Below are 115,343 nucleotides of genomic sequence, written 5' to 3'. Positions count from 1 at the left end.
TCTGAAATATCGATATTGCCCGTTTGAATCAATTTTTGGGTAATCACGGTTTGCCCTTGTGCCAAGTATTGCTGTGCCAAATAGCCTGTGGCATAGGTTTTGCCAATACCTGTATCAATGCCGGTAATAAAATAGACTTGACCGCTCATGTGATTCTCCGTGCAATGATATAAATAGGATGATAGGTCAATCGATAATAAGTATTGTCCTGATCAGAGCTTTGGCTAAATTCGGCATAATCGTGATAAAACTGCTGTAAACGCTGCTTTGTCCATACAAAGTGATGTGAATTTGCCGTCACACCCGTGGCTTTTAAATGTTTTAACACCCGTAGTGGATGGCTAAACATCAGTTCGATCTGTTGTTCTTCGCAGTGTAACACCTCAAAACCTTGCTGCTCTAACATTTCGGTGAGCTGTTCTGCCGAATGATAATCTAAACCTTGTCCTGTCAGCGCTTTAATTTCTTTTAAATTGTCGGGACCAAAAATGGAAAAACAGAACCACCCTTGTAACTGCAAAGCGTGCTGAATTTTGGCAAAAACATCGCTTAAATTATTCATCCATTGCAAAGCTGAACTTGACACAATCGCGGTTAATTGTTTTGGATAAACAATGGTTTCAGCATCACCCAAACAAAAATCCACATTGGCATCGTGCTTAAAAAATTCCATCACCGCAGGATACAAATCATTGACGATATATTGATCGACCTGCAATTGTGGCAATAACAAATGAGTAAGGTTGCCCGAACCACAGCCAATTTCAAACACACGTTTTAATGCCACTGGACAATGCTGTTGAATCAGCACCGATAAATACTGACAAATTTGCTGCTGTGCCACAGCCTGTTCGCTATAGCTATATTTGGCTTTGGCAAAGCGTTGCTGAACTTTTCGTTTATCAATTTGCATTCGTATTCGCCAAAAGTTGCACCAATGGGTCTAAGTCTTGTGAAGTAATGGCTGCGCTGAGCGACACCCGTAGTCTTGCGCTATTTTGCGGTACAGTCGGTGGACGCACAGGCATAATATAAAAACCATGTTGCTGTAAAGTTTTCGCCTTTTCGACGGCTACTGCACTATCACCAATAATAATCGGCACTAAATGACTGCTCGATGGACTCGCAAAACCAAGCGCACTTATCTGTTGTTGTAAATATTGGCTCGTGCGCTGTAAGTGCTGTCGTGCTTGCGCCATGTTTTGCATTTGTTCAAATACAAACTGCGTCCATGCAATATTGATAGGTGGCAATGCAGTACTAAAAATCAGTGGACGCATGGTATTGACTAAATAGGCTTTAATAATTGGATCGCAAATTAAGTAGCCTCCCACCGAAGCAATGGCTTTACCAAAAGTACCCACTAAAAAATCAATCTGGTTGATCACGCCATATTGCTCGGCACAGCCCAAGCCTTTTTCACCACGCACCCCAATTGCATGAGCTTCATCAACATACAGCATAACTTTGCTAAATTGACGTTTAAGCGCAGCAAGAGCAGCTAGGTCGGTTTCGTCACCATCCATACTAAAAATACTTTCAGTGACCACAATAATCCGCTCTATTTCGGCATCATCATGGTATTTTTCAATTAGTTGCTGCAAATGCGCCAAATCATTATGCCGATAACGTACATAATGTGCGGTACTTAAACGAATGCCATCAATCATACTGGCATGAATAAGTTTATCGGCTAAAATGATAGTTTTGGCATCGGCAAGCGCAGGTAAAATACCAATATTCATATGATAGCCACTGTTAAACAGTAAAGCATCACGCCCTAAAAATGTGTTAGACAAACACTGTTCTAACGCAACATATTCAGGGAAATTGCCCGTTAGTAAGCGTGAAGAAGACGAAGTCAAATGTCGCTTAAACATTGGCATCTGCTCAAAAAACTGCACACGCAAGTCTAAATCGTTGGCCAAACCCAAATAGTCATTCGAAGACAAATTCAACATTTCTTGGCCATCTACCCAAATACGCTTGTCCTGCTGCATATTGGGGGTAAATTGGCGCAAATTGCCAGTTTTCTTCAATCCATCAAGTTTGGCGGCGTAATGATCAAGCAATGCCATAACTTCCATCCTGTTGTAGCCCCTCAACCACTGCAATCAGTTGGTCGAGTAAATAGGTTAATTCGGCTTCATTGATAATATACGGCGGCATGACATACACCAATTTTCCAAATGGGCGCACCCAAATACCACGACGGACAAATTCTTGTTGTAAACTTGCCATATTCACATTCATGGTGAGTTCCACTACGCCAATTGCACCCAACACCCGCACATTGGCAACATGGCTTAAGCTTGCTAACGGCGCTAAGGCACTTTGTAACTGACGTTCGATGCGCTGAATATTAGATTGCCAATCTTGCTCTAACAACAATTGGGTACTACGCTGTGCCACCGCACACGCGAGCGGATTTGCCATAAAGGTTGGGCCATGCATAAAAACGCCTGCTTCACCACGTGAAATCGTTTCGGCAACCTGTGTCGTGGTAAGTGTTGCAGACAAGGTCATGTACCCGCCCGTTAAGCCTTTACCAATACACATAATGTCAGGTTCAACTTGTGCATGTTCCCACGCAAATAGTTTGCCTGTACGACCAAAACCTGTCGCAATTTCATCAAAAATAAGCAAGAGCTGATATTTGTCGCACAACTGTTTTAACGCACGTAAATATTCAGGATGATAAAAACGCATCCCACCTGCACCTTGCACAATCGGTTCGATAATAAATGCGGCTAAATTTTCATGCTCTGCTTCAAGTAACTGCTCTAAGGCTGCCATTTCTTGCGGCTGCCACATTTCGCCAAACCGACTTTGTGGCGCAGGCACAAAATGCCGTACAGCTAAACTTGAACCAAAAATTTGGTGCATGCCTGTTACAGGGTCGCATACCGACATCGCATTCCACGTATCGCCATGATAGCCCGAGCGTGTGGTGACAAAATTATTTTTATAATTTTTGCCTTGCGCCTGCCAATATTGCACTGCCATTTTCAAGGCGACTTCAACCGCAACCGAACCAGAATCGGCATAAAAGATCTTGTCGAGCTGTGGTGGGGTGATTTTGAGTAACAATTTTCCCAATTCAATCGCAGGGTCATGGGTGAAGCCCCCGAACATAATATGCGACATTTTTGTCAATTGTTCGGTTACAGCTTGATTCAGTTCAGGATGGTTGTAACCATGAATTGTACACCACCACGACGACATGCCATCGACCAGTTGTCGTCCGTCGTCAAGTTCAATGATAGCGCCATAAGCTTGCTTAACTTTAAAGGTCGGCAGTGGGTTGAGCATTGAAGTATACGGATGCCACAAATGCTGAGCATCAAATTGATCGACCATCCTGCACAGTCCATTTTTACACAATAGTTGGCATATTAAGCGCTTTTTAAACCCGATGCCATTGCAAGATCAGTCAAAAAATTCAATTTACAAAAATGGTCTAATTGCTTGCAAAGTTTGCTCAACATTAAACATCGGAAAGCTATGCCCACAATCATTTAACGTTTTAATTGTGATGTTTTTAGAGGCAAAATTTAAGATTTCTGCGCCAACTTGGCAAGGAACAAGCGCATCATGCTCTGCCAACACAAAATGTATTTTGGCAGGATAATCTTGCAGCATAGTAACCAAGTTTAATTGCTTGAGCTGAGTTAAACCTATTGTTAATTGCGCTATTTCGGGCGGATTCGCCGTTTTTAATACAGTTAACCAATTTTGCTTAGTATTGGGCTGACCACGACAAATATTCAAATAAAATTGTTTAAGCGTTGCACTTGAATTGAGCTTAAATTGCTGATCAAAGGCTAGAAATTCTGCTTGCGGCATGGCAAATGGCCAATCCTGATTTTGCACAAAACATGGATTTGTCGCTAAAGTAATGACCTTTTTGGCCTGCCCTGTTGTTTGCCACAATGTTTGTGCAAGTAATAATGCGAATTGACCACCTAAAGACCACCCCATCAATACATCTGCATCTATGGCATGTTGTTGTGCCTGCTGCCATTGCACATCATCTTCAGGATTAAAAATATCAAGCAGTACAACAGTATGCCCAATGTGCTGTAACGCATTTTGCAACGGTTGTAATGCGGCTGTACCTACACCCCAACCTGTAATCAATAAAATACGTTTTAACATCATTAAACTCATTGTCACGTCAAGCCTTGCAGTATAAGCCAAAGTCTTTTAAGGTCATGTGCAAGAACTACCAAAATGATTTAGCCCAAACATGTGTCATATCTGGGCGGAATCATTACTATGGCTTATTTTACTTTTTGTTGAATTTCACGTTTTGCAGCAGTCAGTTGTTTCATAAAATCAGGGTCGGCATGTAAGCGCGCCACTGTAGCCGCTCCTGTAATCCGCCCTGCATCGACATCACTTTGCCAATGCATGCCACAAATGACACGGCTTTGCCCAAAGTCATAGCCACGTTTTAAAATTTCATTTTGGCGTTCAGGACGAATTTCAGCCAAAATTAATGCACTCGACCAACCAATTGTGGTATGCCCTGAAGGATATGAACCATTTTTACTTAAATTGGTTTCATCATTTGGCGTACACGAGTGGCTATTAAAAAACACAAACGGACGCAGACGCATATAATGCTCTTTAGCGGCTTTTGTCGCATAATTTCCACTATCGGTACGAAGTTTTCTTAACAAGTCATAGGTAATTGGTGTATTGGTTGCTGAAATATCAACCCCTAAAGCCTGTGAAAATGGCTTGCCAATATTGGTATCTGATAAATCTGCATCTATAGCCGCTTGCTGCCAACGTGCCGTTCCAACCAAACTGCGTGCTTGGTCATAGGCAGCCTTATCACGTAAAAAATCCACGCTATCATAGGCAGGTGGTGGCGGCAAAATTTGTAAACTGTCGGCGAATTGATTGGGTTGTAAAAATGAATCTGCACTTTTTGCCCACGCCACATTTGTACCAAGTACACTTAGCCCCATCAACATTACAACAGAATATTTTGTTTTCATCATTTTAAATAAGACAGAAGAAATGTTGCTTTAACTTAAGGCTTTTTCTTGACATTTAGATGACTCTTTTTTGACAAAAAAATGACACACAGACTTTAATAAAAAAGCGGACTATACTCGGTGCTATTCTTTTTATTTAGCATAGTTAACCATGTATACAGGTATCGTTTTAGGCACAGAAACCATTCATTCAGTAGAGCAAAAACAAGGCTACAGCACCATTTACGTGCATAACAGCCACGGCTTCTTAGATGATGTTCAGCTCGGTGCAAGTGTCGCCATTGACGGTACCTGTTTAACGGTCACGCAAATTTTGGCAGACTCGCATTTGGTCAGTTTTGATATTTCAGATTTAACCAATCAACTCACCACGTTGTCCAAGCTTCAGGCAGGTTCAATGGTGAATATTGAACGTTCATTTAAAATGGGCATGGAGAATGGTGGGCATAACTTATATGGACATATTGAAGGTGTAACCCAAGTTACGCAAGCACTTCGACAAGGGGCAATATTGCATTTAGATTTAAAAATCCCAAGCGAGAATATGCGTTATTTCTTTTTAAAAGGCTTTATTGGCTTGCATGGCTGTAGCTTAACGGTCAATCGCGTCGATAAGACCCTCAACGAAATTTCAGTCGATTTAATTCCTGAAACACTACGTTTAACCAATTTAAATCATGTTCAAGTAGGCGATTTTCTCAATTACGAAATTGACCAAACCACCCGCACATTGGTTGACACCATTGAAGGCATTTATGCCAATCAAGCCTTGTTAAAATATGCCGATACTAAATAGCACAACATTGTTCAAGTGGACGTGATACCAAGCCTTCAATCACACTGAGTTGTGGCACATCATTTAAATACGGACAATCTCGATTAAAATGCGTACCACGACTTTCGGTACGTTGTAGCGCACTTTTTAACATCAACAGTGCGGTATAAATAACATGCGGCACGGTTTTATTTTCTTGAACAAACTTTTGCCGCCAATTTAAAACCTGCTGATACAACTGCTGCATATGGACAAAATCACGCTGTATTCCAAAGTGCTGACTCATTTGCTGTTGTAACAATTGCAATGAAAATTTAGCTTGGTCTGTCACATGCTGCCGTGGATACAATACCAAATGGCTACTCTGTGGATAGGCAGGCACCATTTTCCATGCAGCTTCATGCGCAATACATTCTGCAACACGTCGCCCGATCACTACGCACTCCAATAACGAATTGCTCGCTAAGCGATTTGCCCCATGCAAACCCGTATATGCAACTTCGCCTACAGCATATAAATCAACAACATCACTCTGCCCCATACTATTGGTCACCACCCCACCACAGGCATAATGTGCCGCAGGGGCAATCGGAATTTGTTCACGGCAAATATCTAAATTTAAACTTAAACAGTGCTGATAAATGGCAGGGAAATGCTGCTGAATAAAAGCAGCAGGCAGCTGCGTCATATCTAAATACATCGCCGCAGCTTGCTGTTGCTGCATTTCATTGGCAATCGCACGCGCGACAATATCCCGAGGCGCAAGTTCAGCACGCGCATCATATTCAGGCATAAAGCGTCGCCCTTTCGGGTCTCTTAAAATACCGCCTTCACCGCGCAAAGCTTCTGAAATTAAAAAACCATTGGCATTTTGTAGTGCCAAAGCCGTGGGATGAAACTGGATAAACTCTAAATTTGCAACCCGACAGCCCGCCTGCCATGCCAAAGCCACACCATCACCTGTAGCGGTCGTTGGGTTGGTGGTATATTGAAAAAGCTGCCCCATGCCACCTGTAGCCAATACATTGTGTTTGGCTAAAATGGTCATGGATTGCTGTGCGACATCCCGTAATTTCGCCCCAATACATCGCCCATTTTCACCCAATAATTGTTCTACCGAATGCTCAGGCAAGTAAGTAATATTGGTATGCTGTTTCAGCTTTTGCTGTAAAGTGACCATCACCGCATGCCCCGTATGGTCGGCAACATGCACTATACGCCGCTGCGTGTGTCCACCTTCACAGGTTAAATGCAATTTCGGTTCGTCTTCACAACTAAAAGGTACGCCTTGCGCGCACAACCAATCAATTGCTTGCGGTGCTGCTTGTAAAATCTGCTCGACTTGCTGAGGCTCACACAAACCCGCCCCTGCTACAAGTGTGTCTTGCACATGTAAAGATACATGGTCTTTAGGGTCTAAAACCGCAGCAATTCCACCTTGGGCCAAATCACTTGAACATGTGTTTAAGTCAGCTTTGCAGAGTAAGGCAATTTTTAAATGGCGAGGCAACGACAATGCAACAGTAATGCCTGCAAGCCCTGCACCCATAATCAACACATCATAATGCACGGTCGTGTTCATGTTGCTGTCCTGCAAGCCATTGTTTAAATTCGACTAATCCTTGGGCTAAATGTTGTGTTTGCTGCTGATAGTGATGATAATCTTGTGCAAATTGCAACATTTTTAAAATCGGTTGCTTGGCACGTTCAATTAAATCAGGCGCTAATTCAATTTGCTGACAATGATTTTTCAAAACATTGGCGCAGGCTTCTAAACCATTCATCGCCATCCAAGGGCAAAAAGCACATGACTTACAGGTTGCACCATTGCCAGCAGTCGGTGCTGCATAAAATTGTGTGTGTGGTGCATGCTTTTGCATTTCATGTAAAATGCCTTGGTCGGTTGCCACAATAAAACTTCGCTTAGGCTGCTGTTTCACCACATTGAGTAATTTACTGGTCGAACCAACCACATCAGCCAACGCCACTACTTCGGCAGGCGATTCAGGATGTACCAAAACCAACGCGTCAGGATGTTGCTGCTTTAAATGCTGTAATTCCAACCCTTTAAATTCATTATGGACAATACAAGCACCTTGCCAAAGCAACATATCTGCGCCCGTTTTTTCTTGAATATAGCTCCCTAAATGACGGTCAGGTCCCCAAATAATTTTCTCACCTTTTTGTTTTAAATATTCCACAATTTCAATGGCAATAGATGAGGTGACCACCCAATCGGCATGGGCTTTGACTTCGGCACTGGTATTGGCATAGACCACCACCGTCCGTTCAGGATGAGCATCACAAAACTGTTTAAATTCATGCGCAGGACAGCCCAAATCTAAAGAACACGTTGCCTCTAAATCTGGCATTAAAACGGTTTTTTGTGGGCTTAAAATTTTGGCGGTTTCCCCCATAAAACGTACCCCTGCCACCAATAAGGTCTGTGCAGGATGCTCCTTACAAAAGCGTGCCATTTCTAAAGAGTCACCGACCATACCACCCGTCGCCAAAGCCAAATCTTGCAACTCAGGCTCTACATAATAGTGCGCGACCATGACTGCATTTTGCTGCTGCAACAATGTTTTAATTTCTTGTTGATACTGCAAAGTCGTGGCTACATCTAAAGGAATAGGCACTTTTGCCCATGCTTCATTTAAATGGCAGGCTTGACTGGCTTGCTCGATTTTCGCAGCCTGAATATGCGCTTGCATAAACATCAAACTCGGCTTTTCGTAGGAAAACGACGCTAAATGTTCCTTCATTTTGGGTCCTAAATACCACTTTTTTAGATTATGCTCATATTGAGCATATAAAAACAAGCTATTTTTGCTCATTTTGAGCAAAAACAATTAAGACAATCTATTTATAATAAAGATCAAAAAGATATAAATTTAGACCGAATTATTTGCCAATTTTTTGCTTTATGATTGGTTTTGCATACAATAATCACGACACGAATAAAGATATGATGACACATGCAGCCACAGGCAAATTTAGGGCTTAATACTTCTCAAGAAACCGCAACAGAATTGGTTGCCGTTTTAATTGCCGTCACCGATTTTTCAGCACGCGTGCTGACCATTCAAGATGGCAATTTATTACCTTCTGGCTCACTTACGCCTATACACCACTCATTACAAGCAGGCGCACGAACTTGGGTACAGCAACAAACTGAACAACCTTTGGGCTATATGGAACAACTATATACTTTTGTCGATATTAATCGCTCAAAAAAAATAGGACATCCTGTTGTTTATATTAGTTATTTAGGTTTAGTCAAAGAAGCTGAGGAGGAGGATTTAAAACTTGCTGCTAAGTGGCAAGATTGGTATGACTATTTCCCATGGGAAAATTTAAAATATCCTAAAACTGCTGATATTACTCAACAAATTTTACCACACATCCAAAATTGGGTCGACTCAGCAGCATCGCCAAGCATTCGCCATATGCGTCAACAACGCATGAATTTATGTTGGGCTTTAAATGGTTTTACATGGCATGAAGAAAATACTCTACTGCGTTATGAGCTGTTGTATGAAGTTGGACTAATTCCTGAATCACCTTATTTTTCCAGTCAACTACCCGAGCAAATTGTCGGTAAAGCCATGCATAATCATCACCGCCGTGTGCTGGCGACAGCCATGTCGCGGCTACGGGCTAAAATGCAATATCGTCCTGTTATTTTTGAAGTCATGCCACCTGAATTTACCTTGTTTCAATTACAACAAAGCATTGAAGCATTAAGTGGAGTGGAATTACATAAGCAAAATTTTCGCCGCTTAATTCACAACCAAAACTTGGTTGAAGCAACAGGCAAAGAATCAATACCTGAGCGTGGACGGCCTGCGCAGTTATATCGCTTTAAATCGGATGTGCTACAAGAAAGTTTACTTTCGGGGTATAAGCTACCCACCGTAAATAATTAGCATTTGCCTAATTCACACCCATCAATATATACTCTTTTTGAGTATATATTAAGGAGCGCATCATGCGCTATGCATTACCAGATATTTTAATTTTACCTCTGGTTCAATCTGCATTAAGGGAAGACTTAGGACGACGCGGAGATATCACCTCTGAAGCCGTGATTGATGCTGAACAAACCACACAATTACATATTGTGGCCCGTGCGGCAGGTATTTTATGTGGCATTCAACTTGCTCGTCTGTCATTTAACCTGCTAGATGCAAATACTGTCTTTTCAGCTCACAAACAAGATGGCGATGTATTGCAACAAGGCGACATTATCGCCAGTATTCAAGGCAATGCCCGCGCTATTTTAAGTGCAGAACGCACCGCTTTAAACTTTCTGACACACTTAAGTGGTATTGCCACCACTACCCACAATATTCAAAGCCGTTTGGCACATACCCAAGCGCAGCTGACCTGTACCCGAAAAACCATTCCTGGTTTGCGGGACCTGCAAAAATATGCCGTACGCGTTGGCGGTGGGCGCAATCATCGCATGGGTTTAGATGATGCGATTTTAATTAAAGATAACCATATTGCCTTGGCAGGTGGAGATATCGGCTTAACCCTACAACGGGCAAAAAATTACGCAGGACATTTAATTCCCATTGAAGTCGAAGTCGATACGCTTGAACAACTTGCGGCGGTACTTGCCGAAGGTGTGAACTTGGTTTTATTGGACAATATGTCGCTCGATCAGCTCAGAACTGCGGTTTTAATGTGCCAAGGACGTGCCAAAACTGAAGCATCGGGTGGAATTAGTCCTGAAACGGCCGCAGCCATTGCAGAAACAGGGGTGGATTTTCTTGCACTTGGCTATGTCACCCATAGCGCACGCTACCTCGACATTGGTTTAGATTATTTATAAGGTTATGAATCGGCCTTTTGCATCTTGGCTTTACTTGATTTTTCATCTTAATCCATCTACTGATGCAAAAGGCAATACTGTAACACAGGCAAAAATGAGCAGATACTTTGTACTTTCGCTACAATAATGCTTTCACGGTTCTGGAGTTTTTCAGATGTACTTCTCTTTTTTTATTCGCCTAAGCTTGTGTACCCTGCTCATGACAACAAGCATTGGGCTAACGCAAGCCAACACCACCATGCTGATAAACAATAATAATTTACAAAAACAATGGGTTGGAACACAAGCACCAGCATTTAAGTTACAAGACCAAAACGGGAACTGGCATCAACTCAGCCAATATCAAGGCAAATGGGTGGTGCTGTATTTTTATCCTAAAGATAATTCACCGGGTTGCACCCAAGAAGCCCAAAAATTTAAAGCACTTTATCCACAATTTTTACAACAAAATGCCGTTGTATTGGGGGTAAGTTTAGATGATGTCACATCACATCAGAAATTCTCAGCAAAATTAAGCTTACCTTTTCCAATTTTGGCCGACTCACAGCAAAAACTGGCTGAACAATTTGGCATTGTCAGAAGTTTAGGGTTTATCCATTTTGCAAAAAGAGAAAGCTTTTTAATTGACCCAAATGGCGTAATTGTCTATCACTACAACAGTGTCGACACTCAAACGCATGCCGAGCAAGTCTTGGCAGATATTCAAAATTAGCCAAGTCACATTAAATAAAATTCAATCATCAAGCCATAATGTGGCTTGATGATCCGATTCGGTCATTATTGCAATTGTTCCCACTCAATCACCGCTTGCCCATTGTCACCAAGCAATGTCCACTCACCATCCATCACGTTTAATTGTAACTGCATAGTTCTGGCACATAAGTTTTGAATCTCTAAAGTTGTTTGTTCAGACAAACGCCAAACTTCAACATTCTTTAAGTTTTTCAGCTTACTACTACGTTTATACCATTCTGCAACCGCACCACCATAACTAATCACCGCAACTTTTGGGCAACGTGCGCTGGCTTTCTTGACTTTATCTTCATCAGGGCAACCCACTTCAATCCATTGTTCTAATTGCCCTGTTAAGTCTTTTTGCCACAGTGCAGGTTCATCGGTTTCAAATAAATCTTTAGTAAATTCAAGTGACTCATCGGCAAAACGTGCAAATGCTAAAATACGTACCATCAAACGCTCAATGGTTTCTGAAGGATGTAAAGCCATCGTCAATTGGTAGTCTGCATATTGATGCGTGTCCATATTGGCAATGTTCAATTCTGCTTTGTAAATGGTTGCTTTTAACGCCATGGGTCGCTGTCCTCAAATTTCGGGCTAGCTTAGCTTTTTTTATCGGCTTTTACTATTTTTTCTCTATATGATGGATAAATTCAGCGCATTTGCAATGCCAGATGAATCTCAGCCATAAAAAAGCAGCCGATAGGACGGCTGCTTTTACTTGCAAATTTGCGGCTTACATTTGCGATTGAATGAAATTTGGTAAGCCAATCAATTCAATTAAACGTAATTGTTTTTCTAACCAATAGGTATGGTCTTCTTCGGTGTCTGACAATTGTTGACGTAGCATGTCACGGCTAATAAAGTCGCCTTTTTCTTCGCACAATTGAATGCCTTTGGCTAATTTCGCACGAACATCATATTCAAGGGCTAAGTCTGCTTTTAAGCAGCTCACCACATCTGTTCCAACATCAATATCTTCACGGTTCATATTCGGCGTGCCTTCTAAGAACAGAACACGGCGAATAATCGCATCGGCATGCATCGCTTCTTCTTGCATTTCATGGTCGATACGTTCGTAAATTTTGCTTAAGCCCCAATCTTCATACATACGAGAATGAATGAGATATTGATCACGCGCAGCCAGTTCGCCACCGATCAGCATATTAAGATAGTCAATGACTTCAGGATTACCACGCATAATTATTCTCCTCTTTGAATGGGGCTATTATGCTTTGATTTTATACATTTTGCAAAAGTTATATTTTATTAAGTTTATGATTTTTATCAAATTAAAATGATAACCATACCCATTACCAATACGGTTTTAGTCTTTTTTAAATAAAAAAGAAGCCCTTAACACCAATTAAAGGCTTCTTTTAATGATTTAGATATCGATGAAACTAGCCTATAAATTTGTAACCAAAATCATCTATCGGCATCTTGCATAATAAGTCACGCCTTCTTTCTTTTTCTCCGAGAAAGAGAAAAAATGAATTTATGCAAGAAGCCGAACAATTAAGTTAAGAGGTTTGTCCATAACCTGCCATCAGTTCAATAAACTCAGCTTCAGAAATAACTGAAACTCCTAACTTTTCTGCCTTTTCAAGCTTAGAACCAGCTTTTTCACCTGCCACGACACATTTGGTTTTACTTGACACACTGCCACTCACACGCGCACCTAAAGCCTGTAACATTTGCGTGGCTTGGTCACGATTGAGCTGTGCTAATGTGCCTGTTAACACCCAACTTTCACCATTTAATGGCTGACGGCTTGGTGCAGTAGGTGCATCCCAATGAATACCTGTAGCAATCAGCCGATCGACCACTTCTACATTATGTTTGGCTTGGAAAAAATCGATAATCCATTCTGCGGTAATATCACCGACATCGGGCGTTTTCTTTAACTCATCGATATTTGCTTGGCGTAGTGCATCTAAAGTTTGGAAAGTTGTTGCTAGCATACGTGCGGTGGTCTCCCCAACCCCACGAATGCCAAGCGCATAAATAAAGCGTGCCAAGGTGGTTTTTTTGCTACCATCAATCGCATCAATCAGGTTTTGTACTGATTTTTCACCCATTTTCTCAATGCCGAGTAATTTTTCTCGGTGGGCATACAACTGATAAATATCAGAAATATCATTGAGCAAATTTAAATGTAACAGAGATTCTGCCCAACGATCTCCCAAGCCTTCAATATCCATGGCTTTACGTGACACAAAATGCCGAATTGCCTCAATGCGCTGTGCCGCACAGTATAAACCACCCGAACAACGCGCCAAAGCTTCACCTTCAGGCATAACAACAGGTGAATCGCATACAGGACAATGCGTCGGTAAAAATACCCGAATCGCATCATCAGGACGCACCGCTGCCCACACACGCTCCACTTTTGGAATCACATCACCACTACGATAAACACTGACCTGATCTTTAATATGAATATCTAAACGATGAATTTCGCCAATGTTGTGTAACGTTACATTCGATACAGTCACCCCGCCCACCAACACTGGTTTTAAACGTGCTACAGGGGTTAAAATTCCGGTACGTCCCACTTGCCAGTCAATATTTTCAATTGTGGTTAACGCAATTTCGGCAGGGAATTTATAAGCAGTTGCCCAACGTGGCTCACGACTTAAAAAGCCCAATTGTTGTTGCTGTTTTAAGTCATCGACTTTAATCACCATACCATCAATTTCAACGGCTAAGTCAGGGCGTTCTTGCTGAATTTGTTCATATTTTTGTTGTACGTCTTGAATCGACTCACATAAAAATTGACGTGGGGCAATGGCAAAGCCAAATTGGGTTAGCCACTGTAAACTTTGGTGCATACTGTTCAATTCGTGTGTAGGCACACACTGTGCAATACCATACGCATAAAAAGCCAGTGGACGTGACGCTGCAATTTCAGGGTCAAGCTGTCTTAAACTGCCTGCAGCGGCATTACGTGGATTGGCAAAAATTTTATCGCCTTTGGCTTCTTGCTCGGCATTTAAACGCTCAAATCCTGATTTTGGGATTAAAACCTCACCACGCACCTCTAATAAAGCAGGCACTTGTCCGTTTGGGTTTGATAAAATTTTAGGTAAGTTGCGAATGGTTTTCACATTTTGAGTAATATCTTCACCCATTTCACCATCGCCACGGGTCACACCACGCACCAATACGCCCTGCTCGTACCACAACGAAATCGCCAAGCCATCCAACTTTAATTCAACATCATACTGAACCTGTTGATTCGGTAGACGTTCTTCTACTCGGCGGGCAAAGGCAAATAAATCTTCTTGGTTAAAAACATTGCCAAGTGACAGCATTGGCACAGCATGAGTCACCGTTTCAAACTTAGACAATGGCGTGCCACCAACCCGTAGCGTTGGCGTATCGGCTTGTACCATGTCAGGATGCTCGGCTTCCAAAGCCTTTAACTGATGAAACAATTGATCATATTCAGCATCGCTAATGCTCGGTTGATCCATAACATAATAGGCATGGTTATGCTGTGCAAGCAGTTGAATCAATTGTCGCATCTGTGCAACCACTACTGCTGTATCCACCATCATTCATTTTCACCATATAAAAGGGCGGATCGACTCCGCCCTATATTTTTAAACAATTCTTTCAATTCAACTTAGACCAAAGCAGCCTGTGGCTGTGGCTTATAATCAATCACTTGATGACGCCAATGCTCTTTCAATTGCTGTGTCAGTTCACAGCTATTTTCATCAAACACTTTACCATCAATATCACGTGCGATTAAGCCCGCAATACTCACCATCATGTCAAAACCAGTTTGCGCATGTACGTTTGGCAGCGCCAAAAAGAATGATAAACCTTGTACTTGCTCAGCCGATAAAGTTTCAAGGTCAAAACCCGATGGGCCTTCATCGGTCATCCGCAATACTGAAAACATCAGAGGACTAACTTCATCGGTATTTTCATAACGATGAAAACATGACAACTCACCAAAACGTAAGCCATATTTAAGCAACACTTTTAAGGCTTTATCGCCCGATAATACTTTGCGCGGGTTTGGAAATACATTTAATGCAATAATATATTCAGCTTTCGACAATGCACTTTCATCGTCATAGCATTGTTGCTCATGCAAATGTAAATCTAAAATCGAGCTTTCTTCTTCAAAAGCTGCAATTTCAGCGGTTTGCATGTCAGTATTTAAACCTAAATCTAGATGTGGTTTTTCCTCTTCTACAATTTCTTTCTCTGTAGTACTAGCTTCAGATTTGACTGCTACATCTTCTTCCTTCAACTTCTCGCTTGGCTGCTCAGCAACCAGTGCTTCAACAGAAGTCGTTTCTGCCGTTTGCGCTAACGTTTTTTCAACCGTTTCAACTGAAGCAACCGTTGGTTCACTCTCAATCGCGACAACAGCATCTGCCTGCGATGCTTGCATTAATTGATCACGCACAAACCGAGGAATAATCGGTTGATTGGTTTCAGGGTTAATATGTAATTCTGATTCGAGTGACGGGACATATTCTTTTGGTTTTCTAAAGACTAAAACTAGACCAATTAGAATAATGATCACCGAGATAACAATACCTACAATGGTCGAGATTTCCATCTTATGACTCCACTAACCCATATTCTTTCGCGTCTTCTAAATTCACGCTTACAAGTTTCGATGCACCCGGTTCAGGCATAGTGACCCCTAATAAGTCGGTTGCCATCGTCATTGCAAGTTTATTATGTGTAATGTAAATGAATTGTACCTGTTCGGAAAGTTCTTTTACCAAATTACAAAAACGCTGCACATTGGCATCATCTAAAGGTGCATCGACTTCGTCTAAAACACAAAATGGTGCAGGGTTTAAACGAAAAATTGCAAATACCAATGCCAAAGCAGTTAACGCTTTTTCGCCACCCGACAACAATGCCAAAGAACTATTACGTTTACCCGGTGGACGCGCCATTAATTTCACGCCAGACTGCCAATCGCCTTCTAAACTTAGACTTGCCTCACCACCATTAAATACCTTCGGAAATAACTGCTGCAATTCGGTATTAATCTGCTCAAAGGTGGTCATAAACAGCTTTTTTGTTTCTTGGTCGATACTTTGCATAGCCTGTTGCAGTTGCTCAACTGTATTTTCCAAGTCCTGCATTTGGTGGCTGAGTTCGCTATGCCTTGCCTCGACTTCTTGATATTCTGCCGATGCAGCTAAATTCACTGCACCTAATTTGGCAAATTTCTGCTGTGCAGTATTTAAACGTTGTTGATGTTCGGTTAAATCCAACTGCAACGCAGGCAATTCTTCTGCCTGTAATTCAGCTAACTGCTGTGCATAATGTTCTAGGTCTGACTTTGCCGCTTGCCAAGCCAAACGTTTTTGCTCAAGTTCAGCCCGTAATTGTTCATCTTGTTGCTGTAAAACATGGCGTTCATTGGTGAATTGCTGTTGCTGCGACTGCACTGTATTGAGCTGTTGTTGCCATTCATCCCATTTATACTGCAACTTTTCAGCCACTTTGGTCTGTTGCTCAAATTTCGTTAGCAAGCTTGGTAATTCGGCTTCAAGTGGATCGACATAGCTTTGTGCTATACCAATTTGCTGCTGCAACTGTTGCTGCTGCGTCTTTAAAAAGCTTTGGTCTTTTTCAAGCAACCCGACTTGCTGTTTTAACTGCGACAATTGCTGTTGGCTTTCATCTAAATGCTGTTGGCTAAATTGCTGTTTTTCTTGCTGTGCCATGACATGAGTTTCAAGCGTTTCAAGTGCAATTTGGCGCTGCTCATATTCAGGTAATAATTGTGCTAATTTAAACCCTAAGGCATGCAGGTCAATTTCCAAATCGTCCTTTTGCATGGCATCTTCTTCAAGCTGCATGTCTAACTGTTGTCGTTGTTGCTTGAGTTGTTGTTGCTGCAATGCAAATGCCTGATGGCGACTTTGCAGCCCTGCAAGCTGTACATCTACAGCTTGTTGCTGCTGCTGTTGGTGTTTTAATTGCTGTTTTAATTGCTGCTTTAATTGCTGCACACTGTGTACACGTTTCTCAAGCTCGGCAATCTGTTGCACCGCTTGGGTCAATTGCTGTTGCAACGGCATAAGTAGCTGTGCAATTTCATCCAACCGAACTTGATGGCTGAGCGCACCTTGCGCTGCCTGACTACTTTCGTCAAACAGTAAACCAATCACCCAGTCTGGCCCAACATGATAACCATCTAAAGTTAAAATACTCTGCCCTGCATTCAAATTACTTTGTAGCGCCAAAGCAAAATCTAAACTTGGGGCAAGCGCAACGTGCTGCCACAACGAAAGCTGTGGTTCAACAATCCATGTTGCTAGACTTGGCAAACCCACAACATCTACATTCGCTACAGAAGTTTGTACTTTTAATTGCCGTGCTTGTTCAGCTTGAAAACTCATCGATGATTCAAGCATCGATGCCGAAAGCCATTTGGCTAGAAATTTTTCGACTAAGCTTGCATGTGCTTTGGCTTGCGGCTGTAATTGTAACACTTGTAACAATTGCAACATCGGTTGGTGATTGGTCGGCAATTGTTGTGCCATCAATTGTTGTAGGTTTTTCTGTTCCCGTTGCAGCACCTGAATTTGCGTTTGAGTTTCGCCACGTTGTTGCTGCACGTCACGTAACTGCTGTTGCGTGGTATCCACTTGTTGCTCAGCATCGAGTAATTGCTGTTCTAGCTGTATGAGTGCCGTTTGTGCGTATTGTTGTGCCTGCACCAAATCGGCAACCTCATCCTCTGCCACTTGGGTACACACCTGTTGCTGCTGCATGGCTAGGGTTTCTTTTTGATGGTTTAAGCGCAATAAATTTTTCTGTAATTGCTCACTTTGCAACTGCATTTGGGCTTGCTTTTGGCGTTGCTGCTCGACTTGGGCTTTAATGCCTGTAAAGGCTTGTTCAGCTTGTTGATGCTGTAATTTTAAATCTCGGCCTTGTTGCACATCGTCCTGATTCGCACTTTCAAACTGACTCAGTTGTTGCTCAAGCTGTTGTTGCTGAGTGTATAAATCATCAAGTTGAATATCTATCAGTTGCAGGCGTTCTTTATTCTGCTGTTTTTGTGCCAAATGTTGGGTGAGCTGAGTGCTATTTTGTGCCAACATGGCTTGCTTTTGCTGCACGCTCATTTCAAGCGTAGCACGTTGTTTCTCTGCATTTTGCCATTCAAGCTGTAATGGCGATGATTGCTGAATTAAACGCTGAAATAACTGATTCGTCGAAGATAAATCATGCTCAAGTGTGGTTAACTCAGATCGTACATGCTTAAATGTCTCGCCTAAACTGTCCATTTGCACATGATATTCGTGTTGTAAATGCGTACTTTGCTGCGCTTGAAACGATAAAATTTCAATTTTTAAAGTACGAATTTGGCTTTCAAGTTCTTTATAATGAATCGCCGATTCTGCTTGGCGTTTTAGACTTTTTAACTGCCCATTGAGTTCATGTGCAATGTCTTCTAAACGCGATAAATTTTGCGTGGTATGTTCTAAATGTTGTAAGGTTTCACGACGGCGTGCTTGATAACGTGAAATTCCTGCGGCTTCTTCAATATACACCCGCATTTCTTCTGGTTTGGCATCGACAAGGCGGTTAATCATGCCTTGCTCAATAATGGCATATGAACGCGGCCCAAGCCCCGTGCCCAAGAAAATATCGGTAATATCACGGCGGCGACAACGTGTGCCATTTAAAAAATATTCAGACTTGCCTTCACGCGTAACCTGACGGCGTACGGCCAATTCGCTATAAGCATTATACTCACCACCCAATTTGCCGTAGGTATTTTCAAAACGGAGTTCTACACTGGCAACACCCACAGGTTTGCGCTTGGCTGTTCCTGTGAAAATGACATCCTGCATATTGCCACCACGCAGTTGCCGCGCGTTGGACTCTCCCATAACCCAACGCACAGCGTCAATCACATTCGATTTACCACAGCCATTTGGCCCAACAATTGCGCTTCTATTGGCTTTAAAATGTAAAGTGGTACTGTCGGCAAAAGATTTAAAGCCTGAAAGTTTTAAACTGCTTAAACGCATAATGTCCTAATTCACGAAAGCACACGCCGATTATTTTTAATCAAAAGTATCCAGAAAAAGATCATTTCGATCAAAATACAATCATCGATTGCTAAAAAGTATAAGTGGCAAGTGTCGGAAAAAATGCCCGATAAATAAAGTGGCTTGTTGCAATTTATTGCGCAAAATAACAGCAATTAGAAAGTATTTTCTGATTTCATCGCTATCACACGTACCATAATGAGCGTTTATACATTGCATTTGCCTATTCATCTGCACGTGAAAAATGACTGTGCTTTATTTAATCCGTTGGTTTCACTCAATGCTATAAAATGCTCACTTTGCCATTTTTGGCTGTGTATGGCTTGTTTGGCAGTTAATGATAACCACGGTTCGTAAAGGCGTAATGCTCGTTTACCCTCAATGCCATTTTGAGTAAAAACTTGATGCTGCACGAGTGTTGCCCGATCAAAGAAAAAATAGCCTGTATCGGTTTGATTGGCATTGGCAATGATGACACCATCAATACCATCCTGTTCATTGAAAGGTCTAATTGCTAAATTTGGCTGGTCACGTGTCCATAACGTCACAAAACCACCCAATTTAGTCGGGGTAATTTTGACTTGTCGAAACAGATATTTTTGACCTGCATACACAAAACTTAAACCCGCATATGCTGTTGCGCTCGCATCCAAACACAGATATTCAATCTCACCAAGCCCCAATGGCTCAAGCACAACACTATAAAGCTGTTTGAATGGGTCAAATTGAGAAGATAATGCTGCAAGCGCATCCAAAGTCATCATTCAATCGCTCATTTTTAAAAGAATATACCTTGGTAAATAAAATACGCGCCAATGCTACATAACAATGCACTAAAACATCTTTTTAGAACCGATGCAGGCAAAGCATGCGCAACTTTTGCCCCTAATTTAGCCGTAAGAAAGCTCATGCAACTAATTCCGAAAAAGGCATATAAATGCACATAGCCCCATGTATGTGGCAACTCTAAATTTGCTTCATGCCCAAAAAAGATAAAACCGAGTGCACCTGCCACTGCAATGGGAAAACCACATGCTGCCGAGGTCGCAACAGCCTTTTGCATCACCACACCATAATGGTTTAAATACGGCACGGTGAGTGAACCACCGCCAATACCAAAAATGGCGGATGCCGTGCCAATCACCCCACCGGCCATACCTTGCTGTAATGGAGATGGCAAGTGCTTTGAGGTGTCTACCGCAACATTTGCGCCTAAAAACATTCGTGATGCAACCCATATGGAAAATAAGCCAATCAGCAGTTGTAAGCTACGCCCCGACAAAATATGAGCAATCCCTGCACCTAAAAAAGAACCCACCACAAGCCCAGGTGCAAACCGCGCCACCACCGACCATAAAACCGCACCACGTTTATGGTGTGCCATAATCGAACTGACCGATGTCACCATAATGGTGGCCAGTGATGTTCCCACCGCCAAATGCATAATCACATCAGGTGCATACTGCTGTTGGCTAAACACTACATATAGCATTGGGATAATAATCAACCCACCACCGACACCAAATAGCCCTGCGGTAAAGCCTGCAATTGCACCGATAGCTAAATATATGATTAACTCCATATTAAATTTCCTTCACTATTTTAATGGATATGGATACTCAAACGCGCCAGTTACATCAATATCTTGAGCAAGCCAATTGCGTGCCTGATGTTATTTTATTAAAACAAAGTACCACTTCAACCAATGACGATCTACGTGAACTCGCAACGCAAGGCGTTCAAACGGCTTTAGTGTGTAGTGAAAGCCAAACCCAAGGTCGCGGACAACATAAACGGGCTTGGGTATCACCGCAAGGTAATATCTATTTTAGTTGCTTAATTCATACCAATAACGTGTTAGATGGCCGTCTAGCACTCGAAATTGCACTCAATTTAATCCACATGCCTATTTTTAAAGATTTAGAATTATCCATTAAATGGCCGAATGATTTATACAGTACACAAGGCAAATGGGGCGGTATTTTGGTTGAACCGTTATCCAACACCCAAGCAGTGATTGGCGTGGGCATCAATTTACGCTCGCAACCTGAATTGACCCAGCTTGATCAGCAAACTACCTCACTTGAAGAATTAGGTTTAACTGATGTGCCACGCCTTACCATGATTGGTGAAATATATAAAGCCATTCAACAAGCGGCTCAATGGTTTAACCATGGCAGCCCGAATCTTGCACAACGTTTTAATCATGTCGCGATCTTTAAAAATCAGCCGATTATTTTTGAACATCAAAATGGTCAAATAACAGGGCAATATTTAGGAATTCAAAATGATGGTGCGCTGCTGATTCAAACCGAAACAGAAATCGTTCATTTCTATCAAGGACGTTTGCGCCTTGCCAATAAAGGATAAAACATGCGCCAACTTTGGTTAGATTTGGGCAATACCCGACTTAAATATTGGATTACCGATACAGAACAATTGCTACAACACGGCGCAGAACTACATTTACAGTCCCCTGCCGACCTTTTACTGGGTTTAGTACATAGCTTTAAAACCATGCACATTGAAAAGATTGGTATTTCTTCGGTGTTAGATGCCACAAATAATGCGCGGGTTTGCAACATCTTAGCCTGCTTAAATGTACCAATTCAAATTGCTAAAGTGCATGCAGAATTTGCAGGCTTAAGTTGTGGTTATGATGAACCGAAACAGTTAGGGATTGACCGTTGGTTACAAGTACTTGCGGTGGCAAAACCTGAACAGAATTTTTGCGTTGTTGGCTGTGGCACAGCGCTCACTATCGATTTAACCCAAGGCATGCAGCATTTGGGCGGCTATATTTTGCCAAATTTATATTTACAGCGAGATGCGCTCATTCAAAACACCAAAGGCATTAAAATTCCCGACTCTGCTTTTGCTGAATTAACCCCAGGACGCAACACGGCAGATGGTGTGCATCATGGGATTTTACTCGGACTCATTAGCAGCATTGAGAAAACTTTGCAGCACACCCCACGCCAACTTATTTTAACGGGCGGCGATGCAGCATTATTTGCGCAGCATTTACAAGCCTACCAACCCAAAATTGAAACCGACTTACTGCTAAAAGGTTTGCAGCATTACACCGCGACCGTATAATTGAGTGCTAAATCCGGCGCATGTTGACCGCGAATGCCCCAATTTTCTTTTGGGGTTTCAAAAATGGTGATTTCCACACTATGCGGTGCAATGCCACAAGACGTCTCAATATTCTGAAAAATCAATTCAATCAGCTTCTTTTTAGCCAAATTACTACGCCCCTCAAACATTGAAAGTTCAATAATCAAATATTGGTCGGTTCGATCTTTAGGGTAAATAAAATCTTCGGCATCTAAAGCAATGAATCTTTGAAACTTCTTATCTGCTGGATAGGCCAAGGCATCCACCAAAGCTGAATGTACCGCATCAGAAATTTTTTCTCGGAACTGCGCCAATGTGGCTTTGAGCCCATATATTTTTATTTGTGACATTTTTAATTCCGTGCAATAAAAAAAGCGCTTGAACCTCAAGCGCTTTTTTATATTATTTCTTTTCATTGCTGCCAAATAAAGGCCCCATACCACCGCCGCCACCAAATTGTTTTTGCAAACCGCCCAGTGAACGCATCATTTTGCCAAGACCAGATGGATTGGCAAATTTCTTCATCATTTTGGCCATTTGCGCATGTTGCTTAATCAATTTATTGACTTCGGCAACATCCATACCACACCCTAAAGCAATACGCTTCTTACGACTTGGGTTCATTAAGTCGGGGTTACGTCGCTCTTTAATGGTCATCGATTGAATAATCGCTTCCATCTTTTTCACTTGTTTTTCAGGATTCGCTTGCTCAATCGCTTGCTGTAATCCTGCATTGCTCATGCCCGGCAACTTGTCTAAGAAACCCATCATGCCGCCCATTTTGTTCATTTGCTCGAACTGCATGAGCATATCTTCAAAGTTGAAGTTCCCGCCTTTTTGCAGTTTTTTCGCCATTTTTTCGGCTTTTTCTTTGTCGATTTTACGCTCAACTTCTTCGACCAAAGAAAGGACATCGCCCATACCCAAAATACGCTGTGCCACACGTTCAGGATGGAACGGCTCAAGCGCATCCAGCTTTTCGCCCATACCCAAGAACTTAATTGGCTTACCGGTAATCGCACGTACCGAAAGCGCTGCACCACCGCGTGCATCACCATCAGTTTTGGTTAAAATCACACCTGTTAATGCTAAAGCATCATTAAATGCTTTGGCGGTATTGGCAGCATCCTGACCGGTCATGGCATCGACCACGAACAAGGTTTCGGTTGGCTTAACCGCTGCATGCAAGGCTTTAATTTCATCCATCATGTCTTCATCGACATGCAAACGACCAGCGGTATCGACAATTAATACATCAGCAAATTTAATTTTTGCTTGTTCAATCGCACGATTGACAATATCAATTGGTTTTTCAGAAGGATCAGACAAAATAAAGTCTGCACCCACTTCTGCCGATACGGTTTGAAGCTGTTTAATCGCCGCAGGACGGTAAACGTCGGCAGACACCGTCATCACTTTTTTCTTTTGACGTTCGCTTAAAAAGCGTGCCAATTTAGCCGCAGTGGTGGTTTTACCCGCACCTTGTAAACCTGCAAGTAGAATAACAACAGGTGGTTTCGCTGCTAAATCTAAAGTTTCATTGGCCTCACCCATCATTTTGGTGAGTTCATCATGCACAATTTTTACGAAGGCTTGACCCGGTGAAAGTTGAGTCAACACTTCCTGCCCCAATGCCTGTTCCTTAACTTTCGCAATAAACTCGCGCGTTACAGGCAAGGCAACGTCTGCCTCTAAAAGTGCCATACGTACTTCACGTAGGGTATCTTTGATGTTGTCTTCGGTCAGTTGGCCTGTGCCAGTAACATTTCGTAGACTCTGCGTGAGTCGTTCGGTTAAGGTATCAAACATTGCAAATTCCGCTTAAAATGGTCTGTTGCAAAAAATCTTGCTTAAAAATAGAAAATTTATGCATATAATGCTATAGGATACTTGAGTTCAATTCAAAATTATATCGTATCGCATGAATATTCATTGCTCCAACACAGGTTTGACATGATCAGTCTCCCCTTGGTGTACACAATACTCGCATTAATCGCTTATACCACAGGGTTTTGGTATTCCTTTTTGCACCTTGTTGCTAAACGTGAACCCAATCGTTGGTTCATGGGTGTCATTTTAGCGATTGGCTTAAGTTTACATAGTATTGTTTTAAAACAAGACATGCTAACTCTACATGGCGTCAATTATGACGTTTTCAACCTGTTGTCGTTCACTTCGGGTTTAATGCTGTTATTAAGCTTAATCTATAGCAGCTATCGCCCTGTGACTGCCTTGAATTTAATTGGTATTCCTGTTGCGGCAACCGGTCTGATTTTTGGTTTTGCCTTTAGTCAGCCCAACCAATATGCCACCGAACACGCGCTTGGGTTAGATATTCACATTATCTTGTCTTTGTCGGCTTATGCGGTTTTGCTCATGGCGACCATTCACGCCATTTTAATGTGGTTACAAGACCGCGAACTGAAAAAGAAACAAAAACGCTTATGGGTCAACTTACTGCCACCGTTTCAGGTCATGGAATCGTTACTGTTCGATATGCTCATTACTGGCTTTATTACATTAAGTATTGCCTTGGTTTTTGGCTTTTTCATGGTCGATAATTTCTTAACCCAACATTTAGCCCATAAAACTGTGTTTAGCATTATTTCATGGTTTATTTACGGCACTTTGCTTATTGGTCATTTTAAATTTGGTTGGCGTGGGCAAAAAGCCATTCGTTTTACCCTCTTTGGCTTTTTCTTATTGGCACTGGGCTTTATTGGAAGTAAATTTGTATTGGAAATGATTTTAAGAAGATAAGTCTAACCACAAATCTACACGCGTTTTTGGATAATCAAATGCCTATTTTCATTTTTAGGACAAAAACGCGATTCCCCAAAGCATAAAAGCTCAAATATCGTGATTTTATTTACTATAGACATGACTACAGAACAGAACCCACACTAACCCTACTCCAAGATACAAAATATTACATCCTTTAAGTACCTATATTTATACACTCGATAACCATATAATTTTTTTAAAACAAAAACCTAAAACTCAAAATATCGTACCTTAAAAGAAAACTCACAATAGACAATATCATTCAGGAGAAAAATAAAACCAACCTTATGCTTTTTAAAAATATTTGCCTATATGTTTTGTTGATTAGCTTCAACAAGCGCACATTTACAGGATAACAAACATAATGAAATATCAATTTAAAACAATACTTTGTGCAGCTGCACTTTTAGTTTCATCTGATCTTGCTCTGGCATGTACACGTGTTGTTTATCTAGGTGATAATCAAACCGTTATGACGGCACGTTCAATGGACTGGAAATCTGACGTACAAACCAATTTATGGATTCTTCCGAACAAAGTCAAACGTACAGGTATGGCGGGGCCAAATTCGATTGAATGGACGTCAAAATATGGTAGCGTCGTGGCAACAGGCTATGATATTTCAACAACAGATGGCGTAAATGAAAAAGGCTTAGCAGCCAATTTATTGTGGTTGGTTGAATCTCAATACCCCAATAAAGCACAAGCGACGAAACCACCCTTAAGTATTTCGCTATGGGCACAATACGTTTTAGATAATTTTGCAACTGTGGATGAAGCCGTTACTGCTTTAGAAAAAGAACCGTTTACACTGGTTGTGGCTGCAATTCCTGGAGAAACCCGCTTAGCAACACTACATTTATCTATTTCTGACGCTTCTGGCGATAGTGCAATTATTGAATATATAAATGGAAAACAGGTCATTCATCATAGCCGTCATTATCAGGTAATGACCAACTCTCCAATTTTCGAACAACAGCTTGCACTGAATACCTACTGGCAACAAATTGGTGGCACAGTCATGCTGCCGGGTACAAATCGTGCCGCCGACCGCTTTGCACGTGCATCGTTTTATACCCATGCAATTCCTAAAAATGCCTCTTCCAAAGAAACGCTCGCAAGTGTTTTTAGTGTGATTCGAAATGCATCTGTTCCTTTTGGTTTAAATACCCCTGAAGAACCCAATATTTCCTCTACCCGTTGGCGCACGGTTGTCGATCATAAAAACAGACAATATTTCTTTGAATCGGCTGTCTCACCCAATGTTTTTTGGGTAGACTTAAAAGACATTAATTTTAATAACGGACAAACTTTAAAACTTGATCTCGGACCAAATCAAGAGAATATTTATTCGGCCAAAGCCAATAAATTCTTTAAAAAAACTGTACCTTTTAAATTTTTAGGCGTTCCAAATTAAATTCAAACATGGTTTGGTCTATGATATGACAATATTGTATGAACAATCATAGACCAATTCAGATAGCATGTTGAGTTATGCTCATTCTAGTTTTCGCATTTTAATAATCCATTTAACTTAACTAGACAATTCTTTTAAAAAACCGTATAACGCTTTTTTATTTAAGAGTAATGATACGTTGAAACTCATTCTTGCACCGATGGAAGGCTTAACTGATCCAATTATGCGTGATGTTCTAACGCATGTGGGGCGCTTCGACTGGTGTGTGACAGAGTTTATTCGTGTCACCGATAGCGTACTGCCTGAACATGTGTATGACAGCTATTGTCCCGAACTCAAAAACGGCGGTAAAACTTCCGCAGGCACACCTGTACATGTGCAATTTTTAGGCAACAATCCTGAAATGCTAGCAGCCAATGCTGTTCGCGCCGTTCAACTTGGCGCACCTGCTATCGACTTAAACTTTGGCTGCCCTGCAAAAACGGTTAATCGCCATCGTGGTGGCTCAATTTTACTCGATGAACCGGACGTTGTGCATGAGTTGGTTAAAGCTGTGCGTGATGCAGTACCTGAGCATATTCCTGTGTCAGCTAAAATGCGTTTAGGTTATTTAGATGAAAAACACACTTTAGACAATGCACTTGCCATTGAAGCGGCAGGGGCAAATTGGCTAACGGTACATGCCCGGACCAAAGCAGATGGCTATACCCCACCTGCGTATTGGGAAAAAATTCAACCCATTCGCGAAGCCATTAAAATTAATGTGATTGCCAACGGTGAAATTTGGAATACGCAGCATGCCAAAGATTGCCAATTACAATCAGGCTGTGACGATTTAATGCTTGGCCGTGGCGCAGTCACCACACCCGATTTAAGCCTGTGTATTTGGGAGAATGTGCATCATCCATTGCTAACTTGGCAAGACTTAGTCACATTGCAAATTCGCTTTTTAAATGGCAATTATAAAAAAGCCATGAATATGGTTGGGCGCTATAAACAGTGGCTCGGTATGATGAGCAAAGCCTATCCTGAAGCGAAACTGCTTTGGGATGAAGTGAAACGCATAAAAGACTTAAATGAGATTATTTTAAAGCTACAGCAGACGATATAGAAATCGCACACAAATATTCATCCACCTGTGCATGTAGCCATTGTAAAAATAAGCGCACTTCATCGGTGGATGGTTTTCCTTCAGGAACCACACTCCAATATGCCCAAGGATAAGGTACGGTAATCGCTGAAACTTGACGCAGCACGCCCTTTTGCACCAAATCAAAGACAATACTTTTACGCTCTAAAGCAATACATAATCCTCGGCGTAACATTTCAATCACCACATTCGAGTCATTGATTTGCATCAACTCGGTTGTTGGTAATGGCATTTTCGCTTTTTCACACCAATGAACCGTACCGGGTTTGTCGGAGACTCAATATTCTGAGAGAATGTTCCGATGAAAAAAACAAAACTATACTCCTGAAATCAGAGAACGTGCTGTTCGCTTAGTTCTAGAATCCGAAAAAGATTATCCCTCAACTTGGGCTGCAATTACTGCTATTGCTCCTAAAATTGGTTGTACACCTGAAACATTACGTGTCTGGTATCAGAAGCATCTTGATCTCCAAAATCCGACCAAAGTACAGCAGATATCGGATCAAGAACGTATCAAAAATATGGAACGTGAAATTAGAGAGTTGCAACGAGCAAATGAAATTCTTCGTAAAGCAGCCGCTTTTTTCGCCCAGGCGGAGCTCGACCGCCCACGCAAATAATGGTCGATTTCATTCACAACAATAAAATCAAATATGGTGTAGAAGCCATCTGCACCATATTACCGATTACACCATCCACTTATTATCGCCATCTAGATTTGACTAAAAACCCCGATAAACGTTCTAAACGAGCTTTGCATGATGAGCATTATGCAGAAGAAATTAAACGAATATGGCGTGATAGTTCAGGTCGTTATGGCATTCGTAAAGTTTGGGAGCAATTGAAGAAAGAAGGCTACTCTATTGCACGTTGCCGTGTTGCTCGATTAATGCAAATGCTTGATATACAAGGTGTATGGCGTGGTAAGAATAAGCAAACCACACGTAGCCGTGATGATCAAAAACGTGCAGATGATTTGGTTAAACGTGATTTTACAGCACAACATCCTAATAACCTCTGGGTCGCTGACTTTACGTATATTCATACCAATTCAGGCTGGGTCTATACGGCATTTATTATTGATGTTTTTTCACGAGCAATCGTAGGTTGGAAGGTTTCAACACGTATGAACACTGATATGGTCCTTGATGCACTGGAGCAAGCATTACGTGATCGAGGTATGCCAAAGAATGTGATTCATCACTCCGATCGAGGCGTGCAATATTTATCGATTCGCTATACCAATCGCCTAGAAGCAGCAAATGTAAAAGCCTCAGTCGGTACCACGGGTGATTCATACGATAATGCTTTGGCTGAAACAGTGAATGGTTTATATAAAATGGAGGTGATTGAATATTTGAAATCTGATTGGACAGGGCTATCTGATGTTGAACTAGCAACATTGAATTGGGTCGATTGGTTTAATAAAAAACGGCTACATAGTGCAATTGGATATGTGTCGCCATTTGAATATGAAACGATGTACTATGCTAAGATGAATCCGTTAGGTCAGGTGGCCTAACTTAGATAAACTGTCTCCGATAAATCCGGTACGGTTCAACACTTGAAAACGCACCGTTAAATCAAATTAATATTAGCCTTGCGGTGGCTTCGCGCTTTATTCAAGAAAAAATTCCGACCCTTTTTTCTCTAAATCAATATCCAAATTTACAAGCACTCACTCATAAACTTGAACAAACGTCAGAATTTAAACAATACCCCTATGCTTAAAACACCCTAAATAGTATTTCAGCTTAAATAAAGCTATTCTATTGCTCTTGTATTCCATTGAATACAAGAGATACCTTAAACGGATTAAAACACTATTCAAGAAATTTAGTACATTCAACTTTGTACTGTCATTTTTTTTGCATACGGTTATTGTTGCTTGTACCGTACATTGCCAGCAATGCCCCACCACTCGACAATAGCATAACAATTGCCATATTCAATAAGGCTGTTCCAAACAAAAAGTTGAGCAATACACCACCTAGCAAACCCACCATAAACTGCATACTGCCCATAATTGCACTGGCAGTTCCTGCACGTGCACCTTGCTGTGCCATTGCCAAAGCCATGGCATTCGGGCCACTTAAGCCTATGCTTGACACCACGGCAAACATACCACACATGATCACCCATAGTGGGAAATGCTCAAAATAACCCGCAATCAAGAGTAATACAGTGCCCACAATCTGAATCAGACCACCCAATAATAAGCGCTGAAACACAGATAAATATGCAACACTGTGTTTATTCACCCATGACATTAAGGTAATACCCAATGCATTCAAACCAAATACATAAGCAAACTGTTGCTGAGACAAATGATATTGCCCCATTAAAATTGCCGTAGCAGAATTAATATACGCAAAGAGTGCGCCACCGCCTAAGCAACCACATAGCATGGGTAAAACGAAATGCTTATCTTGCAAAATATTGCCATAAAGTAAAAAAATTTGTTTGACGTTCAAATGTAAGCGTTTTTCTAATGCCAAAGTTTCTTTAAAGAAAAAATGTACACTACACAAACAAATTAAGCCAATGAGCGCCAATAATTTAAAAATACTGTGCCATGAAAAAAAGGCCAAAATCCAAGCCCCTAAGGTTGGTGCAACCACAGGTGCAATTCCCATTACAATCATCATGCTAGAAAAAGCCTGTGCTGAACCTTCAACATCTAAACGGTCACGAATTGCAGCACGTGCTATCACCACCCCCACACAGCCACCTAAAGCTTGAATCACTCGTGCAGCAATTAATGTCCAATCGCTTGTGGCATAAACGCAAAGTAAACAACCCAAAATGTAAAGGCTTAGACCAAAATATAATGGTGTTTTACGTCCAATTCGGTCACTAATAGGACCATAAATAAGCTGACCAACAGCCAAACCGAAAAAATAAGCAGGCAAACTGTTGGCGACTTTTTGTTGCGTCGTATGTAGATCATGTGCCATTTGTGGCAAAGCAGGCAAATACATATCAATCGACAATGGACCAAGGGCAGTCAAAAAGGCAAGCAATAAAATCCATGAAATTGGATAGTTTTTTTCAGCAGTGTGTGACATAAATTTGAGTGCTTCAAGGATTGACCATACAGACAAGATTATACGACTAAAGTATAATCATCAACAATGAAAATCCCCATCACTCGTTGCACAGAGTTTCATCACTTCGCGATCAGGAAATCACCTTGAATCTTGGCTTAGTACGTATTCGTCAAATCACCCAAAATAGTTCACTCATGTATAACCTACGCATGGTGATTGCATTTGTCGGCACAACCTCCGTGCCATATTTTTTACATTTCCAAATTGCGACCATCCCTCTGACTTTGGGCGTGGTTGCCGCGGGTTTAAGTGATATTGATGACCGCTTCACCATTCGACTACTGAATCAGCTATATACTTCAATTGGTTTCTTTTTTGCTGCTGCATCCATTCAATTGCTATTCCCACATCCAATATGGTTTGCGCTAGGCTTACTATTCGCCTGCGTGGGGTGGATTTTACTGGGCTCATTAGGGCGGCGTTATGCATCTATTTCTTATGGTTGTTTAGTCATTTCTGTCTATGCCATGTTAGGAATACATTTGTTTGATCAGTGGTATATGCAACCAATGCTGTTGGTGATTGGTGCACTATGGTATGGCATTTTATCGACTCTCAGTTTTTTACTGTTTCCTGTACGTCCCGTACAAGTCAAACTTGCAGACAGCTATTCCTCTTTGGGCAATTTTTTATTTGCCAAATCAAATTTATTCGACGTCGATATGACGGCTGAAAGTTATCGTCAAAGTATGATTGATTTATCGATGGAAAATGGCAAACTGATTGCCTTATTTAATGAAATGCGAACCGCTTTACTCACCCGCTTAAAAGGTGACCGTGGACAAAAAGACACGCGCCGCAGTCTACAATATTACTTTGTCGCCCAAGATATTCACGAGCGAGCAAACTCTGCTCATATCGATTATCAAAAACTTGCCGAGCATTTCCAACACAGTGACATTCTGTTTCGATTTCAACGGATTTTGTCGTTACAAGGCAAAGCCTGTAAAGATTTAAGCGAAAATATTCTTCAATCCACACAATATCAGCACAGCAAACGTTTTAAACATGCCTTTGAGAATCTTAAATTTTCACTTAAAAAATTAGCACAACAATATCCAAACGACCCAATTTGGGTCAATGCTTTGTATTCACTGTATCAAAATTTAAAATCGGTTGATGGACAATTACGTAATTTAGAAGCAGAGCGTGCTTTAAGTATTGACAGCACCAAGCAGGAAAATCAGCTTAAAGATGATGATTTAAAAGGTTTTTCTGATATTAAAATTAGAATTAAACAGCATCTCACCCCTGAGTCAGTGTTGTTTCGACATGCCGTACGCCTATCCATTGTGCTGTTTTCAGCCTATTTATTTGTGCAAATGACAGGCATTAAATATGGTTACTGGATTTTACTTACGGCGCTATTTGTAAGCCAACCTAATTTTAATGCCACCAAACGCCGCTTACGCCTGCGTATTATTGGCACATTGGTTGGCATTATTATTGGCTACGGCATTTTATATTTCGTCCCTTCCACCGAAGGACAGTTATTGTTATTGATCATTAGTGGCGTACTATTTTTTGAGCTACGGAGTAAACAATATGCTCAGGCCACAGCATTTATCACCATTTTAGCCCTCATTAACTTTAACCTCGATGGTTTCGGTATGACTGCTGCCCTCCCTCGTTTAATCGATACTATCATTGGCTGTGCCTTTGCATGGGTGGGCGTGACCTTTGTTTTTCCCGATTGGAAATTTCGTCGCCTGCCACGCAACATTAAGCGGGCCTTTGTTGCCGAATGCAATTATTTAGCTGAAATTGTAGCGCAATATCATTCAGGTCGAATGAACAGTCTCAATTATCGAATGGTACGCCGCAGCGCACACAATAGTGATGCAGACTTAGCCTCACTCATTTCAACGCTCGCCACCGAACCCGATATTGACGCGCAGCAAAAAACTATTTCTTTTGATTTACTGTGCTTAAACCATACCTTTTTAAGCTATATTGCGGCACTTGGCGCACATCGGGAACAAGTTAATGATCCTGAAATTTTAACCTTATTGAATAAAGCCTTAGAAGATATTCGCGGTGCATTGTTGCATGATGAAATGCCCGATTTATCAGCACAAAATATGCTGCAAACTATTCGACATAAACTCTCGCAAAATAGTGAACATGACCAACATTCGCTCATTATTTTGCAGCAACTTTCTTTAATGTTTAGTATTCTGAATCAACTTACGACTTTAAAGCAAAATTTGAGTAATCCACATGATGATGCAGGCTCTGAATTTGCTTCCATTTAAAAGCTCAGATTTTCGTGTAAGATGGTGGCATTTGATGCTAAAATTTTTCAGTTTATTCTTTGTAACGACTCACTATGACCGCTAAAACTTTATATGCATATACTTTGCAACCCGTAACTTATGAAATATCAGAAGCTGAACAGCGCCATGCTCAATTGGTCATTTGGCGTAGCACAAATAAAATCAGCCTAAAAGTTTGGGCAATTTTAGCAGCTGTGACGTTACTTGCCATTTTAGGACTCGTGCTGATTAAAAACTATTCCACCATTATTTGTTGGGTCATGCTAGCGAGCGTTGCAATCTACTTACTCGTACGTATTTTTGGCTTAGAATGGTACGTGAAACGTAAAATGAATGAATTTCCGGTTCAAGAAATCAAAGGCATTCGTTTAGGCGTACAACCACATGGTATTGTGATGCGTCAGCAAATGGGTATGCAAGAAGGTGTAGGCACTATTGCATGGAAAGATATTTATGAATGGTACAATACACCTGAATTTTTACTGTTAAATTTTAAAGTAAAAGATCAACAAGGTGCGTATATTTTGCCAAAACGCATGGACAGTAAAAACTTTCCATTTCAAACGATTCGTAAACACTTAAAAGAAACACTTGGCGAGGCAAAACAAGTTTAATTTTTACTTGTCTCTCACCCTCACCAGCTTGCTGCGATGAGGGTTTTTTATTGGCTAACCCACAACGATAATGATAATAAATATTAAATGTAAAAAAATAGCATTTATAATTTTCCTGTGTATAATCCTGTACAAATTTCCTTCTTTTTCACTCAGCTATCTTCGCCATGTTTAAAAAAGTACTGTTTCAACTGCATTGGTTTTTGGGTATTACCGCGGGCCTGATTTTATCAATCATGGGCATTTCAGGTGCGCTATTTTCTTATGATCAACAAATCTTACAATGGATAAATAGCGATAGCTATGTCGTACAAGCACAAACGCAACCCAAAATGACACCAACGGAGCTGTATCAATACTACCAACAGCATTATCCTGAAACGAAAGTAAATAGTATCACCGTGGCGGCAGATCCAACTGCATCGTCTACAGTAAATATTGAAAAAGCAGGCGAACGACGCGGCTTTAATCAAATGGTTAATCCTTATAACGCAGCATTATTGCCTGATATTAAAGGACGTGGCTTTTTCCAATTTATTCAACAGTTACATCGCAACTTAACCGCAGGTGAAGTCGGCAAACAAATTACAGCTGCATGTACCCTCATGCTTTTGTTTTTCATTTTTAGTGGCTTATATTTACGCTGGCCTAAAAAACACACAATTAAACAATGGTTTGCAGTTAAACCAAAGCTTAAAGGTCGTAACTTTATTTGGGATTTACATGCCGTAATTGGCACATGGGTAATTTTATTCTATTTGGTATTTGCCTTAACAGGTTTGTACTGGTCTTATGATTGGTGGCGCGATGGCATGTTCAAAGTCATGGGGGTTGAACGTCCACAAATGCAAGGCACGCCACCTCGCCCTGAAGGTAATTCAAAAAATTCACCGCGGGGTGAAAGTGGTAATCCTAAACAAGTATCGCAACATGGCTCTAAAGATGACAAAGAACAGCAAGAACCCAAGCTATCAAATATACAAATTGAACAAGCACTGACACAATCATGGCTTAGTTTCAATCAAAACTATAAAACTGCTTATTCTGCTGTTACGCTCAATATCCCTAAAGATGCCCAGAAAGTCGAAATTAGTTTCATTGATCCAGTGCCACAACACGAACGCGCACGCAACAGCACAATTTACAACCTTCAAGAACAAAAGTTTGAAAAAACTAAACTATATGAAGATAAGAAACTCAATGAAAAAATCATGAGTAGTATGTTACCTGTGCATAGAGGTAGCTTTTTTGGCCCAATCTGGCATTTCATGGCAATGCTAGCGTCTCTTGCAATGCCATTATTTTTTGTAACAGGTTGGATGCTATATTTAAAACGTCGTAAACAAAAAAAGCTAACTCAAGCTGCGCGTCAAGCTTTAGCGCCCATTATTTCAATTGATCCAAATGCAACACCGTGGCTCATCATTTACGCGACACAAACAGGTACAGCCGAACAATTGGCATGGCAAACTGCAACTAGCTTACAGCATGCACATCAAGCAACACAGGTACAAGCATTACAAAAAACTAGCTTGGCAGACCTAAAGAATGCCACACAAATCTTATTTGTAGTGAGTACCTATGGTGTAGGTGAAGCACCCGATTTGGCACAGAATTTTGTAAAAAATGTGATGTCTGAAAATGTTGACTTATCTCAATTGCGCTATGCTATTTTAGCACTTGGCTCTTTAGAATATCCTGACAGTTATTGTCAATTTGGACAGCGTTTAGATCAATGGCTACAACGTGCCCAAGCACAATCGTTATTCCCACTTGTAGAAGTCGACAATGCATCAGCACATGCCTTACAACAATGGCAACATGCACTTGGTCAAGTCACTGCACTTGAACTTCAAGACATCCACATCGAACAAACTTTTGATGATTGGAAACTGAGTAATAGGCAACGTATTAATCCAAACAGCTTGGGTGAAGCCATTTATCACTTACAATTAAATACTCATAATGATGTTGTCTGGCAGGCGGGTGATATTGCACAAATTCAACCCTTTAACAGCACACAACGCATTACCACATTTTTAGAGCATATCAATTTCCCTGCAAATACATGGGTTAAAACTCAAAATTGTGATCTTGCAACTGCGTTGCTAAATAAAGATCTAACCGTTGCAATTGCAACCTTTGCAACACCCGATGAAATCTTAAATCATCTGCCGACTTTAGCAATGCGCGAGTATTCAATTGCAAGCATCCCTACTCAAGGACATTTAGATCTGGTTATTCGACTCAATTCCGACAGCAATGGCACACTCGGCTTAGGCTCAGGATGGCTGTGTCAATATGCTCAACTGGGTCAAACTGTACAAATGCGGATTCGTACCAATCAAAGCTTCAATCTAATTAATGATAATCGCCCAATTATTTTCATTGGTAATGGAACAGGCATTGCGGGGTTGATGAGTTTATTACAACAACGTGCTAAAATGCACTATCAGCAAAATTGGCTCATTTTTGGTGAACGCCAACGTGAGCATGATTTCTTATTTAAGCATACACTCACGAGTTGGCTTGATACCGGCCATTTACAACAGCTCGACCTTGCTTTCTCTCGCGATCAAGCCGAAAAAGTCTATGTACAAGATGTACTTCGCCAACAGTCAGAGCAATTAAAGAAATGGATCGACCAAGATGCAGTACTGTATATTTGCGGCAGCATTGAAGGTATGGCAACTGGGGTTGAACAAGCCTTAATTGAGATTTTAGGTGCAGATCAGCTTGATCAATTACGTGAACAAGGACGTTATCGCCGCGATGTTTATTAAGTTGATTGTTTAATTTTAAGCCCAGACTTCGGTCTGGGTTTTTTATTATCGTATGATTGACATATTCAAAAATTAAATCGAATATCTCACAGCATCAATCAAAAATTATATTTGTAAGTTTGTGCATTCAAGTCTGTTTTAATCATGCGTGAACGCTAAAATCACATCTTTTACATTTTACCAATACGATGTATTCATATTACAAATATGTTATTTATTCTTATTACAACATCATCATTTTATGGATGCTCGTGTGAAATTAACCGAATCAGGACAGATATTTTTTGTTTGTGTCGCGCTATTGATGGTTTGGTCATTTATCCTCACCCAAAAATGGATGAATCGTTTAATTCAAAATAAAAGATCGCATAACATCAGTCATTCAGCGCCTCAACGAAAAAAAATAAAAGCAAAAACCGAGCGGCCAAGTAAATTCGAATTCGCCTGTTTATTTGCTGTTGTATTTTCGATCAGTGCTATATTTTTTCCATTTAGCTATTGGGTTACTCAAGCAGTCTATAATTTAAGTACCAAACCAACATATACAGGCCAAATTGTCAGTTACACATCAGAATGGGTAAAAACAGAAAGAACCGATTCAAATAATCGCTCGTACACCGTTGATGAGCTAAGACATACTGCACAAGTCAGATTTACCGACAAAAATCATCATAGCCATACTTTAGATAATTCGATCAGCTCCACAGCAATCCCTGTAATCGGTGACAGCATCACTATCGTTTATGCTCAAGGCGATCAACGGGTTGCAGAAAAGAGTATTCGAAGCTTTATCCTGTATTTTGCATCATCATTCATGTTATTTATTCTTGGCTTTATATTGGTTGCAATTATCGCCTATGGTTTAAATCGAGATATGACCGCTTATATTCAGTTTGCCCAATTTTTGATTTATCGAATGGTAATTCCACTTGGCAGTATGAGTATGTTTGCTATGCTGCTCTATAGCTTATTTGAATATTTTTTCTTAGGTAATCCGCAAGCACTGCCATTTTGGGTGGCTATTCTATGTGCGTTCTTTGTGTTAATGCTGACACCATTGATCTATTATATTTTATCCAAAGGAAAAATGTATGATACGTATAAATCGAATAAAAGATGAATTGAAAATAAGTTCTTAATAGAACAAAACAAATAGAGATATAAATTAAATGATTAAAAATAAACGCATTTTTTAAAATTGGCGGAATTTGAATAATGAATTTTAGAATATATGGTGGGCGCTGACGGGATCGAACCGCCGACATTCTGCTTGTAAGGCAGACGCTCTACCAACTGAGCTAAGCGCCCTGAGAGATAAAATTGATGAGGAATCAATTTTAAAAATTCAAGATAAGGCTATCTTGAAGTACATTTTCTTAATCAGGGAACTAAGAAAATGGCGCAGCGGACGGGACTCGAACCCGCGACCCTCGGCGTGACAGGCCGATATTCTAACCAACTGAACTACCGCTGCAAGGTCGTATTTAAAAACATGTTGTTTTTAAATAAAATATGGTGGGCGCTGACGGGATCGAACCGCCGACATTCTGCTTGTAAGGCAGACGCTCTACCAACTGAGCTAAGCGCCCTAAACAACTAAAAAGCAATGCTTTTTAATAATTTAAAGGTAAAACTAATCAAGATAAATAATCTTGAACTTTATTTTCTCAATCAACTTAAGAAAATGGCGCAGCGGACGGGACTCGAACCCGCGACCCTCGGCGTGACAGGCCGATATTCTAACCAACTGAACTACCGCTGCACGGCAGTGTTTAAAAATATAAAATTTTCAAACAAAATATGGTGGGCGCTGACGGGATCGAACCGCCGACATTCTGCTTGTAAGGCAGACGCTCTACCAACTGAGCTAAGCGCCCTTTTCAAGGGTATTACAAATATATTTATAAATGGCGCAGCGGACGGGACTCGAACCCGCGACCCTCGGCGTGACAGGCCGATATTCTAACCAACTGAACTACCGCTGCACTTATAAATACATCTACAAACGGTTTAATCTAAATGGCGCAGCGGACGGGACTCGAACCCGCGACCCTCGGCGTGACAGGCCGATATTCTAACCAACTGAACTACCGCTGCATCTAGATTTAACACGAAGGGCTTGGTGGGCGCTGACGGGATCGAACCGCCGACATTCTGCTTGTAAGGCAGACGCTCTACCAACTGAGCTAAGCGCCCTTCATAACGTCTTCTTCGTTTGTGAGGTGCATTATAGAGAATCCTCATGGACTGTCAAACGCTTTTCATCATGTTTCTAAGTTTTTGTGTTTGAATGATTAAAAAATAAGTCATTTTTCAATATTTTAGTCATATTTAGCTTAAATCATCTTACTTTTGGCTAAATTTAAGGTGGTTTTTATTCTAAAAGATAGACCAACGTACCATCTGTGACTAAATCAAACAGTTCAATCACATCCTGATTACGCATTCGAATACAACCATGCGATGCAGCGATGCCCATCGGCTCAGTGTCAGGTGTACCATGAATATAAATATAGCGTTTAAACGTGTCACAACCATTGCCCATATTAAAGCCTTGCTCTAAACCTTGCAGCCATAAAATTCGCGATAAAATCCAGTCTCGTTCAGGGTGTAACTGCCCATACTCAGCGCTATAAATTTCACCTGTGGCTTGCCGTGCCACAAAGACACTGTTTTTTGGCATCCCCTGCCCAATTTTTTGGGCAACTTTATGCCATCCACGCGGGGTTTTACCGCTATTTTCTTGTTCTCCAACACCATTTAAACCACTAGAAATTGCATATTTTTTTTGTTGTTTAGGTAAGATCAGTTGTTGTTGGGTAAGATCAATTAAAATATCGGCATCTTGAAGGGAGTATTGCATAATATTGCCTTTTATATAGATGGAGAGGCTTCAGGACGCATCCACAGCCAAATCGCAACGATGAGCATCGTCACATCGGTAAAAACCTTGACCCAAAACGGTGCGGGAGTAAATAGCATCACAACACCACTTACAAACATCATACTGCTTGCAAGCCATTTGGCTTTTCTAGGAACCGTTCCATTTTGTCGCCAATTTTTCAAAGTTGAGCCATATTTAGGATGATTCAGCAACCAAGCATCCATTTGTGGCCATCCTTTTGATGCCGCCCACGCTGCGAGAATCAAAAATACAGTGGTTGGCATACCTGGCAATACTGCCCCGATCATCCCTAACACAATAAACACCACCACCAAAAAGCGCCAAAAGAGATTTTTCATGCAAGCCGCTGATCACCAAGTCAGAATATAGTATAAGTAGATTTAACTTCCCCCTACAGCTTTTTTCATGCTCAATTCTGCAACTTTATTTGAACCATGGCTGCAATTTAAAACACCGGCTGTGCGGCAGTTAGCCTTTTGTATTGCCAGCCCCAATATTGTGACCATGCACCCACCTGAACTTAGCATCCATTTTAATTTTGAATGGCATAACGACAATTTTTGGGAAAACTGTTATCAAAATTATCAAAGGCGTTTAATCGAACTCGACCAAAATCCAACTGCATTACATACATTCTTGGCAAAAATTAAAAGCACTCGCTTAGGGATTCGTTTTGAAAGTTTATTATGGTTTTGGCTGCAAGATAATCCAAATGAACAATACCATCCCTATCGTCTTATCCAACATAGTGTGCAACAAATTCAAGGCAAGCAAACGCTTGGCGAATTGGACTTCCTTTTGCTCAATACACACACCATGCACATTGAGCATTGGGAAGTCGCATTAAAGTTTTATTTGGCAGAACGACAGTATCAACTTGGCGCATGGTATGGTTTGAATCGGCAAGATACATTACAAAAGAAATTACAGCATTTCACCCAAAAACAATTCCAGTTTAGCCGAGCACTTGGGTTTGCAATTGAAAAGAAATATGCCGTTTTAAAAGGACAGCTTTATTTACCCACGCTACAGCAATGCCCTACTCCAACTTGGGTGAATCAAAAACGACGTTTAGGCACATGGGGCAATCGAATTCCAACCGACCCTATGCTGCATCTTTCTAGGCATGAATGGCTTTGCCCTGATGCCGAACCCCAAGTAGAACCTACAATTTGGTGGAGAAGTGATCTGTATTACACATCTAAACATAATGAGTTTTTTATGTTTCGCCAGCCAAGTTTACTTCTAAATCACTCCAAAAAGATTAAAATTTAAGCTACAAATTATTACATTTTGATGCTAAACGTTAATACTTTTTTCTAAATGGCTTGCTTATGATGAATTTACATTAATAACTAAAGTTACACGGAGCACACGATGAAAAAAATTCTACTTACTTCTGTTGCAATCGCGTTCATGTTAGCGGGATGTAACACTTTCAAAGGCATGGGACAAGATGTCTCAAAAGCGGGGAATGCAGTCACCAATACCGCTGAAAAAACACAGCAAAAAATGTAAGAATTTTCTAAAAAACCTTATCAAATCGATAAGGTTTTTTTAACACTGCCATTTCATTCGCTTAACGCTTGACCTATCATAAGCAGCAAAATTTCTAGCTTTGATTCCGTCATGACCCATACCTCCGATACGCTCGCACTCAGCCTTGAATTATTACGTCAACCATCAATCACACCAATCGACCATAACTGCCAAACCATGATGGCCGACCGTCTTGCTAAAATTGGTTTTAATATTGAAACCATGCGTTTTGAAGATGTCGATAATTTATGGGCACGCCGTGGTACACAAGAGCCTGTGTTCTGTTTTGCAGGACATACCGATGTTGTACCAACAGGTAATTTAGATGCTTGGGATACCGCTCCTTTTGTTCCAGAAATTCGCGATGGCAAATTGTATGGGCGTGGCAGCGCCGATATGAAAACCGCCTTGGCGGCGATGGTAGTTGCAACTGAACGTTTTGTCGCAAAGCACCCGAACCATAAAGGTTCAATTGCCTACTTAATCACTTCGGATGAAGAAGGTCCTGCTAAAAATGGTACAGTTAAAGTCATTGAAACCCTAGAAAACCGCCAAGAAAAAATCCAATGGTGTTTGGTTGGTGAACCATCAAGTACTCATCGTTTAGGTGACATTGTCAAAAATGGCCGTCGTGGTTCATTAAATGCGGTATTAACGGTACAAGGCAAACAAGGTCATGTTGCCTATCCACATCTTGCCAACAACCCTATTCATCAGGCAGCACCTGCTTTAGCAGAGCTTGCCAATACGGTTTGGGACAATGGCAATGAATATTTCCCTGCGACATCCTTCCAAATTTCAAATATTAATTCAGGAACAGGTGCAACCAATATTATTCCAGGCACATTAGAAGTGGTATTTAACTTCCGCTTTAGTACCGAAGTTACAGCAGATGAGCTAAAAGCACGTGTAAATGAGATTTTACAACGCCATGGTTTGAGCTTTGCAATTGATTGGAATTTGTCTGGCTTACCATTTTTAACACCTGTGGGTGAATTGGTATATGCGACTCAAAAAGCCATTCAGCAGGTCTGTAATATTGAAACAGAACTCTCAACCAGTGGTGGTACATCTGATGGACGCTTTATTGCACCAACGGGTGCACAAGTGATTGAATTAGGTGTGCTCAATGCCACTATTCATCAAGTTAATGAACATGTGAATGTAGATGATTTAGAACCTTTAGCTGAAATCTATGAACAAATCTTAATTCATCTATTGGCCGTTTAAAACACGCATCCAAATAAAAAAGCCTTCATAAAATGAAGGCTTTTTTATTTACTCAACTTAGAGCCCAAGCTTATGCTGAATTTGCTCTAAATCGGGAATGAAGTAACGCTTGCCTTGCGAACGAACATATTGGAAGACAACATCGTTCTCTACCAGCTCTTCTTCGTCATCTACGACTTCCGAAATACGTAAACGCACACTTTCAGGCATACGATCACATAGCAATGCAAAACGCTGCGGTATTTCATCGCCTTCGATAATTAATGCAATACCTGCTTGAATATGTGGATCATTCACCGCATAAACAGGCAATTGTACGTCGTGCCACAATACCGTTTTGGTTGGAAAAATCGTATTTTGTGCAGACAATACAATGTTTTGTGGCAGGAGCATCGCATCCTGTCCATAACATTCAATGATATATGCATCAATAAATCCAGTCGAAACTGAAATTAAATGCTGTAACTCTTGCGGGTCAACATGCTGTGGCGCAACATTTTTTGGCAACATCAGTTTAGACCTCCTGCTTTGCTAAGACCTGTTCAATTTGCGCGAGTAAATCGGCTTCTTGGAACGGTTTACCCATATAACCCGTGACACCTAAACCAAAAGCACGTTCACGGTGTTTCTCACCTGTTCTTGAGGTAATCATGATAATTGGTAAATCATGATAGACCGTATGGTGGCGTAAAATGTTGGTCACTTCAAAACCATCCATACGCGGCATTTCAATATCAAGTAACATTAAGTCTGGTTTAACATGTTCAATTTGCTCGACCGCATCAACACCATCTTTCGCCGTCACCACATCATAGCCATAACGCTCAAGTAAACGTGAAGTAACTTTACGCACCGTTACCGAGTCATCGACTATCATAATGCATTGACGCGCACGCTGTACTTTGGCAGTTTCAACCACCGTATTTTCGGTGAGATGCGTTGCAGTTTGAATACGACGTGCAAGATTGGCTGTATCTAAAATTAAGCAAACCTGACCATCACCTAAAATGGTTGCGCCGCCAATCACATCAATCCGAGACAATTGACTGCCTAATGGTTTCACTACAATTTGTGCACGTGAACCAATCAACTGATCAACCAATAACGCAACCGTTTGGTTATTGTGACCTTTAATTAATAAAACAGGCAATGAATATCCACTTTGCAACAAGCGTGGCTGCATCATTGCACCGCCAACAAACTCGCCTGCATAGCGCAATTTATAACTTTGCCCATCTAAACTAAACTGCTCTGCACCCGAACTAAAGTACTCACTTAAAGCCAGTGGTGAAACACGAACAATACGTTCAATTTGTGCCAGTGGAATTGCATATTGTTGATCAATCACCTTCACCATCAAGGCATCACTCACCGACACTGTGGTTGGCACACGAATATTAAAATGTGTCCCAACACCAAGTGTTGAATGAATACTAATATGCCCACCTAAGGCTTTAATGTCATTTTGCACGACATCTAGCCCAACACCGCGCCCCGAAATTTGGGTTACAGTTTTAGCTGTGGTCAAACCTGAATGGAAAATAAATTGCAATAATTCCTGATCACTGAGTGAATGCTGTTCGGCAATCAGCCCGAGTTGACGGGCTTTTTGTTCAATTTTCCGAGGATCAATGCCATGACCATCATCACGAACATCAATGACCACATCTGCACCTTGACGGCTGATGCTAATTTCAATCGAACCAACTGTATTTTTTTGTGCTTGCTGACGTTCTGCTGTCGTTTCAATACCATGGTCGATTGCATTACGCAGCATATGTTCAAGTGGTGTAACCAAACGCTCCAAAATACTACGGTCAAGCTCTAAATCACGATTGTTCACTTCAAAGTTCACAGGACGACTTAATGTCGATGAAACTTGGCGCACCAAACGCTGTAAACGTGTGGTGATTCGTGAAAATGGAACCAAACGTACCCGCATTAAGCCATCTTGCATTTCTGCCTGAATGCGTGATTGCTGCAAGAGCAAACCTTCGGCATCACGGACTTTTTCAGCTAGCGTGACTTTAAAGTCAATTAAGTCCGATGCAGATTCGGCAAGCGACTTTGACAATTGGTTTAGCGATGAATATTGATCCATCTCTAACGGGTCAAAATCTGCATAACGCGATTGCTCATTACCATGCTTGGCAATAATTTGTGACTCAAGCTCACCTTCCATTCGACGTAATTGGTCAGATAAACGCTGAATCGCCAATTCCATTTCATTTAAGGTGGTACTGAATTGGCTCATGTCCATTTCAATACGTGAACGGTTAATCGCATTTTCACCAGCAAGATCAATCATTTTCTCAACCAAATTGGTTGAAATACGAATCATCTCTGGTGCTTGTTCGGTCGTATCTTGTTGTAGCCACTCACCGTGCATAGATGGTGGTTCACTACCATCACCCTCAACCACTGCATAGGTATCCAATGATGGTACAGCGTAATCAACAACATCTAGTAATGTCGTTGTACTCACAAAATCAATTTGACCCAACTGTTCAAGCAAATGCGTTGGCGATGTCACCGCTTGACTCACAATTGCTTGGTCTAGCCACGTTAATGCACTCAGTAATAAAGCATCATACGTATTTGAAGTAAATTGGCGCACGGCAAACTGTTCAAATGTCTCATCTAATTTGGATGCAACATTGGCAATCGCCTGCTGTTCAGCCATGCGTGCTGCACCTTTAACGGTATGCGCATCACGCTGTAATTGTAATAAAACACCACGTTGGCTACGTCGATCAAACCATTGATACAATTGCTCACGCATTTTGTGCAGCAAACTTTGCGCTTCTTCAACAAATTCTTCAGCAATTAAGCTTTGAATCGAATCAGTTGGCTCAATTACCCGATCAGCCTCTTCTGTGGGTTGATTGCATTGTGCTGCATCTGATTGTTGATCCACTGGAGTTGACTTGGCTTGTAATTCATCTAGTACAGCCAATGTTCCCGTTGCAGGGTAGTCGATTGCTTGCTGCTGAATTGTTTCAATACGTTCAGCCAACTGATCTTGAACACAACGGATCGTTTCAAATAAAGTCTGACTCGGCACAAGTTGCCCATAAATGAGCTTTTCATAAATCGATTCTAATTCATGTGTAATTTGACCAAAATAAGTTGCTTGCAACATATTTGCCCCCCCTTTCAGGGTATGCAAATAACGCATTAACACTTGTAAATCAGAACCTTGCTGCGTTTCCTGATAATTTGTAAATGCCTTTTCAACCTCAACCAACAAACCTTCCGCTTCATCAATAAAGATACTGATCAGGTCAGCATCGGGAAGTTGCTGTGCATCTGGACTTTGTTTAAATAACTGATCGTCTAAAATACGTTGTACATGAATATTCGAAACCACAGCACATGGTTGTGACGCAACCTGTACAACTGTATTAGATATCAGAGGATCAAGCGATGGTGCAACGTCTGCAACCACCTGCGAATGAGATGATAATGATGCAGCAAGATTATTCAACATTGCCACAAGATGTGGTGCTGGATAATCTTGTTGATATTCACGAATCATATCTAAACGACTTAACAGATTATCCTGAACTAAGCTTAAAACTTGATACAATCCTGTTGTTGGCTGCAATTGAGCATAAATCAGCCGCTCATAAATACTTTCTAAGCTATGTATGATTTCGCCCAAATATCGCGCCGCAATCATATTTGCACCACCTTTTAAGGTGTGCAAACAACGCATCAAAGGCTGTAACGGTTGGGTTTGCGTTGGGTCTTGTTGATACGCTGCAAAAGCCTGTTCGAATTCAGCCATTAAATCTTCAGCTTCATCTATAAAGATTGAGATTAACTCATAATCTTCTAAATGCACGTTGTGCTGAGCAAGCAATGCTGTATCTGCTTGCATCGCTTGCTGACAACATGGCAACTGATCATCATCAATCGCTGCAAATACTGGCGACTGAATAACATGTTCGCTATTTTCTACCTGACTTAGTACGTTGATTGGATGTGTCCAATCGACCAATTTATCTAATAGCTGCTGTGTTTGTTCAGATAAACGTACTGTTTGACCTGTTGCAAGAATATCAAAATAGTCAATTAACTGCTGATGCGCCTGATCAAATAATTCATAGGTATAAGCATCTGCATACAATTGTGGTTGTTGAATAAGACCGCGATAACTAAGCGTCAATTTTTCTGCAAGAATATGTAGCGCATGTGTTGCAGTCTGTGCAGTATGCACCAACAATAATGTACTTTCTGCCAGTAATTGCTGTAAATAATCTTGATTATGCTGACGAACATGATATTCAAAATCACCTTCTGCATCTAACAAATCATCAATTTGTAGCTCTAAAATTTCGCTAACAGTACCACTGATTTTTTCAAGCCCAAGATATCCTTGCTGCTCAAGATACTCCGCCCAAATAAGTGTAAAGGCTGTTGTTGCAACAGACATTTGTTCAGCGTTTGATTGTTTTAAACCTTGCAAATATGCCGTCACATAAACCGAAAAACCTGCTAACAACTGAGTTTCAGATTCAGTCAGATTTTTATTTTCTTGCAAATGTGCTTTTAAGGCTTGCTCAACATCTGCACTTGCCTGAAATAACGGCTCAACGTGCGCCATGCCCGAACTACCTTTTAAGGTATGTAAGGCTCGAATCAAAATATCTGTTTCTTTCGCACTGTGTTCTGGCTGCTTTAAGAAATGATTAATTGCATCTAAATGCTCCAATCCTTCTTCAAGATAAATTTTCAGTGTCTCAACACTTAAATCCGTTTCAACCACTGACCCAGTATTGTGTCGAGCTGTTGCAACTTTATCCAACTCTGGTGCATGAACATGTTCAATTTCATCCACCGAGGCAAGCGTAGTCACTGGTACAATATCCACCAGTGGCATCGTCATCACACGTTCGAATACCGTTTCACGATCGCTATCTAAATGAATGAGATCGGTGATAATTTCAAGGACTTCAGCATCACAAGGCAACTGCTGCTGTAAACTCTTTCCAATTACGATTAATGGGCGTAGGTCAACCAAAAACTCAGACTGATGCTCAAAGACCGGATAGAGCTTGAATTCAAAAACATTTTTACATGCCCATGCAAACTGCTGCACCATCGGGGTAAGTTCGACAGTTTTTGCCATAACACGATTGAGTAGGTCTTCAACTTGCCATGCCAATTCCCCCGCACGATTTGCCCCAACCATGCGCCCCGACCCTTTAAGGGTGTGAAAATATCTGCGAATCTCTTTCAGAACATTTTCTTGTTGAATATCTTCTAACCATAGTGGCAAAAGCTGATTCAACTCCACAAAAATTTCCTGAAGCTCTTCTACAAAAATATCTAAAATTTCTTTATCTTGCTGTAGATAAGTATCTTCAGGTAAAGAGACCTTTACAGCTAAATCTTGTAATCTTTCTGTCATCGCTCAAACTTCTTTTGTTTAGCTTGATTTTGTTGAGCGCAGGCTGAAAATAAAACATAGCGTTTGAATTTTCAACCCCTGCGATTGCTTAGGAATACTCAACCAAAATTCAGTATTCCCTTGAGATAAAGCATGCTTAGTCAGGTAACTTAAAGTCCGTTACCGATTCACGTAATGCCTCTGCCATATTCGCCAGTTCTGATACCGAATGCGCGGTGTCGAAAGAAGCCGTTGTGGTTTGAGAGGTAATGTCTTGAACAACATTCATGGTATTGGCAATATGACTTGCAGATGCTGACTGTAGCTGTGCAGCAGTCGAAATGCTTTCAATTAATTTTGCCAATGAAGTGGATACGTTTTGAATTTCATCCAAGGCAACCCCTGCATCTTTTGCAAGTGTTGCACCACGCACAACCTCTGATGTTGTTGATTCCATTGAAATTACGGCTTCATTGGTATCGGCCTGAATGGTTTTTACCAAGTTCTCAATCTGCTTAGTTGCAGAGGTTGAGCGTTCTGCAAGACGTTGAACCTCATCGGCAACTACCGCGAAGCCTCGACCTGCTTCACCCGCCATCGATGCTTGAATTGCAGCGTTTAATGCCAAGATGTTGGTTTGGTCGGCAATATCGTTAATCAATGCAACGATATTTCCAATTTCCTGAGAAGATTCACCCAAACGCTTAATACGTTTTGAGGTTTCTTGAATCTGTTCACGAATCATGTCCATACCTTCAATTGAACGGTTTACAACATCCGCACCATTGGCAGCAATGTTTACCGAACGTTTTGCAACTTCAGCAGATTCAGATGCGTTTGCCGATACTTGGTCAATTGACTGTGCCATTTCATTCATGGCAGCAGAAGCGCCTGCAATTTCTTGTGCCTGATGTTCTGATGCTTCTGCAAGCTGGTTCGTAATGCCCTGTGTACTTTGGGTATAACGTGCAACTTCTTGAGATGTATCATTAATTCGTGAAACCAAGTCACGTAATTGGTCAATTGCGAAGTTAATCGAGTCGGCAATTGCCCCCGTGAAATCTTCCGATACCGTTGCATAGCTACGTAAGTCGCCATCACCTAAGTCGGCAATTTCATCAAGTAAACGTAAAATTGCATTTTGGTTTCGGTCATATTCTTCTTGTAAGCTATTCATACGGTAGCTGTCAGCTTGTCCACGTAAGATTAGCAATTTATACATACAAAATAAGAATGCTGCGAAACTTAGAATTAATAGCAATGCAGGGAAATAAACTGAAAGCATTGGTGAAGCTGAAAGTTTATTTAAGTTACTCAATAAAGTTTCTGACTCATTAAAAATCTGACCCGATGCATTTTGAACCGCACTTACTTTACTTGAGTTGTTAAATAAAGTGGCCGCACCCGCTTTAATCACTTGGTCATATTCAGTTTTCATTTCTTCTAGCTGATCACGTAAATCAGGATCTTCTATACGTGCTACGCCAAGTTTTGCATCACCATTCAATTGCGCATTTAAGTACCGACCAAATGTGTCTGTATCTGTTTTAAAGTCTTCGGCTGATTCTTTAGCTGTATCTGAAACCGATAAGATAGATGCAATCGAACGTAAGATTTTTTCCGAAATAAATACTTGGTTTTTTGCAAGAATAATCTGACTACTGGCTGCATTTTTATGTGCCATTTCATCTACCATTGCATTATATTGTGCCTGAATACCAGGAACAACCTGACCAATTGCCACGCTAATATCATAAAGTTGGTTTAGGATTTTTTCATTATTGATAATCGTATCAATATGCTTAGATGTTTCATCCCACTGTTTTTCTACAGCTTGTAAATCGGTATTATGTGTATGCTGTCTTTTTACCGATGCCAAATTTTCACTAAATTGCTTCTGTGAGGCTTTTAACATCGCAATTGAATCTTTTGAACCCGACGCTGTTGCCTCTGTCGCTTGACGTGCAATGGTTTGAGACAATAAACGTAGATCACCTAAGCTTTCTGTTAGCATTTTATTACGCGGTACGCTATAAAACAGGAACAATAAAAAGAAAAAGAATACAATTGCTGTCACCATTGCACTGACAATCAATGGTCGTGCTTTTTCAGCATCACCAAAGCCTTGTGCAGTCTTGTTGACCATTTCTTTTAGCTTTGTAACTAAACCATTCGCGGAAGCCCCATGACCACCCGTTTTTTCACCCAAAATCTTAAAGCCCACAGCTTTTCCCCCAAACGCACATCTTTGCGTTAGAAACTTATTAATTAATTTGCAGCATTCATATAATCAGTATCTAGTAACATTCGACTGAACAAAAATACGTTCCAATGTCGTTGATGTTGATGAAAATATCCTTGACAATATTTTTGTAGTTTCTGATCAAGAGTTTGATTATTCGAAAAAAAACTCTTTTTATTAAAATGCTGAATTCCGAGTACTTGATCCACAGCCAATCCTACATATTGGTCTTGATGACTGATGCATAACACTTTTTGCTGCAATGGATTATGGTGCTGACGACCTGAAAAAAACTCAGGTAAATCGGTCACTGAAAGTAGTCGGCCTCGAATATTGGCCAATCCTTTTAACCAAGATTGGCTATTTGGAATCGCAGTCATACGGGGATAATAAATGACCTCTGAGACTTCCCCTAAAGGGGCAACAAAATATTGCCCCATCATTTCAAATGCAATCCCAGACCATTTTGTCACTTCATTTTCAGTAGAGGTGTAATTCTTATTGCCTCTTTTTGCCAAACGAAGTAACTCAATGAAACCTTTTGCTGCCATAGTTTAGCCCGCCTTGATGTGCTGTTGAATCACCTCAATAAGCGCTTGTTCATCAATTGGTTTAGTTAAGTAGTCTTTCGCCCCTTGGCGTTTACCCCAAACACGATCGGTCGCCTGATCTTTGGTGCTCACAATAATAATCGGAATATGCTTGGTTTTTTCACCGCGAGTAATTTGTCGTGTGGCTTGAAAACCATTGACGCCCGGCATCACAACATCCATTAAAATTAAATCTGGCAAAGCAGCTTCGGCTAACGTAACACCATCTGCACCATTGCTAGCTTCAATCACATCATAGCCGTGCTTAGATAAAATTTCTTTAAATCGGAATGTTTCAGTTGGAGAGTCGTCTACGATTAAAATTTGTGCCATTTTTTACCCCAAAATTTAAGCAACATGTAAATGAATGGCATTGACCAATTCATCTTTACTAAATGGTTTTGTTAGATATTGATCAGAACCCACAATACGCCCTTTCGCTTGGTCAAACAAACCATCTTTACTAGACAGCATAACCACAGGAATCGACTGATATTGTTGAGAATTTTTAATAAGTGCACATGTTTGATAACCGTCTAAACGTGGCATCATAATGTCAACAAAGATAATATCAGGGTTCGTTTCTGCAATTTTCGATAATGCTTCAAAACCATCTACAGCTGTAATGACTTCATAGCCTTCTCGCTGTAATAATGTTTCCGCAGTACGGCGGATTGTTTTAGAATCATCAATTACCATCACCCTGACGTTCTTCTGTTGTTCATCTTGCATGTGAAGTCCCCATAAAAAATTTTATATAGATGATTATTGTGTGTTATTAAACATCTATTTTATGACTTTTTCAACGCAGCTTTTTATTACTTTCTCAATATTACACGATACAATATTCTATTATCTTCATTTCACTTTAGAAATCCACCTAAGCTAAGACCGAATACAACGTAATTTAGCGTGGCGAAAGATCAATATTAATTTTTGGGGTCATGATGAATCGCTTAAACAAACGCCGATTATTTAATAAGATTTTACTGGCGTGCTGTCTTATAATGACTCAGCTAAGCTATAGTGCCGATACAGAAAAGCACTATTATCGTTATTACGATACAAATGGTATTGCCAGCATTAGTTCATCGGTAAGCCCAATCCATATACAGCGTGGTTATGATGTCCTAAATGCCAATATGCAACTTTTACGACACGTTCAACCCTTTACACAACATACAGCACAGCAATCTAAACAACGTGAGCAACAGTCTAAACAGCGTTTGGCCGATCAACAACTCAAAAATGCCTACACCAATAGTCAAACTGCCTATGCAAAAAAACAAGAAAGTTTAAGCAGCATTCAAAAACAAATCAATTTACAACAAAAACAACTCAACAACTTGTATCAAGATCAGATTTCAACTAAACGCCAAGAACAAGACTACCTAAGACAAAACCAAAATCCACCAGCAATAATTAAAACTCGCATTCAACAGAATGATCTTAGACTTAATCAAGTGAAACAAAGAATAACAAGCTTACAAGCACATTATCGAGAAACCCAACAAGAATATGACGATATTATTTTACGTTTAAAACGCCTTGAATAAGCATCTTCTCACCTTTCACTAAAATACGTTCACCCTTAACTACATCTAAGGTTTCTTTTGGCTTGGCTGTTTCATCACAACCAGAGATGCTTTAAAATGACAATGAAATTTTTATTTAGTTTTTATCGTCATTTTATCTTTAGGACAATTTCCATGCGCGCAAGCCGCTTTCTATTTGCAACGTTAAGAGAAACCCCAAATGATGCCGAAGTGATTTCGCATCAGCTCATGCTTCGAGCAGGGATGATTCGTAAATTGGCTTCAGGTCTTTACACCTGGTTGCCGATGGGTGTACGTGTGTTAAATAAAGTTGAAGCGATTGTACGTGAAGAAATGAACCGTTCAGGTGCGCTTGAAGTATTTATGCCAGTAACTCAACCTGCAAGCCTGTGGGAAGAATCTGGTCGTTATGTCCAATACGGCCCAGAACTCTTACGTTTTAAAGATCGTCATGACAATCCATTTGTGCTTGGGCCAACACACGAAGAAGTCATTACTGACTTAGCACGAACTGAACTCAAAAGTTATAAGCAACTGCCAATCAACTTTTATCAAATTCAAACCAAATTCCGTGACGAAATTCGTCCGCGTTTTGGCGTGATGCGTTCACGTGAATTTATGATGAAAGATGCGTATTCTTTCCATGTCGATCAAGCATCACTACAAGAAACCTATGACAATATGTACGACACGTATTGCCGTATTTTTACCCGTTTGGGTTTAGACTTCCGCCCTGTTCAAGCCGATACAGGTTCAATTGGTGGTTCTGGTTCACATGAATTCCACGTTTTAGCATCTAGCGGTGAAGACGATATCGTATTCTCAACTGAATCGGACTATGCAGCTAATGTTGAAAAAGCCGAAGCTGTATTGGTTGGCGAGCGGGCAGCACCGACCCAAGCATTGACTGTAGTTGAAACGCCAAATCAAAAAACCATTGCAGATGTATGTGCTTTCTTAAATGCAGATGCCAAGCAATCAGTCAAAGCCTTATTGGTGCAAGGCAATGCAGATGAAAACGGCAAAGCCTCTGTGGTTGCACTGTTCTTACGTGGCGACCACGAACTCAATGAAATTAAAGCTGAAAAGCACCCACAAATTGCAGCGCCGCTGACTTTTGCAACCGAAACACAACTACAAGAACTCGGCTTAACCGCAGGTTATACAGGCCCACAAGGTTTAGTTGAAAAAGGGATCACTGTGGTTATTGACCGCGCTGCATCGGTTTTATCTGACTTTATTGCAGGTGCAAACCAAGTAGACCAACATGCAACAGGCGTAAACTGGGAGCGTGATGCCAAGTTTAGCGAAATTTATGACTTGCGCAATGTGGTAGACGGCGATCCTTCTCCAGATGGTAAAGGCGTGCTACAAATTAAACGTGGTATCGAAGTTGGTCACATTTTCCAATTGGGTCAAAAATATTCTGAAGCACTAAACTGTACAGTTTTGGGTGATGATGGCAAACCTTTAACAGTCACTATGGGTTGTTACGGTATTGGGGTAACACGTGTAGTCGCATCTGCAATTGAGCAAAATTTTGACGATAAAGGCATCATTTGGCCATCAGCAATTGCACCATTTGAAATTGCAATTGTGCCAATGAACGCACATAAATCACCACGTACGCTAGAAGCAGCAGAAGCACTCTATGCTGAATTACAAGCGCAAGGTTATGATGTTTTGCTAGATGATCGTAACGAGCGCCCAGGGGTGAAATTCTCTGACCTTGAACTCACAGGTATTCCACATCGTATTGTGATTGGTGAAAAAGGCTTAGATGCAGGCACTTTTGAATATAAAGGTCGTACCGATGCTGAATCGGTCAACTTAAGCAAAGATGAGCTACTGGCAAAGTTAAAATAAAACTGAAGCCAATAAAAAATCCCGCATCAAGCGGGATTTTTTATTTTAGACATTTATGCTTTTGGCAATGTTACGCCCATTTGACCTTGGTATTTACCACCACGGTCTTTATATGAAGTTTCACACACTTCATCACTTTCAAAAAACAGCATTTGTGCAACACCTTCTCCCGCATAAATACGTGCAGGCAAATTGGTGGTATTTGAAAACTCTAAAGTCACATGCCCTTCCCACTCAGGTTCAAGCGGAGTCACATTCACAATAATGCCACAGCGTGCATAAGTTGACTTACCCAAACATACTGTTAAAACATTGCGCGGGATACGGAAATATTCAACCGTACGTGCTAATGCAAATGAATTGGGTGGAATAATACAAACATCCGAATGAATATCAATAAAGCTTTTATCATCAAAATTTTTCGGATCAACAATGGCAGAGTGAACATTGGTAAAGACTTTAAATTCGGGCGCACAACGAACATCATAACCATAGCTTGAAACGCCATAGGAAATGAGTTTTTCACCTTGTTCGTTAAAACGAACTTGATTCGCTGCATACGGTTCAATCATACCGTGATTTTCGCTCATCTCGCGAATCCAACGATCAGACTTAATAGCCATGTATTTATTCCAGAATCATCAAAAATCGAATTTATAGACGCTACTTTACCTTAAATCACGCCTATTTAAAATGGTTCTACTTTTTACCTAAACGGCTTCATCCAATCTTATTTAAGTCATCACAATAAATTTTGCGACGGCAGAATAACTAACAGGCACAGAAAAAGACATTAAAATGAGCGATGCGGTACGTTGCATATTACAGGGTGTTAACCAATAAAATTTATGCTTACCTAATGAATGTCCTAAACAAATCCAAAAAAAAGCAATCGGCACAATAAGCACTAAAAAGGTGAGCATATGCGATAAATAACTTCCCCAATTCAACCAAACCGTTGCAGGAAAAATAGCCGATGCAAATAGCAGTCCTTTCGGATTTAATAAAGTTGCAACGGTTAAAGCTTTAGGATAAATAATCGAAATATGAAGATCGTGGTCTTGTTTGGCGGTTCTCCACAGCTTAATGGCCAAATAAATAATGTAACTGGCACTTAGCAATTTAATCATTACAGGTAATATTGGTACTGCTTGTGCAATAAAGTCAATTAAAAAGCCCCATGCACTAATTGCAACTAAATACCCAAAAGCTTCTGCTGGAATCAGTACCAATGAATCTCGCACCCCCATCCGTAGCCCCGATGCTGCCAACAAGGTATTGGTTGGACCTGGAGTGAGCAAAATCGTCACAACTAGACTGATAAACATCCAAGAAATCATCCATTGACCTCAATTTTCTTTTGCCCAAGCCTATGTCTTTTTGCCACTTTTAGCAAAAATTCAATTGTAAGAATTATTTATACAATATATATAACAATATGATTTTATATACTTTTACAATAAAACTCATATAAAACATTACTACTAAATTAGCTTACAAGATGATTGAATCTGCCAACTTTTCGCTTTTTATGCTATGGTATAGGTGTTTACTTTTTAAACACATTCTTTTCATCATGGTTTCTCTGGTGTTAAAATTGTCTGAATTGATTGAAAGCTCTCCCTGATTTTTTGTTTTTTCAATCCATCTATTTTAGCGATATTTTTTCATGTCAAAGTGCCATTTTTGCCATGAGTATTATTGGAACACTATGGTTAAACAACTTTTACAATCGTGGTTGCCGTCTCATGAACGTGTTTCATCTATGAAAATGATGAAAATGTTTGGGACTCGAACGGCGAATCCATTGTTATGGTATGTCAACCGCCGTTCTATTTGTAAAGCCATTTTTATTGGTACTTTTTTTGGCTTATTGCCTATTCCATTCCACAGCATTTTTATTGTGCTTGCAGTGCTGTGCCTTGAAATTAATTTACCTGTCAGTTTAGCTTTGGCTTGGCTAAGTAACCCTTTTACCATTGTGCCTATTTTGTATATTGGCTTTTGGTTTGGTAGTAAAATTTTCCATGTGCATATGATCAATCAAGCAATGCTCAAAGGTGTGATGCATCAAATTGGACGTTGGATTCAAAATTTTGGTCATGGTCATATCGATGGTAGTCTTGCCAAAATTTTAATGACGGGTCTAGTGGTTGAAGCCTTATTATTTTCAATTCTTTTTTATATTGCAACCCAACTGTTTTGGCGTTGGAGTGTCATTCGAAATTGGAAAAAACGACAACGTCTACGACCAAAAAACCCACTATAAATAAAAAAAGGTTCAGTCGAATATCTGAACCTTTTTTATTGCGCTAAACAATACACAGATCACTAAAAAATACGATTTTGATTTTTCTCATGTTTTGGTAATTGTGTAATTTTATCAAACAGCGCCTGTGCAATTTGCATATAGCTGTCATACGCTTCATCTACAGCAATGATACTTGGATGGCCTTTATCTGCATTTTCACGAATTTGTGAATTTAAAGGCAAACGCCCGAGTAAAGGAATATCGTATTGCTCAGCAAGCTGATCACCACCACCTTGACCAAAAATTTGCTCTTCAAAACCGCAATTTGAACAGATATGGGTCGACATATTTTCCACCACACCCAATACAGGAATGTTGACACGGTTAAATAATTCAATGCCTTTTGTTGCGTCTAACAAAGCGACATTTTGTGGTGTCGTTACAATCACTGCGCCTGCCACAGGAATGCGCTGTGCAAGGGTCAACTGAATATCACCTGTGCCCGGTGGCATATCAATCATTAAAACATCTAAATCAGGCCATAAGGTTTGATTAAACAATTGCATGAGTGCGCCTGTGGCTTTCGGGCCACGCCATGCCACTGGCGTATTATTGTCGCCCGTTAAGTGCCCAATCGATAAAATCGGCATGCCATAAGCATCTAACGGTACAAAATGTTCATTTTCAATTAAAGGCGTTTTGCCTGCATTGCCCAACATCGTTGGAATGCTTGGGCCATAAATATCGGCATCTAGCACGCCAACGTTTAAACCTAATTTTTGCAAGCCTAGTGCTAAATTTACCGTTGTGGTCGACTTACCCACCCCACCTTTGCCCGATGACACCAAAATCACATGTTGAATGCGTGGATGTGGCGCAATATCGCGCTGCTGTGGTGCTGCTTTTTGAATGGGTGGATTGTTTGGGTCAGTTTCAGCTACTGTAGGCTTCGCTGTTGCATCAACCACAGGTGGTAAGGTATGTTCAGTTTTTGGCTTTGAAGAACACGCATGCCCTGTATCGCCATGTTGCGAACTGCCACAACCACTGGCTTGTGCAGCAGCCACTTTTCCCGTTTTTTGTTGAATCACATGCAGATTTAATTCTTGAATGCCGGCTTTTTCTAACAATTCCACCAATTCATCGTGAATTTGCTGTAAGTGTTCTGCTTCAGCAGGATAAGTATTAATGCTGAGCTGTAAAACCTGACCTTGCAACTGCAAACTACTCACACGTTCTTTTAAACTATTGCTTGAATGCGGCAAAGTATAATGCTGTAAAATACGCTGGATTTCTTCTTCATTCACCCCCTGAGCAGGCGAAAAGACAGATTTTAGCGAAGAAAACCAAGACATATTTTGAACTCCATGTATGGACAATTAAACTCAATAGCGCATAGTTTAGCAGTATTCGTTTAAGCTCGCGTACTCGATTTTACTGATATGAATTGAACAAATATTTTATAAACAAACTGCCCATATGACGATGAGCAGTTTTTGTAAAACTCAAAAATATTAAGCCTTGTCGTTCCCCGTAATTTTATTTAAAAGATGACTTGCTCCTTGCTTAAGTTCATCAAACTTCTCTACCGCTTCATCTTTTAATGTATTCACTTTAAGTTTTGCTTCATCCAGCTTTTCACTCGCACCCGCTTTGAGCTGATCAACAGTATCCTCAACGCCTGATTTAGTCTCAGCAAATTGTGCTGAAGCATCTTTTTTAAAGTCATCCAAAGCTTTTTCACCATTTAGCTTGGCTTCTTCAGCTTGATGTTTAACGTCATTCAGCGTTTTTTCAGCATCAAGTTTGGCTTGTTCTGCGTTAAATTTCGCTTCATCACCTAAGTCAGTCACTTTTGTTTTTAAATCGTCAATTTTATTTTCAATGCTCATGATTACACCCTCATTGTTGATGATTCAATCTGACGCATACAGCGAATGTATGCAGCCTAAATTATGTATCTGAATTAAGTTATACATCGCTTTTTGTGATATTTAAGCCAAAGCTGCAATTTGAAACAAAGCAGATACAGTTATTAGCGAAACTTTGCTTGTTCCTAAAAAAAATACAATCCAGATGGCAAACCGAGTTTCTGCCATTTAAATTGAGTTTTCACTGCTTGATGTGCATGGATTACCGACAATTGTTGCTTTGTTTTCCTAAGCTCAGTTAAAATCGTTGCTCTTCTAAGAAATAGCAATGAGAGAACAGCGTCCGTGCGTAAAATATTAGTCACCAATGCCCTACCTTATGCCAATGGCCCTATCCACATGGGTCATTTACTCGGCTATATCCAAGCGGATATTTGGGTTCGTGCCATGCGTGCCATGGGTCATGACGTGACGTATGTCTGTGCGGACGATGCTCACGGTACAGCCATTATGCTACGTGCCGAAGCCAATGGCATTTCACCTGAAGCCCAAATTGCCAATGTACAAAAAGAACATGAACGCGACTTTGCAGGTTTTGGCATTAGTTTTGATCATTACGATTCAACCCATAGCGACACCAACAAAGCGCGCTCTCAAGAAATTTACGTTAAAAACCGTGAAGCAGGCAATATTGCCATTCGCCCTGTAAGCCAATTGTTTGACCCAGAAAAAAAAATGTTTTTGTCTGATCGCTTTATTAAAGGCACTTGCCCAAAATGTAAAGCAGAAGACCAATACGGCGATAGCTGTGAAGTTTGTGGTACAACCTATAATGCCACTGAACTACTCAACCCACGTTCAACCTTAAGTGGTGCAACGCCTGTTGAAAAATCCTCAGATCATTACTTTTTCAAATTACCTAACTTTGCTGAATATTTACAAAAATGGACGCGTGACCAAGGTCGCTTGCCAGTATCTATTGCCAATAAATTAGATGAATGGTTTGAAGCAGGTTTAGCAGATTGGGATATTTCCCGTGACGCGCCTTACTTTGGCTTTGAAATTCCAGATGCACCAAACAAATATTTTTATGTATGGGTCGATGCGCCAATTGGTTATATGGCAAGTTTTGAAAACTACATTAAAACCAAACGTCCAGATTTAAACTTTGACGATTATTGGAAAAAAGACAGCCAAAATGAAGTGTACCATTTCATTGGTAAAGACATTGTTTACTTCCACGCCCTGTTTTGGCCTGCAATGCTTGAAGGTGCCAACTACCGTACGCCAACAGGCTTGTTCGTAAATGGTTTCTTGACGGTTAATGGTCAAAAAATGTCGAAATCACGTGGTACATTTATTAAAGCAGAAACCTATTTAGAGCATTTAAACCCTGAATATTTACGTTATTACTTCGCATCTAAACTTTCAGACAAAGTTGAAGACTCAGACTTAAACTTGGATGATTTCATTCAAAAAGTAAACTCTGACTTGGTCGGCAAAGTGGTGAACATTGCTAGCCGCTGTGCCAAGTTTATCAATAAAGATTTTGACAACACGTTGTCTGCACAGTGCACTGAATCTGAATTGGTACAAAGTTTTATCGATGCTGGCGACTCAATTGCCAAAGCTTACGAAGACCGTGAGTTTAGTGCTGCCATTCGTGAAATTATGGCATTGGCAGACCGTGCCAATCAGTATATTGATGAGAAAAAACCGTGGGCTTTGGCGAAACAAGAAGGTCAAGCACAACAAGTACATGAAGTATGTTCTGTCGGCATTAACTTGTTCCGTCAATTAGCGGTTTATCTTGCGCCTGTATTGCCAAGTTTAGCGACAGAAGTACAAGCATTTTTACAACTTGATAGCTTCGACTTTGCATCTCGCAAAACTATTTTAGTGAACCACGCTATTGCACAGTTCCAACCGTTAATGCAACGTGTTGATGCCAAAGCAGTTGCGGCCATGGTCGATGCATCTAAAGATTCTTTAGCTGCTCCTGCTGCGCCAGTAAAAGCAGAAAAGAAAAAAGAGAAAGTTGCACAGACTAAAGCTGAACCTAAAATTGGTGAAGCCGACATTATTGGCATTGAAGATTTTATGAAAATCGACATCCGCGTAGCAAAAGTCTTAGACGCTGCAACGGTAGAAGGTTCAGATAAACTACTTCAACTCACTTTAGATGCAGGCGAAGCCGAGCCACGTAATGTATTTAGCGGAATTCGTAGTAGCTATGCGCCTGAAGATTTAAAAGGTAAATTGGTGGTACTCGTTGCCAACCTTGCGCCACGTAAAATGCGTTTTGGCGTTTCTAACGGCATGGTAATGGCTGCGGGCAATGGCGAAGGTGTGTTTATCGTGTCGCCTGATAGCGGCGCGAAACCAGGGGATAAAGTGTCGTAATTTTTAGACTCTTAGAAGAAGCTCTGCTATATTTTAGTAGGGCTTTTTTATTTAAAATAATTCAATATGATGCTTAGCTTAAAAAAAATTAATGAAGTTATAAACACAATTTCTACTTATATTGGTGAAAGCAAATGGGATGATGCTTTATTAAGTTCAGAATTAATATTTACCGAACTAGAAAAACATGCAGTAAATGATATTGTACTGAATCTTTATTTTAATCTAGCTTGTCAATTTATAGATGCTGGAACTTTTTTAGAAAATACAAATTCTATTTTAAAAGGCATTCAAATTTTAGAAAAAAATTCTGAACATTTTGAAAAAGACTCCAATATTACTTATTTTTATAATTTGGCAAATGGAAAGCTCGCTCTTGCAAATAATTGTGGATATTCCACAGAACAACTAGGTTTTAAAAACATAACGTTATTTAATGAAGTAAAAAACTTATATTGGAAAGCTTTTAAACTAATCAATAAAAGTGAGGATTATGACTTATATCAACAAAATTTGATTAACCTTGCTAATGTCCTAAAACAGCAATTTCGATTTTCTGAAGCACTACAAATTTACAATTTGATCATTAAGCAAAATACAATTTATCCTCAGGCATGGCTTAATAGGAGTTCTTGCTTAGAGCAATTTGATAAATTATTAGATCATAGATCAAATAAGATGATGATTGAAATTATAAAAGGTTATGATTTTTCTATTAAATCTGAACTAATACCTAATGATTGGAAGCCTTACTATACACATAAAAGTAAATTCTTAAGCAGCCAGCTAGACTCAATGAATCTAGAAAAAGATGAACAAGAAACTCGTAAAGAATATTCTTCGATGAGCCACTTCAGACAATGGTGTATAGAAGAAAATTTAACTTTAAATATTCATGGAATGTATTGTTCATGCATTGCCAATGAACGAGATAATTTAACTCTTTTGGAGGGAGTCGTTTCTTCGGAAAGAATTCTTCAATTTGAACAATACTTGAATCGTATTAAGGCTGAATTTTCTTTAATTCGAGTACTTTTTTATGAATCTAAATTCACGAATAGCTCTCAGTTTGATTACGAAAGCTGCTATTCTGAACTGAATGACAAAGAAATCATTAATATAAAATATGAAAAGATAAGGACTTGTTTTAGATTGTGTTTTTCAATATTGGATAAGTTGGCAATCTTCTTATGTCAATATTTTTCTCTTAAAATTAAAGATAACACAGCTTTTAATAATTTTTGGCGTGACAATAAATCTATTCTAGAGGAAAAAGAAAATTTTGCTTTAATTGCTGTTAATAGCATAATTTGCGATCTGAATGAAAAAAATGGAGAATTTGGTTTTTATAAAAAGTGGAGAAATGCTTTAGAACATCATATTCTATTTTTAGTTCCAAATACTTTTGAATTTTCCAATGATTCGCTCCATACGTATGTAAGAATTAGTGAATTTGAAATTAGCCTTCTTAATTTAATTCAGCTTACAAGATCAGCTATATTTTCAACAGTCTTTGCAATTGTTGAGGATCTTCGTCAAAAAGCACCAGATGATGGAAAAAATCTCCTAGAAATAAAAGTTTCAAAAAAACATTCTGACATTTTGGATATATAAAAAAACAAGGGGCGATTCAATCGCCCCTTATCTTACTCATTGCTCAATTTTAGTCTTGTTCGACTTCATTGCCAACGCGTTGTCTAAACTTTTGTCCTGCGCGGAAAGTCACGACACGACGCGCAGAAATTGGAATTTCTTCACCCGTTTTAGGATTACGCCCCGGACGCTGACTTTTGTCACGCAGCTCAAAATTACCAAATCCTGAAAGTTTGACTTGTTCGCCAGCAATTAATGCCTGACTAATTTCATCAAAAAATAACTCAACCATTTGTTTTGCTTCACGACGGTTCAGATTCGTTTCTGCACTTAAATGATCTGCCATTTCTGCTTTTGTTAATGCTGTCATGATGCCCTCAATGTTGCCTGATAAGTGCTTTCTAACACTTCAATAATATGATCCATACCTGACTTAATTTCAGCATCTTCCAATGTGCGTGAAGCATGTTGCCACAATAACGCAAATGCTAACGAGCGCTTACCTTCCTCAACACCTTGTCCTGTGTAAACATCGAACAACCATGTTGAATCAAGAAGATCGCCACCTGTTTTTTGAATAAGTTGCTGAATCTCTGCAACTTCAATCTTATCACTAATTAAAAGCGCAATATCACGTCTAACCGACGGAAAACGTGATAATTCTGTAAAATTAGATACATAAGATTGCAAAACTGCACTTTGGTCTAGCTCTGCAACCCAAGTTACACCCAAATCAAGCTCAGTTTCAAGTGATGGATGCAAACGACCTAAATAACCAATGCACTGACCATTCACTAAAATATCAGCAGATTGCCCAGGATGCAGCCATTCACGGGTTGAACGTTGGTACTGTGCATCAATCCGGCCTGCTGCCAAAATTTGCTCAACTTCGCCTTTTAAGTCGAAGAAGTCCATTGGCTGTGCTTTTGCATGCCATTGTTCAGGATTTTTCGCACCTACTGCAATGAGTGCCAATGTTGGGATTTGCTGTAAATCTTGAATGGATTGCGCATTTTGGTAGTCAAAGCGTAAACCCAATTCAAAGAAACGTACACGCGACTGCTGACGGTTTAAGTTATGCTGTACACATGGAATCAAGCTTGATAGCAAAGTACTACGCATCACCGCCAAATCACTTGAAATTGGGTTAGCAAGTGGCAATGGGTTCACATTTGGATTCAACTGTTTTTCAAGTTTCAAGTCGGCAAAGCTAAAGCTAATCGCTTCTTGATACCCTAACGTTGCAACCGTTTGACGCAATTGAGCCAATTCAAATTGATCTTGATGCTTGGCTAATTGCACATCCATTTTTGGTAAGCGAATTTGGATATTGTCATAACCATGAATACGTGCAACTTCTTCAATTAAGTCTTGGTAAATCGCCATATCATAACGATGTGATGGCGGGATCACCAACCACTCGCCTTCTGCTTTAATGCTAACATCACAACCTAAACGTGTCAGTGCATCAGCAATAAAGTTACCCTCTACCGCATAACCTAATAAAGCATCCACTTGTGCTTGTGTCAGCGCAATCGCGTCACGTGTTGGTAATTCTGCGGTTTGCTCGGCAACCGAAACTGGACCAAACTCACCACCTGCCAAGTCTTGAATTAATTGCGATGCACGGTTCATAGCAAACAATGGCAATTCAAAGTCGACACCACGTTCAAAACGCTGTGATGAGTCGGTATGCAAACCAAAACGGCGTGCACGGCCTGCAATGGCAAGTGGTGCAAAGAAAGCACTTTCTAAGAAAATATCTTGCGTGGCATCGGTTACGCTCGACTCAAGCCCACCCATAATCCCTGCAATTGCTAAAACTTTTGCATCGTCCGCAATAACCATGATTTCTTCATTTAGCTCAACGTCTTGCTCGTTCAACAAGGTTAGCTTTTCTTGCGGCTGTGCCTGACGAACTTGGATATTGCCGTCTAATTTTGCTAAATCAAACGCGTGCATTGGTTGGCCCAATTCCATCAGCACATAGTTGGTAATATCCACCAAAATGCTGTGGGTACGAATACCTGAACGGGTTAATGCTTGCTGCATCCACTCTGGTGTGGGTGCTTTCACATTCACATTTTTAATTACACGACCTAAATAACGTGGTGCGCCAGTTGTGGTAATGCAAATCCCTTTTTCATCGGCAATCGTTGCTGCAACAGGGTTGATTTCAGGCTGTGTGACTGCCAATTGGTTAATCACCCCAAATTCACGCGCAATCCCACGAATGCTAAAGCAATCACCACGGTTTGGAGTAATTGAAATATCAATTACATTGTCATCAAGTTTTAGATAGTCACGAATGTTCATGCCAATTGGCGCATCGCTTGGCAATTCAAGCAAACCATCAATTTTATCTTCTAAATCAATTTCAGACGCGCCACATAGCATGCCATGCGACTCAATACCGCGTAGCTTGCCTTTTTTAATTTTAAAATCGCCGGGTAATACAGCCCCAACCGTTGCCACAGGTACTTTCATGCCCACAACGACATTTGGTGCACCACACACAATTTGCAAGGTTTCAGCCGCGCCAATATTGACAGTGGTCACACGTAAACGGTCTGCATCGGGATGTTGCTCTACCGTTAAAACTTCACCAACAATCACGCCTGTAAAGGCTTTAGCAACGGGTGCGAGCTCATCCACTTCTAAACCCAACATGGTCAGTTGGTCTGATAATGTATCGCTGTCAATGCTTGGGTTAACCCATGTACGCAGCCAATTTTCGCTAATTTTCATTTTGTTAAAAACCTATATATCTGCAATCTTTTATCCCTCTCTAGCCCAACAAAACATGTCATGCTTTGGCGTGAAATTGCTCTGCTTTTTAAAGGAGAGGCTAGGCGAGGATTTAAAAAAAAATCTGTTTAAGCAAATTGGCGTAAGAAACGCACATCGTTTTGGTAGAACATGCGTAAATCGTTAATGCCATAACGTAACATCGCAAAACGTTCAACACCTAAACCAAAGGCAAAGCCCGTATATTTTTCAGGGTCAATACCTGCTGCGCGAAGTACATTTGGATGCACCATGCCACAACCCAAGACTTCTAACCAACGTCCACGCTCATCCATAATGTCCACTTCGGCACTTGGCTCGGTAAATGGGAAATATGATGGACGGAAACGCACTTTTAAATCTTTTTCAAAAAACTCATTCAGTAGGTTAACCAACAAGCCTTTTAATTCAGCAAAACTGGTGTTCTCTGCCACATATAAGCCTTCAATTTGATGAAACATTGGCGAATGGGTTTGGTCAGAGTCACAGCGATAAACACGTCCCGGGCACACAATACGAATTGGCGGCTGTGTGGTTTCCATGGTACGAATTTGCACACCTGAGGTATGCGTGCGTAGCAAATGATTGACATCAAAATAGAATGTGTCGTGCATGGCGCGCGCAGGATGATGCCCCGGAATATTCAACGCTTCAAAGTTATGATAATCATCTTCAACTTCTGGCCCCGTTGCAACCATAAAGCCTGCTTTGGTAAAGAACTGACAAATACGCTCTTGCACTTGGGTTACAGGATGAATACTGCCTACAGCTTGACCACGCCCCGGCAAAGTAATATCAAGGGTTTCACTGGCAAGTTTTGCGGCTAAAACTTGTTGTTGTAATGCAGTTTGGCGCTCAGTGAGCGCGCTATTTATTGCTTCACGAACAGCATGAATTTTAGCGCCTTCAACTTTACGTTGTTCAGGGTCCATCTTTCCTAAAGCTTTTGACTGCTCTGCAAGTTGACTCTTTTTACCTGTAAACTGCACTCGGACTTGGTCAAGTGTAGCAAGATCTTGCGCCGCAGCAATCGCGGCCAGTGCATCGGTGGTCAGGGCTTCCAGTGACATAATTACTCTCAAAGCGTGAATGTTAGAAATTGAATAAACCGCCTATTCTAGCAGTTTTTAGCGCGGTTAATGAAGTTTTCCCCACAATCAAAATGCGCTAGCACACTGATTTATAAACAAGCTAAACTATAACGAGTTTATTGCAGAGAATAACCATGGCGCTTGATTCAATTTGGCAACAACAACTCACATTGGTTTGCTATGGAAATGAGTTTTTAGCAGATAAACTGCCAATAGAACAATTTAAGCAGCACCCTATTTTTAATCAGCACTTGTTGCAGTTTCGTGACCTCATGTCACAACATCTATTGGCACAACATTTTCAAGTTTGGTTAGAACAACTTAAACAACAAGGGGTGACAAGACTTAGCTTACATCACACCCAACTGTTAAATAACGAGAAAAATCCGAACCCAAATGTTGAATTATTGCGTTATCCACACTTTATTATCAGCCATGCACCTAAACAAAATATTGCTTGGATGTGTGGCAATGAACGTGCTGAATGGTACAACGCCGATGACGATTATGAATTTCCAAACAAGCAAAAAATTGATTTACGTCTAGAAACCCTGTGGCACTTTGAGTTAAATGCTGTACTGATGAAAAAAATCCAAGTCGATTTAAATGCACCGGACTGGGAAGAAATTGATGATTATTTAACGGCTCAGATTTTCTCATCCCCTTATGCTGCTTCATTAGCCCCGATTCAAAATGTGGAATTTATAGGCGATCAAACTGATACGAATACAGCCGCAGCCTTACTGCCAATGCAATATCATGCACAGCTCGCCAACGATCTACTTTATCAACTCGATGAATTACAAAAACAATTAAGCCAACAACACCATCTAAATAAGGACAGCGAAGCAGCCCACTCAACCAAACAAGAGCAAGATTTTTCCGAAAAAGTAGATAATTTGTTCAGTAAATTAATTGTCAAAGTCGCAAATCATTATCAATCTGCGCAGCGTAAAGTCGTATTGTCCCCTTTAGCAGCTGAAGAAATTACAACAGATAACGTATTACCATTTAAATCTAAGCCGAAAGCAGCAGAACAGCAGCATGTTTCAAGTAAACACGTGGTTGGATTGATTTTTATGATCTTTATCATTTGTATTGCTGCCTATTATTTTGGATTTTAATGGAGACTCACATATAGCCGATTCCAATAATGTTTGCCATAGTATAAAAATCGACCATTATTTTTGACGTTCTTATTTTAAGAATAGACTAATAAAAGAAATAACTTTGACGAAAATGACCACCCCACTTCAAATAAAATCCATAAAAAAAGACCGCTAAAAAGCGGCCTTCTTTGAATCTCTAAGCTTATGCAGCTAAAGCACCTTTAGCTTTTTCAGCTAAAGCAGCGAAAGCAACTGCATCATGCATAGCGATGTCAGCAAGTACGCGACGGTCGATGATCACTTGAGCTTTTTTCAAGCCATCGATCATACGGCTGTACGATAAACCGTTTTGACGAGCACCAGCATTGATACGCGCAATCCATAAAGCACGGAATTGACGTTTCTTTTGACGGCGGTCACGGTAAGCGTATTGACCAGCTTTGATTACCGCTTGGAACGCTACGCGGTAAACGCGTGAACGAGCACCATAGTAACCTTTAGCGCGAGCAAGAATTTTTTTGTGACGGCGATGAGCCACTACACCACGTTTTACACGAGCCATTTATAATCTCCTTAGATGTATGGGCACATACGACGAACTGAATTCATGTCAGAAACATGAACCATTACACAGCCGCGTAATTGACGAATACGTTTAGCAGATTTTTTGGTCAAGATGTGACGTTTGAACGCTTGCTTACGCTTGAAACCGTTTGCAGTCGCTTTAAAGCGTTTAGCTGCACCACGGCGAGTTTTCATCTTAGGCATAATAACCTCTTTTGAACACCTGTTCGGCTCGTTTGCACCATTGCAAATCGACCTGCAGGTAAGGAATGCCGCATTTTATAATAAATACGCATGAAAAAAAAGCATTTTCAACGCTTAATTTAAATATACATATTCCTGTTCTTTTGGTTTCCTTTCAAAAAATAAGACATGATTTCATCTTACAACCAATATTTTTAAAAACACTTAAATTCTCACCATATGAATATTTACTCAAAAATTAACATTATAATCAAACTCTTTGATCACTAATTCTAAAGCCACGTCTTCAATTCCAAGCCCACTTGCGACATTAGGTTATCGAAATTTTTCGATTATCACCCTAAATCAATTGTACTTAACTTTAGTAATTTTAATTCAAAAAGTCATTATCGATTATAGCGTATATCAAATTACCAAAGATCCACTCACCGTAGGTATGATTGGTTTAGCTGAAGCGCTTCCCGTGATTGGCTTATCGCTATCAAGCCAAATAAAGCGAATGAGATGATGCAAGATGTTTACTAAGCACAAGATATTTATCTTAATGATAAAACCGATACACCGCATAAATGACTAAATAGCGCCCGAATTTAGCCCAAAACACCAACAACAAAAAGCGTGGAAACTTCTCTTTTAAAACTCCCGCCACCAATGTGATCGGATCACCAATAATAGGTAGCCAGCTGAGTAACAATACATAAAATCCATAACGCTGATAAAACTGTTGCGCTTTTACAAGTCGTTTTGGCGAGAAAGGAAACCATTTTTTATCTTTAAAAGACTCTATTTTTAGGCCTAACCACCAATTTACACAAGAACCAAGTACATTCCCCACGGTCGCAATAGCAAGTAAGCGCCATGCCTGCTCTGGCTGTAATAACAGTAATGAAAACAAAACCGCTTCGGATTGAAGCGGTAATAATGTCGCTGCACCAAAGGCACAGATAAATAAAGTGAGATAACTCATTATCACATCAATTTTATTGCACTCATGGCAAAACTTATCTACCTACAAATATGCAATACATTAAATGGACAAGGCCTTTTGTACGGCTGGTCGCTGTTTTATGCGTGCAATATAGGCTTTTATATTCGGGAAATCATCTAAATTAATGCTTTGCCACTCATGGCGCAAAAGCCACGGGAAAATTGCCATGTCCGCAATTGAATATTCGCCAGCAACGTAATCTTGCCCAACCAATTGCTGCTCTAAAACCGTATATAAACGCTTCGTCTCGCCAATATAACGCTCAATTGCATAAGGAATTTTCTCCTTTGCGAACTGACTAAAATGATGATTTTGCCCCAACATCGGTCCAAAACCACCCATTTGCCACATTAGCCATTGCTCGACTTCAACGCGTTTTTGTTCGTTTGTAGGATAAAATAAGCCTGTTTTACGCCCTAAGTACTGTAAAATTGCACCCGACTCAAAAATCGAAATTGGTTCGTGATTCGGTCCATCTTGATCAACAATGGCAGGGATTTTATTGTTCGGTGATATCTTTAAAAAATCAGGTTGAAACTGATCATTTTCTAAGATATTGATCGGAAAAACTTGATATTCAAGACCCATTTCTTCAAGTGCAATCGCAATTTTTTGCCCATTGGGTGTACCCCAATAATAAAGATCAATCATCTTAATATCCTTTATTGTGCTTTTAAGTTTTAAAGTAGAGAAAACCTGCTTGTTATAACATGCTTCGACTCAAGCATAAATGAATGCTGCAAATTGCTACAATCAAAAAAAGTAAACGATGGCTAACCCTATTTTTTTTGCATTATGTCACGCTATATCTAGCAATAGATTCATAATATACCGCGTCTGGTCTCAAGTATTTATCTAAATTTCATCCATAAAAAAACGCAGCTTAACCGCTGCGTTTTTTAGATGAATGGGAAATTACTTTTTCTTTTTCGGTCCAAGTAACATACCCATTTGGCGACCTTCCATTTTTGGTGCTTGTTCCACAACACCATAATCAACCACGTCAGCTTCAACTTTTTGCAGTTGAGCCAAGCCAAGCTGTTGATGGGCCATTTCACGACCACGGAAACGCAAAGTGATTTTAACTTTGTTACCTTCTTCAAGGAACTTTAAAATCGCACGCAATTTCACTTGGTAATCGCCCACATCCGTTGCCGGACGTAGTTTAATTTCTTTCACTTGCACTTGATGTTGCTTTTTCTTGGCTTCTTTTTGCTTTTGCTTTAAGTCAAACAAGTGCTTGTTGAAATCCATGATTTTACAAACAGGTGGCTCTGCATTTGCAACAATCTCAACGAGGTCAAGATCAGATTCTTCAGCAGCACGCAATGCTTCTGCAAGTGAAACAATGCCTCTTTGCTCGCCATCTGCAGCAACAAGACGAACTTCTTTCGCCTTGATTTCGTCATTTAATGCAGGACGGTTGCTTTTACCACCTTGTTGTTGGTTACGTTCAGGCTGTTTAATCTTTCTTACTCCACAATGTACCGGCCACGTTCGGCTACGGCAGATTTCACCAAGTCAATGAATGCATCAATTGACATAGTACCTAAATTTGTTCCTGAGCGAGTACGAACATTAACAGTACCTTCCTCAACCTCACGGTCACCTAATACTAAAAGGTACGGAATACGCTCAAGTGTACGCTCACGAATCTTAAAGCCGATTTTCTCATTTCTCAAGTCTGAAATTGCACGAAGGCCATTTTCTTTGAGTTTTGCCACCACTTGTTCACACGCTTCGGCTTGCGAGTCAGTAATATTCATGACGCAAGCTTGAATTGGTGTTAACCAAGGTGGCATAAAACCAGCATAATGTTCAATAAGTATACCAATAAAACGCTCAAAACTGCCAAGAATTGCACGGTGCAACATCACTGGTTGGTCACGTTCGTTATCTTCGGTTACAAAAGATGCGTCTAAACGCTCTGGCAAGTTAAAGTCACATTGAATTGTACCGCACTGCCAAATACGACCTAAGCAGTCTTTGAGTGAGAATTCAATTTTTGGACCATAGAATGCGCCTTCACCCGGCTGTTCTTGCCATTCTAAGCCTGCTTCATCTAAAGCATCTGCCAAAGATTTCTCTGCAACATCCCAAAGTGCATCATCACCCACACGTTTTTCTGGACGTGTTGAAAGTTTCATTTGTACTTCTTCAAAGCCAAAGTCTTTATACACATCTAAAGTAAGTTTGATAAAGTCTGCGACTTCTTTGCCAATTTGTTCTTTGGTACAGAAAATATGCGCGTCATCTTGAGTAAAGCCACGGACACGCATAATGCCGTGTAAAGAACCCGATGGTTCATTACGATGACACGAACCAAATTCGGCCAAACGAATCGGTAAATCACGGTAAGATTTTAAACCTTGATTAAACACCTGTACGTGACATGGGCAGTTCATTGGTTTTACTGCATAATTACGGCTTTCAGAATGGGTTGTGAACATGCCATCTGCATAGTTCGCAGCATGACCTGATTTTTCCCAAAGCGTAAAGTCGACAATTTGCGGGGTACGAATTTCGAGGTAGCCGTTATCTTGCTGTACTTTACGCATATATTGCTCAAGTACTTGGTAAATGGTCCACCCATTTGGATGCCAGAACACCATGCCCGGTGCTTCTTCTTGCATATGGAACAAGTCTAAAGCTTTACCAATTTTACGGTGATCGCGCTTTTCAGCTTCTTCGATACGTTTTACATAAGCTGCAAGCTGTTTTTTGTCTGCCCAAGCTGTACCGTAAATACGTTGTAATTGTTCGTTTTTCGCATCTCCGCGCCAATAAGCACCTGAGATTTTAGTCAATTTAAAATGTTTTAAAAATTTAGTATTTGGCACGTGCGGGCCACGGCACATATCCAAATAGTCTTGATGATAATATAAGCCCATTTGCGTTTCTTCAGGCATATCATCAATTAAACGTAATTTATAACCTTCACCACGCGCTGTAAATTCTTTAATTACATCTTCACGTGGGGTCATTTTTTTAATGACATCATAATCTTGGTTAATGAGCTGCAACATACGCGCTTCAATCGCAGCCATATCATCTAAAGTAAATGGCTTTGGACTGAAAATATCGTAATAGAAGCCTTCTTCAATGACAGGCCCAATCACCATTTGCACGTCAGGGAACAACTGCTTTACCGCATGTCCAACCAAGTGTGCGCAAGAGTGGCGAATGATTTCAACGCCTTCGTCATCTTTTGGGGTAATAATTTGAACTGTTGCATCTTCTGTGATGAGGTCACAAGCATCCACCAAACGACCATTGACACGACCTGCAACCGTATTTTTTGCAAGACCCGGCCCAATACTTAGTGCAAGATCCATAACGGAAACAGCTTGGTCAAACTGTTTTTGATCGCCATTTGGCAATGTGATAATTGGCATAAAAAATCCTTAAGGAGTGATGCCCCATACATCGGAGCATATCACCGCGAGATTCAGATCGAGGAAAACCTCAAAATAAAAACGGTGGGGTAAAAATGTTCTACAATTTTACACGGCTTCGACAATTTAAGGAACCTTTGTCGTCATATAAGCCCAATATGATCAGCAATTGAGTTGAATTTACAGCTTAAAATCAGTTCGTAATATGAAAATTAAAAAATAGCGACCTTATAGGTCGCTCATTTTTATTTCGCTTTGCCTTGATCGGACAATAACGCCACTTGTTGCACATAGTTTAAAATACGTTGACGTGCTTCTAGCAATTCTTCAGGGGTTGCCTGCAAGCCTTTATCACGATGATAACGTAAAATATGCTGACGCAAAGTGTGACGATCAGTTGCATTATGACTTTTAATAAAGTCTTTGAGTGCTGTATCGCCTTGTTCAATTAAACGATCAACCCAACGCTCAAGCTGCGCTTGTTTTTTTAAGCCCTGCTGCGGCGTTAAATAAGATAAAATTATCGTTTCATCTTCATTACGTAGTAATTTTCCAACCCGCAAAAATTGGCGGCGTTTGGCTTCAAACGATGTAATGCTTTGCGCATCTAACAATGCTTCAATCAAGCGCTCATCGACAGGAAGCTGCTGAATTTTCTTACTTGGAAGGTTTGCCAGTTGTTCACCTAAAGCAGCCATACGTTGCACTGCTTTTTTTTGTTCGGTTTTACTTGCACGACCTTCTAAAGCTTCAAAGTCATCGTTGGTATAGCGTTGTTGCGGACGTCGTGCCACGTTTAATCTGCCTCATAAAATTTTGCGACAAAAAGCGCCTGAACTTCCTCTAGCGCTTTTTCTTCATCTGAACCATCAATCACTAGACGCAAAGTCGTTCCTTTGCCTGCACCTAGCATCAGCAAGGCCATGATATTTTTAGCATCAATTAACTTTTCGCCCTTGCCAATGTGAATGGATGAGCGAAATTTTGTGGTTACTTCAATCAACTTGCCAGAGGCACGTGCATGTAAACCAAGCTTGTTAATTACATCTACTGTTGTGTCAATCATGACCAATGCTTCATTTCTCTGTGTAAAACTTGAATCGACCAATTCGCCTCAAGCGCTTGTTTGAGTCGATTCACCATATAAACCGAGCGGTGTTGTCCACCGGTACAACCAATCGACACGGTAATGTAATGTCGGTGGCCTTCTGCAAATGCAGGCAGCCATTTTGCCAAAAATTGATGGATATCTTCAAACATTTGACCTGTTTGTTCAAATTCGCTTAAGAATTTTTGTACAGGCGCATCTAAACCCGAAAGTTTACGTAACTGCAAGTCCCAATGGGGGTTGGGTAAATGTCGAACATCAAACACATAATCGGCATCAAGTGGAATGCCGTGTTTATACCCAAAAGATTGTAAAATCACAATCAAATTGTCACTTTGTCCAAGCTTAGATAATAAAGTGTGTTTTAAGTCATGTACACTTTTATCTGTCGTATCAATATTAACCGTCGCTCGCATTTGGATCGGCAACAATAAACCCTTTTCTTCTTGAATGCACTCATGCAAGCTTGGCCAGCGCCCTGCTAATGGATGTGGACGACGTGATGCACTAAAACGCGTGATTAATTCTTGATCTTGAGTGGTCAGATAAATAATATCGACCGAACCATATTTTTGTAACTGTTCAAAAACTTGATCAAACTCTTGTAAGTCAGCACGAGTACTGCGTACATCTACGCCAAGTGCCAATTGTTCAAGGTTATTTTCTTGATCGAGCTTACCGACAATTTCAGGCAGTAATGCCAACGGTAAATTATCAATACAATAGTAGCCTAAATCTTCAAGCACTTGTAATGCCGATGATTTTCCAGAGCCAGATTGACCTGTGACAATTAGAATCCGTTTCATAACGAGACTGCCCTCATGCAAAGTTTAAAGCAAATTTAGCCCGTATATTTGACAAACACATTATCAATTAAGCGTGTCGTTCCTAATTTAGCCGCCACAAAAAGTTGAGTATCTTGATTAAAGCTCTCGACAGGGACTAATTTTAGGCTACGTGCTGCAACATAGTCCACATCAAACCCGACTTGGGTTAAATTTAGCTTAATTTGCTGCAATACCTCTGCCAAAGCTTGCCCTTGCTGCAAGGCTTGCTCAGCTTGTTTTAAACTGCTGTAAATATTCGGTGCAAGCGCGCGCTGCTGTTCGGTTAAATACCCATTGCGTGAGCTTAATGCTAATCCATCTTCCGCACGTGCAATTGGCACACCAATGACTTCTAGCGGAATATTCAAATCTTGTACCAACTGACGAATCACCGCCAACTGTTGATAATCTTTTTCACCAAAAAAAGCATAATTTGGCTGCACCATATTGAATAATTTAGTGACGACTACGGCAACACCATCAAAATGACCTTCACGAGATGCGCCACACAAATCATTGGTAATTCCTGACACGCTAATATTAGTTAAACGTGGCTGAGTGCCATACATTTGTTCAACCGTTGGTGCAAATAAAATATCACAGCCAACTTCGGCTAACATTTGGCTATCTTGCACCAATGTTCTTGGATAGTTTTCAAAATCTTCATTCGGCCCAAATTGGATGGGGTTCACAAAAATACTCACCACCACCACATCACACAATTTACGTGCTTCACGTACTAAATTAAGATGCCCTTGGTGTAAATTCCCCATTGTTGGTACAAAACCAATCATTTTACGCGCACCGCGAGCAGGACTTAAAGATGCGGTTAAACCCTGAATTGTGGTTTCTGTTTTCATGCTTAAAGCTCAACCTGAAAGGTATATTCTGCTGATGGAAAACTTTGATCTTGTACTGCGGCGTGATAAGCACGGATTGCGTTTAGCGCTGCTTCAGCACCTGCCTGCTCTGCCATAAAATTACGGACAAACTTGGGTAGTTTACCCATCGTTAAACCAAGCATATCTTGTACCACCAAGACTTGACCATCGGTTTCATTGCCTGCACCAATCCCAATAACAGGAATATGCGGGAATGTTTCTGCCACCTCTTTACCCAGTTGTGCAGGTACACATTCCAATACAAACATTGCAGCGCCAGCATCTGCCAGTGCCTGACAATCTTCCAATAATTGATCAGCTGCTTCACGCGTTTTTGCTTGCAATTTATAGCCACCAAAAACATGCACCGACTGTGGGGTTAATCCCAAATGCATGCACACAGGTACACCATTACGGGTTAAGTTTGCCACAGTTTCAGCCAACCATGCACCACCTTCAATTTTAACCATTTGCGCGCCAGCTTGCATCACTTCACGCGCATTCGCAATTGCATCGGGTAATGTGGCATAGCTCATAAACGGCAAATCCGTCATAATAAATGCATGCTGATTGGCACGGCGCACAGCACGTGTATGATACGCCATATCTGCAACTGTAACAGGCAGCGTTGAGTCATTCCCTTGAATGGTCATACCCAATGAATCGCCAATTAAAATACTATCAATTTCTGCAACTTGCATTACTTTTGCCATACTCGCATCGTAACAAGTCAAACAAGAAAATTTGCGACCTTGCATTTTAAATTGTCTTAAATCATTTAGGCTAATCATTTCACTTCCTCTACATCTATCTGAACCTGCGCAAGCGGTGCATTTGCCCAATCATTCGATTGAATCGCACAAAGCGTGGAACCGTGTACCACAGGCAAGTGTTTTAATGCCTGCATGGCAACGGTAAGTTCAGGATCTAAATCTAATAAGGGTACAAGCACAAAATCACGCTCAAATAAACCGATATGCGGCACAGTTAGGCGTGGGTGCTGAATTTGCTGTTGTCCGTAAAGGAGCAAATCTAGGTCTAAAGTTCGCTCCCCCCAACGGCGCAGGCGCACACGTCCTGCATCTTGTTCAAATTGTTGTAAACAATCGAGTAATGCCAACGGCTCAAGCGTTGTTTCAAGCTCAAGCGCGGCATTTAAATAATCAGGTTGGTCTTGTGGCCCCATGGGTGGTGTTGAATACAATTTCGATACCCGCACTGCTCCAAGGGTTTGTAACTGCACCACCGCTTGCTGCAAAATTTGCAACGAGTCGCCTAAATTACTGCCCAATCCAATATAGGTTTTTACACTCATTGGGTTGGCCCAAAAACCACTTGAGTTAAATCGCGTTGCACACGTTTACGCTTTAAAATAGGATGACTTGCATCCAAATTTGAGGTTGTAGATACCACTGCATCAACACGGGTTGTCTGCTTTTCATTACGCTGACGCGATGGACTCCGTGAACGACGACCTTCTCTTTCAACAACCAAAGGTGTCATTTCAGTCGGGGTTTCAGTTTCCTCAACCAAAGTCGCTGCCGAACGGCGTTTTTTGGCACGACTACGATTATATTGTGCAATTGCCTTTTCTTTTTCATCATTACTTAGGTTTTGGTAAACATCCCACCAAGTTCCCATGCCTTCAGTGGTTTTATCACCAGACTTTTCACGTAATAATAAAAAGTCAAAACCTGCACGGAAACGTGCATGTCCTGCCAATGCTTGAATTTGCTGTGGTTTTGGATTAAGCAAACGGGTTTGCATCTCCCATACTTCACGAATAAATGTTTCGGCAAAACGTGGAATTACAGTTCGTGTTGATTGACGCTTTAACACATCTAAAGAGGCTTGCGCACGTGCTTCAGCAGGGACTAAACCTTTGCTTAAATAGTCATTACAACGCTCTAAGAACTTTTCCCACAATAACACTGCATAGAAAAATGCAGGATTAATGGTTTTACCAACTTGAATACGTTGGTCGGTATTTTTTGCCGCAAGCTCAATAAACGCATTTACCTGTGGACGAGCTTCGGCAAACAATTGTTTCCAAATTCCAAAGTCAATCAATAAAGGTAAGACACGTTGCAAATGCCCCATGGTAAACAGTTTTTGCGACTCATCATATAAACGATGTGGCGATACATCACGCAACAACTGGGTCATTTCAGGGGTGAAGATTTTTAAAATTTCAGGCGCAATCGAGAAATTAAGCTTCGCTGCAAAACGTAACGTCCGCAGCATACGTACGGGGTCTTCTTCAAAGCGTAAGGCAGGGTCACCCAACAAACGTAAAGTTTTTTTCTTAATGTCCTGAATCGCATTACAGAAATCTAAGATTTGATCTTTGCGTGGTTGATAATACATAGCATTAATTGAGAAATCACGACGGGCAAAATCTTGCTCAATCGTACCCCAATTGTTGTCACGCAAAATCATGCCTTGTGCGCTTGTAACTGCCTTTTTCGGTGGTGCACGGAACGTTGCAACTTCAATTAAATCTCGGCCCACATAAACATGTGCCAACTCAAAGCGCCGCCCAATAATTCGACAACGGCGACCAAATACTTCTTTTACTTGAGCAGGTGTAGCATTGGTGACTGCATCAAAATCTTTTGGATGCAATCCAAGCATTAAGTCACGAACCCCTCCACCAACAATGTAGGCGTCATAACCTGCTTTGGTTAAAGCATCAATCACTTCAACAATAGAAGGGGGTAATTGTTTAATGGATAAACCATATTTTGACGCGCGTAAGGTATGCAAAAGACGCGTTCTCCTACGTCTGGAGTGAATAGTATAAATTGTTGCTCATCATAGTGTATCGCTTTCAAAAGGGCAATTTGAATCTTAACCCCATCTTAACGTACATGCTTAATCAAGTAAGACCAAGATCATTATAAACGCAATTTATCGCGATTTTTTTCAAAAAGTTTATCACCAATCCCTTTTATGTTTTTTAGCTCATCAATCTGTCTAAATTTACCATGCTGCTGTCGATACTCAATAATCGCCTGGGCTTTTTTCTCGCCAATTCCTGTGAGCTGTTGCTGTAGTTCAATAGCACTGGCTTGATTCAGCGATACCCCTTTCGCCTGCTGTGGTGATGCAGATGAGGACTGTGTTTGTACCGACTGCTGTTTGCTGCGCCAAGTTTGATATTGTTGATCAAAATTTTGATTGTGCGCAGCCATAGCTGTGCTAAAAATACCACTACATAAAATTGCCCATATTATCTTTCTCATTCACACCTCTTATTCTTCAGGTCATTGTTCTAATTTTTTGGCTGCATTCCAAAGTAAATCCATTTCTTCTAAGCTTAACTGTTCAAGATGTTTCGCTTGTTGCTGTGCCGTGGTTTCAATATAAGCAAAACGCCGTCTAAATTTCCGATTGGTTTGTAAAAGTGCCATTTCACCTGACAATCCTAATTTACGTCCAACATTGATTAAAGAAAAGAGACAATCGCCAAATTCGGCTTCAATATGTGCTGTATTTTGGCTGGCCATCGCCTGCTGTAATTCGTCCCATTCTTCATCAAACTTTGCCATTGCATCTTGGGTCGTTGCAAAATCAAAGCCAATTTTTGCTGCCACCTTTTGAATTTGCTCGGCTTGCACAATGGCAGGCCCATGCTTAACCTCATCTAATAGCGACTGTGCTTTGCCTTGTTTTTCCTGTTGTTTAATGTTTTTCCACAATGCTGCAACATCATCACCACTTAACTTTTCAAATTGTTCAGCTTGAAATACATGTGGATGACGGCGGTTCAACTTTTCAATTAAAGTTTCGACCACATCATTAAAATTAAAAGCACCTTGTTCTTGGTACATTTGTGACTGGAATACGATCTGTAACAATAAATCGCCCAGTTCATTGCGAATCTCATCTACATTGCCCTGCGTAACCGCATCTTCAACTTCATAAGCTTCCTCTATGGCATAACGGGTTAAACTTTGTGGCGTTTGCTTTTGATCCCACGGGCATTTTTCACGTAAGGTTTGCATCAGCACCAATAACTTCTCAATCGCCATTTCATTTATTCCAGTTTTCTATACCAAAAAAATCACCCGATTCGCTTGCACCAATCGGGTGTTAATCCTAATTACCTTGCACCAAGCGCCTTGCACTAATAATGCCTGGTTGCTGCTCTAGCCGTGCCAACAATCGTGATAGTTGTGCCAAGCCTTTGACTTCAATGAGCAATTTCATATTGGCAATACCATCTGCTTCTGAAATGGTATTCACCTGACGGATATTAATTTGGTCAGCAAAAATCACTTGGGTGAGATCACGCAGTAAACCACGGCGATCATACGCCTCCACAACAATTTGTACACGTTGACCACTGGTTGGCTGCAACTCCCAATCGGCATCAACCGCACGTTCAGGTTCATTGCTAATCATACGTACATAGTCAGAACAAGCCACTTTGTGAATACTCACCCCCCGATTCAGGGTAATGTAACCACCAATAGGTTCACCATGCACAGGCTGACAGCACTGTGCTACGTGCAATTCAACATTGTCCAAACCATCAATCAAAATACCATGTGCCGATAATGTATGGCTCGCCCGTGGATTCAATGCAGGTTTGAGCACCAATTCTGGCTCATCCTGATCGATATTCATGTGACGATTCACTTGATTCATCAAAGCATGCAGACTGATATCACCACTAACCAAGCCAATTAAAATATCATCGCCCGACTTCACATTAAAGTGGCTGCAATATTCAATTAAATCAATACTTTTAGGGTGAATAGCCAACCGTTGTAATTCTTTGGTGAGTAACTCGCGCCCCACTTCTAAATTCTTACTACGATCTTGCTGTCTAAACCAATGGCGCAATTTATCTCGCGCACGTGAAGTCTTAATATATCCTAAAGAATTAATCAGCCAATCGCGGTTTGGTTCGCGGTCTTTCTTGGTTAAAATTTCAACTTGCTCACCGGTTTTCAATGCATAGGTCAATGGTACATAGCGTTGATTGACGCGCGCTGCGTAACACTTATTTCCCACCTGAGTATGCACATGATAAGCAAAATCTAAAACGGTCGAACCATGTGGCAACTCTTTAATATCACCATCTCGACTAAAGACATAGATTTTTTCAAAACCTTCAAAATCCTGAAGTTTTTCAAAATCATCTTCATCTTTTGGATGCGCACTGCTTTCATTGCGTTCTTGATAATGTTCAAGTACGGCACGTAATGAATGCAAACGATGATTAAAGGAAAAATCAGTCGATTTTGCACCTTCTTTATAATTAAAGTGTGAACACACCCCAAGTTCAGCTTCTTCATGCATATCATGGGTACGAATTTGCACTTCTAGCGAGCGATTTTCCGCAATCACCGCAGTATGCAAAGAACGATAACCATTGGCTTTGGGGTTGGTAATATAGTCATCAAACTGATGTGGAATATGCCGCCAAATTTGATGAACAATGCCTAAAACGTGATAACACTCAGGCACATCTTTAACCAACACACGTAATGCACGAATGTCATACAACTGATCAAAACTCAGGCTCTTACTTTTCATCTTACGATAAATAGAGTAAATATGCTTTACACGACCTGTAATGTCAGCATCAATCTGAATATCGGCTAATTCAGATTTCAAACGGTTTATCACCGATTGAATATATTGCTCTCGCTCTAAACGTTTTTCATTGAGTAATGTCGCAATCTCTTTATAACGTTCAGGTGCTAAATAACGAAATGCTAAATCTTCGAGTTCCCACTTTAATTGCGCAATACCTAAACGGTGTGCCAATGGTGAGTAAATGGTCAGAATTTCTCGTGCTACACGCTCTTGACGTTCGCGAGACGATTTTGCCAAATCACGCAGTTCATACGTTCGCTCGGCAAGTTTGATCAGCACCACACGAACATCTTCGGTGACCGAAATGAGCATTTTGTAAATGCCGGTTAAATGTTCTTGTTGGTTGTTATTAAAATGATCTTCTAGACGTTTATTTTTCTCGATCAGCTCAGATAGCTTACCCATTGCCAAAGTGCCTTGCACAAGACCAAGTACACTTTCACCATACAGCGCTTTAATTTCATCGAAAGAAGTTAAACCTTCACGTACACTTCGATACAGCAATGCTGCAATCAACGTATCTTCATCGACATGCAAATGTGCCAAAATATTGGCCAAACCAATACCTGTAACAAAGGTATTAATGCGATGGTCATGGGCAGTTTTTAATTCTTTTTCAAGTGTCAGCCATGCCACTTGCTCAAGCTTCACCAGCTTCGCACCATCGAGCTGCTGCCGAACACGATCTAGCCATTCCTCTAAATCTTGCTGTGCATGTAAGACATGTTCGACAGTCGTTTCTTCTGACAACTGAGTTAGTCGTTCAGGTAACTGTTCACGGACTGTGACCATACCTATCTCCTATTATCGTGTCATTCATTATCGTATTGGATTTGCTCAATTTTTTCAAACAAGGCAATGGATTCCACATGCCCCGTATGGGTAAACATGTCCATTACGCCTGCTTTTTTCAATACATAGCCTTGCTGAAGTAGTATACCTGTATCTCGTGCAAGCGTTGCAGGATTACATGAAACGTATACGATTCGTTTTGCTGCAAAATTGGCAATGTAATGCATAACCGCTTCAGCGCCTGAACGTGGTGGATCAATTAATAATGCATCAAAACCTTGTTTTGCCCAAGACTCATTTGAAAAATCTTGGGTTAAATCTTGTGCAAAAAATTGTAACTGCTGCAAACCATTATGTACTGCATTTTCAGTTCCACGCGCCACCATCTCGTGACTACCTTCAACTGCGGCAACATAACCTGTTGTACCCACCAAACGAGCAAGCGGTAAAGAGAAATTACCCAAACCACAAAATAAGTCGAGTACGCGTTCACCAGCCTGTAAATCTAGCAATTGGCATGCCAAAGCCACCATTTGTGCATTTACCCCGGCATTGACTTGAGTAAAATCAAGCGGTGAAAAAGCAAAATTAAGCTGAAACTCAGGCAAACTATAATGCAACTGTGCAGGTTCATTTACCTGATCAACCCGTTTTAAACTCAATGCTGTACCCGACTGCAAATACAATTGCCATTGCTGTGCTTGAACAAAGTCAAGTAATTGAGCGCGATCTGCTCGACTCAACTCGGCCGTATGCCGCACCACCAAGGCAATCTCGGTATCACCCATGGCTAATTCTATATGACCAATGTCAGCTTTGCCTGTTAGACTTTCGAGTAATTGTCGTAATGCAGGCAATTGCTGATCTAACTTGTGATCCAAAATTGGACAATGCTGAATATTAATTAAATGATTACTATTGCGTGCGCGAAAGCCCATGACCAATTGTTTTGATTTTGGCAAATAACGTACCCCTATGCGGGCACGGCGACGATAATCAGGGCGTAAAGAGCGAATTGGCTCAAGCCACGTTTCAGGCTTTACACCAGCAAAATGCGCTAAATGCGACACCAATACTTGCTGTTTAAAAGCAATTTGGGCATCAGGTTGCATATGTTGTACATTACACCCCCCACATTGCTTAAAATGCTGACACATCGGTTCAATCCGATCAGGTGATACATCGGCTAACACTTCTACCGCGTCGGCTTCGTCTAAGCGTTTCGACTGATGCGTAATTTGCGCACGCACCCGCTCACCCGGCAATGCAAACTGAATAAACACCTTTTTACCCAGTAAGTTTTCAGCATGCTCAAGTTCTGATTGATACAGCGCAATTCCTCGCCCTTCATGTGAAAGTGCATTCACTTGAAAAATATGTTGTTCTAGCGGTTTGGCTGAACGGGACTTGATTTGCGCTTTCAATGTTGTATCCAAGATGAGTGTTGTATAGGAAATGCGGCTGCGCTAAATGGCGTGGCTTGTGCATTTTTTTCCCAATTAGTTAAAAATTGTTGGTGTTGTGGCTGACCACGTAAAAAGGCAATCGTGTTGGCGGTTAACTGCTGATGATCTTCAAGCAACAATTGTCCTTTAAGTAACATCCAACGCAAATAAATCAGCCATGTATTTAACACATCGCCTTCACAATAGGCGGTTAAATCGGCCCATTTTTGCTGTGCAACTTGTTCAGGTATCAAATAACCCGCCCCTTCACGCTTACCAGGAAACCCGAGCAATTGAGCAATATCATCCAATTTTTGGAAATTACGCCCATTAAACATTGCCATCGCGTCCATTAAATCAACATGTTGTTGATGATAACGATTTTGATAGTTGCTAAAACGCTTTTGGCGGTCAATCTCGCCTTGGTCAAATAAATTGGGGGCAGACAAACCATGCAACATACTGCGAAATAAAATCACAGGTAAATCAAATTGCAATCCATTCCAACTGACCAAAATAGGCGTACGTTTATTAAAAATCGATAAAAATTTTTGTAGCAGCTCTGCCTCAGTATTATCCGACTGGCTAAATGAAAACAGTTTAAAACCTTTTTCATCGACCCATAAACCTGAAATACAGACAATTTCATGTAAAGGTAAACGTTGAAAATCGGTATCGGCTTCTTGACGGCGCAATTTAGTTAAAGCAGATGCAACGTCCGCATCGGCCAAATCTTGTAACTGATATAAATGCGCGCCCGCATGAAGGTCAGTGATGGTTTCGATATCAAAAACTAAAATTGGTAAGCGCACAACGGTTCTCAATTGGGTGATGGGTCATCTTGTACTGAAAATAGACCAGTCGATAAATAACGGTCGCCACGGTCGCAAATGATACACACAATCACCGCGTCAGGTTGTTCTGCTGCAATTTGAAGTGCGGCCCATACTGCACCACCCGAAGATGTTCCTGCGCTAATGCCTTCGGTTTTGGCCAATTTACGCATCATTTTTTCTGCCTCAATTTGAGGAATGTCAATAATACGATCAACTCGGGTTGGATCAAAAATGGTTGGCAAGTATTCTTTAGGCCAACGGCGAATGCCCGCAATACTTGAGCCTTCACAAGGTTGCAATCCGACAATTTTAACGTCAGGATTTTGTTGTTTTAAATATTTAGACACCCCCATAATGGTGCCAGTTGTACCCATTGAACTGACAAAATGGGTAATTTTTCCACCTGTTTGTGCCCAAATTTCAGGGCCAGTCGTTAAATAGTGTGCTTCTGAATTGTCTGGGTTACCAAACTGATTTAACACCACACCCTCGCCACGTGCTTGCATGGCAATAGCTAAATCACGTGCGCCTTCCATACCTTGCGCTTGCGTCACTTCGATGAGTTCAGCGCCATAAGCGAGCATGGCATCTTTACGCTCCTGACTCATATTGTCAGGCATAATCAGCTTCATTTTATAGCCACGCATGGCAGCAACCATAGCTAGTGCAATGCCTGTATTACCACTGGTCGCTTCAATTAAAGTGTCACCAGGTTTAATCTCACCGCGTTTTTCCGCTTGTAAAATCATGTTATACGCAGGACGGTCTTTCACCGAGCCAGCAGGATTATTACCTTCAAGTTTCGCAAGTACCGTAGCGCCACTACAGTCTAAGCGCTGTAAACGGACTAAAGGGGTTTTCCCCACATAATGGTCTAACAAAAATGTATCTGCGAAAAAATTTGGATTCTGCGTGCTCATGGCCTATACCTGTGTTTAGGTGTGCCTATTGTAGGGAAAAATCACATAAACTGCATCCCTTTCCTGATTTTTCTGCGCTCAAGCAAGGCACATTTTCGTTCTAAAAACATGTTACTATGCGGCTAGATTCGGAAATGATTTGCAGTACTCATGGCAAAAATTAAAAAATCCATCTTGCAGCGTTTACAACTCAACCATGCGTACGGGCAACTCGTTGCACTTATTTTTATTCCGATTGCTATTATTGCTGCGGTGGGAAGTACGCTTGTTATCCAAGAAACCTCATCTTCTGCACGCAGCCAACAACGCAACACTGCAACTGCTATTTTATATCGCTACCAAAGAACTGCTGAGCTATTGGCATATACCTTAGAAAAAGATCCAACATCTGTCGCAAAAGTTCAGCATATTTTAACGCGCATGCAAAGTGAGACCGACTTACAACGTGCCAGTATTGCGAGCAATATTGGGAAAACAATTGTCAGTATTGGATATCAAGCACAACGTGAATGGCCACAAATTCAGAGTCATAGTCGCTTTGTTGGCCCAATTCACATTCATCACAATACCGTTTATGCAATTAAACTCAAACCCGAAACTACGACGCCTGCATGGTTGGTCATTGAACTCGACAATAAACCTGTAGAACTTGCACATTACCGCGTATTGATGGTGTTGATGGCAACCGTCTTTATCACTTTATTGTTACTGATGATGTGCTTAAATTTTTATACACGGCGTTGGATTGCCCCGTTATACGAAATTCGCATGCAGCTACAACGCTTAAATGCAGATAACTTAGACCAACCTGTCGAAATTAACAGTAGTGGTGAATTGCGCTTACTACAAAAAGATATTGCCAATGTACTTAAGCGTTTACATCATAGTTTTTTAGAATTAAGAGACCACACTGAACAAACCGAAGATGATTTACGCCGCACGCTTGACACCTTAGAAGTACAAAATATTACCTATCGGCAGGCACGTGACCAAGCCATTTCTGCCAATCAATCCAAATCGGTTTTTTTGGCTAATATTAGTCACGAATTACGCACGCCGCTAAATAGCATTGACGGCTTCATCCACTTAATGCTGCGTCAAAACAATTTAAATACCGAACAAAATTTATATATCCAAACCATCCGAAAGTCATCTGCACATTTATTGGCACTGATTAACGATGTACTGGATTTTTCTAAAATTGATGCAGGAAAACTAGAACTCGAAACCGCACCCTTTGAACTCGAAGGTGCAATGTTTGACGCAATGGATATGCTGTCACCTTTGGCTGCACAGAAAAATATCAATATCGCCTTTTATTTTGCCTATGACCTGCCACAGCAAGTGATTGGCGATGTGCTGCGCTTTAAACAAATTTTAACTAACCTCATTTCCAATGCGATTAAATTCACTCCCGAAGGTGAAATTATTGTGCGCGCACGGATGGAACATGACGACATTGGCGCATGTAGCATTCATTTTAGCGTGCAAGATAGCGGCATAGGCGTACATGGCAATGACCGTAAAAAACTATTTGAGTCATTCTCGCAAGGTGATGCTTCGGTCACGCGGCAATTCGGTGGCACAGGGCTTGGGCTTGCGATTTCTAAACAATTGGTTCAACTCATGCATGGGCAAATTGGCTTTGAAGACAACCAAGAACGCGCCCCAACTGAAAAAGGCTCAACCTTTTGGTTTAGTGCCAAGTTTTTGGTTGATGAAACACAAGAGCCATTACAGTTTAATTACTCACACGTCCATGCCGTATCATTCTTATCACATCCAGCGTCCGCCAATGTCCTGCGTCATTATTTAGAAAATTATCAAGTACAACATACCGAAGCTGTTTCTTTACTTGATTTATTCAGTCGCTTAAACAACTTAGAAAGCAGCGAACATACATGGGTCATTGTCGACCATGGCAGTGACACACGTGCACTATTAAAAGAAATTCGCAGTCGCTATCAAGGTAACCTTGCCGTTTATGGTTACCAAATGTCGGTTGACCCGAACATGCTCAGTGAATTCCGCGCGAAATCGCTATACCAACCGCTAAGCCGCAACGCATTATTGCAACTGTTAAGTAATCAAATTGACTTTGAAAATGAGCAACTCCAATCGTTTGATGGTCAAGGACTACATGTTTTAGCTGTCGATGACCATTTACCCAACTTAATTGTACTTGAAGCACTATTGGGTGAATTAAACGTTAAAATGACCAAAGCACTCAGTGGTCAAGATGCAATTACCCTTGTTCAGCAACAACTCGAGCAAAAACAAAAACCATTTGACCTAATTTTCATGGACATTCAAATGCCAGTCATGTCTGGAATTGATACCACGCGCGCCATTCGTTCATTAGAGTCAACCTTTGACAATATCCGCTTCCCAATTATTGCCCTCACTGCACATGCTCTGGCCGATGAAAAGCAAAAACTCCTTGCGGTAGGTATGGATGACTATGTCTCTAAACCAATTCAGATTGAACAACTCATCCAAATTTTAACCCAATGGAGCAAACAGCAATTTGAAAATCAGAAAAATCTACCTCTTAACACCAACAAAACACCCACAGCAGAAATAGACCCTGAAATTTTAGATTGGCAGCTCAGCCTAAAATTGGCAGCCAACAAAGAAGATTTAGCACTCGATTTACTTAAAATGCTAGTCGAAAGCTTTAAAACCGAATTGCATGAAATGCAACAACTGATTGAACTTGAAGACTTCCCACAACTTGAACACGTATTACATCGGCTTTATGGTGCAACTCGTTATGTCGGCACACCAAAACTACAACAAGTTACGGGTGAATTTGAACAGTTTGTATCACTATTACGCAAAGAACAACGCCGTGCAGACGATGCTTTTATCAAAAATGTGTTAAACCGTTTTGATGATCTGACCCTTGTAATTAGCCGCACCAAAGAAGCAGCGCAATCACGTTTAATACCATAATTTCAAAACAGTGCAGTGACGTAAATTGACTGTGCTGTCCATTTTTGTATCCATAAAACCTGTTAAGCTTTCTATCGTTACCGTTTAAAGTTTAAGGATAAGAAATGAGTTTATTGCGGGTGGAAAACAACAATCATATCGTGACTATTTACTTAAACCGTGCAGAAAAACGCAATGCAATGAATTTTGCTTTACTGCAAGAACTCTACGACACCGCACAGCAACTCAAAAAAGATCGTCAATTACGTGCCGTCATCTTAACGGGCGATGCAGGGATATTTAGTGCGGGCATTGATCTTAGCGACTTAAACTCACCACAAAAACGTAAATTTGCACTATGGGAACTGATTAAACCCAGCCAAAGTTTGTTTCAAAAAGCCTGTTTGGTTTGGCAAAGCTTGCCTGTACCCGTTATCTGTGCCATCGAAGGTTATTGCTTTGGTGCAGGCATGCAATTGGCAATGGCAGCAGATTTTCGAATTTGCCATCCTACCACCCAACTTTCTATTATGGAAAGCCGTTGGGGCTTAGTGCCCGATATGGGGCTTAGCCAAAGCTTACGTGGACTCGTTAGCATCGACCTGCTTAAAGAACTCACCTATACCGCCCGAGTATTCGATGGCAACTATGCCAAATCGATTGGACTGGTCAGCCATTTATCAGAAGAACCATTAAAACACGCCCAAGCCCTTGCAGAAGAAATTGCCGAGCGTTCACCCGATGCAGTATCCGCAGCAAAACACCTCTTACATGCCATGCTGTATCAATCTCCTCGTAAAACACTTTACTTAGAAAAATGCTGGCAACTGAAACTAATTCTTGGTAAAAATAGTCGTATCGCAAGAATAAAAGATAAGAATCCAACTCAACTTTTTCAACCGCGTCAGTTTTAAGGTGAATTATGAGTGCTGTAGAAAAAATTGCATTTTTAGGGATGGGGCTAATGGGCAGCCGTATGGCAGCACGCTTACTTCATGCAGGTTTCGAGGTTGCGGTTTGGAACCGTACGCCAACCGCATGTGATGTGCTGAAAAGCCAAGGGGCAACACTTCTAAACCTAAATGAAATTGCAAATTATCCCATTGTTTTACTCTGCCTTGCCGATGATGCTGCGGTAAATGCGGTTTTTGCACAAATTGAACCTTTTTTAAATGCAGGACAAATCATCATTGATTTTTCAAGCCTTTCGGTAGAGGCCACACTTCGCCTTGCACATTCAGCACAACAAAAACAAGTCACATGGATTGACTCGCCTGTTTCAGGTGGCATAACAGGTGCAGAACAAGGCAATTTAGTGGTATTTGCAGGAGGAGATGAACAAAAAATTGCAGCACTAGCGCCAATTTATAAAACACTGGCACAACGTATTACGGTTATGGGCAGCACAGGTACAGGACAAGCCACCAAAATTTGTAATCAACTTATTGTTGCTGCAACCAGTACCCTCATTGCCGAAGCAGTCGCACTTGCAACTCAAGCCGACGTGAATTTAGAGCGCTTTGCACCAGCACTTGCAAATGGTTTTGCTGACTCAAAACCCTTTCAAATTTTAGCACCACGCATGGCAACGCAATGTTTTGAACCGATTCAGTGGAAAGTCCAGACCTTAAGCAAAGACTTAAATAATGCGATTAAACTAGCACAGCAACAACAGCTCAAGCTACCTGTTGCAAACTGTGCATTACAACAATTACTTGAACATCAACATTCAGGCTATGCCACACAAGACCTATCTACATTCATTCAACATATAAAACCATAATTTTCAGTCATACAGGAGAATAACAATGATTCAACTGGCTGTTAATCTGTCCATGATTTTTACTGAAGTCCCATTAATTGAACGCTTTGCCTTAGCTCGAAAACATGGTTTTGACCATGTTGAAATTCAGTTCCCTTACGAACTCAGTATTGAACAAATTCGTGAACAACTTGAGCGTTATCGATTAAATTTATGCTTAATTAATTTACCTGTAGGCGATTTAATGCAAGGTGGTGTTGGTTTAGCGGGCATTCCCGGTCGCGAGCGGGAATTTTATCAAGCCTTACAGCTTTGTCTACGCTATGCCAGCATGTTACATGTGCCAAATGTCAATATCTTGGCTGGGAAACAACCCCTTGATGCCGACTTACTCCCCTGTTTAAAAACCTTTGCAAGTAACTTAAAGCTTGCAACCCATGCCTTAAGTGATTATCACATTCAGCCTTTAATTGAGATGATTAATGGCACAGACATGCCACGCTTTTTAATCCAAAATATTGCACAGGCGCAAGATATTTTAGAAGCAGTACGTCACCCTGCACTTAAATTACAATTTGACTGCTACCACATGGCGATGATGGGCGAAGATATTTTAGAAAGCTTACAAGAAAATATGACACAAATTGGGCACATTCAATTTGCCGATTTCCCAAACCGACACGAACCCAATACAGGTGACTTAAACTACAACCGAATTTTTGAATGGCTTAAACATTCAAACTACACGGGTTTTACCTCAGCCGAATATCGCCCGAGTGGGCATTCAGAATACAGCTTTGCGTGGAAACAACAATTTTTCGACCATATTGAATAATTCTTATGCAGGCAATTGAATTTTTCGCCTAAAAAGACTATATTAGATGATGAGTAATTGTCTGGAAAATTAACTTTTTATGAATTTAGAACCATCGCCCAGCGCTTCTAATTCGCACGAAATCGCTATGAACACAACCGATAAGCACAATGTAAAAGCTTGCTTAGTTGCTGTTCACGAAGCCCTTACAGATGTAAAAGCAAAAGATATTCTTGAAATTGATGTAAGCAATGTGAGCAATGTTGCAGATGCCATTGTGATTGCATGCGGTACATCAACTCGTCACGTTAAAGCCCTTGCAGATAACGTTGCTGATGAAGCACGTAAAGCAGGCTTTCGCCCAATTGGTGTTGAAGGTGAACGCGATGCCGAATGGATTCTGATTGATCTCGGCTATGTTGTGGTACACGTAATGCTCCCAACTGCCCGTAAGTTTTATGACTTAGAAAGCTTATGGCGTGCAGCATCAGTTGCATAACAAATAAAAAAGCGATTCTATTGAATCGCTTTTTTGTTACATGAAAGCAACTTGTTTTCATGTTAACTGCATTTAGAACTGATAACTTAAATTAAAATTCACTTGTCGCTCATCACCTAAAGCAACAAACAAGGTATTGCCACCCGCATAGTAGTCTTTATTTAAAAGATTTTTGGCGTTAATACTGGCTTGCCATGTTTTAGCTTGATAACCAATTTGTGCATCAAACAAACCATACCCAGCAATACGATAATTCTGCGCCATGGTGGTGTTATTAAAATAAGCTGTTTTTGCTGATTCGCTACGAACCCCCCCGCCGATAAACCATCCATCAAGTGCACCTTGGCTAAAGTTATATCGCGTTGTGAGATTAAAAGCCTGCTTTGAGACATTTCTTAAGCGTTTTCCAATACGTGAAGCTGTTTCATCCGATGTTACTTTCGCTGTTGGCGTATAGGTGTAATTACTCGAAACAAGCCAATTTGGTGTGACTTTAGCTGTCAGTTCGGTCTCAAAGCCTTGCGTGTTCTCCTCACCTGTTTGATATTTGTCGCCATTTGAGTCGGCAGAAATAACATTGAAGCGAGTTAAATCAAACCAAACTAAACTTCCTTGCACCCGCTGATCAGGCGACTGCAACTTAAAACCAACTTCAAACTGTTTGGCTTTTTCTGGATCAAATAAAGCAATCGTACCCGTTGTTGAGTTTACATCGGTTGTTGGAATGAATGATGTTGAATAACTGACGTAAGGTGCGATCATCTCATTGATGTTATACAATGCAGAAACTGAACCGGTAAATGCATGATTACTTTGGTTATCGCTACTATCTACGGCATTACTCACTGCTTTAACCTGTGCCCAATCATGACGCACACCTAAATTAAGGTTCAAATGATCAGTCACATCAATTTGGTCTTTAACATATACGCCTAGCGTTTTTAACGTTGCTTCAACACTATCAGCTTTACGTAAAGTTTTAGTTGCACAGAATGTTTGACCATAGACAGGCGTATAGAGATTCAAATTACCAATGGAACAAGTATAGTTCCAAACATCACGTGTATCGTGCATTGCATCAACACCAAGCATCAGATGATGCTGCATGCCTGCAAGGTTAAATACTTTTGCAAAATTATTATCTAGACTAAAATTCTGATCTTGATAATGCTGATCACGCCCCGAACGAGTAATCGTGGCACTGTTCGCAGATGTGCTATTAATAAACACCGCTTGACCATTTAAACGAGATTTTTGCGCACCGAAATTTTGTTGAAAAACCCAATCACTATCAAAAGTATGCTTAAAATTATAACCAAAATGATAGATGTCTGATTGATATGGCTTAGCGGTATTGTCCCCAATAAATAAATGACGATTGAGAGAACCATTGACATTATTCAGTATGCTGCCATACAAAGGTAGACCTTGCTGACGCATGTATTCTTTATGGCTATAACTTGTAATAATAGATAAATCGGTTTTTTCACCTAAGTCAAAATTATACGAGGGCGAGATATAGAAGTTTTTAAAATAAATAGAATCAGTTGCATCATTCTGATCGGAATACGTCGCATTTAAACGCCATGCAGCTTTATTTGAGTCACTAATAGTATGATTAAAATCTACTCCTACCTGACGTAAATCATGAGAACCATAACGTACACTAACGTCATTGAAATTGTCATTCACTGGACGTTTGGTCACCAAGTTAACAATACCACCTGGTGCAGTTTGACCAAAATGCATTGAATCAGGCCCTTTGACGACCTCAATCCGCGCTAATCCAGTAATGTCATTCGATGCATCTGATGCTTGTGTCTGACGTAGTCCATCGACATAAATTGCATTCGATGAATCTTGTCCACGAATCATAAAATCATCCGAACCACGGCGACCTAAAGGTGCAGCAATGACACCTGCGACGCCTTGAATCGCATCATTTAGACTCATGGCTTGCTTTTGTTCAATTTGCTTTTGTGTTACAACAGAAATCGATTTTGCCGTTTTGAATAACGATTGTTCTGACTTTAAACTTTGGGTTGTTGTTGCAATTTCAGTATTTTTCTCGATATTTTTTTGTACAGAAACATTAATTGTCGGCAAAGTCGTATCATCTGCAAAAACGGGGTGCATAAGTGCAAATAATGCGATCGCTAGGCTTGTTTTGACATAAAAATGGGGCTTTTTCATGATTTGTTAAAAATTTGTTAAATGATCTAAATATTAAGCCAATTAATAATCTTTCTCAATAAGAAGTTTTGAAATATTTTTATAAAATCATACACTTAATTAAATAACTAACTATGTAAAACTACTAATTATTATAGGTAAAACCAATTAAAAAACAGAATGGATAAAGCCAATTTAATTACATCAATAAAGGAGCTACCAGCCCCTCATCAAAATTATGACTAAAATTAGAAAACTAAATGCACAGCTTACCAGCGACTGTCATTTTCACAAGCATCTCCGTCACCATCTCCATCCATTTTTGTTCCTGGACAATTCCGTACAAACCAATCGGCTTCAGCTTTTGAGTTCATTTGCGAACAATGTATTCGTCCATCACATTTAAAATCTGAGGTTGTAGGTGTGATAGCAACTGTATTTGCCACTTTTAAATTCTGTGTTGTTACGGGTTGCTCAGCTAAATTTTTACGATGTAAATATTGCTGTACTTGTCCACCAATAAAATAAGCTGACCCAAGAATCATAATGACAACAAACATCCATGAAAATAAAGGAAAAGAAGCTTGTGACTTTCTTTCCTTTATCCCTTTTTTCCATGTGGGTGCAGAAATCACTTCATGCTGCAATATGCTTTTATCACTTGAATGATCTAAACGAATAATGTGTATTGCTCGCGTTTTATTCTGTTCTTGCTTAATTTGAAAACTTAATTTTTCACCAATTTGTGGTAACTGCGCTGATGGAAAATCTTTGATGTGATAGAACAAATCTTTTCCATCATCCAAGGCAATAAAGCCGAACCCACGTTCTTGATTATACGTTTTAATTTTCCCATACTGACGCAATTGACACCCCTTATTCATCAAACATACTGTTTTAAGTTGATTTTTATTTAAAATAAAACTCTCGCAAGCTCAAATCATTTAAATTATTTTCAACAGCTTAGCTATATTATTATATTCATCATATAAATTAAAAGAATTTCCAATCGCCTTTAATAAAATCCAATTTTCTTGTTTTAATTGTGGGATCCAAATTGGCGCATAATATTGGTTTTTAGCAAACATTAAAACGTGCTGTACTTTTGCTTTAAACAATTGCTGCTCATTCAGCTCTAGCGCAACAAAAAACCACCCGAAGGTGGTTTCTTTAAATTGAAGTAGATTAATGACCATTGCCATTAATGGCTTTGGTCATATCTTCCACCACTTTTTTGGCATCACCAAAAATCATCATGGTTTTTTCGTTATAGAACAGATCATTATCCAAACCTGCATAACCTGTCGCCATTGAGCGTTTGATCACCATAATCGTCCGTGCTTTATGTGCTTCCAAAATTGGCATCCCGTAAATTGGAGAGCTTGGATCATCTTTGGCAGCCGGATTGACTACGTCATTGGCTCCAATCACCAGCACCACATCGGTCGCAGGAAAGTCTGAGTTAATCTCATCCATTTCCAAAATATCTTCATAAGGCACATCAGCTTCAGCAAGCAAAACGTTCATATGACCTGGCATACGACCAGCAACTGGGTGAATCGCAAAACGTACAGTAACACCCTGTTCTTTTAATAGATTCGCTAATTCTTTAACCGCATTTTGTGCACGACCTTGCGCCATACCATAACCGGGTACAATCACCACGCTGTCTGCATTTGACATCAAGAAGCCTGCGTCATCTGCTGAACCTGAACGATGGTTACGTTGCACTTGTTCGCCTTTGGCTGCACCTGCAACCGCAGCACCGCCCATGGCACCACCAAACAAAACATTGATGATGTTACGGTTCATCGCCTTACACATAATGTAAGATAGAATTGCGCCCGATGAACCTACCAAAGAGCCAGCAACAATCAACATATTGTTTTCTAAAGTAAAACCAATTCCAGCTGCCGCCCAACCCGAAAATGAGTTTAAGAGTGACACCACCACTGGCATATCACCACCACCCACTGGCGCAATCCACACCCATCCGAAAGCAAGTGCCAGAATCGCCATTGCACAAAATGCAGTCATATTACCTGTCGAGAAGAAGTAAAAACCACAAGACAGCATTGCAATAAATATGATGGCCTGAACTGGTTTCACCCAAGCCCCTGAAATGGTTTTTGCCCATTTCTTCGCAGCCAATTTACCATAAGCAAAGACAGATGCAGTAAAGGTAATCGCACCCACAAAGCATCCAACAAACAGTTCAAATAAATGAACTGAGCTCATATGTGCATGCTGAACGCCAGCAGTAGTCAACGCCGCTTCGTTTTGCTCAAAAAGAACATTGAGTTGGTTATTATGCAAAATTGCAGCAATGGCAATCAAAACAGCAGCCAAACCTACCAAAGAGTGCATGAGTGCAACAGTTTCAGGCATTTGCGTCATTGGAACAGTACGGGCACGCACGATCCCCACAATTGCCCCTAATGCCATCGCCCCAACAATCATCCACACCACAGGATGATCAGCAACAAAGAAGGTGGTCAATACCGCAATCGCCATACCGATCATGCCATAACGGTTACCCGAAATCGCAGTTTTAGGGCCAGACAAGCCACGAAGCGTCATAATAAACAGGACAGCACCTACAAGGTAGAACCACTCTGCATTCGCTCGAATAAATTCCATGTTTTCGTCCTCTTATTTTTTTTGCTTCGGCTTAAACATTTCTAGCATGCGCGCAGTGACCGCAAAACCACCAAAAATGTTAATACTCGCCAAGAACACCGCAACTGCACCTAATACACTCACGACATTAATGGTTTGAAAGTCCACACTACCCTCAACACCAATCATGGGAAGACCGATCGTTTGGATCATCGCACCCACAATAATGATTGAAGACAACGCATTGGTCACCGCCATCAATGGCGTATGCAACGCAGGTGTTACTCCCCATACCACGTAATAACCTACGAAGATGGCAAGGACGAAAATTGTAATCGTTTCAACCATGAGTATTCTCCTTAACCACGTTTCAGCAGTACTTGACCGCCATGAGTGACCAATAGGGCTTTTTGAATTTCATCAATTGGATTAATTTGGAAATTCTTATCTGCATCAAATAATGTTTCAACAAAATTGAAAACATTGCGTGCATAAAGTGCTGACGCTTCTGTCGATAATGTCGATGGAATATTTGGCACACCCAAAATCTTCACGCCATTTTCAGTAAAAACGGTTTCGCCCACTTTTGAGCCTTCAACGTTACCGCCTGTTTCGACCGCCATGTCTAAAATGACCGAACCCGGTTTCATTTTGGCAACCGTTGTCGCATTAATGAGACGTGGTGCATTACGACCTGGCAATAATGCAGTGGTAATTACGATATCGGCATTTGAAACTGCTTTATCAACAATCGCAGCTTGGTCTTTGATGTATTGTTCGCCCGGTGTCCAGCCATAGCCGTTTTTGGCGGCTTCATCAGCACGAGCTTGTTCTTCAGGCGACATTGGAACATCTAACCACTTACCCCCAAGTGACTCGACTTGCTCTTTGGCTGTTGGACGAAGATCCGTTGCCTCAACCACTGCACCTAAACGTTTTGCTGTTGCAATCGCTTGAAGACCCGCAACACCAACACCCATAATCACAACACGCGCAGGTTTTACAGTCCCCGCAGCCGTCATGAGCATCGGGAACATACGCTGGTATTCATTTGCAGCGAGTAATACGGATTTGTATCCAGCCAAGTTGGCTTGAGATGAAAGTACATCCATATTCTGTGCACGCGACAAAGTCCGTGGTAACAGTTCTAACGCAAATGCAGACACGTTTTGATTCGCAAATGTATCTAGATCAGGATTACGATAAGGATCAAACATCGCCACAACGGTGGTATTGGCTGAAAGCTTTTGAATTTCGTCACCTTCTGGTGCACGAACTTTCAAAATCAATTGACTACCTTGGTAGGCATCATCCGTAATAGTGGCACCCACTTGTTCATAAGCACTGTCGATGTAAGCTGCTCTTAGACCTGCGCCACGTTCAATCATAACCTGATGACCCGCGCTCACCCATTTTTTGACTGTCTCAGGTGTTGCAGCAACGCGTGTTTCACCTATTATCGTTTCTGCTGGGATTCCGATCTGCATACCCGTCCCTCCTCAATATATGGAAAAAAACCACCTTCCCCGCAAGGCTTTTCACTTTGCCGATGTTTTAACCGATTCTAGTCAAGATACATTCAATTGCCATACATCATTTATTTAATAAATAGTACAAGCATGGCATTTTTTATTTAGAAGCGACTTTAAAAACATGAAATAATATGCTTCTTTTTTGCAAAACTGCTGTGTTTGAATGATGAAAATTGTGCTTTCTAAAACCCAAATCGGCTCTTTATGTGCACTTTTTTCTGCCTTTTTATTTAGCTCAAAAGCCATTTTTATTAAACAAGCCTATGCCTTATCTGACGAAGTCAATGCTACCGTTTTAATGGCCTTACGCATGGGAAGTGCGCTGCCTTTTTTCTTAATCATTGCATGGTATTTTAAACAGCAACGACAACAACCCCTCTGTTATAGAGATATTGCTTTATTGGTTATGGCAGGATTATTGGGATATTACTTTGCCAGTTGGCTTGATTTTGTCGGTTTAATGTACATTAGTGCTTCATTAGAAAGGATTATTTTATTTTTATATCCAACATTAACAGTTTTAGCCTCTAGCGTCATTTATAAACAACGCATACGACTAAAGACCAGTGTTGCTATTTTGCTCAGTTATGGCGGAACAGTAATTGTCTTACTTCAAGAACAAAATCATGCACCATTACAAAGCAATTTTTGGTTAGGGACGAGTTTAGTTTTTGCCAGTGCGGTTGCTTTTGCCTGTTATCTACTGCTCACCCCAAAGCTGATTCGCACCTTTGGCCCTTCTAACTTTACTGGACTGGCTTTAAGTATTGCCTGTATCGGCACATTGGTACATTACTTTTTAGCGACACCACATGCCATCCATTTACTTATAACCTTACCCGCTGGAGTTTGGCTTTATGGCATTGGACTAGGTATTTTTGTGACGGTTTTACCCACATTTTTGCTGATGCAAAGTATTGCCCGTTTAGGTGCAGGACAATCAGCGATGATTGCTGCCATTGGCCCTATTTTAACCATTTTATTGGCAGTTCTATTTTTAAATGAGCATTTAAATGCTTGGCAATGGCTCGGCTGCGTACTCAATATTAGTGGAATATTAATGATTAGTTTAAGTAAAAAGCCGTTAAAACACTAATTTTTACCTGTAAACCAAGCGCCAACACAAACCTATTTAAGATAAATTCATGACTGGGAAATAACGTTGCGGATCATCACGGTATTGATCTGCATTTTCTAGCATCACGTACACAAACTGTAAAATTAAAGGCTGTAAGCGCCGACATGCTTCGCTAAGTTGCTGATGATAAACCTGACTTTGGCTGCGCATCCCTCCAAAAAACACTTGATTCCGATAACAATATAAACGCTCAAACGTCAATTGTAGTCGCAACAAATGATTTTGCTGTATCTCCATCTTTTTTATTTTATCTAAATATGCAGCCCAACTTTCATGATATTCAGCACGAGTAATTTTGCCATGCTGCAAATCCCAATACATCGGATGAGTATGCGCAACGCTGAGCCACTGCTCGAGTGACATCTCGGCTTCTTGCCATAAAACTTGAGTGATTTTATCACTCTGATCTTGCTGATAAAGCTGTGCTAAAAAATAATTCAATGCCGTAATATTTACGCCTTCTGCGGTATCTTGCAAATATAAGGCATTCATTGCCACCCATAAACTCATCAACTGTAAGTCAGGGCTTTCGGCTAAATCATTCGACTTTTTAAGCCAACTTAAACTACGCTCAACCCTTAAACGTAGGTTGGATGGAAGTTGATGGCTTTGCATTTTTAAAATTTCTTCTAATACAAACATAAATTGTTCTACTTTTTATTGTGCCGCAGCCAGATTGAACATAAAAATTGATGCTCTTTCGATTCAAACATAAAAAGATAGCGGCTGCATCATCTTAATGATTCATTTTCGTAAAAATCCCCCTATGGCTTGGGCATTGATCTTTATTGGAATCGGTTATGATAGACAGCGTTAATTTTTGCTTGACCCAAGCTTTGGATTGCACAGCATGCAACGAAAACTCCTCACCCCTGAAGGTTACCAGCGCTTACGCAATGAACTTAATGATTTAGTTCGCGTGGAACGTCCTGAAATTACCAAAATTGTGTCGTGGGCAGCCAGCCTCGGCGATCGGTCAGAAAACGCAGATTACCATTATAATAAGCGTAAGTTACGTGAAATTGACCGTAGAATCAGGTTCTTAAGCAAGCTTTTTGAAGTTGCACAAATGGTCGAATATCATCCACAACAAGATGGAAAAGTGTATTTTGGCGCATGGGTTGAGCTTGAAAATGACGATGGAGAACAGGTCAAATTTCGCATTGTCGGCGATGAAGAAATTTATGGCCAAGCACAGCATATTTCATTACAAGCGCCAATTGCCAAAGCGTGTTTAGGTAAACAAGTGGATGATGAGGTCTTTGTGTACACGCCTATGGGCAAAAAAACGTGGTATATCATTAAAATTGAATATCAACGAAATGAGCCGAAGGTGTAAATCATTCGGCTCATACGTTTTAGCACAGTTGCCGATCACAATTAACCGCGATAATAGCGCTGCGCTACAAATGGCATTTTCGTGACTTGAATAGGCACAAGTTTACCGCGCACTTTGGCAAACAACTTTGTTGCATCAGTCGCATACGCTGTTTCGACACAACCCATTGCAATGGGACTGGCTAAACTTGGCGCGAAACCACCACTGGTGACATAACCAATTACTTGCTCATTTTGGTTTAAAATTTCAGCACCTTCACGCACAGGCATACGGTCGAGTACTTTAAAGCCTACCCGTTTTTTACTTACACCAGTACCCATCTGTTGTTGCACAATATCCGCACCTAAATAGCCGCCAGCACGTATTCCTTCTGCACGGCGGCTTTTTGAGATCGACCAAACAAGGCTTGCTTCGACAGGTGTGGTACTTGCGTTCATATCATGTCCATACAAACATAGACCCGCTTCCAAACGTAAGGAATCGCGTGCGCCCAAACCAATCAACATGACTTCAGGTTCTTCCAGTAAACGACGTGCCAATGTATCAACCTCAGAACTCGCCACAGAAATTTCGTAACCATCTTCGCCTGTGTAACCTGAACGGCTCACAATACATTCAGCAGTACCCAGCATGACTTTCCGAACTTGCATAAAATGCAATTGTGCCACAGCAGGATTTAAACGTGACAATACATCCACCGCTTTTGGCCCTTGTAATGCCAATAATGCGCGTTGTTCAAACTGCGGACTAATCTCGCATTGCCCATGTAAATGCTGTTGTAGATGTGCCAAGTCCTGTTCTTTGCATGCCGCATTCACCACCAAATACAGCTCATCTGCGGCTAAACGGGCAATCATTAAGTCATCTAAAATACCACCTTCGGCATTGGTAAATACGGCATAGCGTTGCATGCCCGTGGGTAAATCAATGACATCCACGGGAACCAGTTGCTCCAACGCCTGCGCAGCGTGTTCACCTTTTAAAAAGATTTGCCCCATGTGAGACACATCAAATAAACCTGCCTGTTCACGGGTGTGCAAATGTTCTTTTAGCACACCTGTATATTGCACAGGCATGTTATAGCCTGCAAAAGGCACTAATTTCGCAGCATGTTCAAGATATAAATTTAGCAAAGGAACATTTTTTAATTCAGACATTTACTCATCCTCATAGGCGCTGATGCTTGGGCAAGCACACACCAAATTGCGGTCACCATATACATTATCCACCCGCCCTACCGCAGGCCAATATTTGTTGGCAAGTAAACTTGGTAATGGATAAACGGCTTGCTGACGGGTGTACGGATGCGTCCATTCACCAGCCAATTCTTCGGCAATATGCGGTGCATTTTTAAGTGGATTGTCGTTGGCATCTAAACGTTGATCGGTCACTTGGGCAATTTCTTCGGCAATTTTCAGCATGGCAGCAATGAAGCGTTCAAGCTCGTACAAACTTTCACTTTCGGTTGGCTCGACCATGAGCGTGCCTGCTACAGGGAATGACATGGTTGGCGCATGAAAACCAAAATCAATTAAACGCTTGGCAATATCATCCACGGTAATGCCACATTGTTCTTTAAAGCCCCGCACATCCAAAATACATTCATGCGCCACCAAACCTTTGTCGCCGCTATACAATACTGGATAAGCCGCGCTTAAACGCTTGGCAATATAGTTGGCATTTAAAATCGCAACTGACGAAGCTTGCTTAAGCCCCTTACCACCCATCATGCGAATATACATCCACGTAATCGGCAAAATACTGGCACTTCCAAACGGCGCTGCACTGACTGCCCCGACACTGCGGTCTAAATGTTGCTGATGCCCCGGCATAAAGGCTTTTAAATGTGCTTTTACACCAATTGGCCCAACACCCGGACCACCACCGCCATGTGGAATACAGAAGGTTTTATGTAAATTTAAATGCGAAACATCTCCACCAAATTGCCCCGGCGCACATAAGCCCACCATCGCATTCATGTTTGCGCCATCAATATAAACCTGTCCGCCATGTGCATGAATCAAATCGCAAATTTCAACCACGGCATGTTCAAATACACCGTGCGTAGAAGGATAGGTAATCATGAGTGCTGCAAGATGGCTGCTGTGTTGTTCAGCTTTGGCTGTTAAATCCGCCACATCGACATTGCCGTTGTCATCACATGCCACAACCACCACTTTCATGCCGGCCATACTTGCGGTTGCAGGGTTGGTCCCATGTGCCGATTGTGGAATTAAACAAATATTACGCTGCCCTTCCCCACGGCTAATATGGTAGTCACGAATGGCCAATAAACCTGCATATTCACCTTGTGAACCTGCATTCGGTTGCAGTGAAATGGCATCGTAGCCTGTTGCCGCACACAGCATTTCTTTTAATTGTGCAATCATTGCAACATAGCCTTGAGCTTGCTCAATCGGCGCAAATGGATGCAACTGACTAAATTCAGGCCACGTAATTGGCAACATTTCACTGGCCGCATTCAATTTCATGGTACATGAACCCAACGGAATCATACTGCGGTCAAGGGCCAAATCTTTATCTGCCAATTGACGCAAATAACGCATCAATTCAGTTTCACTGTGATAACGATTAAACACCGCATGGGTCAAAATCGCACTGTTTCTAAGCAAGTTCTTCGGTAATTGGGTGCTCACTTCCGCACTTAACTTATCGAAACTCGGTAAGCTTTGATCTTTGGCAAACAATGCCCACAATACGACAACTTGTTCAGGCATCGTGGTTTCATCTAAAGAAATCCCGACATGCTGCACATCAATTTCACGCAAGTTAATGCGCTGTTGACGTGCCTGTTGATGCAACGTCGCCGCATCAGTCACTTGAATAGTTAACGTGTCAAAATACGATGAATTTAGGACAGAAACACCGAGTTGTTTCAGACCTTGCGCCAAAATGGCAGTGATAGCATGCACACGCTCGGCAATTTGTTTTAGACCTTTAGGCCCATGGTAAACCGCAAACATACTGGCGATATTGGCAAGCAGTACTTGTGCCGTACAAATATTACTGGTGGCTTTTTCACGGCGGATGTGTTGTTCACGGGTTTGCAGCGCCAAACGTAAGGCAGGTTTGCCTAAACGGTCAACCGATAACCCAACCACACGCCCCGGCATGTCGCGTTTATACGCATCTTTAGTGGCAAAATAAGCGGCATGTGGCCCACCAAATCCCATCGGCACACCAAAACGCTGCGCTGTGCCAATTGCAACATCTGCGCCCCATTCACCCGGTGCTTTTAACATGGTTAAAGCGAGTAAATCGGCAGATACCGCCACCAACGCACCAACACTGTGCGCTTGCTCTACCAATGCAGCATAATCATGCACCGCACCTGTCGAAGCAGGATATTGCAGCAATACCCCAAAAAATGCGTCAAAATTGGAAAGCTCAAATTCATCGCCCACCACAACTTCAATGCCCAGTGGTGCTGCACGGGTGTGTAACACAGCTAAGGTTTGTGGATGACAATGTTTCGAGGCAAAAAATTGCTGTGCGGTTTTATTTTTAGATAAGCGCTTACAAAAGGTCATCGCTTCAGCGCAAGCCGTAGCTTCATCTAACAAAGACGCATTTGAAATGGGCAATGCGGTTAAGTCACTAATGAGCGTTTGAAAATTAAATAAAGCCTCTAAACGCCCCTGTGAAATTTCAGGTTGATACGGCGTATACGCGGTGTACCACGCAGGGTTTTCCAGTAAATTACGCAAAATTGGCGCAGGTGTATGGGTCGGATAATAACCTTGTCCAATATGACTGCTAAAAATTTGATTTTTTTGTGCCAACGCTTTGAGTTCTGCCAAAGCTTGCTCTTCACTCACGCCATCGGTTGCTGCTAAAACATTGCTATTTTTAATCGCATCGGGAATGATATCGGCCAATAAAGCATCTAACTGAGAATAACCCAAGCTTTGTAACATCTGACTTTGTTCAGATTCGGTTGGCCCAATATGACGCTTAACGAAGCTATTTTTTTGATTAAAATTCATGCTCTAGCTCCTACAAAGACCGAATAAATGCGTCATAACCCGCCTGATCTAGCAGCGTATCGAATGCTGTTGAGTCGGCTGCTTGCATTTTAAAAAACCAACCTGCACCCATAGCATCTTCATTGACTGTTTCAGGTGCAGCCTCTAAAGCATCATTCACTACAATCACTTCACCATCTAAAGGCATATCAATATTACTTGCAGCCTTAACTGACTCAATTACCGCAACTTCTTCACCTTGTGTGTAGCTTTTGAGTTCAGGCAACTCGATATACACCACATCACCCAACGCATCTTGTGCATGCTCAGTAATCCCCACCGTCATACTTCCATCGTCTTCTAAACGTACCCATTCGTGCTCTGTGGTAAAACGAATTGTAGATGTCATGCCAAAACTCCTTGATTTTTCTTCATAAATAACAATTCTTAGAAATATTGACTCAGATTAAACCCAACGAAACTCATTCAATTTCGAATAAAACACACAATAAAAAACCACAATTTAATTAAAAATTGTGGTTGATTAACGCATTTTGAGTGCTATTTGAATGAAATAATTGAGCTAAAAATGGAGTAAGGTTTAAGCGATGCTTAACCTGACATGTGCAGTGTTGCATTAATATATATGGCATAGCCACCCAACTCCATTGGTGAGTAAATATGCCCCATCTGTATATGTACCTGAGATCTTCAATCAGTAAAAAAACTGATTTTCTTCCTTCGGTGAACTCTGCTAGTGCGAGTTGCTCTCCAGATTGTTGTTATTTATTACAGTCCTTTTGCCTGAGAGATTCCGGGGTCGTTGCTCCTTCGGCGAGTCAGAACTTTGACTGCTCTCCTGTAATGTCTTCGATTGAAGCATAAAGTATGCCAAGATTTCAAGTTAGACCTTAGTGATATTGATCTGCTATTTTTGATACGACTTTTACAAACAGAACCCACTAAAACAACATATCCATATGATTTAGGAGTGGTGCTTCAAAAAGTATGATGATTTTATTTTGATTTAAAAAAATGTCTATGCACTTATTCAAGTGTTTTAATAGAGCGCTACAAGCTACAGCGACATCCTCTTTATTATGGTGTAAAATTTACAGAATGCACATGTATTCATCATTGAAAAAATTAATTTTTTCAATGAACCCCTATTTTTAAAGGTATGATTTTTAATGACTATTATCGAAAACACTGAAACTATTAAATCTCCACGAATCAGTGTTGCCCCGATGATGGATTGGACCACCAAAGATTACCGTTTCTTTGCACGTCTATTTAACCCAAACGTGGTTTTATATACAGAAATGGTGACTACAGGTGCAATTATTCATGGTGATGCCGAACGTCATCTCAATTTTAACAAACAAGAACACCCGATTGTGTTACAACTGGGTGGATCAAACCCACAAGACCTCGCACTTTGTAGCAAAATGGCACAAGACTGGGGCTATAACGAAATTAACTTAAACGTTGGCTGCCCAAGTGACCGCGTACAAAATAATAAAATTGGTGCCTGTTTAATGGCTGAACCTAACTTGGTTGCCGATTGTATTAGCAGCATGCAAAATGCGGTGCAAATTCCTGTACATGTCAAACATCGTATTGGTATTGATGAAATGCAGTCTTATGAAGAAATGCTGCACTTTGTCGATACAGTTGCCAAAACAGGATGTACGCATTTTGTCGTGCACGCACGCATTGCAATTTTAAAAGGACTGTCACCGAAAGAAAATCGTGATGTTCCACCATTACGTTATGAAGATGTTTATCGTTTAAAAAAAGAACGCCCACATTTGTTGATTGAAATTAATGGCGGGATTAAAACATTTGAAGAGACCCAATTACACTTACAACATGTCGATGGCGTGATGATTGGTCGTGAAGCCTACCACAACCCTTACCTGTTGGCGGAATTAGGGCAGTTATGGCAGCTAAATATGCCTGATCGTTTTGAAATTATGCAACAAATGTTACCTTATATAGAACAACGTCTAGCAGAAGGTGCGCCGCTTTCAATTATCACCCGTCATATTTTAGGTCTATTCCAAAACCTACCTGGCGCGCGTAAATGGCGACAAGCACTTAGCGGTGGCAATGCTAAGTCATTAGATGATGTCAAGCATGCTATTCAATACATGCAAGATGCAATTATCCGCACTGAAAACTATATTGCATCGCAGCAAAATATTGAACTTTCTTAAAAAGTAAAATTAAAACAACATTTAAGATTGAATTTTTTAACATTCCCAAGCATCATCTAGCGCAATTTTGCTTGGCTGCTTTGGGAACGTTAACATGAAGCTTTTACAGGGATGGACCTTATTTGAAAAAGTATGGCTCACTGCTTTTTCAAGTATTCAGTTCATCCTCTTTTTTTGGTGGCAACAAACTGCAATTGATCTAATCTGTGCCTTATCTAATATGCTCTGTGTGGTGTTGGTTGCCAAAGGCCGCATGGAAAATTTCTTTTTCGGGATGGTGGCGACCAGCCTGTATGCCTACATTTCTTTTAGCAATCATATCTATGGCGAAGCCATGCTCAGTGGACTGTTCTACTTTCCCATGCAGTTTATTGGTCTGTATTTTTGGATTAAAAATCGCAATCAGCAAGCAGAAATTTCATCGGATATTCGAGTCAAAAAACTCTCGGCGAAGGGTTGGCTGATGATGCTTGCAATCGTACTAAGCTGCTCATTTGCTTATGCTGAAATTTTAGCCAATCTAAATGCTCAACAAGTACGTTTAGATTCATTTACCGTAGTGATTTGTATTGTGGCGCAAATTTTAATGACCATGCGCTATTCAGAACAGTGGTATTTATGGATTAGCTCAAATATTTTAGGCATTATCATTTGGGCAGTTGCGGGTAACTATGCCATGTTAATGATGACCTGTGCTTCTTTATTTAACTCGCTCTATGGCGCATATCATTGGCGCAAACAAGTTGTGTTTAATCAAGAGATCTCATCATAAACTTTCTTCGTTACCTATCTAAGCAGTCACGCCAACTTAAAACCAGTTTTAGCAATAGACCAAATACATCTTTCCTTCTCTGTTCAGAGAAGGTGGATGTTTTATTTCACTTTCGCATCTAATTTTTTTAGCACCTCTGCCACTGCAACCATAGCAAAAGTTGAAGTCACGACCACTGCCGAACCATAGCCTCCGCAACGTAACCCTGCCGTAGCACAGACGTTGCCACTCGAAAATGGATTATCAATCGAATACACGCAGGTAATGCCAAATTTTTCTTTGGGCTTTTTACAAATGCCTTTGGCACGTAATTGACTGCGTAATTTTGCAAGCATAGGATCTTGTTCAGTTTTAGATAGATCTGCCACCCGAATTTTTAACGGATCAAGTTTACCCCCTGCTCCACCCGATACAATCAGTGGAATTTTTTGAAAACGACAATAAAGCATCAATGCCAATTTAGCTTTTACATCATCTATGCAGTCCAACACAATACTGGGTGCAGCCGCCATAATCTGCACTAAATTTTCAGCCGTTAAATAATCATCAATTAAATTAAGTTTAATCCGCGGATTAATTTCACGACAACGCGCGGCCATGACCTCAATTTTTTCACGTCCAAGTGTACTGGTTAAGGCAGGCAACTGACGATTTACATTTGACGCTGCCAAAACATCCATATCAATTAAGGTTAACTCGCCCACACCTGTACGTGCTAATGCCTCAACTGCCCAACTGCCCACACCACCAATGCCAATCACCATAACATGGCTTTTTTCGTAGTGGGAAAAAGCATCATCACCATAAATTTTCGCAGCGCCTGCAAAACGGCGCTCGTATTCATCATGTTGGGCTAAATCAGACATTTAGATGGTTTACTCATGAATTGAAAGGACATAGTGTACTGAGTTTTGATCTAAAAATGTGATCAATTCAAACCTAGACTCACAAAAATTGGCTTAATTTAGGATGCTAAATGCAAAGCTTGGCAGGAGTTTTGCCACAATATTGGGGCAAGTGCCTCCGCAGATAAATTCAAACTTTTCGCTAAGCCCGCTAAAACAAAGGGTAAATTAACTGGCGTATTTCGTGTACGTTTTTCTGTTGATATTTGACAACATAATGGCGTCATATCAGGACAATCCGTTTCAATTACCAAATGTTCAGCGCCAATTTTTTGAATCACCTGATGCAGTTTCTTCGCTTGTGGATTTGTAACTTGACCTGTAATTCCAATTTTAAACCCCATTTTAATCAGTGCTTTGGCTTCTTCAACGCCACCACTAAAAGCATGGGCAATCCCGCCAAACTGAAATTTATGCTGTTTAAGTTGTTGCAGCACATCGGCATGGGCTTTACGGATATGCAGTAAAACTGGTTTTTGATATTGCTTTGCCATTGCCAATTGCAGGTCAAAATACTCACGCTGTTTTTGATAAATTTCAGGCGGCTTATGTTGCTGTAAAAATGTGTCTAAGCCAATTTCCCCAATCGCCACACAGGTTTCTGTTTGAAGTAACTGCGCTAAATTATTCAGGTGTTCAGGTAAATGCTGTTCGATATAAATCGGATGCAAACCCGGTGCTAAATAGCTTTGTGGTGCAGTTTTTAATTGCTTTAAATCATGGTGAATACGCAATAGATCAGGAAAGCGCTCTGCCGTTATGCCAATCAAGACCAACGCCTCCACGCCATTTTGTTTAGCAAGCATTGCCAGTTGTGCCCGATCTGCATCAAAATCGGGCACATCAAAATGGGTGTGCGTATCAAACAAAAGAATGCCCATAAAGCAAATTTAACTGCCAACTTTCGGTAAATATTGTGGTTTTACAATGCCTTTTAACTGTGCGTAAGTTAAACTAAAACTTGGCATGCCCACCACATACGGTCCAATTTCATATTGTGCATATTGTAGTGTTAAGCCTTTATCATCGAAATAAAAATTACGGCTTAATGTGAACGGCCATGTTTGCTCATAATTCGCAAGGTTATCGGATAATTTTTGCGATACGACCCATTGTTTAAACTGTGCATATGCCAATTTTTCTAAGGCAGGTTTTTGATTTTTCTCTAAAACATCATCTAGCTTTAATGACTTTGGATGGGCAAGTTCAAAGGTAAAATATTGCTGTGATGCCGCACCATGTGCCCCACCTAAAAAGTTATCCGCATTTAATTGAATAGTTACAAGTCCTTCAGGGCTTGGCATCACTTTAGGTTGAATATGTAAACTAATTTGTGGACTGGCACCCATCTTTTTAAGATCATTCACCATTCCCTCAAAAGTATTGGCATAACGAATCACCTCAGCACCAAAGGCATCGCTAGAACGCTCTTGACTTGGCTGAGTTGCTGATGCGTCAGATGCCGCACTTTCAGAAAAATCTAAATTGTCTTTTAAGGTCTTCAAAATCGCTTGATCAATGACCCGATTAATTTCAGGCACATTGCTGTTTAAACGCTGTACTTGGAACTCAGGACAACTCTCACCTTTACATTCAGGTAAATTAACCTTTACAGTTTGAATATCAGCACTAAAGCTTGGCTTTGGCTGTTGCACAGGCGCAGAAGCTTGCGTATCTGAAGCCGCTTGAGTGGTAGAATCTGATTGTTTTTGGCAAGCGGCTAAACCTAGTCCTAAAGCGATAAGCACAGCAACACGCATTTTATTGGGCTGATTCATCTTTTAAGACACACCTTTATAAATTGATACTGTGATCAGATTAACGGCTTTTTTAAAGCTGCAACATTGTTAATCTGTAACCTATTAAAACATTCGTTCAAATACAACCGATTTAACCACTTGTTTTGTTTGCTGTTTGGTGAAGAAGATATCAAGTTGTTTGCTATTTTTAACAATTTCATTAGCTCTAAAATGTAGCCCAACGCCTTCGCCGTCAAAGAACCATTCTGCCTGTCCCCAATACAATTTTTTTGGTGCAAGCTGCGCTGAGGTTTGTGGTTGTTTCTTCAGCCAAATTTGATACGCTTGTTGCACCCACTGATCGACTTGCATTTGCTGTGCAGAATCAACTACATCTAAAATACTTAAATTCTTTTGTTGCTTACGGTCGGCAACAAAAAAGTATTGCCGATCTTTGACGGTAATATCTGCTTGATGCGTATCTAATTGCAACTGTAGCAAAACATATTGATTCCGCTGCGCAGCAATTCGCGTGATCATATGTAATTGATAAGGCTGATTTTCGCTAAACTGCTGTTGCCATGTATCTGAAGCTTTGACATAAGCATTAATCGCATCTTGCAGGCTCAAATTTTGCTTTAAGACAATTTGGGCTTGAATCACCTGACTTTGGCTTTTTTCAATCCATTGATTGAGCCACTGATCTTGGGTTTTTAAGGTTTGAATATTGATATCAATACAATTTTTCTTCTCACAAAATGGCAATGCATATTTTGCCGCTTGTGGCTGAATATTTAAATACGGCAAAACATCCGTATTTTGTACTGATGGACTAGCTACTGGTTCAGATGCAGTTTGGGTATGATCTGACTGTTTTTGACATGCAGCTAATAACCCGATTGTCACCAATAACACGCCTGTCATTAAACCCTGCTTCATCCCCAACACCTTATTTTCCCAATCAATTGCTAAGATATTTTGTAATAATTGACGTATCCCAATCAAAAAAGTTTGGATAAACCAACAACAAACGATCTATTCTTCGCAATAAAGTTTAACTGATATCGATAAGTTTGGGGGAGAAATACTGCCCTTGAAATAAAAACAGCTTCCGAAGAAGCTGTGTTTTATGATTAATGTTCGCGCGTGTTTCGGAACTGAATATCAGGCCAACGTTCTTGCATAATTTGTAAATTGACACGGCTAGGTGCAAGATAAGTTAAATGACCACCACCGTCGACCGACAATTGGTCATGGGCTTTCTTTTTAAAGTCATTAAACTTTTTCTCATCATCGCAATGTACCCAACGCACCGTATTAATGCTGACAGGTTCATAAATACAATCGACTTTGTATTCTTCTTTTAAACGATACGCCACGACATCAAACTGAAGTACCCCAACTGCACCCACAATTAAGTCATTGCTGTTTTGTGGCATAAAGACTTGGGTTGCACCTTCTTCAGACAACTCTTTTAAGCCTTTTTGTAACTGCTTAGATTTTAACGGATCTTTCAAACGCACACGACGGAACATTTCAGGAGCAAAGTGTGGAATCCCTGTAAAATGTAATTTTTCACCACTGGTAAAAGTATCACCAATTTGAATGGTACCGTGATTGTGTAAACCAATAATATCGCCTGGCCACGCTTCTTCTAAATGCTCGCGCTCACCTGCTAAAAAAGTTAAGGCATCAGAAATACGCACGTCTTTACCCAAACGCACATGGTTCATCTTCAAACCTTTTTCATATTTTCCTGAACAAATACGCATAAAGGCAATACGGTCACGGTGTTTTGGGTCCATATTGGCTTGAATCTTAAAGACAAAACCTGAAAAACCAGTTTCAGTCGCCTCAACGCTACGCTCTTGGGTTGGATGTGCTTTTGGCTCAGGTGCCCATTCCACAAACGCATCTAGAACATGGTCAACCCCAAAGTTGCCCAATGCTGTTCCAAATAATACAGGCGTTTGTTTACCTGCCAAGAATTGTTCACGATCTAATGGTTCATTCGCCATTTGTACCAATTCAAGTGATTCTTCAAATGATTTAAAAGCAAGCTCACCCACTTTATCGCGGATATCGGGATAATCATAACCATCTCGAATTTCAATATCGGTAATGGTTGAGCCAAAACCTGCTTTATACACATAAAGTTTATTTTGCAAAATGTTATACACACCAGCAAAATCACGCCCCATACCTAATGGCCATGTAATTGGCACACAGCGAATCTTTAAAACATTTTCAATTTCATCTAGTAATTCTAATGGCTCACGAATTTCACGGTCCATTTTATTAACAAAAGATACAATTGGCGTGTCACGCATACGACACACGTCCATCAACTTGATGGTACGTTCCTCAACCCCTTTTGCACCATCAATTACCATTAAGGCAGAATCGACAGCAGTTAAGGTACGATAGGTATCTTCCGAGAAATCTTCATGCCCAGGCGTATCAAGTAAGTTAATAACATGTGACTTAAATGGAAATTGCATAACCGAGGTGGTGATGGAGATACCCCGTTCTTTTTCCATTTCCATCCAGTCCGAGGTGGCAGAACGATCAGATTTACGGCTTTTCACCATACCTGCAACCTGAATCGCTTTCCCCCATAACAGTAATTTTTCTGTCATCGTGGTTTTACCCGCATCGGGATGCGAGATAATTGCAAAGGTTCTGCGCGCCTTTACTTCTTGGGCCAATTGATCTTTTAACATGAAATTCATCTGCAATTAGACACACATTTGTACAAACAAAGTCATGTACAAATTCAATGTGTGAAGGTGTGTTTTAAAATTGCACCGATTATATCCGATTCAGGGTATGAAGACTATGTGCTGTATACTCAAAATAAAACTAGCGCGTATGGCGCTAGTTTTATTTTGAGTAACGATCAAATATTATATCTGACCGCAGACCATATTATTGTTTAATCAAATATAAAGATGAACATTTTTGGCCTGTGGCATCCATACAAATCTGAGCTGTTTTAGGTGAAATCCATTTTAGACTAAACGCAACATTTTGGTTTGTCATATCTTTTGCAGTACCAGCACATGCCGCTTTTTTATTATCAACCGCAACTTTCATCGTTAAGATATCTAAATTATTCACATTTTTACTATCACGCACTACACCAAAATTTCCAGACATTTTTTTCTGCAAACTAAGATACGCAAATTGATTAGGTTGTTTAAATGTATATGTTTCAGAACACTTATTCTGAGCATTATAAACTGTCCAAGTTCCCCAAATCGTTTGACCTAAATCGACTTGTGCTTTATCAACCGCGTTAGCTTGAAATGCAAGACCTGAACATAAGAAAGCAAAAGCTAGTTTCTTTAACATTATATTTCCCTTTTACTTCAATATATAAATAAATCAATAATTTTTTAAATAGCGACTTTAAATTCAAACCTCAATTCAGAACAAAATAATCTAACTCTAATCTTTAATGCTTAAGGTTATTAAAGCAGATCAATGAATTTACTTTATCCAATTTTTGAGTTTGATCATCAGTATCGTCATGCTTTTTCCAGGCACTCAGCAATTTTATGACAAATAAACTTTCAAGCGTAGTATTGTAGGATCATAATTAAATCCATGGCCTGCACTTAATTTATTTTGCAAACTCTTGGGTAGAAATAGACTGACTTAAAATCACATTCATATCTGTTACATCAAAATCAAATAATACATAAACAAATTGAGCTAATGCTGCAACGACTACTAATATATTATTTAATGCCATTTACAAATACTTCACACTCCTCGCTCTTCCAATTTAACTGTTGGCCGATTCCTTTTTTGTCAAAGTCAATTCTTAGTTGGCAACGTTTATAATCTTGTGTATTTGACACACGAATATCCAAAACATAATTCCATGTTGTTACGAAAAATAATCCCTCATTAAATTGTGGATTACCCAACAAGCGACGATACTCATCTTTATCTAACCCTGTGGTTAAATTTGCAATAGTTGCATAGTCATAACGCGGTACTTGCTTCAAATAACTATTTTTAATTTCTGGATACTTAATATCTTGACTTGTAGATGTTTCTGCATGTGTATCAATCGCAGTAAACATAAACGTGCTGATCATAAATGCATAAAATAATGGTGTTTTTTTCATTGCTTTGCTTCTTCTCAAAAATCCTAATCCTATTTTGTATAAGGTAAGAGATGCGATGAACTGCATCTCTTACTTTTGGTATCGATAAACCTTAGTCAATCACACCAGAAATACCAATTCGAATTAATGGTGATCCGATAGTACCACCTGCCACACCACCAGTCATTGACCAGCGGCCATTGTCTGAGGTGCGTCTTAAGGTTGCACCAATCGCACTTTGGTTATTGTAGTACGATGCACCAGCAGCGTAGGTCCATTTACCCGCAACAAAAGGAGCTTGTTCAAGTGCAGCAGTTGCAGCAATACCAGCAGAGAGTTTATCCTCAAGTTTATTGATCCGATTATTTGTATACACAAATGCCTGATCTACCGTTTTGGCAACATCATTTACTTTTTGATCCATCGCGCCAATAGCATCACCAACGTTATTGTAGGCACTACCACCCACGTTATAGATTGGAGCACTCACATTACCGTTTGCATCGACAGATGAACCACCACCTAGATAAGTTGCCATATTGTTATTGGTACTATACAACTGTGCACCATTTACAGCATCGCTAGATTTTGCCGATACATCACCTGCTTTTACTCCAGTTACAACACGCACACCATCTGTACCTGAAACATTCAGACTGGTACCGCCAGAATCTTTACCGACAGTGATTTCAGCAGTTGAACTTTGTTGTTGAACAAGACCCGATTTACCATTGCTGATATTAGTAATATTCGTTTGGAGATCATTAATATTATTTGTGTTCTGATCAACTTGTTTTTGGACATTCCACAATTGACCACCATTAACAGCATCTTTAGAATCTTTACTCACATCACCATTTTTGACATTGGTAATTGTTGTACCGTCAGTTCCACCAAGTGTAATTTTATCTTTCGATGCATCGTCATATTGAACTGCATTCTTCGCAAGCTGATTTACATTATTGGATACAGTATTAATCGCACTATCTAGTTGACCTTTATTTACTGCATCAGATGCATTTACACCATTTGCAATATTAGTAATGGTTTTATTTCCAGCATCAATTCCTGCAACTGTGACACTTGGCCCACCGGCAATGGTTAAGCCAGCGTTATTCAATACAACTGTATTATTGCCAATGTTAATTCCTGCATTATTCAGAACTGTATCACCTGCTTTTACAGAATCAACGGTTAAGTCTTTTGCTGTCGCAACTGTATAGTTATCTGAACCATCTGCATTAGTACCCGCAGTGACAACAACATTGTCGCCAGCCGTAACTGTAGTTTTCGCTTTAGTCGCTGCGCCTTTAACATCAGCAATTGCATCATCGATGGTATTCTTACCTGTGCCACCAATATTAGCCGTTGTAATTGCACCAGTCGCTGCATCAATTGTGGTTGAGCCACCAATTGCATTTTTCACGCTGTTTGCAACGCCATATAATTGGCTACCGTTGATCGCATCTGTAGATGTCGCTGATACATCTCCTGCTTTAACATTGGTTAGCTTAGTACCACTTGTACCTGCAAAGGTTACGCTGTCTTGGTTGATACTGCCGTCAGGATTCTTGTCATACTTCACTGCAAACTTGTCAGTTTCACCTTGCGCTGCATTCAACGTGTTGATTGCTTGGTTAATGCTGGTTTCTGTGTTGCCACTGCCATCTTTAACTGTCAACGCTGTGTTATCTAGACTCGCAATTGTGTTCCCTGACCCATCTTTAACATCAAAGCCATTGCCGGTCACTTTGCCTGTGAAGACTGGTGCATCCGCCAATTGGATATCAAGCGTGTTGCCACTGATCACCGTTCTGATGTTGCTGTTCGAGCTGGTGGCCGCGCCAGTTAATCCACCGCTGATGTTCAGCGTTTCACCCAATTTGCGATCGACTGTGCCAGTGTTTCCTGTAAAGGTCACTGGTTTGATCACTTCAGCATTGAGGTTGCCTAATGCATCACCCACATTGTTGGCTGTTGTGGTCGTACCATCAGTTTTGGTGGTGGTGTACGTTGGCGCACTGATAGTGCCTGTGCTGCTGTCATAGGTTGATCCGCCACCCAAGTTGCTCGCTGTGCTCGCGCCCAAGGTATCGGTTTTGCCAGTCGATGCCGTGGTTGCTGCAT

The 115,343-nt window shown here is 40.7% G+C and carries 102 protein-coding genes, 8 tRNA genes, 3 pseudogenes, 1 riboswitch and 1 other annotated feature (1 of these 115 running past the window's edge); of the genes and pseudogenes, 33 read left to right on the top strand and 80 right to left on the bottom strand.

Going from position 1 to position 115,343, the window contains the following annotated elements; genetic code table 11:
- The 6 genes from bioD to FXN70_RS07135 form a co-directional block, all read right to left on the bottom strand.
- On the bottom strand, window positions 1-149 hold the 5' end (the start) of the coding sequence (bioD, locus tag FXN70_RS07160; protein ID WP_324646779.1) for a dethiobiotin synthase. Its footprint begins 493 nt before the window's first position; 149 of the gene's 642 nt are visible here — the first part of the coding sequence; it begins with the start codon at window positions 147-149; the stop codon falls past the left edge of the window.
- A complete protein-coding gene (gene bioC / locus FXN70_RS07155) occupies window positions 146-913 on the bottom strand; it encodes a malonyl-ACP O-methyltransferase BioC (RefSeq protein ID WP_324646778.1) in 768 nt (255 codons plus the stop codon). The genes bioD and bioC overlap by 4 nt, the downstream gene beginning before the upstream one ends.
- The gene (locus FXN70_RS07150; protein ID WP_324646777.1) at window positions 903-2,078 is read right to left on the bottom strand and encodes an 8-amino-7-oxononanoate synthase; all 1,176 of its coding nucleotides are present in this window, start codon (window positions 2,076-2,078) and stop codon (window positions 903-905) included. Before FXN70_RS07150 ends, bioC begins: the two co-directional genes overlap by 11 nt.
- Complete coding sequence (gene bioA, locus FXN70_RS07145; RefSeq protein WP_324646776.1) at window positions 2,065-3,360, bottom strand: adenosylmethionine--8-amino-7-oxononanoate transaminase; 1,296 nt, start codon at window positions 3,358-3,360, stop codon at window positions 2,065-2,067. Before bioA ends, FXN70_RS07150 begins: the two co-directional genes overlap by 14 nt.
- Window positions 3,361-3,447: 87 nt before the next feature.
- Window positions 3,448-4,170 carry an alpha/beta fold hydrolase gene (locus FXN70_RS07140; RefSeq protein WP_324646775.1) on the bottom strand — a complete coding sequence of 241 codons (723 nt, stop codon included), beginning with the start codon at window positions 4,168-4,170 and terminating at the stop codon, window positions 3,448-3,450.
- A gap of 113 nt (window positions 4,171-4,283) precedes the next feature.
- A complete protein-coding gene (locus FXN70_RS07135; protein WP_324646774.1) occupies window positions 4,284-5,012 on the bottom strand; it encodes a phosphatase PAP2 family protein in 729 nt (242 codons plus the stop codon).
- A gap of 148 nt (window positions 5,013-5,160) precedes the next feature.
- Between FXN70_RS07135 and FXN70_RS07130 the strand changes: the two genes are divergently transcribed.
- On the top strand, window positions 5,161-5,805 hold the full coding sequence (locus tag FXN70_RS07130) for a riboflavin synthase subunit alpha (RefSeq protein ID WP_324646773.1): 645 nt from the start codon (window positions 5,161-5,163) through the stop codon (window positions 5,803-5,805).
- Here FXN70_RS07130 and nadB read toward each other — a convergent pair.
- Window positions 5,798-7,366, bottom strand: a complete 1,569-nt coding sequence (nadB, locus tag FXN70_RS07125) for an L-aspartate oxidase (protein ID WP_324646772.1) — start codon at window positions 7,364-7,366, stop codon at window positions 5,798-5,800. The genes FXN70_RS07130 and nadB overlap by 8 nt on opposite strands.
- Complete coding sequence (nadA, locus tag FXN70_RS07120; RefSeq protein WP_420714392.1) at window positions 7,344-8,498, bottom strand: quinolinate synthase NadA; 1,155 nt, start codon at window positions 8,496-8,498, stop codon at window positions 7,344-7,346. The genes nadB and nadA overlap by 23 nt, the downstream gene beginning before the upstream one ends.
- A gap of 264 nt (window positions 8,499-8,762) precedes the next feature.
- Between nadA and FXN70_RS07115 the strand changes: the two genes are divergently transcribed.
- The 3 genes from FXN70_RS07115 to FXN70_RS07105 all read left to right on the top strand — a co-directional run bounded on the left by FXN70_RS07115 (window position 8,763) and on the right by FXN70_RS07105 (window position 11,336).
- Entirely contained in the window at window positions 8,763-9,713 is a 951-nt protein-coding gene (locus FXN70_RS07115) for an NUDIX hydrolase (RefSeq protein ID WP_324646771.1), read from the top strand.
- Window positions 9,714-9,775: 62 nt separating this feature from the next.
- Window positions 9,776-10,624, top strand: coding sequence for a carboxylating nicotinate-nucleotide diphosphorylase (nadC, locus tag FXN70_RS07110; protein ID WP_324646770.1), 849 nt, complete (start codon window positions 9,776-9,778; stop codon window positions 10,622-10,624).
- 199 nt (window positions 10,625-10,823) lie between these two features.
- Window positions 10,824-11,336 (top strand): peroxiredoxin, encoded by a 513-nt coding sequence (locus tag FXN70_RS07105; RefSeq protein ID WP_420714391.1) that lies wholly within the window; start codon window positions 10,824-10,826, stop codon window positions 11,334-11,336.
- A 65-nt stretch (window positions 11,337-11,401) separates the two neighbouring features.
- On the opposite strand, the gene FXN70_RS07100 is transcribed toward FXN70_RS07105, so the two are convergent.
- The 7 genes from FXN70_RS07100 to FXN70_RS07070 all read right to left on the bottom strand — a co-directional run bounded on the left by FXN70_RS07100 (window position 11,402) and on the right by FXN70_RS07070 (window position 20,998).
- Window positions 11,402-11,932 (bottom strand): YaeQ family protein, encoded by a 531-nt coding sequence (locus FXN70_RS07100; RefSeq protein WP_324646768.1) that lies wholly within the window; start codon window positions 11,930-11,932, stop codon window positions 11,402-11,404.
- 163 nt (window positions 11,933-12,095) lie between these two features.
- Window positions 12,096-12,560 carry a heteropolymeric bacterioferritin subunit Ftn gene (ftn, locus tag FXN70_RS07095; protein ID WP_324646767.1) on the bottom strand — a complete coding sequence of 155 codons (465 nt, stop codon included), beginning with the start codon at window positions 12,558-12,560 and terminating at the stop codon, window positions 12,096-12,098.
- Window positions 12,561-12,882: 322 nt separating this feature from the next.
- Complete coding sequence (gene ligA / locus FXN70_RS07090; RefSeq protein ID WP_420714390.1) at window positions 12,883-14,919, bottom strand: NAD-dependent DNA ligase LigA; 2,037 nt, start codon at window positions 14,917-14,919, stop codon at window positions 12,883-12,885.
- A 71-nt stretch (window positions 14,920-14,990) separates the two neighbouring features.
- Window positions 14,991-15,944 carry a cell division protein ZipA C-terminal FtsZ-binding domain-containing protein gene (locus FXN70_RS07085; RefSeq protein WP_324646766.1) on the bottom strand — a complete coding sequence of 318 codons (954 nt, stop codon included), beginning with the start codon at window positions 15,942-15,944 and terminating at the stop codon, window positions 14,991-14,993.
- Window position 15,945: 1 nt separating this feature from the next.
- Window positions 15,946-19,395: a chromosome segregation protein SMC gene (smc, locus tag FXN70_RS07080; protein WP_324646765.1), complete on the bottom strand. Its 3,450-nt coding sequence runs from the start codon at window positions 19,393-19,395 to the stop codon at window positions 15,946-15,948.
- A 248-nt stretch (window positions 19,396-19,643) separates the two neighbouring features.
- Window positions 19,644-20,180 (bottom strand): MepB family protein, encoded by a 537-nt coding sequence (locus tag FXN70_RS07075; RefSeq protein WP_324646764.1) that lies wholly within the window; start codon window positions 20,178-20,180, stop codon window positions 19,644-19,646.
- A gap of 14 nt (window positions 20,181-20,194) precedes the next feature.
- Complete coding sequence (locus FXN70_RS07070) at window positions 20,195-20,998, bottom strand: sulfite exporter TauE/SafE family protein (RefSeq protein ID WP_324646763.1); 804 nt, start codon at window positions 20,996-20,998, stop codon at window positions 20,195-20,197.
- Window positions 20,999-21,027: 29 nt separating this feature from the next.
- Here FXN70_RS07070 and FXN70_RS07065 point away from each other — a divergent pair, with 29 nt between their 5' ends.
- Complete coding sequence (locus tag FXN70_RS07065; RefSeq protein ID WP_420714383.1) at window positions 21,028-21,786, top strand: biotin--[acetyl-CoA-carboxylase] ligase; 759 nt, start codon at window positions 21,028-21,030, stop codon at window positions 21,784-21,786.
- Window positions 21,787-21,789: 3 nt separating this feature from the next.
- Complete coding sequence (locus tag FXN70_RS07060; protein ID WP_324646761.1) at window positions 21,790-22,515, top strand: type III pantothenate kinase; 726 nt, start codon at window positions 21,790-21,792, stop codon at window positions 22,513-22,515.
- On the opposite strand, the gene FXN70_RS07055 is transcribed toward FXN70_RS07060, so the two are convergent.
- Window positions 22,497-22,886 carry a tautomerase family protein gene (locus tag FXN70_RS07055; RefSeq protein ID WP_324646760.1) on the bottom strand — a complete coding sequence of 130 codons (390 nt, stop codon included), beginning with the start codon at window positions 22,884-22,886 and terminating at the stop codon, window positions 22,497-22,499. The two genes, FXN70_RS07060 and FXN70_RS07055, sit on opposite strands and share 19 nt — an antisense overlap.
- Before the next feature lie 52 nt (window positions 22,887-22,938).
- Complete coding sequence (gene ffh / locus FXN70_RS07050) at window positions 22,939-24,345, bottom strand: signal recognition particle protein (protein WP_324646759.1); 1,407 nt, start codon at window positions 24,343-24,345, stop codon at window positions 22,939-22,941.
- A 144-nt stretch (window positions 24,346-24,489) separates the two neighbouring features.
- Here ffh and FXN70_RS07045 point away from each other — a divergent pair, with 144 nt between their 5' ends.
- The 3 genes from FXN70_RS07045 (at window position 24,490) to FXN70_RS07035 (ending at window position 27,848) form a co-directional block, all read left to right on the top strand.
- Window positions 24,490-25,296 (top strand): cytochrome C assembly family protein, encoded by an 807-nt coding sequence (locus tag FXN70_RS07045; protein WP_324646758.1) that lies wholly within the window; start codon window positions 24,490-24,492, stop codon window positions 25,294-25,296.
- 388 nt (window positions 25,297-25,684) lie between these two features.
- Entirely contained in the window at window positions 25,685-26,737 is a 1,053-nt protein-coding gene (locus FXN70_RS07040) for a linear amide C-N hydrolase (protein WP_324646757.1), read from the top strand.
- Between the two features lie 178 nt (window positions 26,738-26,915).
- On the top strand, window positions 26,916-27,848 hold the full coding sequence (locus FXN70_RS07035) for a tRNA dihydrouridine synthase (RefSeq protein WP_324646756.1): 933 nt from the start codon (window positions 26,916-26,918) through the stop codon (window positions 27,846-27,848).
- Here FXN70_RS07035 and FXN70_RS07030 read toward each other — a convergent pair.
- Window positions 27,820-28,131 (bottom strand): annotated as a pseudogene (locus tag FXN70_RS07030) (LysR substrate-binding domain-containing protein); the annotation flags it as partial. The gene FXN70_RS07035 and the pseudogene FXN70_RS07030 overlap by 29 nt on opposite strands.
- A gap of 85 nt (window positions 28,132-28,216) precedes the next feature.
- Between FXN70_RS07030 and FXN70_RS07025 the strand changes: the two are divergent.
- A protein-coding gene (locus tag FXN70_RS07025; protein WP_420714389.1) for an IS3 family transposase occupies window positions 28,217-29,409 on the top strand; the annotation gives its coding sequence in 2 pieces (ribosomal slippage) (window positions 28,217-28,457 and window positions 28,457-29,409; 1,194 coding nt in all).
- Window positions 28,465-28,581 (top strand) — a sequence feature (AL1L pseudoknot). (Overlaps the previous gene by 117 nt.)
- Before the next feature lie 337 nt (window positions 29,410-29,746).
- On the opposite strand, the gene FXN70_RS07020 is transcribed toward FXN70_RS07025, so the two are convergent.
- A complete protein-coding gene (locus FXN70_RS07020; RefSeq protein ID WP_324646755.1) occupies window positions 29,747-30,955 on the bottom strand; it encodes a multidrug effflux MFS transporter in 1,209 nt (402 codons plus the stop codon).
- A gap of 125 nt (window positions 30,956-31,080) precedes the next feature.
- On the opposite strand from FXN70_RS07020, the gene yccS reads away from it, so the two are divergent.
- From yccS to FXN70_RS07000, 4 genes are all read left to right on the top strand, one after another.
- Window positions 31,081-33,252, top strand: a complete 2,172-nt coding sequence (gene yccS / locus FXN70_RS07015) for a YccS family putative transporter (RefSeq protein ID WP_324646754.1) — start codon at window positions 31,081-31,083, stop codon at window positions 33,250-33,252.
- Between the two features lie 74 nt (window positions 33,253-33,326).
- Entirely contained in the window at window positions 33,327-33,887 is a 561-nt protein-coding gene (locus tag FXN70_RS07010) for a YcxB family protein (RefSeq protein ID WP_324646753.1), read from the top strand.
- A gap of 167 nt (window positions 33,888-34,054) precedes the next feature.
- Window positions 34,055-36,670, top strand: coding sequence for a sulfite reductase flavoprotein subunit alpha (locus FXN70_RS07005; protein WP_324646752.1), 2,616 nt, complete (start codon window positions 34,055-34,057; stop codon window positions 36,668-36,670).
- A 253-nt stretch (window positions 36,671-36,923) separates the two neighbouring features.
- Entirely contained in the window at window positions 36,924-37,790 is an 867-nt protein-coding gene (locus FXN70_RS07000) for a xanthine permease (protein WP_324646751.1), read from the top strand.
- 112 nt (window positions 37,791-37,902) lie between these two features.
- Here the strand turns inward: FXN70_RS07000 and FXN70_RS06995 are convergent.
- The 10 genes from FXN70_RS06995 to FXN70_RS06950 form a co-directional block, all read right to left on the bottom strand.
- A tRNA-Val gene (locus FXN70_RS06995) sits at window positions 37,903-37,978 on the bottom strand.
- Between the two features lie 89 nt (window positions 37,979-38,067).
- Window positions 38,068-38,144 (bottom strand) — tRNA-Asp (locus FXN70_RS06990).
- 39 nt (window positions 38,145-38,183) lie between these two features.
- Window positions 38,184-38,259 (bottom strand) — tRNA-Val (locus FXN70_RS06985).
- Between the two features lie 96 nt (window positions 38,260-38,355).
- Window positions 38,356-38,432: transfer RNA gene (locus tag FXN70_RS06980), tRNA-Asp, on the bottom strand.
- 39 nt (window positions 38,433-38,471) lie between these two features.
- Window positions 38,472-38,547: transfer RNA gene (locus FXN70_RS06975), tRNA-Val, on the bottom strand.
- 31 nt (window positions 38,548-38,578) lie between these two features.
- A tRNA-Asp gene (locus tag FXN70_RS06970) sits at window positions 38,579-38,655 on the bottom strand.
- 35 nt (window positions 38,656-38,690) lie between these two features.
- Window positions 38,691-38,767, bottom strand: a tRNA-Asp gene (locus tag FXN70_RS06965).
- Between the two features lie 23 nt (window positions 38,768-38,790).
- Window positions 38,791-38,866, bottom strand: a tRNA-Val gene (locus tag FXN70_RS06960).
- 178 nt (window positions 38,867-39,044) lie between these two features.
- On the bottom strand, window positions 39,045-39,533 hold the full coding sequence (elsL, locus tag FXN70_RS06955) for a cell wall-recycling L,D-carboxypeptidase ElsL (protein WP_324646750.1): 489 nt from the start codon (window positions 39,531-39,533) through the stop codon (window positions 39,045-39,047).
- Window positions 39,534-39,544: 11 nt separating this feature from the next.
- Window positions 39,545-39,913, bottom strand: coding sequence for a YbaN family protein (locus FXN70_RS06950; protein WP_324646749.1), 369 nt, complete (start codon window positions 39,911-39,913; stop codon window positions 39,545-39,547).
- A 67-nt stretch (window positions 39,914-39,980) separates the two neighbouring features.
- Between FXN70_RS06950 and FXN70_RS06945 the strand changes: the two genes are divergently transcribed.
- The 3 genes from FXN70_RS06945 to dapE all read left to right on the top strand — a co-directional run bounded on the left by FXN70_RS06945 (window position 39,981) and on the right by dapE (window position 42,344).
- Entirely contained in the window at window positions 39,981-40,850 is an 870-nt protein-coding gene (locus FXN70_RS06945) for a DUF1853 family protein (protein ID WP_324646748.1), read from the top strand.
- A 102-nt stretch (window positions 40,851-40,952) separates the two neighbouring features.
- The gene (locus FXN70_RS06940) at window positions 40,953-41,093 is read left to right on the top strand and encodes an entericidin A/B family lipoprotein (RefSeq protein WP_324646747.1); all 141 of its coding nucleotides are present in this window, start codon (window positions 40,953-40,955) and stop codon (window positions 41,091-41,093) included.
- Window positions 41,094-41,204: 111 nt separating this feature from the next.
- Window positions 41,205-42,344 carry a succinyl-diaminopimelate desuccinylase gene (gene dapE / locus FXN70_RS06935; RefSeq protein WP_324646746.1) on the top strand — a complete coding sequence of 380 codons (1,140 nt, stop codon included), beginning with the start codon at window positions 41,205-41,207 and terminating at the stop codon, window positions 42,342-42,344.
- Between the two features lie 57 nt (window positions 42,345-42,401).
- Here the strand turns inward: dapE and FXN70_RS06930 are convergent, their stop codons facing one another.
- The 6 genes from FXN70_RS06930 to pilG all read right to left on the bottom strand — a co-directional run bounded on the left by FXN70_RS06930 (window position 42,402) and on the right by pilG (window position 51,303).
- Window positions 42,402-42,854 carry a hypothetical protein gene (locus FXN70_RS06930; protein WP_324646745.1) on the bottom strand — a complete coding sequence of 151 codons (453 nt, stop codon included), beginning with the start codon at window positions 42,852-42,854 and terminating at the stop codon, window positions 42,402-42,404.
- A gap of 4 nt (window positions 42,855-42,858) precedes the next feature.
- A complete protein-coding gene (locus FXN70_RS06925) occupies window positions 42,859-47,760 on the bottom strand; it encodes an Hpt domain-containing protein (RefSeq protein ID WP_324646744.1) in 4,902 nt (1,633 codons plus the stop codon).
- 136 nt (window positions 47,761-47,896) lie between these two features.
- Entirely contained in the window at window positions 47,897-49,963 is a 2,067-nt protein-coding gene (locus FXN70_RS06920) for a methyl-accepting chemotaxis protein (RefSeq protein ID WP_324646743.1), read from the bottom strand.
- Window positions 49,964-50,007: 44 nt separating this feature from the next.
- Window positions 50,008-50,532 carry a chemotaxis protein CheW gene (locus FXN70_RS06915; protein WP_324646742.1) on the bottom strand — a complete coding sequence of 175 codons (525 nt, stop codon included), beginning with the start codon at window positions 50,530-50,532 and terminating at the stop codon, window positions 50,008-50,010.
- 3 nt (window positions 50,533-50,535) lie between these two features.
- Entirely contained in the window at window positions 50,536-50,904 is a 369-nt protein-coding gene (locus FXN70_RS06910; RefSeq protein ID WP_324646741.1) for a response regulator, read from the bottom strand.
- A 15-nt stretch (window positions 50,905-50,919) separates the two neighbouring features.
- A complete protein-coding gene (gene pilG, locus FXN70_RS06905; RefSeq protein WP_324646740.1) occupies window positions 50,920-51,303 on the bottom strand; it encodes a twitching motility response regulator PilG in 384 nt (127 codons plus the stop codon).
- Between the two features lie 275 nt (window positions 51,304-51,578).
- Here pilG and FXN70_RS06900 point away from each other — a divergent pair, with 275 nt between their 5' ends.
- Window positions 51,579-52,127, top strand: coding sequence for a hypothetical protein (locus FXN70_RS06900; protein ID WP_324646739.1), 549 nt, complete (start codon window positions 51,579-51,581; stop codon window positions 52,125-52,127).
- A gap of 153 nt (window positions 52,128-52,280) precedes the next feature.
- Entirely contained in the window at window positions 52,281-53,993 is a 1,713-nt protein-coding gene (locus FXN70_RS06895) for a proline--tRNA ligase (protein ID WP_324646737.1), read from the top strand.
- Window positions 53,994-54,046: 53 nt separating this feature from the next.
- Here FXN70_RS06895 and dcd read toward each other — a convergent pair whose 3' ends face one another.
- Complete coding sequence (gene dcd, locus FXN70_RS06890; RefSeq protein WP_324646736.1) at window positions 54,047-54,616, bottom strand: dCTP deaminase; 570 nt, start codon at window positions 54,614-54,616, stop codon at window positions 54,047-54,049.
- Between the two features lie 111 nt (window positions 54,617-54,727).
- Window positions 54,728-55,333, bottom strand: coding sequence for a LysE family translocator (locus FXN70_RS06885; protein ID WP_324646735.1), 606 nt, complete (start codon window positions 55,331-55,333; stop codon window positions 54,728-54,730).
- A 371-nt stretch (window positions 55,334-55,704) separates the two neighbouring features.
- Between FXN70_RS06885 and FXN70_RS06880 the strand changes: the two genes are divergently transcribed.
- The gene (locus tag FXN70_RS06880) at window positions 55,705-56,262 is read left to right on the top strand and encodes a DUF2062 domain-containing protein (protein ID WP_324646734.1); all 558 of its coding nucleotides are present in this window, start codon (window positions 55,705-55,707) and stop codon (window positions 56,260-56,262) included.
- A 62-nt stretch (window positions 56,263-56,324) separates the two neighbouring features.
- Here FXN70_RS06880 and apbC read toward each other — a convergent pair whose 3' ends face one another.
- Together apbC and FXN70_RS06870 are read right to left on the bottom strand one after the other, a co-directional pair.
- Complete coding sequence (gene apbC, locus FXN70_RS06875) at window positions 56,325-57,599, bottom strand: iron-sulfur cluster carrier protein ApbC (RefSeq protein WP_324646733.1); 1,275 nt, start codon at window positions 57,597-57,599, stop codon at window positions 56,325-56,327.
- A gap of 159 nt (window positions 57,600-57,758) precedes the next feature.
- Window positions 57,759-58,136 carry a hypothetical protein gene (locus tag FXN70_RS06870; RefSeq protein ID WP_324646732.1) on the bottom strand — a complete coding sequence of 126 codons (378 nt, stop codon included), beginning with the start codon at window positions 58,134-58,136 and terminating at the stop codon, window positions 57,759-57,761.
- 324 nt (window positions 58,137-58,460) lie between these two features.
- On the opposite strand from FXN70_RS06870, the gene metG reads away from it, so the two are divergent.
- Both metG and FXN70_RS06860 read left to right on the top strand, forming a co-directional pair.
- Window positions 58,461-60,518 (top strand): methionine--tRNA ligase, encoded by a 2,058-nt coding sequence (gene metG / locus FXN70_RS06865; protein WP_324646730.1) that lies wholly within the window; start codon window positions 58,461-58,463, stop codon window positions 60,516-60,518.
- A 66-nt stretch (window positions 60,519-60,584) separates the two neighbouring features.
- Window positions 60,585-62,132, top strand: a complete 1,548-nt coding sequence (locus FXN70_RS06860; protein ID WP_324646729.1) for an LA2681 family HEPN domain-containing protein — start codon at window positions 60,585-60,587, stop codon at window positions 62,130-62,132.
- A gap of 49 nt (window positions 62,133-62,181) precedes the next feature.
- Here the strand turns inward: FXN70_RS06860 and FXN70_RS06855 are convergent, their stop codons facing one another.
- From FXN70_RS06855 to pheS, 3 genes are all read right to left on the bottom strand, one after another.
- Window positions 62,182-62,481, bottom strand: coding sequence for an integration host factor subunit alpha (locus FXN70_RS06855; RefSeq protein WP_324646728.1), 300 nt, complete (start codon window positions 62,479-62,481; stop codon window positions 62,182-62,184).
- Window positions 62,478-64,859 (bottom strand): phenylalanine--tRNA ligase subunit beta, encoded by a 2,382-nt coding sequence (pheT, locus tag FXN70_RS06850; protein ID WP_324646727.1) that lies wholly within the window; start codon window positions 64,857-64,859, stop codon window positions 62,478-62,480. Before pheT ends, FXN70_RS06855 begins: the two co-directional genes overlap by 4 nt.
- Window positions 64,860-64,987: 128 nt before the next feature.
- Window positions 64,988-65,968, bottom strand: coding sequence for a phenylalanine--tRNA ligase subunit alpha (pheS, locus tag FXN70_RS06845; protein WP_324646726.1), 981 nt, complete (start codon window positions 65,966-65,968; stop codon window positions 64,988-64,990).
- A 155-nt stretch (window positions 65,969-66,123) separates the two neighbouring features.
- On the opposite strand from pheS, the gene FXN70_RS06840 reads away from it, so the two are divergent.
- Window positions 66,124-67,113 (top strand): hypothetical protein, encoded by a 990-nt coding sequence (locus FXN70_RS06840; protein WP_324646725.1) that lies wholly within the window; start codon window positions 66,124-66,126, stop codon window positions 67,111-67,113.
- A gap of 187 nt (window positions 67,114-67,300) precedes the next feature.
- On the opposite strand, the gene rplT is transcribed toward FXN70_RS06840, so the two are convergent.
- Window positions 67,301-67,660, bottom strand: coding sequence for a 50S ribosomal protein L20 (rplT, locus tag FXN70_RS06835; protein ID WP_000124858.1), 360 nt, complete (start codon window positions 67,658-67,660; stop codon window positions 67,301-67,303).
- Window positions 67,661-67,671: 11 nt separating this feature from the next.
- The gene (gene rpmI, locus FXN70_RS06830) at window positions 67,672-67,866 is read right to left on the bottom strand and encodes a 50S ribosomal protein L35 (protein ID WP_111859422.1); all 195 of its coding nucleotides are present in this window, start codon (window positions 67,864-67,866) and stop codon (window positions 67,672-67,674) included.
- Between the two features lie 289 nt (window positions 67,867-68,155).
- Here rpmI and FXN70_RS06825 point away from each other — a divergent pair.
- Window positions 68,156-68,347, top strand: a pseudogene (locus FXN70_RS06825) (MFS transporter); the annotation flags it as partial.
- Window positions 68,348-68,407: 60 nt separating this feature from the next.
- Here FXN70_RS06825 and FXN70_RS06820 read toward each other — a convergent pair.
- The 17 genes from FXN70_RS06820 to cysM all read right to left on the bottom strand — a co-directional run bounded on the left by FXN70_RS06820 (window position 68,408) and on the right by cysM (window position 84,668).
- Window positions 68,408-68,833, bottom strand: a complete 426-nt coding sequence (locus FXN70_RS06820; protein WP_324646724.1) for a YqaA family protein — start codon at window positions 68,831-68,833, stop codon at window positions 68,408-68,410.
- A 60-nt stretch (window positions 68,834-68,893) separates the two neighbouring features.
- Window positions 68,894-69,505, bottom strand: a complete 612-nt coding sequence (locus tag FXN70_RS06815; RefSeq protein ID WP_324646723.1) for a glutathione S-transferase family protein — start codon at window positions 69,503-69,505, stop codon at window positions 68,894-68,896.
- 264 nt (window positions 69,506-69,769) lie between these two features.
- Complete coding sequence (infC, locus tag FXN70_RS06810) at window positions 69,770-70,321, bottom strand: translation initiation factor IF-3 (RefSeq protein WP_324627167.1); 552 nt, start codon at window positions 70,319-70,321, stop codon at window positions 69,770-69,772.
- A gap of 5 nt (window positions 70,322-70,326) precedes the next feature.
- Window positions 70,327-72,249, bottom strand: coding sequence for a threonine--tRNA ligase (gene thrS / locus FXN70_RS06805; RefSeq protein ID WP_324646722.1), 1,923 nt, complete (start codon window positions 72,247-72,249; stop codon window positions 70,327-70,329).
- A 245-nt stretch (window positions 72,250-72,494) separates the two neighbouring features.
- Window positions 72,495-73,043 (bottom strand): ribosome biogenesis factor YjgA, encoded by a 549-nt coding sequence (gene yjgA / locus FXN70_RS06800; protein ID WP_324646721.1) that lies wholly within the window; start codon window positions 73,041-73,043, stop codon window positions 72,495-72,497.
- 2 nt (window positions 73,044-73,045) lie between these two features.
- Window positions 73,046-73,315 carry an HPr family phosphocarrier protein gene (locus FXN70_RS06795; protein ID WP_324646720.1) on the bottom strand — a complete coding sequence of 90 codons (270 nt, stop codon included), beginning with the start codon at window positions 73,313-73,315 and terminating at the stop codon, window positions 73,046-73,048.
- The gene (gene rapZ / locus FXN70_RS06790) at window positions 73,312-74,163 is read right to left on the bottom strand and encodes an RNase adapter RapZ (RefSeq protein WP_324646719.1); all 852 of its coding nucleotides are present in this window, start codon (window positions 74,161-74,163) and stop codon (window positions 73,312-73,314) included. Before rapZ ends, FXN70_RS06795 begins: the two co-directional genes overlap by 4 nt.
- A gap of 35 nt (window positions 74,164-74,198) precedes the next feature.
- Entirely contained in the window at window positions 74,199-75,044 is an 846-nt protein-coding gene (panC, locus tag FXN70_RS06785; RefSeq protein WP_324646718.1) for a pantoate--beta-alanine ligase, read from the bottom strand.
- A gap of 2 nt (window positions 75,045-75,046) precedes the next feature.
- Entirely contained in the window at window positions 75,047-75,856 is an 810-nt protein-coding gene (gene panB / locus FXN70_RS06780; protein WP_324646717.1) for a 3-methyl-2-oxobutanoate hydroxymethyltransferase, read from the bottom strand.
- Complete coding sequence (gene folK, locus FXN70_RS06775) at window positions 75,853-76,380, bottom strand: 2-amino-4-hydroxy-6-hydroxymethyldihydropteridine diphosphokinase (RefSeq protein ID WP_324646716.1); 528 nt, start codon at window positions 76,378-76,380, stop codon at window positions 75,853-75,855. The genes panB and folK overlap by 4 nt, the downstream gene beginning before the upstream one ends.
- Entirely contained in the window at window positions 76,377-77,831 is a 1,455-nt protein-coding gene (gene pcnB / locus FXN70_RS06770) for a polynucleotide adenylyltransferase PcnB (protein WP_324646715.1), read from the bottom strand. The genes folK and pcnB overlap by 4 nt, the downstream gene beginning before the upstream one ends.
- Before the next feature lie 131 nt (window positions 77,832-77,962).
- On the bottom strand, window positions 77,963-78,310 hold the full coding sequence (locus FXN70_RS06765; RefSeq protein WP_324646714.1) for a ComEA family DNA-binding protein: 348 nt from the start codon (window positions 78,308-78,310) through the stop codon (window positions 77,963-77,965).
- A gap of 21 nt (window positions 78,311-78,331) precedes the next feature.
- Window positions 78,332-79,093 carry a nucleoside triphosphate pyrophosphohydrolase gene (gene mazG, locus FXN70_RS06760; RefSeq protein ID WP_324646967.1) on the bottom strand — a complete coding sequence of 254 codons (762 nt, stop codon included), beginning with the start codon at window positions 79,091-79,093 and terminating at the stop codon, window positions 78,332-78,334.
- Between the two features lie 73 nt (window positions 79,094-79,166).
- Window positions 79,167-81,467: a bifunctional (p)ppGpp synthetase/guanosine-3',5'-bis(diphosphate) 3'-pyrophosphohydrolase gene (locus FXN70_RS06755; RefSeq protein WP_324646713.1), complete on the bottom strand. Its 2,301-nt coding sequence runs from the start codon at window positions 81,465-81,467 to the stop codon at window positions 79,167-79,169.
- A gap of 20 nt (window positions 81,468-81,487) precedes the next feature.
- A complete protein-coding gene (gene rlmD, locus FXN70_RS06750) occupies window positions 81,488-82,891 on the bottom strand; it encodes a 23S rRNA (uracil(1939)-C(5))-methyltransferase RlmD (RefSeq protein WP_324646712.1) in 1,404 nt (467 codons plus the stop codon).
- On the bottom strand, window positions 82,888-83,724 hold the full coding sequence (locus FXN70_RS06745; RefSeq protein ID WP_324646711.1) for a 3'-5' exonuclease: 837 nt from the start codon (window positions 83,722-83,724) through the stop codon (window positions 82,888-82,890). The genes rlmD and FXN70_RS06745 overlap by 4 nt, the downstream gene beginning before the upstream one ends.
- Window positions 83,725-83,732: 8 nt before the next feature.
- Window positions 83,733-84,668, bottom strand: a complete 936-nt coding sequence (cysM, locus tag FXN70_RS06740) for a cysteine synthase CysM (protein ID WP_324646710.1) — start codon at window positions 84,666-84,668, stop codon at window positions 83,733-83,735.
- A 150-nt stretch (window positions 84,669-84,818) separates the two neighbouring features.
- On the opposite strand from cysM, the gene FXN70_RS06735 reads away from it, so the two are divergent.
- The 5 genes from FXN70_RS06735 to rsfS all read left to right on the top strand — a co-directional run bounded on the left by FXN70_RS06735 (window position 84,819) and on the right by rsfS (window position 90,677).
- Window positions 84,819-87,623: an ATP-binding protein gene (locus FXN70_RS06735; RefSeq protein WP_324646709.1), complete on the top strand. Its 2,805-nt coding sequence runs from the start codon at window positions 84,819-84,821 to the stop codon at window positions 87,621-87,623.
- Between the two features lie 104 nt (window positions 87,624-87,727).
- A complete protein-coding gene (locus tag FXN70_RS06730; RefSeq protein WP_324646707.1) occupies window positions 87,728-88,516 on the top strand; it encodes a crotonase/enoyl-CoA hydratase family protein in 789 nt (262 codons plus the stop codon).
- A gap of 8 nt (window positions 88,517-88,524) precedes the next feature.
- Window positions 88,525-89,385 carry an NAD(P)-dependent oxidoreductase gene (locus FXN70_RS06725; RefSeq protein WP_324646706.1) on the top strand — a complete coding sequence of 287 codons (861 nt, stop codon included), beginning with the start codon at window positions 88,525-88,527 and terminating at the stop codon, window positions 89,383-89,385.
- 25 nt (window positions 89,386-89,410) lie between these two features.
- Window positions 89,411-90,199 (top strand): hydroxypyruvate isomerase family protein, encoded by a 789-nt coding sequence (locus tag FXN70_RS06720; protein ID WP_324646705.1) that lies wholly within the window; start codon window positions 89,411-89,413, stop codon window positions 90,197-90,199.
- Between the two features lie 79 nt (window positions 90,200-90,278).
- On the top strand, window positions 90,279-90,677 hold the full coding sequence (gene rsfS, locus FXN70_RS06715) for a ribosome silencing factor (RefSeq protein WP_324646704.1): 399 nt from the start codon (window positions 90,279-90,281) through the stop codon (window positions 90,675-90,677).
- 72 nt (window positions 90,678-90,749) lie between these two features.
- On the opposite strand, the gene FXN70_RS06710 is transcribed toward rsfS, so the two are convergent.
- The 6 genes from FXN70_RS06710 to FXN70_RS06685 all read right to left on the bottom strand — a co-directional run bounded on the left by FXN70_RS06710 (window position 90,750) and on the right by FXN70_RS06685 (window position 96,955).
- Entirely contained in the window at window positions 90,750-92,870 is a 2,121-nt protein-coding gene (locus FXN70_RS06710) for a TonB-dependent siderophore receptor (RefSeq protein ID WP_324646703.1), read from the bottom strand.
- A 248-nt stretch (window positions 92,871-93,118) separates the two neighbouring features.
- Window positions 93,119-93,733: a cold shock domain-containing protein gene (locus tag FXN70_RS06705; RefSeq protein ID WP_324646966.1), complete on the bottom strand. Its 615-nt coding sequence runs from the start codon at window positions 93,731-93,733 to the stop codon at window positions 93,119-93,121.
- A 60-nt stretch (window positions 93,734-93,793) separates the two neighbouring features.
- Window positions 93,794-94,051 (bottom strand): hypothetical protein, encoded by a 258-nt coding sequence (locus tag FXN70_RS06700; protein ID WP_324646702.1) that lies wholly within the window; start codon window positions 94,049-94,051, stop codon window positions 93,794-93,796.
- Window positions 94,035-95,489 carry an NAD(P)(+) transhydrogenase (Re/Si-specific) subunit beta gene (locus tag FXN70_RS06695; RefSeq protein ID WP_324646701.1) on the bottom strand — a complete coding sequence of 485 codons (1,455 nt, stop codon included), beginning with the start codon at window positions 95,487-95,489 and terminating at the stop codon, window positions 94,035-94,037. The genes FXN70_RS06700 and FXN70_RS06695 overlap by 17 nt, the downstream gene beginning before the upstream one ends.
- A gap of 12 nt (window positions 95,490-95,501) precedes the next feature.
- Window positions 95,502-95,816 (bottom strand): proton-translocating transhydrogenase family protein, encoded by a 315-nt coding sequence (locus FXN70_RS06690; protein WP_324646700.1) that lies wholly within the window; start codon window positions 95,814-95,816, stop codon window positions 95,502-95,504.
- An 11-nt stretch (window positions 95,817-95,827) separates the two neighbouring features.
- Window positions 95,828-96,955: a Re/Si-specific NAD(P)(+) transhydrogenase subunit alpha gene (locus FXN70_RS06685; protein ID WP_324646699.1), complete on the bottom strand. Its 1,128-nt coding sequence runs from the start codon at window positions 96,953-96,955 to the stop codon at window positions 95,828-95,830.
- A gap of 211 nt (window positions 96,956-97,166) precedes the next feature.
- Here FXN70_RS06685 and FXN70_RS06680 point away from each other — a divergent pair, with 211 nt between their 5' ends.
- Window positions 97,167-98,096 carry a DMT family transporter gene (locus FXN70_RS06680; protein WP_324646965.1) on the top strand — a complete coding sequence of 310 codons (930 nt, stop codon included), beginning with the start codon at window positions 97,167-97,169 and terminating at the stop codon, window positions 98,094-98,096.
- Between the two features lie 36 nt (window positions 98,097-98,132).
- Here FXN70_RS06680 and FXN70_RS06675 read toward each other — a convergent pair whose 3' ends face one another.
- Window positions 98,133-98,780: a hypothetical protein gene (locus tag FXN70_RS06675; RefSeq protein WP_324646698.1), complete on the bottom strand. Its 648-nt coding sequence runs from the start codon at window positions 98,778-98,780 to the stop codon at window positions 98,133-98,135.
- A gap of 208 nt (window positions 98,781-98,988) precedes the next feature.
- On the opposite strand from FXN70_RS06675, the gene greB reads away from it, so the two are divergent.
- Window positions 98,989-99,477, top strand: coding sequence for a transcription elongation factor GreB (gene greB / locus FXN70_RS06670; RefSeq protein WP_324646697.1), 489 nt, complete (start codon window positions 98,989-98,991; stop codon window positions 99,475-99,477).
- 41 nt (window positions 99,478-99,518) lie between these two features.
- Here greB and gcvT read toward each other — a convergent pair whose 3' ends face one another.
- Genes gcvT through gcvH form a run of 3 tightly spaced genes read right to left on the bottom strand, consistent with a single transcriptional unit; the run spans window position 99,519 to window position 103,872 of the window.
- Window positions 99,519-100,634, bottom strand: coding sequence for a glycine cleavage system aminomethyltransferase GcvT (gene gcvT, locus FXN70_RS06665; protein ID WP_324646696.1), 1,116 nt, complete (start codon window positions 100,632-100,634; stop codon window positions 99,519-99,521).
- Complete coding sequence (gene gcvP, locus FXN70_RS06660) at window positions 100,635-103,484, bottom strand: aminomethyl-transferring glycine dehydrogenase (protein WP_324646695.1); 2,850 nt, start codon at window positions 103,482-103,484, stop codon at window positions 100,635-100,637.
- A 10-nt stretch (window positions 103,485-103,494) separates the two neighbouring features.
- On the bottom strand, window positions 103,495-103,872 hold the full coding sequence (gene gcvH / locus FXN70_RS06655) for a glycine cleavage system protein GcvH (RefSeq protein WP_324646694.1): 378 nt from the start codon (window positions 103,870-103,872) through the stop codon (window positions 103,495-103,497).
- 373 nt (window positions 103,873-104,245) lie between these two features.
- Window positions 104,246-104,335: riboswitch (glycine riboswitch) on the bottom strand.
- Window positions 104,336-104,653: 318 nt separating this feature from the next.
- Here gcvH and dusA point away from each other — a divergent pair.
- Both dusA and pnuC read left to right on the top strand, forming a co-directional pair.
- Window positions 104,654-105,682 carry a tRNA dihydrouridine(20/20a) synthase DusA gene (dusA, locus tag FXN70_RS06650; RefSeq protein WP_420714381.1) on the top strand — a complete coding sequence of 343 codons (1,029 nt, stop codon included), beginning with the start codon at window positions 104,654-104,656 and terminating at the stop codon, window positions 105,680-105,682.
- A gap of 94 nt (window positions 105,683-105,776) precedes the next feature.
- The gene (gene pnuC / locus FXN70_RS06645; RefSeq protein WP_324646693.1) at window positions 105,777-106,454 is read left to right on the top strand and encodes a nicotinamide riboside transporter PnuC; all 678 of its coding nucleotides are present in this window, start codon (window positions 105,777-105,779) and stop codon (window positions 106,452-106,454) included.
- Window positions 106,455-106,555: 101 nt separating this feature from the next.
- Here the strand turns inward: pnuC and FXN70_RS06640 are convergent, their stop codons facing one another.
- From FXN70_RS06640 to FXN70_RS06600, 9 genes and pseudogenes are all read right to left on the bottom strand, one after another.
- A complete protein-coding gene (locus FXN70_RS06640) occupies window positions 106,556-107,320 on the bottom strand; it encodes a tRNA threonylcarbamoyladenosine dehydratase (protein ID WP_324646692.1) in 765 nt (254 codons plus the stop codon).
- Between the two features lie 98 nt (window positions 107,321-107,418).
- Window positions 107,419-108,234, bottom strand: coding sequence for a TatD family hydrolase (locus FXN70_RS06635; RefSeq protein ID WP_324646963.1), 816 nt, complete (start codon window positions 108,232-108,234; stop codon window positions 107,419-107,421).
- A 15-nt stretch (window positions 108,235-108,249) separates the two neighbouring features.
- Window positions 108,250-109,137 (bottom strand): RsiV family protein, encoded by an 888-nt coding sequence (locus FXN70_RS06630; RefSeq protein ID WP_324646691.1) that lies wholly within the window; start codon window positions 109,135-109,137, stop codon window positions 108,250-108,252.
- Window positions 109,138-109,221: 84 nt separating this feature from the next.
- Complete coding sequence (locus FXN70_RS06625; RefSeq protein WP_324646690.1) at window positions 109,222-110,037, bottom strand: hypothetical protein; 816 nt, start codon at window positions 110,035-110,037, stop codon at window positions 109,222-109,224.
- A 194-nt stretch (window positions 110,038-110,231) separates the two neighbouring features.
- Complete coding sequence (locus FXN70_RS06620; protein WP_420714380.1) at window positions 110,232-111,821, bottom strand: peptide chain release factor 3; 1,590 nt, start codon at window positions 111,819-111,821, stop codon at window positions 110,232-110,234.
- Between the two features lie 205 nt (window positions 111,822-112,026).
- A complete protein-coding gene (locus tag FXN70_RS06615; protein WP_324646688.1) occupies window positions 112,027-112,452 on the bottom strand; it encodes a hypothetical protein in 426 nt (141 codons plus the stop codon).
- Window positions 112,453-112,723: 271 nt separating this feature from the next.
- Complete coding sequence (locus FXN70_RS06610) at window positions 112,724-112,855, bottom strand: hypothetical protein (protein ID WP_324646687.1); 132 nt, start codon at window positions 112,853-112,855, stop codon at window positions 112,724-112,726.
- A complete protein-coding gene (gene bamE / locus FXN70_RS06605) occupies window positions 112,842-113,303 on the bottom strand; it encodes an outer membrane protein assembly factor BamE domain-containing protein (RefSeq protein WP_324646686.1) in 462 nt (153 codons plus the stop codon). Before bamE ends, FXN70_RS06610 begins: the two co-directional genes overlap by 14 nt.
- 25 nt (window positions 113,304-113,328) lie before the next feature.
- Window positions 113,329-115,343 (bottom strand): annotated as a pseudogene (locus FXN70_RS06600) (YadA-like family protein); the annotation flags it as partial.

The organism is Acinetobacter sp. MD2 (assembly GCF_035615575.1).
Lineage (GTDB): Bacteria > Pseudomonadota > Gammaproteobacteria > Pseudomonadales > Moraxellaceae > Acinetobacter.
The sequence above is the reverse complement of the archived record's forward strand: the minus strand, read 5'-3'. Positions and strand labels throughout refer to the sequence as shown.

Coding starts and splice junctions, on each gene's coding strand:
- dapE (WP_324646746.1), top strand. CDS start 41,205: ATGACCCATACCTCCGATACGCTCGCACTCAGCCTTGAATTATTACGT.
- FXN70_RS07070 (WP_324646763.1), bottom strand. CDS start 20,998: ATGGAGTTAATCATATATTTAGCTATCGGTGCAATTGCAGGCTTTACC.
- bioC (WP_324646778.1), bottom strand. CDS start 913: ATGCAAATTGATAAACGAAAAGTTCAGCAACGCTTTGCCAAAGCCAAA.
- greB (WP_324646697.1), top strand. CDS start 98,989: ATGCAACGAAAACTCCTCACCCCTGAAGGTTACCAGCGCTTACGCAAT.
- FXN70_RS06950 (WP_324646749.1), bottom strand. CDS start 39,913: ATGAAAAATCTCTTTTGGCGCTTTTTGGTGGTGGTGTTTATTGTGTTA.
- FXN70_RS06880 (WP_324646734.1), top strand. CDS start 55,705: ATGGTTAAACAACTTTTACAATCGTGGTTGCCGTCTCATGAACGTGTT.
- gcvT (WP_324646696.1), bottom strand. CDS start 100,634: ATGTCTGAATTAAAAAATGTTCCTTTGCTAAATTTATATCTTGAACAT.
- FXN70_RS06840 (WP_324646725.1), top strand. CDS start 66,124: ATGGCGCTTGATTCAATTTGGCAACAACAACTCACATTGGTTTGCTAT.
- cysM (WP_324646710.1), bottom strand. CDS start 84,668: ATGAGCACGCAGAATCCAAATTTTTTCGCAGATACATTTTTGTTAGAC.
- ligA (WP_420714390.1), bottom strand. CDS start 14,919: ATGGTGGATACAGCAGTAGTGGTTGCACAGATGCGACAATTGATTCAA.
- FXN70_RS07045 (WP_324646758.1), top strand. CDS start 24,490: ATGATCAGTCTCCCCTTGGTGTACACAATACTCGCATTAATCGCTTAT.
- rsfS (WP_324646704.1), top strand. CDS start 90,279: ATGAATTTAGAACCATCGCCCAGCGCTTCTAATTCGCACGAAATCGCT.
- FXN70_RS06730 (WP_324646707.1), top strand. CDS start 87,728: ATGAGTTTATTGCGGGTGGAAAACAACAATCATATCGTGACTATTTAC.
- FXN70_RS06735 (WP_324646709.1), top strand. CDS start 84,819: ATGGCAAAAATTAAAAAATCCATCTTGCAGCGTTTACAACTCAACCAT.
- apbC (WP_324646733.1), bottom strand. CDS start 57,599: ATGTCTTGGTTTTCTTCGCTAAAATCTGTCTTTTCGCCTGCTCAGGGG.
- pheS (WP_324646726.1), bottom strand. CDS start 65,968: ATGTCACTGGAAGCCCTGACCACCGATGCACTGGCCGCGATTGCTGCG.
- FXN70_RS07130 (WP_324646773.1), top strand. CDS start 5,161: ATGTATACAGGTATCGTTTTAGGCACAGAAACCATTCATTCAGTAGAG.
- FXN70_RS06695 (WP_324646701.1), bottom strand. CDS start 95,489: ATGGAATTTATTCGAGCGAATGCAGAGTGGTTCTACCTTGTAGGTGCT.
- elsL (WP_324646750.1), bottom strand. CDS start 39,533: ATGCAATACTCCCTTCAAGATGCCGATATTTTAATTGATCTTACCCAA.
- FXN70_RS06710 (WP_324646703.1), bottom strand. CDS start 92,870: ATGAAAAAGCCCCATTTTTATGTCAAAACAAGCCTAGCGATCGCATTA.
- FXN70_RS06720 (WP_324646705.1), top strand. CDS start 89,411: ATGATTCAACTGGCTGTTAATCTGTCCATGATTTTTACTGAAGTCCCA.
- FXN70_RS06860 (WP_324646729.1), top strand. CDS start 60,585: ATGATGCTTAGCTTAAAAAAAATTAATGAAGTTATAAACACAATTTCT.
- FXN70_RS06930 (WP_324646745.1), bottom strand. CDS start 42,854: ATGTTGCCAAAAAATGTTGCGCCACAGCATGTTGACCCGCAAGAGTTA.
- FXN70_RS06640 (WP_324646692.1), bottom strand. CDS start 107,320: ATGTCTGATTTAGCCCAACATGATGAATACGAGCGCCGTTTTGCAGGC.
- nadA (WP_420714392.1), bottom strand. CDS start 8,498: ATGCAAGCGCATATTCAGGCTGCGAAAATCGAGCAAGCCAGTCAAGCC.
- pnuC (WP_324646693.1), top strand. CDS start 105,777: ATGAAGCTTTTACAGGGATGGACCTTATTTGAAAAAGTATGGCTCACT.
- nadC (WP_324646770.1), top strand. CDS start 9,776: ATGCGCTATGCATTACCAGATATTTTAATTTTACCTCTGGTTCAATCT.
- FXN70_RS06855 (WP_324646728.1), bottom strand. CDS start 62,481: ATGACAGCATTAACAAAAGCAGAAATGGCAGATCATTTAAGTGCAGAA.
- ftn (WP_324646767.1), bottom strand. CDS start 12,560: ATGCGTGGTAATCCTGAAGTCATTGACTATCTTAATATGCTGATCGGT.
- dusA (WP_420714381.1), top strand. CDS start 104,654: ATGACTATTATCGAAAACACTGAAACTATTAAATCTCCACGAATCAGT.
- FXN70_RS06725 (WP_324646706.1), top strand. CDS start 88,525: ATGAGTGCTGTAGAAAAAATTGCATTTTTAGGGATGGGGCTAATGGGC.
- FXN70_RS06690 (WP_324646700.1), bottom strand. CDS start 95,816: ATGGTTGAAACGATTACAATTTTCGTCCTTGCCATCTTCGTAGGTTAT.
- FXN70_RS07115 (WP_324646771.1), top strand. CDS start 8,763: ATGCAGCCACAGGCAAATTTAGGGCTTAATACTTCTCAAGAAACCGCA.
- FXN70_RS07040 (WP_324646757.1), top strand. CDS start 25,685: ATGAAATATCAATTTAAAACAATACTTTGTGCAGCTGCACTTTTAGTT.
- FXN70_RS06945 (WP_324646748.1), top strand. CDS start 39,981: ATGCTCAATTCTGCAACTTTATTTGAACCATGGCTGCAATTTAAAACA.
- FXN70_RS06620 (WP_420714380.1), bottom strand. CDS start 111,821: ATGTTAAAAGATCAATTGGCCCAAGAAGTAAAGGCGCGCAGAACCTTT.
- FXN70_RS06900 (WP_324646739.1), top strand. CDS start 51,579: ATGACTCAGCTAAGCTATAGTGCCGATACAGAAAAGCACTATTATCGT.
- rpmI (WP_111859422.1), bottom strand. CDS start 67,866: ATGCCTAAGATGAAAACTCGCCGTGGTGCAGCTAAACGCTTTAAAGCG.
- FXN70_RS07150 (WP_324646777.1), bottom strand. CDS start 2,078: ATGGCATTGCTTGATCATTACGCCGCCAAACTTGATGGATTGAAGAAA.
- FXN70_RS06885 (WP_324646735.1), bottom strand. CDS start 55,333: ATGATTTCTTGGATGTTTATCAGTCTAGTTGTGACGATTTTGCTCACT.
- FXN70_RS06795 (WP_324646720.1), bottom strand. CDS start 73,315: ATGATTGACACAACAGTAGATGTAATTAACAAGCTTGGTTTACATGCA.
- FXN70_RS06870 (WP_324646732.1), bottom strand. CDS start 58,136: ATGAGCATTGAAAATAAAATTGACGATTTAAAAACAAAAGTGACTGAC.
- FXN70_RS06630 (WP_324646691.1), bottom strand. CDS start 109,137: ATGAATCAGCCCAATAAAATGCGTGTTGCTGTGCTTATCGCTTTAGGA.
- FXN70_RS06705 (WP_324646966.1), bottom strand. CDS start 93,733: ATGAATAAGGGGTGTCAATTGCGTCAGTATGGGAAAATTAAAACGTAT.
- FXN70_RS06675 (WP_324646698.1), bottom strand. CDS start 98,780: ATGTTTGTATTAGAAGAAATTTTAAAAATGCAAAGCCATCAACTTCCA.
- thrS (WP_324646722.1), bottom strand. CDS start 72,249: ATGCCAATTATCACATTGCCAAATGGCGATCAAAAACAGTTTGACCAA.
- FXN70_RS06755 (WP_324646713.1), bottom strand. CDS start 81,467: ATGGTCACAGTCCGTGAACAGTTACCTGAACGACTAACTCAGTTGTCA.
- FXN70_RS06925 (WP_324646744.1), bottom strand. CDS start 47,760: ATGACAGAAAGATTACAAGATTTAGCTGTAAAGGTCTCTTTACCTGAA.
- FXN70_RS07105 (WP_420714391.1), top strand. CDS start 10,824: ATGACAACAAGCATTGGGCTAACGCAAGCCAACACCACCATGCTGATA.
- FXN70_RS06895 (WP_324646737.1), top strand. CDS start 52,281: ATGCGCGCAAGCCGCTTTCTATTTGCAACGTTAAGAGAAACCCCAAAT.
- FXN70_RS06680 (WP_324646965.1), top strand. CDS start 97,167: ATGAAAATTGTGCTTTCTAAAACCCAAATCGGCTCTTTATGTGCACTT.
- FXN70_RS07055 (WP_324646760.1), bottom strand. CDS start 22,886: ATGTCACAAATAAAAATATATGGGCTCAAAGCCACATTGGCGCAGTTC.
- FXN70_RS07005 (WP_324646752.1), top strand. CDS start 34,055: ATGTTTAAAAAAGTACTGTTTCAACTGCATTGGTTTTTGGGTATTACC.
- FXN70_RS07020 (WP_324646755.1), bottom strand. CDS start 30,955: ATGTCACACACTGCTGAAAAAAACTATCCAATTTCATGGATTTTATTG.
- FXN70_RS06615 (WP_324646688.1), bottom strand. CDS start 112,452: ATGTTAAAGAAACTAGCTTTTGCTTTCTTATGTTCAGGTCTTGCATTT.
- FXN70_RS06610 (WP_324646687.1), bottom strand. CDS start 112,855: ATGGCATTAAATAATATATTAGTAGTCGTTGCAGCATTAGCTCAATTT.
- ffh (WP_324646759.1), bottom strand. CDS start 24,345: ATGTTTGATACCTTAACCGAACGACTCACGCAGAGTCTACGAAATGTT.
- FXN70_RS07085 (WP_324646766.1), bottom strand. CDS start 15,944: ATGGAAATCTCGACCATTGTAGGTATTGTTATCTCGGTGATCATTATT.
- FXN70_RS06940 (WP_324646747.1), top strand. CDS start 40,953: ATGAAAAAAATTCTACTTACTTCTGTTGCAATCGCGTTCATGTTAGCG.
- rapZ (WP_324646719.1), bottom strand. CDS start 74,163: ATGAAACGGATTCTAATTGTCACAGGTCAATCTGGCTCTGGAAAATCA.
- panB (WP_324646717.1), bottom strand. CDS start 75,856: ATGATTAGCCTAAATGATTTAAGACAATTTAAAATGCAAGGTCGCAAA.
- FXN70_RS07010 (WP_324646753.1), top strand. CDS start 33,327: ATGACCGCTAAAACTTTATATGCATATACTTTGCAACCCGTAACTTAT.
- dcd (WP_324646736.1), bottom strand. CDS start 54,616: ATGGCTATTAAGTCTGATCGTTGGATTCGCGAGATGAGCGAAAATCAC.
- pheT (WP_324646727.1), bottom strand. CDS start 64,859: ATGAAAATTAGCGAAAATTGGCTGCGTACATGGGTTAACCCAAGCATT.
- panC (WP_324646718.1), bottom strand. CDS start 75,044: ATGAAAACAGAAACCACAATTCAGGGTTTAACCGCATCTTTAAGTCCT.
- FXN70_RS06700 (WP_324646702.1), bottom strand. CDS start 94,051: ATGGCAATGGTCATTAATCTACTTCAATTTAAAGAAACCACCTTCGGG.
- FXN70_RS06915 (WP_324646742.1), bottom strand. CDS start 50,532: ATGGCAGCAAAAGGTTTCATTGAGTTACTTCGTTTGGCAAAAAGAGGC.
- pilG (WP_324646740.1), bottom strand. CDS start 51,303: ATGCAAGATGAACAACAGAAGAACGTCAGGGTGATGGTAATTGATGAT.
- gcvH (WP_324646694.1), bottom strand. CDS start 103,872: ATGACATCTACAATTCGTTTTACCACAGAGCACGAATGGGTACGTTTA.
- FXN70_RS06815 (WP_324646723.1), bottom strand. CDS start 69,505: ATGATTGATCTTTATTATTGGGGTACACCCAATGGGCAAAAAATTGCG.
- FXN70_RS07060 (WP_324646761.1), top strand. CDS start 21,790: ATGCGCCAACTTTGGTTAGATTTGGGCAATACCCGACTTAAATATTGG.
- bamE (WP_324646686.1), bottom strand. CDS start 113,303: ATGCAGTTCATCGCATCTCTTACCTTATACAAAATAGGATTAGGATTT.
- FXN70_RS07065 (WP_420714383.1), top strand. CDS start 21,028: ATGGATACTCAAACGCGCCAGTTACATCAATATCTTGAGCAAGCCAAT.
- rplT (WP_000124858.1), bottom strand. CDS start 67,660: ATGGCTCGTGTAAAACGTGGTGTAGTGGCTCATCGCCGTCACAAAAAA.
- FXN70_RS06910 (WP_324646741.1), bottom strand. CDS start 50,904: ATGGCACAAATTTTAATCGTAGACGACTCTCCAACTGAAACATTCCGA.
- bioA (WP_324646776.1), bottom strand. CDS start 3,360: ATGGTCGATCAATTTGATGCTCAGCATTTGTGGCATCCGTATACTTCA.
- FXN70_RS06625 (WP_324646690.1), bottom strand. CDS start 110,037: ATGAAGCAGGGTTTAATGACAGGCGTGTTATTGGTGACAATCGGGTTA.
- FXN70_RS07075 (WP_324646764.1), bottom strand. CDS start 20,180: ATGATGACTTTGGATGCGCTTGCAGCATTATCTTCTCAATTTGACCCA.
- FXN70_RS06685 (WP_324646699.1), bottom strand. CDS start 96,955: ATGCAGATCGGAATCCCAGCAGAAACGATAATAGGTGAAACACGCGTT.
- nadB (WP_324646772.1), bottom strand. CDS start 7,366: ATGAACACGACCGTGCATTATGATGTGTTGATTATGGGTGCAGGGCTT.
- smc (WP_324646765.1), bottom strand. CDS start 19,395: ATGCGTTTAAGCAGTTTAAAACTTTCAGGCTTTAAATCTTTTGCCGAC.
- FXN70_RS07100 (WP_324646768.1), bottom strand. CDS start 11,932: ATGGCGTTAAAAGCAACCATTTACAAAGCAGAATTGAACATTGCCAAT.
- FXN70_RS06820 (WP_324646724.1), bottom strand. CDS start 68,833: ATGAGTTATCTCACTTTATTTATCTGTGCCTTTGGTGCAGCGACATTA.
- FXN70_RS06765 (WP_324646714.1), bottom strand. CDS start 78,310: ATGAGAAAGATAATATGGGCAATTTTATGTAGTGGTATTTTTAGCACA.
- FXN70_RS07135 (WP_324646774.1), bottom strand. CDS start 5,012: ATGATGAAAACAAAATATTCTGTTGTAATGTTGATGGGGCTAAGTGTA.
- gcvP (WP_324646695.1), bottom strand. CDS start 103,484: ATGAATTTTAATCAAAAAAATAGCTTCGTTAAGCGTCATATTGGGCCA.
- folK (WP_324646716.1), bottom strand. CDS start 76,380: ATGAGTGTAAAAACCTATATTGGATTGGGCAGTAATTTAGGCGACTCG.
- FXN70_RS07140 (WP_324646775.1), bottom strand. CDS start 4,170: ATGAGTTTAATGATGTTAAAACGTATTTTATTGATTACAGGTTGGGGT.